General features: G+C 42.3%; 98 protein-coding genes and 1 tRNA gene (2 of these 99 running past the window's edge). 54 read left to right on the forward strand and 45 right to left on the reverse strand.

The features are described from left to right. Nucleotides 1-2,391, forward strand: the 3' portion of a protein-coding gene (locus CJ305_RS01110) for a TonB-dependent receptor (RefSeq protein WP_099644393.1). Its footprint begins 1,020 nt before the window's first position; the window shows 2,391 of its 3,411 coding nt (coding positions 1,021-3,411); the start codon falls outside the window, past its left edge; the stop codon is at nucleotides 2,389-2,391. A gap of 1 nt (nucleotide 2,392) precedes the next feature. On the opposite strand, the gene CJ305_RS01115 is transcribed toward CJ305_RS01110, so the two are convergent. From CJ305_RS01115 to CJ305_RS01130, 3 genes are all read right to left on the reverse strand, one after another. Continuing rightward, complete coding sequence (locus tag CJ305_RS01115; RefSeq protein WP_099644394.1) at nucleotides 2,393-5,407, reverse strand: GEVED domain-containing protein; 3,015 nt, start codon at nucleotides 5,405-5,407, stop codon at nucleotides 2,393-2,395. A gap of 100 nt (nucleotides 5,408-5,507) precedes the next feature. Beyond that, nucleotides 5,508-7,043 carry a glycine--tRNA ligase gene (locus CJ305_RS01120; RefSeq protein WP_099644395.1) on the reverse strand — a complete coding sequence of 512 codons (1,536 nt, stop codon included), beginning with the start codon at nucleotides 7,041-7,043 and terminating at the stop codon, nucleotides 5,508-5,510. A 381-nt stretch (nucleotides 7,044-7,424) separates the two neighbouring features. Beyond that, nucleotides 7,425-8,306 (reverse strand): hypothetical protein, encoded by an 882-nt coding sequence (locus tag CJ305_RS01130; RefSeq protein WP_099644397.1) that lies wholly within the window; start codon nucleotides 8,304-8,306, stop codon nucleotides 7,425-7,427. Nucleotides 8,307-8,360: 54 nt separating this feature from the next. On the opposite strand from CJ305_RS01130, the gene CJ305_RS01135 reads away from it, so the two are divergent. Then, complete coding sequence (locus CJ305_RS01135; RefSeq protein ID WP_099644398.1) at nucleotides 8,361-9,038, forward strand: ComF family protein; 678 nt, start codon at nucleotides 8,361-8,363, stop codon at nucleotides 9,036-9,038. Nucleotides 9,039-9,092: 54 nt separating this feature from the next. Continuing rightward, complete coding sequence (locus CJ305_RS01140) at nucleotides 9,093-10,709, forward strand: Ig-like domain-containing domain (protein WP_099644399.1); 1,617 nt, start codon at nucleotides 9,093-9,095, stop codon at nucleotides 10,707-10,709. Nucleotide 10,710: 1 nt separating this feature from the next. Here CJ305_RS01140 and CJ305_RS01145 read toward each other — a convergent pair whose 3' ends face one another. Further along, on the reverse strand, nucleotides 10,711-11,484 hold the full coding sequence (locus CJ305_RS01145; protein WP_099644400.1) for an amidohydrolase: 774 nt from the start codon (nucleotides 11,482-11,484) through the stop codon (nucleotides 10,711-10,713). Between the two features lie 162 nt (nucleotides 11,485-11,646). Here CJ305_RS01145 and CJ305_RS01150 point away from each other — a divergent pair, with 162 nt between their 5' ends. Continuing rightward, nucleotides 11,647-12,735, forward strand: a complete 1,089-nt coding sequence (locus tag CJ305_RS01150) for a hypothetical protein (protein WP_143469330.1) — start codon at nucleotides 11,647-11,649, stop codon at nucleotides 12,733-12,735. A gap of 42 nt (nucleotides 12,736-12,777) precedes the next feature. Here the strand turns inward: CJ305_RS01150 and CJ305_RS01155 are convergent, their stop codons facing one another. The 4 genes from CJ305_RS01155 to CJ305_RS01170 form a co-directional block, all read right to left on the reverse strand. Then, nucleotides 12,778-12,975, reverse strand: a complete 198-nt coding sequence (locus CJ305_RS01155) for a cold-shock protein (RefSeq protein WP_099644402.1) — start codon at nucleotides 12,973-12,975, stop codon at nucleotides 12,778-12,780. Between the two features lie 158 nt (nucleotides 12,976-13,133). After that, nucleotides 13,134-13,424 (reverse strand): hypothetical protein, encoded by a 291-nt coding sequence (locus CJ305_RS01160; protein ID WP_099644403.1) that lies wholly within the window; start codon nucleotides 13,422-13,424, stop codon nucleotides 13,134-13,136. Between the two features lie 202 nt (nucleotides 13,425-13,626). Beyond that, nucleotides 13,627-15,417 (reverse strand): chloride channel protein, encoded by a 1,791-nt coding sequence (locus CJ305_RS01165; RefSeq protein WP_099644404.1) that lies wholly within the window; start codon nucleotides 15,415-15,417, stop codon nucleotides 13,627-13,629. A 128-nt stretch (nucleotides 15,418-15,545) separates the two neighbouring features. Then, on the reverse strand, nucleotides 15,546-15,956 hold the full coding sequence (locus CJ305_RS01170; RefSeq protein WP_099644405.1) for a BrxA/BrxB family bacilliredoxin: 411 nt from the start codon (nucleotides 15,954-15,956) through the stop codon (nucleotides 15,546-15,548). Between the two features lie 340 nt (nucleotides 15,957-16,296). Here CJ305_RS01170 and CJ305_RS01175 point away from each other — a divergent pair, with 340 nt between their 5' ends. The 8 genes from CJ305_RS01175 to CJ305_RS01210 all read left to right on the forward strand — a co-directional run bounded on the left by CJ305_RS01175 (nucleotide 16,297) and on the right by CJ305_RS01210 (nucleotide 28,859). Then, nucleotides 16,297-16,524 (forward strand): hypothetical protein, encoded by a 228-nt coding sequence (locus CJ305_RS01175; protein ID WP_099644406.1) that lies wholly within the window; start codon nucleotides 16,297-16,299, stop codon nucleotides 16,522-16,524. Then, entirely contained in the window at nucleotides 16,515-16,808 is a 294-nt protein-coding gene (locus tag CJ305_RS01180) for a type II toxin-antitoxin system RelE/ParE family toxin (RefSeq protein ID WP_099644407.1), read from the forward strand. The genes CJ305_RS01175 and CJ305_RS01180 overlap by 10 nt, the downstream gene beginning before the upstream one ends. Before the next feature lie 352 nt (nucleotides 16,809-17,160). After that, nucleotides 17,161-17,907 (forward strand): TerB family tellurite resistance protein, encoded by a 747-nt coding sequence (locus CJ305_RS01185; RefSeq protein ID WP_099644408.1) that lies wholly within the window; start codon nucleotides 17,161-17,163, stop codon nucleotides 17,905-17,907. A 218-nt stretch (nucleotides 17,908-18,125) separates the two neighbouring features. Then, nucleotides 18,126-22,190 (forward strand): T9SS type B sorting domain-containing protein, encoded by a 4,065-nt coding sequence (locus tag CJ305_RS01190; protein ID WP_099644409.1) that lies wholly within the window; start codon nucleotides 18,126-18,128, stop codon nucleotides 22,188-22,190. 60 nt (nucleotides 22,191-22,250) lie between these two features. After that, complete coding sequence (locus CJ305_RS01195; protein WP_099644410.1) at nucleotides 22,251-22,805, forward strand: hypothetical protein; 555 nt, start codon at nucleotides 22,251-22,253, stop codon at nucleotides 22,803-22,805. Between the two features lie 78 nt (nucleotides 22,806-22,883). Continuing rightward, a complete protein-coding gene (locus CJ305_RS01200) occupies nucleotides 22,884-23,273 on the forward strand; it encodes a hypothetical protein (protein WP_099644411.1) in 390 nt (129 codons plus the stop codon). Nucleotides 23,274-23,361: 88 nt separating this feature from the next. Continuing rightward, nucleotides 23,362-27,690: a CusA/CzcA family heavy metal efflux RND transporter gene (locus tag CJ305_RS01205; RefSeq protein WP_099644412.1), complete on the forward strand. Its 4,329-nt coding sequence runs from the start codon at nucleotides 23,362-23,364 to the stop codon at nucleotides 27,688-27,690. Between the two features lie 32 nt (nucleotides 27,691-27,722). Further along, complete coding sequence (locus tag CJ305_RS01210) at nucleotides 27,723-28,859, forward strand: efflux RND transporter periplasmic adaptor subunit (protein ID WP_189319355.1); 1,137 nt, start codon at nucleotides 27,723-27,725, stop codon at nucleotides 28,857-28,859. A gap of 58 nt (nucleotides 28,860-28,917) precedes the next feature. On the opposite strand, the gene CJ305_RS01215 is transcribed toward CJ305_RS01210, so the two are convergent. Continuing rightward, nucleotides 28,918-29,163, reverse strand: coding sequence for a hypothetical protein (locus CJ305_RS01215; RefSeq protein WP_099644414.1), 246 nt, complete (start codon nucleotides 29,161-29,163; stop codon nucleotides 28,918-28,920). A 270-nt stretch (nucleotides 29,164-29,433) separates the two neighbouring features. Between CJ305_RS01215 and CJ305_RS01220 the strand changes: the two genes are divergently transcribed. Continuing rightward, on the forward strand, nucleotides 29,434-30,789 hold the full coding sequence (locus CJ305_RS01220; RefSeq protein WP_223248768.1) for a glycoside hydrolase family 43 protein: 1,356 nt from the start codon (nucleotides 29,434-29,436) through the stop codon (nucleotides 30,787-30,789). A gap of 2 nt (nucleotides 30,790-30,791) precedes the next feature. Here the strand turns inward: CJ305_RS01220 and CJ305_RS01225 are convergent, their stop codons facing one another. Genes CJ305_RS01225 through CJ305_RS01235 form a run of 3 tightly spaced genes read right to left on the reverse strand, consistent with a single transcriptional unit; the run spans nucleotide 30,792 to nucleotide 34,842 of the window. Then, nucleotides 30,792-31,940: a lycopene cyclase family protein gene (locus CJ305_RS01225; protein ID WP_099644415.1), complete on the reverse strand. Its 1,149-nt coding sequence runs from the start codon at nucleotides 31,938-31,940 to the stop codon at nucleotides 30,792-30,794. A 51-nt stretch (nucleotides 31,941-31,991) separates the two neighbouring features. Continuing rightward, a complete protein-coding gene (locus CJ305_RS01230) occupies nucleotides 31,992-32,459 on the reverse strand; it encodes a thioredoxin family protein (RefSeq protein WP_099644416.1) in 468 nt (155 codons plus the stop codon). 28 nt (nucleotides 32,460-32,487) lie between these two features. Beyond that, nucleotides 32,488-34,842 (reverse strand): TonB-dependent receptor, encoded by a 2,355-nt coding sequence (locus CJ305_RS01235; RefSeq protein ID WP_099644417.1) that lies wholly within the window; start codon nucleotides 34,840-34,842, stop codon nucleotides 32,488-32,490. Nucleotides 34,843-34,935: 93 nt separating this feature from the next. Here CJ305_RS01235 and CJ305_RS01240 point away from each other — a divergent pair, with 93 nt between their 5' ends. The 3 genes from CJ305_RS01240 (at nucleotide 34,936) to CJ305_RS01250 (ending at nucleotide 36,996) form a co-directional block, all read left to right on the forward strand. Beyond that, the gene (locus CJ305_RS01240) at nucleotides 34,936-35,586 is read left to right on the forward strand and encodes a metal-dependent transcriptional regulator (RefSeq protein ID WP_099644418.1); all 651 of its coding nucleotides are present in this window, start codon (nucleotides 34,936-34,938) and stop codon (nucleotides 35,584-35,586) included. Between the two features lie 33 nt (nucleotides 35,587-35,619). Continuing rightward, nucleotides 35,620-36,441, forward strand: coding sequence for a ZIP family metal transporter (locus CJ305_RS01245; RefSeq protein WP_099644875.1), 822 nt, complete (start codon nucleotides 35,620-35,622; stop codon nucleotides 36,439-36,441). 111 nt (nucleotides 36,442-36,552) lie between these two features. Further along, on the forward strand, nucleotides 36,553-36,996 hold the full coding sequence (locus tag CJ305_RS01250) for a hypothetical protein (protein ID WP_099644419.1): 444 nt from the start codon (nucleotides 36,553-36,555) through the stop codon (nucleotides 36,994-36,996). Here CJ305_RS01250 and CJ305_RS19370 read toward each other — a convergent pair. From CJ305_RS19370 to CJ305_RS01270, 4 genes are all read right to left on the reverse strand, one after another. After that, complete coding sequence (locus CJ305_RS19370) at nucleotides 36,993-37,133, reverse strand: FeoB-associated Cys-rich membrane protein (protein ID WP_189319356.1); 141 nt, start codon at nucleotides 37,131-37,133, stop codon at nucleotides 36,993-36,995. The genes CJ305_RS01250 and CJ305_RS19370 overlap by 4 nt on opposite strands. Before the next feature lie 51 nt (nucleotides 37,134-37,184). After that, nucleotides 37,185-39,287, reverse strand: a complete 2,103-nt coding sequence (gene feoB / locus CJ305_RS01255; RefSeq protein WP_099644420.1) for a ferrous iron transport protein B — start codon at nucleotides 39,285-39,287, stop codon at nucleotides 37,185-37,187. Next, nucleotides 39,284-39,568 (reverse strand): FeoA family protein, encoded by a 285-nt coding sequence (locus tag CJ305_RS01260; protein ID WP_223248769.1) that lies wholly within the window; start codon nucleotides 39,566-39,568, stop codon nucleotides 39,284-39,286. The genes feoB and CJ305_RS01260 overlap by 4 nt, the downstream gene beginning before the upstream one ends. Before the next feature lie 1,288 nt (nucleotides 39,569-40,856). Beyond that, entirely contained in the window at nucleotides 40,857-41,537 is a 681-nt protein-coding gene (locus CJ305_RS01270; protein ID WP_099644422.1) for an SCO family protein, read from the reverse strand. A 220-nt stretch (nucleotides 41,538-41,757) separates the two neighbouring features. On the opposite strand from CJ305_RS01270, the gene rseP reads away from it, so the two are divergent. The 8 genes from rseP to CJ305_RS01310 all read left to right on the forward strand — a co-directional run bounded on the left by rseP (nucleotide 41,758) and on the right by CJ305_RS01310 (nucleotide 50,023). Then, nucleotides 41,758-43,092, forward strand: coding sequence for an RIP metalloprotease RseP (gene rseP, locus CJ305_RS01275; RefSeq protein WP_099644423.1), 1,335 nt, complete (start codon nucleotides 41,758-41,760; stop codon nucleotides 43,090-43,092). A 284-nt stretch (nucleotides 43,093-43,376) separates the two neighbouring features. Further along, nucleotides 43,377-43,450, forward strand: a tRNA-Asn gene (locus CJ305_RS01280). A gap of 254 nt (nucleotides 43,451-43,704) precedes the next feature. Beyond that, nucleotides 43,705-44,916: a site-specific integrase gene (locus tag CJ305_RS01285; RefSeq protein WP_099644424.1), complete on the forward strand. Its 1,212-nt coding sequence runs from the start codon at nucleotides 43,705-43,707 to the stop codon at nucleotides 44,914-44,916. 55 nt (nucleotides 44,917-44,971) lie between these two features. Beyond that, nucleotides 44,972-45,781, forward strand: a complete 810-nt coding sequence (locus CJ305_RS01290) for a hypothetical protein (RefSeq protein WP_099644425.1) — start codon at nucleotides 44,972-44,974, stop codon at nucleotides 45,779-45,781. 114 nt (nucleotides 45,782-45,895) lie between these two features. Continuing rightward, entirely contained in the window at nucleotides 45,896-46,699 is an 804-nt protein-coding gene (locus CJ305_RS01295) for a DUF5131 family protein (protein WP_099644426.1), read from the forward strand. Between the two features lies 1 nt (nucleotide 46,700). Continuing rightward, nucleotides 46,701-48,050 (forward strand): DUF3987 domain-containing protein, encoded by a 1,350-nt coding sequence (locus CJ305_RS01300; RefSeq protein WP_099644427.1) that lies wholly within the window; start codon nucleotides 46,701-46,703, stop codon nucleotides 48,048-48,050. A 121-nt stretch (nucleotides 48,051-48,171) separates the two neighbouring features. Next, entirely contained in the window at nucleotides 48,172-49,035 is an 864-nt protein-coding gene (locus CJ305_RS01305; protein WP_099644428.1) for an AAA family ATPase, read from the forward strand. Beyond that, nucleotides 49,013-50,023 carry a DUF3871 family protein gene (locus tag CJ305_RS01310; protein WP_223248770.1) on the forward strand — a complete coding sequence of 337 codons (1,011 nt, stop codon included), beginning with the start codon at nucleotides 49,013-49,015 and terminating at the stop codon, nucleotides 50,021-50,023. Before CJ305_RS01305 ends, CJ305_RS01310 begins: the two co-directional genes overlap by 23 nt. Before the next feature lie 253 nt (nucleotides 50,024-50,276). Here the strand turns inward: CJ305_RS01310 and CJ305_RS01315 are convergent, their stop codons facing one another. Beyond that, nucleotides 50,277-53,549: an Eco57I restriction-modification methylase domain-containing protein gene (locus tag CJ305_RS01315; RefSeq protein WP_099644429.1), complete on the reverse strand. Its 3,273-nt coding sequence runs from the start codon at nucleotides 53,547-53,549 to the stop codon at nucleotides 50,277-50,279. 412 nt (nucleotides 53,550-53,961) lie between these two features. Between CJ305_RS01315 and CJ305_RS01320 the strand changes: the two genes are divergently transcribed. Next, nucleotides 53,962-54,360, forward strand: coding sequence for a hypothetical protein (locus tag CJ305_RS01320; protein ID WP_099644430.1), 399 nt, complete (start codon nucleotides 53,962-53,964; stop codon nucleotides 54,358-54,360). A gap of 80 nt (nucleotides 54,361-54,440) precedes the next feature. After that, on the forward strand, nucleotides 54,441-54,875 hold the full coding sequence (locus CJ305_RS01325) for a JAB domain-containing protein (protein ID WP_099644431.1): 435 nt from the start codon (nucleotides 54,441-54,443) through the stop codon (nucleotides 54,873-54,875). Nucleotides 54,876-55,075: 200 nt separating this feature from the next. Here CJ305_RS01325 and CJ305_RS01330 read toward each other — a convergent pair whose 3' ends face one another. Continuing rightward, nucleotides 55,076-55,333 (reverse strand): helix-turn-helix domain-containing protein, encoded by a 258-nt coding sequence (locus tag CJ305_RS01330; protein WP_223248771.1) that lies wholly within the window; start codon nucleotides 55,331-55,333, stop codon nucleotides 55,076-55,078. Between the two features lie 87 nt (nucleotides 55,334-55,420). Here CJ305_RS01330 and CJ305_RS01335 point away from each other — a divergent pair, with 87 nt between their 5' ends. From CJ305_RS01335 to CJ305_RS01380, 10 genes are all read left to right on the forward strand, one after another. Beyond that, entirely contained in the window at nucleotides 55,421-55,912 is a 492-nt protein-coding gene (locus CJ305_RS01335) for a hypothetical protein (protein ID WP_099644433.1), read from the forward strand. A gap of 182 nt (nucleotides 55,913-56,094) precedes the next feature. After that, on the forward strand, nucleotides 56,095-56,526 hold the full coding sequence (locus tag CJ305_RS01340; protein ID WP_099644434.1) for a hypothetical protein: 432 nt from the start codon (nucleotides 56,095-56,097) through the stop codon (nucleotides 56,524-56,526). Between the two features lie 322 nt (nucleotides 56,527-56,848). After that, complete coding sequence (locus CJ305_RS01350; protein ID WP_099644436.1) at nucleotides 56,849-57,151, forward strand: helix-turn-helix domain-containing protein; 303 nt, start codon at nucleotides 56,849-56,851, stop codon at nucleotides 57,149-57,151. Next, nucleotides 57,135-58,016, forward strand: coding sequence for a DNA adenine methylase (locus CJ305_RS19565; RefSeq protein WP_223248772.1), 882 nt, complete (start codon nucleotides 57,135-57,137; stop codon nucleotides 58,014-58,016). The genes CJ305_RS01350 and CJ305_RS19565 overlap by 17 nt, the downstream gene beginning before the upstream one ends. Then, nucleotides 58,009-59,061, forward strand: a complete 1,053-nt coding sequence (locus CJ305_RS19570; RefSeq protein ID WP_223248790.1) for a DNA adenine methylase — start codon at nucleotides 58,009-58,011, stop codon at nucleotides 59,059-59,061. Before CJ305_RS19565 ends, CJ305_RS19570 begins: the two co-directional genes overlap by 8 nt. Continuing rightward, nucleotides 59,061-60,092, forward strand: coding sequence for a DUF7226 domain-containing protein (locus CJ305_RS01360; RefSeq protein WP_099644437.1), 1,032 nt, complete (start codon nucleotides 59,061-59,063; stop codon nucleotides 60,090-60,092). The genes CJ305_RS19570 and CJ305_RS01360 overlap by 1 nt, the downstream gene beginning before the upstream one ends. A gap of 155 nt (nucleotides 60,093-60,247) precedes the next feature. Continuing rightward, nucleotides 60,248-60,718, forward strand: a complete 471-nt coding sequence (locus tag CJ305_RS01365; protein ID WP_099644438.1) for a cupin domain-containing protein — start codon at nucleotides 60,248-60,250, stop codon at nucleotides 60,716-60,718. A gap of 103 nt (nucleotides 60,719-60,821) precedes the next feature. Then, a complete protein-coding gene (locus CJ305_RS01370) occupies nucleotides 60,822-61,211 on the forward strand; it encodes a hypothetical protein (protein WP_099644439.1) in 390 nt (129 codons plus the stop codon). Between the two features lie 146 nt (nucleotides 61,212-61,357). Then, nucleotides 61,358-61,555: a helix-turn-helix transcriptional regulator gene (locus CJ305_RS01375; RefSeq protein WP_099644440.1), complete on the forward strand. Its 198-nt coding sequence runs from the start codon at nucleotides 61,358-61,360 to the stop codon at nucleotides 61,553-61,555. An 11-nt stretch (nucleotides 61,556-61,566) separates the two neighbouring features. Next, nucleotides 61,567-62,253: a TVP38/TMEM64 family protein gene (locus CJ305_RS01380; RefSeq protein WP_099644441.1), complete on the forward strand. Its 687-nt coding sequence runs from the start codon at nucleotides 61,567-61,569 to the stop codon at nucleotides 62,251-62,253. Here CJ305_RS01380 and CJ305_RS01385 read toward each other — a convergent pair whose 3' ends face one another. After that, on the reverse strand, nucleotides 62,254-62,613 hold the full coding sequence (locus tag CJ305_RS01385; protein ID WP_143469331.1) for a hypothetical protein: 360 nt from the start codon (nucleotides 62,611-62,613) through the stop codon (nucleotides 62,254-62,256). Nucleotides 62,614-62,761: 148 nt separating this feature from the next. Here CJ305_RS01385 and CJ305_RS01390 point away from each other — a divergent pair, with 148 nt between their 5' ends. From CJ305_RS01390 to CJ305_RS01405, 4 genes are all read left to right on the forward strand, one after another. Then, nucleotides 62,762-63,541: a lysophospholipid acyltransferase family protein gene (locus CJ305_RS01390; RefSeq protein ID WP_099644443.1), complete on the forward strand. Its 780-nt coding sequence runs from the start codon at nucleotides 62,762-62,764 to the stop codon at nucleotides 63,539-63,541. After that, nucleotides 63,538-64,218, forward strand: coding sequence for an HD domain-containing protein (locus CJ305_RS01395; RefSeq protein ID WP_099644444.1), 681 nt, complete (start codon nucleotides 63,538-63,540; stop codon nucleotides 64,216-64,218). Before CJ305_RS01390 ends, CJ305_RS01395 begins: the two co-directional genes overlap by 4 nt. 409 nt (nucleotides 64,219-64,627) lie before the next feature. Then, on the forward strand, nucleotides 64,628-65,614 hold the full coding sequence (locus CJ305_RS01400; RefSeq protein WP_099644445.1) for a ribonucleotide-diphosphate reductase subunit beta: 987 nt from the start codon (nucleotides 64,628-64,630) through the stop codon (nucleotides 65,612-65,614). Nucleotides 65,615-65,764: 150 nt separating this feature from the next. Then, nucleotides 65,765-68,287 (forward strand): ribonucleoside-diphosphate reductase subunit alpha, encoded by a 2,523-nt coding sequence (locus CJ305_RS01405; protein ID WP_099644878.1) that lies wholly within the window; start codon nucleotides 65,765-65,767, stop codon nucleotides 68,285-68,287. Between the two features lie 284 nt (nucleotides 68,288-68,571). On the opposite strand, the gene CJ305_RS01410 is transcribed toward CJ305_RS01405, so the two are convergent. Next, entirely contained in the window at nucleotides 68,572-70,824 is a 2,253-nt protein-coding gene (locus CJ305_RS01410; RefSeq protein ID WP_099644446.1) for an inorganic phosphate transporter, read from the reverse strand. A 267-nt stretch (nucleotides 70,825-71,091) separates the two neighbouring features. Here CJ305_RS01410 and CJ305_RS01415 point away from each other — a divergent pair, with 267 nt between their 5' ends. After that, nucleotides 71,092-71,451 (forward strand): toxin-antitoxin system YwqK family antitoxin, encoded by a 360-nt coding sequence (locus tag CJ305_RS01415; protein ID WP_099644447.1) that lies wholly within the window; start codon nucleotides 71,092-71,094, stop codon nucleotides 71,449-71,451. Nucleotides 71,452-71,535: 84 nt separating this feature from the next. Here the strand turns inward: CJ305_RS01415 and CJ305_RS01420 are convergent, their stop codons facing one another. Next, nucleotides 71,536-71,829: a TIGR03643 family protein gene (locus CJ305_RS01420; RefSeq protein WP_099644448.1), complete on the reverse strand. Its 294-nt coding sequence runs from the start codon at nucleotides 71,827-71,829 to the stop codon at nucleotides 71,536-71,538. A 245-nt stretch (nucleotides 71,830-72,074) separates the two neighbouring features. Between CJ305_RS01420 and CJ305_RS01425 the strand changes: the two genes are divergently transcribed. From CJ305_RS01425 to CJ305_RS01440, 4 genes are all read left to right on the forward strand, one after another. Beyond that, on the forward strand, nucleotides 72,075-72,662 hold the full coding sequence (locus CJ305_RS01425; RefSeq protein ID WP_099644449.1) for a hypothetical protein: 588 nt from the start codon (nucleotides 72,075-72,077) through the stop codon (nucleotides 72,660-72,662). Between the two features lie 187 nt (nucleotides 72,663-72,849). Then, nucleotides 72,850-73,293: a hypothetical protein gene (locus CJ305_RS01430; protein ID WP_099644450.1), complete on the forward strand. Its 444-nt coding sequence runs from the start codon at nucleotides 72,850-72,852 to the stop codon at nucleotides 73,291-73,293. Nucleotides 73,294-73,409: 116 nt separating this feature from the next. Continuing rightward, nucleotides 73,410-73,967 carry a hypothetical protein gene (locus CJ305_RS01435; protein WP_143469332.1) on the forward strand — a complete coding sequence of 186 codons (558 nt, stop codon included), beginning with the start codon at nucleotides 73,410-73,412 and terminating at the stop codon, nucleotides 73,965-73,967. Nucleotides 73,968-73,978: 11 nt separating this feature from the next. Further along, nucleotides 73,979-74,479: a nuclear transport factor 2 family protein gene (locus CJ305_RS01440; RefSeq protein WP_099644452.1), complete on the forward strand. Its 501-nt coding sequence runs from the start codon at nucleotides 73,979-73,981 to the stop codon at nucleotides 74,477-74,479. A 2-nt stretch (nucleotides 74,480-74,481) separates the two neighbouring features. Here CJ305_RS01440 and CJ305_RS01445 read toward each other — a convergent pair whose 3' ends face one another. Next, nucleotides 74,482-75,123, reverse strand: a complete 642-nt coding sequence (locus CJ305_RS01445; RefSeq protein ID WP_099644453.1) for a hypothetical protein — start codon at nucleotides 75,121-75,123, stop codon at nucleotides 74,482-74,484. A 100-nt stretch (nucleotides 75,124-75,223) separates the two neighbouring features. On the opposite strand from CJ305_RS01445, the gene CJ305_RS01450 reads away from it, so the two are divergent. Continuing rightward, nucleotides 75,224-76,549 (forward strand): aspartate kinase, encoded by a 1,326-nt coding sequence (locus CJ305_RS01450; RefSeq protein WP_099644454.1) that lies wholly within the window; start codon nucleotides 75,224-75,226, stop codon nucleotides 76,547-76,549. A gap of 197 nt (nucleotides 76,550-76,746) precedes the next feature. Here CJ305_RS01450 and CJ305_RS01455 read toward each other — a convergent pair whose 3' ends face one another. Beyond that, nucleotides 76,747-77,547, reverse strand: a complete 801-nt coding sequence (locus tag CJ305_RS01455; RefSeq protein ID WP_099644455.1) for an SDR family oxidoreductase — start codon at nucleotides 77,545-77,547, stop codon at nucleotides 76,747-76,749. A 28-nt stretch (nucleotides 77,548-77,575) separates the two neighbouring features. Next, entirely contained in the window at nucleotides 77,576-79,882 is a 2,307-nt protein-coding gene (locus CJ305_RS01460; protein WP_099644456.1) for a M20/M25/M40 family metallo-hydrolase, read from the reverse strand. A gap of 227 nt (nucleotides 79,883-80,109) precedes the next feature. Between CJ305_RS01460 and CJ305_RS01465 the strand changes: the two genes are divergently transcribed. After that, the gene (locus tag CJ305_RS01465) at nucleotides 80,110-80,571 is read left to right on the forward strand and encodes a CBS domain-containing protein (protein ID WP_099644457.1); all 462 of its coding nucleotides are present in this window, start codon (nucleotides 80,110-80,112) and stop codon (nucleotides 80,569-80,571) included. Nucleotides 80,572-80,715: 144 nt separating this feature from the next. Here CJ305_RS01465 and CJ305_RS01470 read toward each other — a convergent pair whose 3' ends face one another. The 6 genes from CJ305_RS01470 to CJ305_RS01495 all read right to left on the reverse strand — a co-directional run bounded on the left by CJ305_RS01470 (nucleotide 80,716) and on the right by CJ305_RS01495 (nucleotide 86,386). Next, entirely contained in the window at nucleotides 80,716-81,477 is a 762-nt protein-coding gene (locus CJ305_RS01470) for a CDP-alcohol phosphatidyltransferase family protein (RefSeq protein WP_099644458.1), read from the reverse strand. Then, nucleotides 81,470-81,958 (reverse strand): DMP19 family protein, encoded by a 489-nt coding sequence (locus CJ305_RS01475; protein WP_099644459.1) that lies wholly within the window; start codon nucleotides 81,956-81,958, stop codon nucleotides 81,470-81,472. The genes CJ305_RS01470 and CJ305_RS01475 overlap by 8 nt, the downstream gene beginning before the upstream one ends. Before the next feature lie 110 nt (nucleotides 81,959-82,068). Then, a complete protein-coding gene (locus CJ305_RS01480; protein WP_099644460.1) occupies nucleotides 82,069-83,958 on the reverse strand; it encodes a T9SS type B sorting domain-containing protein in 1,890 nt (629 codons plus the stop codon). A gap of 81 nt (nucleotides 83,959-84,039) precedes the next feature. Further along, a complete protein-coding gene (locus tag CJ305_RS01485; RefSeq protein ID WP_099644461.1) occupies nucleotides 84,040-84,387 on the reverse strand; it encodes a hypothetical protein in 348 nt (115 codons plus the stop codon). A 33-nt stretch (nucleotides 84,388-84,420) separates the two neighbouring features. Then, nucleotides 84,421-84,948, reverse strand: coding sequence for a YfiT family bacillithiol transferase (locus tag CJ305_RS01490; RefSeq protein ID WP_099644462.1), 528 nt, complete (start codon nucleotides 84,946-84,948; stop codon nucleotides 84,421-84,423). 58 nt (nucleotides 84,949-85,006) lie between these two features. Further along, nucleotides 85,007-86,386 (reverse strand): aminotransferase class V-fold PLP-dependent enzyme, encoded by a 1,380-nt coding sequence (locus CJ305_RS01495; RefSeq protein WP_099644463.1) that lies wholly within the window; start codon nucleotides 86,384-86,386, stop codon nucleotides 85,007-85,009. Nucleotides 86,387-86,813: 427 nt separating this feature from the next. On the opposite strand from CJ305_RS01495, the gene CJ305_RS01500 reads away from it, so the two are divergent. Beyond that, nucleotides 86,814-87,146 carry a single-stranded DNA-binding protein gene (locus CJ305_RS01500; RefSeq protein ID WP_099644464.1) on the forward strand — a complete coding sequence of 111 codons (333 nt, stop codon included), beginning with the start codon at nucleotides 86,814-86,816 and terminating at the stop codon, nucleotides 87,144-87,146. A 65-nt stretch (nucleotides 87,147-87,211) separates the two neighbouring features. On the opposite strand, the gene CJ305_RS01505 is transcribed toward CJ305_RS01500, so the two are convergent. After that, entirely contained in the window at nucleotides 87,212-87,688 is a 477-nt protein-coding gene (locus CJ305_RS01505) for an HD domain-containing protein (protein ID WP_223248773.1), read from the reverse strand. 148 nt (nucleotides 87,689-87,836) lie between these two features. Beyond that, nucleotides 87,837-89,747 (reverse strand): acetate--CoA ligase, encoded by a 1,911-nt coding sequence (gene acs / locus CJ305_RS01510; protein ID WP_099644466.1) that lies wholly within the window; start codon nucleotides 89,745-89,747, stop codon nucleotides 87,837-87,839. Between the two features lie 236 nt (nucleotides 89,748-89,983). Here acs and CJ305_RS01515 point away from each other — a divergent pair, with 236 nt between their 5' ends. Continuing rightward, the gene (locus tag CJ305_RS01515; protein ID WP_099644467.1) at nucleotides 89,984-90,457 is read left to right on the forward strand and encodes a hypothetical protein; all 474 of its coding nucleotides are present in this window, start codon (nucleotides 89,984-89,986) and stop codon (nucleotides 90,455-90,457) included. A gap of 50 nt (nucleotides 90,458-90,507) precedes the next feature. Here the strand turns inward: CJ305_RS01515 and CJ305_RS01520 are convergent, their stop codons facing one another. From CJ305_RS01520 to metG, 8 genes are all read right to left on the reverse strand, one after another. Then, entirely contained in the window at nucleotides 90,508-92,280 is a 1,773-nt protein-coding gene (locus tag CJ305_RS01520) for a sodium:solute symporter family protein (RefSeq protein WP_099644468.1), read from the reverse strand. Nucleotides 92,281-92,320: 40 nt separating this feature from the next. Further along, entirely contained in the window at nucleotides 92,321-92,596 is a 276-nt protein-coding gene (locus CJ305_RS01525; RefSeq protein ID WP_099644469.1) for a DUF4212 domain-containing protein, read from the reverse strand. A gap of 139 nt (nucleotides 92,597-92,735) precedes the next feature. After that, nucleotides 92,736-93,248 (reverse strand): hypothetical protein, encoded by a 513-nt coding sequence (locus CJ305_RS01530; RefSeq protein WP_099644470.1) that lies wholly within the window; start codon nucleotides 93,246-93,248, stop codon nucleotides 92,736-92,738. A gap of 133 nt (nucleotides 93,249-93,381) precedes the next feature. After that, nucleotides 93,382-94,284, reverse strand: coding sequence for a histone deacetylase family protein (locus CJ305_RS01535; RefSeq protein ID WP_099644471.1), 903 nt, complete (start codon nucleotides 94,282-94,284; stop codon nucleotides 93,382-93,384). Between the two features lie 24 nt (nucleotides 94,285-94,308). Next, on the reverse strand, nucleotides 94,309-96,780 hold the full coding sequence (locus CJ305_RS01540) for a hypothetical protein (protein WP_099644472.1): 2,472 nt from the start codon (nucleotides 96,778-96,780) through the stop codon (nucleotides 94,309-94,311). Between the two features lie 72 nt (nucleotides 96,781-96,852). Further along, nucleotides 96,853-98,991, reverse strand: a complete 2,139-nt coding sequence (locus tag CJ305_RS01545; RefSeq protein ID WP_099644473.1) for a Tex family protein — start codon at nucleotides 98,989-98,991, stop codon at nucleotides 96,853-96,855. 151 nt (nucleotides 98,992-99,142) lie between these two features. Next, a complete protein-coding gene (locus CJ305_RS01550; RefSeq protein WP_099644474.1) occupies nucleotides 99,143-99,457 on the reverse strand; it encodes a GIY-YIG nuclease family protein in 315 nt (104 codons plus the stop codon). A 97-nt stretch (nucleotides 99,458-99,554) separates the two neighbouring features. Continuing rightward, complete coding sequence (metG, locus tag CJ305_RS01555; RefSeq protein WP_189319357.1) at nucleotides 99,555-101,636, reverse strand: methionine--tRNA ligase; 2,082 nt, start codon at nucleotides 101,634-101,636, stop codon at nucleotides 99,555-99,557. A gap of 230 nt (nucleotides 101,637-101,866) precedes the next feature. Between metG and CJ305_RS01560 the strand changes: the two genes are divergently transcribed. From CJ305_RS01560 to CJ305_RS01570, 3 genes are all read left to right on the forward strand, one after another. Continuing rightward, nucleotides 101,867-102,778, forward strand: a complete 912-nt coding sequence (locus tag CJ305_RS01560) for a S66 peptidase family protein (RefSeq protein WP_099644476.1) — start codon at nucleotides 101,867-101,869, stop codon at nucleotides 102,776-102,778. A 6-nt stretch (nucleotides 102,779-102,784) separates the two neighbouring features. Then, a complete protein-coding gene (locus tag CJ305_RS01565; RefSeq protein WP_099644477.1) occupies nucleotides 102,785-103,144 on the forward strand; it encodes a YraN family protein in 360 nt (119 codons plus the stop codon). Between the two features lie 80 nt (nucleotides 103,145-103,224). Beyond that, nucleotides 103,225-105,339 carry a M48 family metallopeptidase gene (locus CJ305_RS01570; RefSeq protein ID WP_099644478.1) on the forward strand — a complete coding sequence of 705 codons (2,115 nt, stop codon included), beginning with the start codon at nucleotides 103,225-103,227 and terminating at the stop codon, nucleotides 105,337-105,339. Nucleotides 105,340-105,423: 84 nt separating this feature from the next. On the opposite strand, the gene mfd is transcribed toward CJ305_RS01570, so the two are convergent. After that, nucleotides 105,424-108,801, reverse strand: coding sequence for a transcription-repair coupling factor (mfd, locus tag CJ305_RS01575; RefSeq protein ID WP_099644479.1), 3,378 nt, complete (start codon nucleotides 108,799-108,801; stop codon nucleotides 105,424-105,426). 219 nt (nucleotides 108,802-109,020) lie between these two features. Between mfd and CJ305_RS01580 the strand changes: the two genes are divergently transcribed. Next, nucleotides 109,021-109,803: an SDR family NAD(P)-dependent oxidoreductase gene (locus CJ305_RS01580; protein WP_099644480.1), complete on the forward strand. Its 783-nt coding sequence runs from the start codon at nucleotides 109,021-109,023 to the stop codon at nucleotides 109,801-109,803. Nucleotides 109,804-109,808: 5 nt separating this feature from the next. Continuing rightward, the gene (locus tag CJ305_RS01585) at nucleotides 109,809-111,164 is read left to right on the forward strand and encodes a dihydrolipoyl dehydrogenase family protein (protein ID WP_099644481.1); all 1,356 of its coding nucleotides are present in this window, start codon (nucleotides 109,809-109,811) and stop codon (nucleotides 111,162-111,164) included. On the opposite strand, the gene CJ305_RS01590 is transcribed toward CJ305_RS01585, so the two are convergent. The 4 genes from CJ305_RS01590 to CJ305_RS01605 form a co-directional block, all read right to left on the reverse strand. Then, nucleotides 111,161-111,958: a tryptophan-rich sensory protein gene (locus CJ305_RS01590; RefSeq protein ID WP_099644482.1), complete on the reverse strand. Its 798-nt coding sequence runs from the start codon at nucleotides 111,956-111,958 to the stop codon at nucleotides 111,161-111,163. The genes CJ305_RS01585 and CJ305_RS01590 overlap by 4 nt on opposite strands. 43 nt (nucleotides 111,959-112,001) lie before the next feature. Then, nucleotides 112,002-112,637 (reverse strand): ligase-associated DNA damage response endonuclease PdeM, encoded by a 636-nt coding sequence (pdeM, locus tag CJ305_RS01595; protein ID WP_099644483.1) that lies wholly within the window; start codon nucleotides 112,635-112,637, stop codon nucleotides 112,002-112,004. Between the two features lie 102 nt (nucleotides 112,638-112,739). Further along, entirely contained in the window at nucleotides 112,740-113,147 is a 408-nt protein-coding gene (locus tag CJ305_RS01600; RefSeq protein ID WP_099644484.1) for a VOC family protein, read from the reverse strand. A 108-nt stretch (nucleotides 113,148-113,255) separates the two neighbouring features. Next, nucleotides 113,256-115,343, reverse strand: partial view of a ligase-associated DNA damage response DEXH box helicase gene (locus tag CJ305_RS01605; protein WP_099644485.1) — the 3' portion only. Its footprint extends 381 nt past the window's final position; the window shows 2,088 of its 2,469 coding nt (coding positions 382-2,469); its start codon lies off the right edge, out of view; its stop codon occupies nucleotides 113,256-113,258.

Below are 115,343 nucleotides of genomic sequence, written 5' to 3' on the forward strand. Positions count from 1 at the left end.
AGCGAGCAAAATTATACCCGAATCATTGGCTACGGCGGTGGCGGCCATCAATCTGAAAAACTCAGCCTGAGGGCTCACGTCTACACCGAAAGTGACCTTAAAAACCAGCCGCTGGTCCAAAATCTAAACCGGGAGCAGGTGGGTGTTTTGGAAGCCGCCGGTGATGATAGTTCGCTTATGACGGCGCCCAGTGCCAACCCGGACACGTATAACGAAAACAAGATTTTATACCGAAAAGAGCAGCGTGACGGTCGGGAAATTTTCGTTTTTTCAACCGACTCCGAAGCCGAATTGTTTAACGTGCGTTTTACGCAGGTGGGCCCCAATCAGGGCGATTACATCATCAGCAGCGAGGTGGCCATCACGCGCATTTACGAGTATGTGCCACCCGTAGACGGGATTCCGCAAGGTAATTTTGCGCCATTGGTGCGGCTTTTTGCACCCACGCAACTCCAAATGGCGGTGGTACAGGGCGATTATAAGCCTTCGGAAAAAACCAGCATCAGTTTTGAAGGTGCCGGAAGCCGTCAGGATTTAAACCTGTTTTCTGATCTGGACGATGCCAATAACGAGGGTTTTGCGGGGCGCATTCAGGCGCGACAACGCGTGTACGGCAATCCCGAAAAACAGGTGCTTGAGGCCTTTGCCAATCTCGATTACATTCAGAATGATTTTAGAAATATCGAGCGTACCTACGCGATTGAGTTTAGCCGCGACTGGAATGTGCCTTTACGACCTCAGGGCGATCAGACGCTTATTTCTTCGGGGCTTCAGTTTGCTGATAGCGCTTTGGGTTTTGTAGACTATCGTTTTGAGCAGTTGCGCTTCGCGGAAAATTACCGGGGAAGCCGCAATAGTGTCGTGGGAAGCCTTCGGCACAACAAACTACAGACCTACTTCAACGGAAGCTACCTCAAAACTGAAGCAGATACCGCCACCACTTCCTTTTTTCGCCTGAATACGAATGCGGTATATGGCTTTCAGAAAAACTGGCTTGGTGCAAAATACAGAACCGAAAATAACGAGAGTAGTAATCCCATAACCGGCAGGCTAGATCCTTTAAGTCAGCGTTTTCAAATGCTGGAAGGTTTTGTGGGACGTGGCGACAGTACCGCGGTTTTTGTAGAAGTGGGCTACCGCTATCGCGTGAACGACAGTTTGAGGGGAAACAGTCTGGAGCGCGTAAATCACAGCAACACCTGGTTTTTAAAATCCCAATTGATTAAAAACGAAAAAACAGCATTGGGACTTTTTGTCAATTACCGCGAACTGCAATTTGAAAATCGGGCTTCAGCGACCGAGCGTTCGTTGAATTCGCGTTTGCTTTTTGACCAAAAACTGGCTAAAAACCTGATCAGGCTCAACACGCTTTTTGAGACTGCGAGCGGCACACTACCGCAACAGGAATTTACGTATGTGAAAGTTGATGAAGGCCAGGGGGTGTACACGTGGATCGACTACAATAACGACGGTATTCAGCAGTTGCAGGAATTTGAAGTGGCGCAGTTTAGCGATCAGGCGGATTTTATACGGATTCTGCTACCCAACCGTGTTTTTGTAAAAACCCATCAAAACCGACTCAGCCAGATCGTGACGCTCAATTTTTCGCAATGGTCTGGGAAAACCGGGTTTCAAAAAGTGCTTTCCCATTTTTACAACCAGACCAGTTACCTGATTGACCGTAAAGTGCTTCGGGGCGGCAGCGCCTTTGACCTCAATCCGTTTAAGGATGCCAATACGCTGGGGCTTAATCTCAACTTGCGCAACACCTTGTTTTTTAATCGCGGAAAACAGCGGTACACGACCAGTTACACCTATCTGGCTAACACGACCCGAAACCTTATTGCTTTAGGCCTGCAAACCAATGAACTTAAGAGCCATCAGCTAAATTTTTTACACAAAGTGAAAGAACAGTACGTGTTGAATTTTAATACGGAAATCGGGACCAACAGCAGTAATTCTGAAAATTTTGAGCAGCGCAATTACAGGCTGAATACGTTTAGCTTCAATCCTGAAATTTCTTACTTGTTCAGCGACAATTCGAGGGTTTCGGCATTTTATAATTTTGTGGAAAAAGCCAATCAAACCGAAGGTTTTGAAAATCTGAATCAGCAGAATTTCGGTTTTACGGGGAGCTTCAGCAATGCCGATAAATTTTCGCTGAATGCCGGTGTGAAGTATATTAAAAACAGCTTTGAAGGTTCAGCGTTTTCGCCTGTGGCTTATCAAATGCTTGAAGGTTTACAACCCGGCACCAACTTTACCTGGAATGTTTTGGCACAAAAGCGCATTACCCAATTTCTCGATTTGAATCTATCGTATCAGGGCCGCAGCAGCGAAAACACCCGCACCATTCACACCGGAAGCGTGCAGCTTCGGGCGTTCTTCTAGATTAACGCACAATAATTTTCTTAGACTGACCGCCGTCCCTATTCCCCAGACGTACAATGTAAATACCGCTGGAGGCGTAAGACATATCCAAGTCGTATTTGTAGCTGCCGTACTCGTTTTCAATCCAGTTGTTTGCGAGTTTTTGGCCTAAAAGATTGTACACCGTTACCGCCATTTTTTCTGTAGTTTGATCAGTGCTCAATGAAATCTGAAACTGATCGCGTTCGGTTTCAATAATCACCAGTTCGCTATCGGGGAATATATTTTCTTCCACCGAAAGACTGTTGAAAATGCGCACGCTATAATCGTTGGTACGGCCGTATTGCATGGTTCCGCATGGATCCTGAGCATCACCGCTAAAGGCGCTGTCAAGGCCGCGTATCCGCATACGATAGGTGTCGAGATTTACTCCTGCCGGAAGTGTCAGGGTAAAATCGGTATCAGTGGCTGCATTGGCAATCAGACCATTTGAAACCCTTTCAGAGGCTTCAAAACCGCCATTTTTGTTTAAATCAATAAAAATAGCATAAGCAGTACCGTCAAATCCTGCCTGTAAAGTCCCGGTGTAGGGATTGTTCTGTATATCCAGATTAAAAACGGTATCAAGATCTGCATCAAACCCATCAGATGAACAGGCCGTCGTTATACTGGTGCCTTCGAGATTGATCTGGGTAATTCCATCTCCAAACGAGGAGCAGTCTGAGAAGGGTGTGCAATAGGCATTTACCACATCAACGGTGATCATATCATTGGTTTGATTTTTATCATCAGGCAAATCGGTACCTGCTGTGATGGTATAGGTCCCAAGTTCTGAGAAATCTTCGGTAGCGGTAAAGGTGTATGTGGCGGTTCCCTGAGCGGGTACGGTTCCGGTATAGGTTTCAGTTACCTGATTACCCGAATTGATACTGTAAAACACCGGAAAATTACTTTGAGCTTCAACACCAAAGTTGGTGATCGTTACAGTCACAGGCACCGAAGAACCCAGACCGGAGCCCGACTGCGGATTGTCTATAGACGTTATACCCACATCCTCGCGCCATAAATTCTGTACGTTTACAGTAAGGGCGTCGTTTGAGGTGTCCTGATCGTTGCTAAGACCCGTTGTAACTGTAATTGAGTAGATCTGGCCGGTTGTAGAAAGATTTGCGGTTTGCGAAAAGCTAAAATCCGCTGTTTCGTTAAAGGCCAGTGAACCGGTAAAGGTTTCGGTCACGGTTGCCCCACCATCTACGCTGTAACTAACCGGAAAGCTGGTTTGTGTTGCAGTCCCCGCGTTTCGAAGGGTAACCGTGATGGTTTCGGTAGTAGTTAAATCACCATCTTGCGGATTTACAAGCGCTATCGTTTGTACGTCATTAGTGAGGTCTGGCGCGAGTTTAAAAACACCCACCACATCTTTACGCTGTGGCCTGAAATATTCGGATATATACCAAAAGGTTCTGCCATCTGCAGGATCTGTAGTAAGATGCGTATAATCTGCATAGCGAGGGCTAAAGCTGAAACCGGTGCTGGTAGCTAAAACCGTTTCAGGTACAGACATGACTCCTAAAGGATCGTTGGCATAACGCCCGGTAAAATTGATGGTTACCGGTAAATCTTCACTTACCGTAGAATACCCCATGCCAATACTTCCATCGGCATCAAAACTCATACTTGCGCCAAAGGCATTATAGCCTGTAGGCGAAACATAGGTTCCTTCCTGATAAATTTCCCAGGGTTGACCGTCTGCCGTCTGCCGTAATTCATACCAGCGTATGCCGGCCTTTTTACCACCTGCAGGAGCGACATTGACTACAAAATTGAAGATAGCCGAGTTGTAGCCGGCAAATTTGCGGTACTGTGCCTGTTGCATCACAGTGCCCTGCATCGCATCTATATTATCACCTGCGGGTTGAGGTAGGTTTGAAAAGTCTCCACCGTCAAACACGCTGTTAAAATCTGCTGTTGTAATGATTGCAGGCTGGGAAATACTGGAATTTGCAGGATTTACCCAGTCTACCGAAAGAGACCAGAGTTTAAGATGATCGTCATTAACGTTTCTCCACGCATCATCCTGAAAAAATACCACCGTTGCCGGCCCACTTGCAGGTAAATTACCATCTGCAACACTCAAAAATTGCGGACTAAAAAAACCGTTAGTGCGCAAGGTAGGCAGTGGAAATCCCTGAAAGCCTACATCGGTCTGCCCGGTAAGCATTTTAGAACGTTCCATCACAAAAACCGCGTCGCTGGGATTGGTCTGCCCGCCGGTAATATTAATGTTTGAGGTAATGTAGTATCCATCGTGCCAGATACCGTATTTGGGATAATCTGGGAACGTGCTGGTTTCAAAACCCATGGTATACACGTACCAGCCGTCATTTACAGGGTCTGAACCCTGACAAATGGCTATATTAAACCCGTTTTCGAAGCCATCTTCTTCATTCTCTTCTTCAAATTCGGTTATAACAAAACGATCTGCAGCCGCATCATACAGAATGATAGGATCACCTGCGGTGTTGCCGTCAAAGAGTGTTCCCAGTGAGGCTTCGTCAACCAAAAGATTGCCCTGTTTGTCATAAATTTTAAAACCGGAATTCCAGCCGGCGATATAATGATTGGGGCCGGCCGCACCCGTAGGATCTGATGGAGTAAAAGTTGCCGTATTGGCCTCAAAAACCCGAATAGGCTCGGGCTCGTAGGTTTTTTGAGTGCCTTTCGATTTTGTGGTTTGAGCCTGAACCAAAGGATCTCCGTCTTTGGGCAGACCTTTGCCGGGAACCACCTGATTGGCACTGCGACGTTTGGGGTTTATTTCTTCAACTTCCGAAAGTTTTTCGGCTTTAATGAAGGTTCCGTTTCTAATCTGAGAGGCCAGCGAGGGTACTTCCCGCACAAATTCCATTTTTCCTACAGTGGAGGGAGCGAGCTTTTCCTGTGCAAAAGTTTGTGATTTAAAAGAGAGTAACAGACTTAAAACCAGAATGGAATACGCTCTGATTTTAAAAACCTTGTTTATAGAAGTACATGACATCAGATTCAAATTAGGGTTTTTAAATGTACGATTTATTACACATTATGGATTAAAAAAAGCTCCGTAGAGGAGCTTTTTAGAATTCAATTTATGTGTGTTACTAGTCTTTATACCAGTGTTTAAAGTCTACTTTTTGGTGTAAAATGCCTGCAAGTTCAGCGATTTTTACACGCTTTTGCTCCATCGTATCGCGGTCGCGAATGGTTACCGTATCGTCTTCGAGCGTGTCGTGATCTACCGTGATACAGAATGGGGTTCCGGCAGCATCCTGACGGCGGTAGCGGCGTCCCACAGCGTCTTTTTCGTCATAAACCACGTTGAAATCCCACTTCAGCTCATTAATGATGCGCTCTGCAACTTCAGGCAGACCGTCTTTTTTAACCAAAGGTAAAATCGCTGCCTTAACGGGTGCAAGTATCGCCGGAAGCTTAAGCACGGTTCGGGTTGAGCCGTTTTCGAGCTCTTCCTCTTCCAAAGCTTTAGAAAACACAGCCAGGAACATACGATCAAGACCTATAGAGGTTTCTACCACATAAGGCACGTAGCTTTCGTTCAATTCAGGATCGAAAAACTGCAGTTTTTTACCGGAAAACTTTTCGTGAGCCTTAAGGTCAAAGTCGGTGCGGCTGTGAATACCTTCAAGCTCTTTAAACCCAAACGGGAAGTTGAACTCAATATCTGCCGCGGCATTGGCATAGTGTGCCAGTTTCTCGTGATCGTGGAAACGGTAATTTTCTTCACCCAAGCCCAGAGACAGGTGCCATTTGAGGCGGGTTTCCTTCCAGTGCTCGTACCATTGAAGCTCTTCGCCGGGACGAACAAAAAATTGCATTTCCATCTGCTCAAACTCCCGCATTCTAAAGATAAACTGGCGGGCGACGATTTCGTTTCTAAAGGCCTTTCCGGTTTGCGCGATACCAAAAGGAATTTTCATCCTTCCGGTTTTTTGAACGTTCAGGAAATTCACGAAAATCCCCTGAGCGGTTTCCGGTCTCAGATATAAATCTGTTGCCGTATCTGCCGAAGCGCCCAGTTTTGTACCAAACATAAGGTTAAACTGGCGTACATCGGTCCAGTTTTTTGAGCCGGTATCAGGATCTGCGATTTCGAGTTCTTCAATCAGCGCTTTTACATCGGCCAGATCTTCAGCTTCCAGCGAGCGGGCCATACGCTTAAGTACACGGTCCTGCTCCTCGCGATAGCGAATCACCCGGGCGTTTGTGGTTACAAATTCTTCTTCGTTGAATTTATCACCAAAACGTTTTTTGGCCTTATCGATTTCCTTCTGGGCTTTTTGGTTCAGCTTTTCGGCATAATCTTCAATAAGGACATCGGCGCGGTAACGCTTTTTAGAATCTTTATTGTCAATAAGCGGATCGTTAAAAGCATCTACGTGTCCTGAAGCCTTCCACGTTGTGGGATGCATAAAGATGGAAGCATCAATGCCTACGATGTTTTCGTGCATTTGCACCATACTTTTCCACCAGTACTCGCGTATATTTTTCTTGAGTTCGGCCCCGTTCTGACCGTAGTCGTAAACGGCGCTAAGGCCTTCGTATATTTCGCTACTGCCAAAAATGTAGCCGTATTCTTTTGCGTGTGATAATACTTTTTTAAAGTGATCTTCCTGTGCCATCTGCGTTGAATTCTCGGTTTGCTGTTTAAAACGGCTTCTGCTGGTCTAAAAGGTGCAGAAACAAGGGCGTAAAAATAAAAAAATAAGCGTCAACGATGCCGATATGACGGGATTTGTTGAGAAAATACGAAATACGAAATACGAAATACGAAATACGAAATACGAAATACGAAATACTTTAATTAAGAACAGAGAACAGAGAACAGAGAACAGAGAACAGAGAACAGAGAACTGACGGGTGAGAAGTAAGAGGTAAGTGGTAAAAGGTGAAAAGTAGGAGAAAACAATTTAATTTTTTATAGTTTAAGAAAACAGAAAACAGAAAACAGAAAACAGAAAACAGAAAACAGAAAACAGAAAACGGAAAACGAAAACCCGAAACTACTCCAGTTCCAGCACGCTGTTGCTTAGTAAACGGTCATTTTCAAACAGGTTGATGCGGTAAATGCCCGGTAAAAATTCTTCACGCGCAGGATTTATATACACGCAGGAGTTGATTTCCTGATTTGCATAATTGATTTCCTGATAGGCGCTGTAGATGAGGATGTTTTCACCAAATTCAAGCGAGACATGCTCGCCAATCACATTATTGCGCGGGTCAATCACCTGAATGTAAAAGTCGTGAGCACCGGGTTTAGCCAGCGCATTGGCATTTACGGTATAACAGATTTCCATTTTATCTATTCGAGAGACGCGGTCGTTAGGCACAGTCTTACCGCTGCGACGCATGATTACACCTTCGGCCTTAAACTTACTTACGCTGAGTTGGGCGCCTTTAGCCAAATCATCCTGAAGTGCCCGATTTTGTTGTTCGAGTGAGTCGCGTTGCACCACCGTTTGATCAAAAGCTGCTTCCACATCTGATTTTTGTGAGGCGAGCAGCGCATTTTCACGCATCAGGCTGTCTGTCTTTTTGCGAAGCGCGTCACGTTCCTGTCTTAAAATGCTGAGTTCGCGGCGGTAGTTTTGAAGGGTAGCCTGTGAACTTTCGGCACTTTCGAGGCGCAGCAGCAAATTTTGAATGCGGTTACGGGCTTCCTGAAGTTCTGAGGTTAAAACCTGGTTGGTCTCCAGCTCAGTGTTGTAATTGATGAGCAAATCGTTGAGTTCGTCCCGTAAAATGGCTTTTTCCTCAGAAAGGGCAGTCTTGTTTGCGGTGAGTTCGTTATAAAATTTATAGGTATAAGCTCCTAAACCTAGAAGCAGCAAAAAGAGAATGCCGATAAGAATCTTTAAAGCGTTGGTATTGCGAGTGGTACTCATTAAGCCTATTTTGATATCTTAGTGCGAAAGTTATAATTTTTAATCAAAAGCGCAGTGCGGTCTTTGCTTAAACTCTTTTTTCCGGACCAGTGTCAGGCCTGTGATGCGCTCTTGAGCCGTGGTGAACATCTTCTTTGCACCGACTGTCGACACAACCTGCCTGTAAATCTTTTGCACCATACAACGTATAATCCCATTAAAAAAGTATTGTACGGCCGGGTAAGTTTAGAACTGGCCACAAGTTTGTTTTATTTCGACAAGAAAAGTAGGGTGCAGCAGCTTATACACAACCTTAAATACCGCAATCAGGAACAGATCAGTGCGTTTTTAGGCGACTGGCTGGGAGCCGAACTGGCGCAGGTGGAGGCTTATCAAAACATCGATGTTGTGGTGCCCGTGCCTTTGCACGTCAACCGGTTAAAAGAACGCGGTTACAATCAGGTTGCGGGTTTTGGGCAGCGCATCGCGAAAGCCTTACAGGTTGACTATAACGACCGGGCTTTGTACCGAAAGAAAGCTACTAAAACGCAGGTTTTTTCAAATCGGGGAGGACGAAGTACCGAAGTGATTGACTCTTTTGGGATTACCGAAGATCAAAGCCTTAAAAACAAACACATCCTTCTGGTAGACGATCTGATCACAACAGGCGGTACGCTCGAAGGATGTGCGCTCGCTTTAAACAGGATTGAAGGAATCAAAATCAGTGTAGCGGTTATGGCAATAGCCAACTGATTAAGGCGTTTTAGCCTTAGCGTTTCCATTAAATTAATTGCTATTTTTGCCGCTATGTTTAGAAAAGGCCTACACGTACTTACCGCACTCGTTTTGCTGCTTCTGGTTGTGCAATGTGCAAAAAAAGGAACGCCTACCGGTGGACCCAAAGATGAAACCCCTCCGGTTCTTGTGCGTGCAGAACCGCCTAATTACACGACCAATTTCAACAGTAAGGAGATACGCATCTACTTTGATGAGTATATAAAGCTAAAAGATCTCAGCAAAAACCTCATCGTCTCGCCACCTATGAAAACCCCGGCAACTATTACTCCAATGGGTGGGGCTTCAAAATACATAGACATTGAGATTATGGATACGCTGTTGCCCAATACCACTTACGTGTTCAATTTTGGCGAAAGCGTGGTCGATAACAATGAGGGCAATCCGTTTTCGTTTTTTAAATACGTGTTTTCAACCGGCGATTATATTGATTCGTTGACCGTTACCGGGGTGATACGCGATGCCCTGCTTAACAAGCCCGATAATTACGTTACGGTGATGCTTTACGAGGCAGATTCAACCTATACCGACTCCTTGATTTATAAGGAAGTACCGCGTTATGTGACCAATACACTAGACAGCAGCGTGGTTTTTGAGCTGACCAATATCAAGGCAGGTCGCTATAAACTGGCCGCTTTAAAAGATGAGGCCAGCAATTATACCTTTCAGCCCGATAAGGACAAAGTCGCTTTTTACGATGGGTTTATCGACGTGCCTACAGATTCGGTTTATGTTTTGCGATTGTTTAATGAAGAATTACCGGCTGAAGCAGGCCGGCCCAAACAGGCTTCGGCACAACGGGTGGCGATCCCGTATATCGGAAATCCTGATAGTATAGGGGTGAACTTAATCAGTCAAAAGCCGGAAGGTTTTGAGCGTTTTATCAGCAATGTGAGCACGCAAGATTCGCTGCAGTACTGGTATAAACCCCAGGCAGAGACCGATTCGCTTATCTTTCAGTTTAAGACTCAAATACTCGATACCGGTTACGTGCGCCTGCGTCGCGGTCTGAAGATGGACTCTCTGCAGGTACAGCAGGCCACGAGTACACTTATTCTGGAAGAGCCGCTTCGGTTTAATTCTACCGTACCCTTAATGGCTGTTGATACGTCTAAAATCAGTATTCGTAAGAAGGATTCGACTTTTATTGAAAATTTCAAAATCCGGTTGCTGCCCGAAACACTTCAAATGCAGCTCGACTTTAAAACGGCTGAGCTGGAGAATTATGAAATTATGATGTTGCCCGAGGCACTTACTGATTTCTACGGAACAAAAACAGACACGCTGCGGTTTAGGGTGAATACCAAAGAATATGCAGATTACGGCGACTTTAGCCTGACATTACAAAATGCCGCCCCGGTACAGCACATTGTGCAACTGGTGACCGAAAAAGGGGAGGTGAAGCGCGAAATTATAGCTAAAGAAGGAACGACAGTTTTTGAGTTCGACCGTCTGGAACCCGGTAAATACTACGCCCGAATCATTGTAGATCTCAATAAAAACGGTCGCTTTGATAGCGGTAATTATTTAGAACAACTGCAGCCCGAAGAAGTAATTTACTATCCTGATCTGCTCGATATCCGATCTAACTTTTCTCAAAACGAAACCTTTTTCCTGACTCCGGAATAGCTTAAAGTTTGATACTGAAATGGTCCCGATCTGCCAAGAAATTGAGTTGGTTGCGGGTTTCTTCTAAATGCGCTTTAGATAATGTGGCGTAGATGGTTTGCTCTTTAGCTTCCGCGAAAGCTAAAGTGTCCCCGAGGCTGTCGTAGACACCGCTGTACCCGTTATACTCGTAGCCGTTGCCGTCTAGTCCCACACGATTTACGCCAATGCAATAGCTCATATTTTCAATGGCGCGTGCCTTAAGCAGCGTGTCCCAGGCAAAAATGCGTTTTTTGGGCCAGTTGGCCACATAGATAAGCGCGTCGTAATCTTCCAGATTGCGGGCAAACGCCGGAAAACGCAGGTCGTAGCAAATTTGTAAGAGCAACTTCCAGCCTTTGTAGTTGACGATGACTTTCTCATTACCGCGATTATAAACCTTATGTTCCCCGGCAAGGGTAAAGGTATGTCGCTTGTCATAGGAGGTTACCGCTCCCTCGGGGGTGACGAAGTAGAACCGGTTATAATAGTTGCCATCCTCTTCAATCATCAAACTACCTGCAAGGGCAGCTCCGGTTGCTGAAGCTTTGGTTTTCATCCAACTCAGCATTTCGCCGTTGTCAGCACGACCCTGCGGACTCATACTAAAGCCGGTGGCAAACATTTCAGGAAGGACAATAAGATCGAGTTCCTGATTGAGTTCGCTGATTTTCTGGTCAAAATAGGCACGGTTTTCAGCAGGGTTTTCCCAGGCAAGATGGGCTTGTATGGCGGCGATGTGGAGGGTGTTGCTCATAGCGTAAAGATAATTTTTTGCAAGTTATGTTTTAGGGGATCAGATTATATTGACTTAATTTGATTAGGAGAAAATATAATCAAACACAAATTGATCCAGTCAAGTAAACGGTCTAAACTTATCTACTCTAGCAGTATCCTGCTGTTGATCAATGCTTTTTTTATGTATAAGTACCTGCCAAGATATTTAAGCGACTGGCAGAGTTTTTTAGTTGCACTGGTTTATAGTCTTTTGGTACTGACCCTTGTTTTTAAGGCAGGAAATTATTTAAAAAAGTATCCTTTCCTTACCAGGGCCTCCTTCTGGATTCTGGGGTTGGGATTTTTTGGTATTAGCCTTATTATAAATCTAAATATTGACGGGCAAAATCTAAATATCGATCGCTGGTCTGCGCTCGAGGCTGGAATCAAGGCAATTCTTGAGGGTAGCTACCCGTACAGCGCTGTTGATCATCTTGGTGGCTACACCTCAAATTTACCTGGTCTTTTTATAGTGGGGATGCCTTTTTACTTCTTGGGTGATGTAGGCTATTTACAAAGCTTCACTTTCCTTCTTACCCTGATATTGATTTTTAAAAAAATAGCATCGGCTGAAGTACGTCTTATCGCGCTGCTGCTGCTCATCTGTTCGTTTTGGTATGTGTATGAAGTGGTGGTAAAAAGCGATTTGATAAGCAATACGCTGCTGCTCATTTTCTTAAGCGGCTGGCAATTTCAATCCCGATTTAAGGATTTGGGTTTTGTGACTGGTTTGCTGGTTGCACTGGTGCTTTCAACACGTCTGGTTTATACAATCCCACTGATTTTATATGTTTTTAAACCGTTTTTAGCACAGGGTATAAATCAAAAAGCACGTTTTTGCTTTGGTGTTGGGGTAGGTTTGATCCTTTTAGGAATCTTAGCTTTTATTCATACACCTTCCTGGGAAGTGTTTTTAGAATACAATCCGTTCGCTTTACAAAACAGACAATTACCCTTTGTTTTAAGTGTATTGCTAGTGCTTATAGCCTTTCCGGTGGCCTTCAGAATAGAGCGTTTTGAGCAGTTTGTGCGGGCTTCTGCCGTACTGTGCGCTCTTTCCGTGACTCTTTCTTTGCTGGGTTACTTAATCCAATTTGGATTTACACAAACAATTGACCAGTCAATATTTGATCTTACCTACTTCAATATATTCACTCCTTTTGTGTGGTTGTACCTTGTTTTGCAATTAGATCATTATCAAAAAATAAAAGCAACAAAAAACCCTGCTTAATTTAAGCAGGGTTGGAAAATCTTAAATATACTTCTATATATCTTAGTCGTGTAGAACGCGAACTTGCGCAGCTACCATACCTTTTCTTCCTTCTTCTTCGATGTACTCAACCTGATCACCTTCTTCTAGCACTTCACCGTTAAGTCCGGTGGCGTGTACAAAGATGTCTTTGCCTGTGTCATCGTTAGTAATGAATCCGTAACCTTTTGATTCATTGAAAAATTTAACTGTACCTTTCATTATAAAATTGTAAAAATTAATATTGCCACAAAGCTACGTGTTTATAGAGTACGAAGGTTACTTAAATGTAAATTTATTTTTAAAAGTTGCTGATTTTCAGAATTTTTGAGTTTAAAAAGCCTCTGAAATCGAATTGAGCCTCATTGTCAGGTAATTATTTAGGATTCAGGATCCTTAGTTTTCTTTTTTGAGGATTTACCACGTTCCTGCTGCTGCTGATATTCTTTCATTTTCATGATGTTTTCCTCGTCAAGCATATAATCTTTGACTTTACGGTCTTTCCAACGGTGGTATAGAAACATAGGCATCAGGATAAAAGCCACGGCCAGAATGGTGAGCCCTAAAAAGCGATCTCCGGTCAGCGTATCTGCCGTAAAATACCGCAGGTAAAAGCCGTAGCCCAGCGTGAGGCAGAGTATGCAAAACAGGATGATGATGAGATTGCGCATTTTTTAATTCAAGGTTTAAAGTCTGAAATTCAAAGTGCAAAGTTCAGCGTTTTTTGATAGTTCAACGAATTCAATAACCAATAACTTGTATCGATTCTGGTTTTAAAGCTTCAGATTCAAAATTGAGGTGATTTTAAATAACTCAATAACCCAATAACTTTTGAATAAATCATTCTGCATTCCTCATTCTGAATTAAAAAAACTATTTCCTCGAAAAACTCACCAGCATACGACGGTAAGCAGTTAACAATTTAGATTTTGAGATAAAGCCATGGTACTTTCCGTTTTTAATCACGGGTAAATTCCACGCGCCGCTTTCCTGAAATTTTCGCATAACAGCCTTGGCCGAATCAGACTCCAGATAAATATATTCGGGTGCGGCGTGCATCAGACTGCGTACTTCGGTGGTATCGTAAAGCGCGCTGTCAAACATAATTTCGCGTATATCATCAAGCGTAATCACACCTACGAGTTCATCATCTTCATTGACTACCGGAAACAGGTTACGCGCTGATTTGGCCACCGCGTTTTTAACCATTTCGCCCAAAGTCATTTCGGGACGCACGCGAATAAAATTCGACTCGATCACGCTTTCCACATTAAGCAGGGTAAGCACGGCCTGATCTTTATCGTGGGTGATGAGTTCGCCTTTAAGACCCAGCTCCATCCCATAAACCGAATGCGGCAGGAAGTATTTATTTATTCCGTAAGCCAATGCGGCGGTGGTCATAAGCGGAATAAACAGACCATAGCCGCCGGTAATTTCGGCAATGAGGAAGATCGCGGTAAGCGGGGCGTGAAGCACCCCGGCCATAAGTCCGGTCATTCCCACCAGGGTAAAGTTACTTTCAGATACCTGAATGCCCGCTATGCCCAAATTGTTGACGACTTTAGCAAGGCAATTGCCCATTACGCTACCCATAAAAAGTACCGGAGCGAAAATCCCACCGATACCGCCACCGGCAAAGGTAATGGCAGCGGCAATCACTTTAAAAAAGACAAGACCCGCGAGTAAGCCAATCACTACCCAGATGTTGTCGAGATAATCATTAAAAAAAGTAGAACCCAGTGCCGGCACGGCTTTGCCTTCAAGCAACTGGTTGATCATATCAAATCCTTCTCCGTACAGCGGTGGAATAAAATAAAGCAATACACCCAGGCTTCCCCCGGCAATGATAAGCCTTAAGGTCACCGACTGCCAGCGGGCATAGAATTTTTGTGTTTGAAAATACGCTTTGCTGAAATACACCGAAACCAAACCGGCCACGATGCCTAGAATGATGTAGTATGGAAAGTCTTCAATACTGAAAGCATCTTTTAGTGTAAAAGGCAAAATCGTGTCAGAACCAAAAAAGAAATAGGAAGTCAATATCGCCGAAAGTGAGGCCAGCAAAAGCGGCATCAGCGATAATAAGGTCAGGTCAAGGCTAAAAACTTCCACAGCAAAAATAATGGCGGCAATGGGAGCTTTAAAGATGCAGGACATCGCGCCGGCAGCGGCACAACCTAAAAGAAGCGTACGATGCGCCTGATCCATATGAAAAATACGGGAGAGGTATGAACTCATCCCGGCACCGGTAACCACTGTGGGACTCTCCAAACCTACCGAACCTCCAAAACCTACCGTTATAGGTGCGGTTATGAGCGAGGCATAAGCCTGATAATTGCGTAACAGTCCCTTGCGTTTAGAAATTGCGCGCAAGGTTGCGGGCACCCCGTGGCTCATAGGGTTGCGTATCACAAATTTTACAATGAGTACCGTTATGGCGAGACCAATAATGGGAAACAGAAAATAAAAACCGTAACGGTAATTTTCAACAAGGCCTCCTTCGAGCAGGTTTTGAATGACGTGCGTGATGTTTTTGATCAAGACAGCACCCAGACCGGCGAGCAGACCCGTCATAGCACTTAAAAGATAGACAAAAGTAGTCTTTGAAATATGCTTGTAACGCCAGGCGTGAAAGCGGTGAAGAAGCGGTTTTTTACCGGGCATGGTGGTTCTTTTTAAAGCTTCAAAAGTAACGGCTCAACTCGATACGCAAGGTAACTTTAGATACTTATTTTCAAAAAAAATCCCCGTGTTTTTTAAACCGGGGATTTGATGAAAACCAGATTATTAATCTAGCAGTATTCGTTAAAGGCATCTATAAGATTGTCTGCAATAAGCTCTGCAGGACGGCCTTCTATATGGTGACGCTCAAGCATATGTACTAATTCTCCGTCTTTAAACAAGGCCATTGAAGGTGAAGAAGGAGGAAAAGGAACCATAAAGCCACGAGCCAGTTCGGTAGCCTCGCGGTCTACACCGGCAAATACGGTAAATAAATTATCAGGAGTTTTGGCGTTTTGCAGTGCCATACGGGCTCCCGGTCTTGCGTTTGCTGCAGCACAGCCACAAACCGAATTCACAACCACAAGGGTTGTACCTTCTTTTTTCATAGCTGCCTCAACATCTTCGGTGGTATGTAATTCGGTGAAACCTACTGAAGTAAGATCTTCACGCATCGGTTTTACTAATTCTGCTGGATACATAGATTCTATTTTTTATTTTGGTTTACAAAGATATAAAATTATAGTCGGGCAGTAGCGTCAAACCCTACGTAAGGAATGGGATTTTTATTAGGGCGCATCTTTGCCAAAGAGGCAAAGTCAGGCTTTCGGCCGTCGCTGTTTCCCCCGTTTGCTGAGTGATTTGCCTGTTCTTGCATATTGCATAGGAGCAAACAGGGCAAACGAGCTCCACAGGGCCTCAATCCTTTGCGCAGCCCCGGAGTTTATACTGCTTCAAAAAGGTATTTTGGATGTCAGAAATTTTAAACTCAAGAGCTGGCTATGATTTATTCAATTAAATTTGTAAAGAAAAGCTAAGATTATGAGTATAGAGGCCAAGAAGTTAGAGTTGATGAATCTCCTGTTGCAAACGCAGGAAGAACGTGTGTTGGCCAAACTCAAAAAAGTTTTTGAGGAGGAAGAAACCGATTGGTGGAGTGAGATTTCTGAAGAAGAACGAGAAGAAATCGAAACAGGTCTCAGTCAGGCTGATGCCGGTGACCTGATCCCTTATGCCGAAGTGAAGAAACATTTTGATAAATGGCGCTAAAAATCGTCTGGACACCCCAGGCTGAGAGCGGTTTGATTAAAGTTCTTGAATATTTAGAAGAAAGATGGACTTCCCACGAAATTTTGAATCTGGAACAGAATTTACAGGATCTTTTAAGTCAGATTTCTGAGTACCCAAAGAGCTGCCCGGCTACTTCAAAGTATAAGCACGTTTACAAAGGACTGCTTGATAAAAATAATTATATCGTTTACAAAGTTCATCTAGAAGAGAAACGTATCGAGATCATCAACTTCATAGGAACCAAACAAAAACCTTTAGAATAAGATCATGGTTTTCCAGTAGAAAACCCAATAGAGCTTTATACATTTGACATCCTGCTGTTTTAAATTTAAATTATTCAGTTTTTTTTTGTCCAACCTTTAATCAAAAGATCTCTATGCTTTCGGCATGCGATAATTGGTAACATTTTCCACGATTTACAGACTTACCTTTTGCAAAGACTTTATTGGCATCGCAATAGGTAAAATGCCTCGCGCCGATAGCCATCGGGATGCTTTTAAATTAAAAATTTATTTTAAGGCAATGCCTCTTGGGCTTGCCCCGAGGTAGTTTATTTTTGCAACGCATTTTTAAAATTCCGGTAGGGACAGCAGCTTGCCGGCAAAACAGGAATAGATGATACGATGGATAGGAGCCCTTATAGGCTTTGCCTACCGCGGATTTTTAGGCGCGGTAGCAGGTTATGTAATTGGCATGCTTATAGACAATTTATTTTTTAGTAACCAAAAAACAGGATCCGGTCCAGGTCGCAGTCCGTTTGGAGGGCAACGCACCACAGTAACACCCGGCGATTTTGAACTCAATTTGCTTTCGCTTTGCTCTCTGGTAATCAAGGCAGACGGGCAGGTGAGTCAGCGGGAGATGGACTATGTACGGCAGTATTTTGTGCAGGCTTACGGCAAGGAGCGCGCTAACGCGACCTTTAGAACCTTTAATGAGGTAGTTAAAAAGCGCGAAATCAATGCGCAGCGTATTTGCGCTTATCTTTCTCAGCGCACGCGAAGAGAAGTGCGTCTGCAAATCGTGCATTTTCTATTTGGAATTGCTCAGGCAGACGGTACCGTTTCGGCTTCAGAGGTTAATAAAATCTCTGAAATTGCAGGTTATTTAGGGCTTAGCCGCAATGAGTTTGAGGGCTTAAAAGCCATGTTCTTTAAAAACGCAGACAGCGCGTACAAAATTCTGGAGATCGACAAGTCGGCCACAGACGCCGAAGTTAAAAAGGCCTACCGCGAGATGGCCAAGAAATACCATCCCGACAAGCTTCAACATATGGATGAAGCCTACCGCGCCGGTGCCGAAGAGAAATTCCGCAATGTGCAAAACGCGTATGAAACCATTCAGAAAGAGCGGGGGATGTAAGTGATTACTATCTTTTTAACGGATTCTGTTGCTCATCGATATTCAATCGTTTGCGCAGATGCTACTTTAAAATGCCTGATAATTAAGTGCTTACTTAAAACCATTTGAATTACTTTTATCAGGAAAATTTATTTAGGGCATTATAGTTGAAGGCACTAAATAGTTAACCCCTACGTTAGTACCCTAAATTTAACCCTAACCAGAGCCCCCTTTCTGTTATGTCTCAAAGAATTTTACTTTGTAGCGCTTTCCTTTTCATTAGCTTTTTTACCAAAGCCCAAACCGTTACGGTTGATAGCCCCAGACCCGCCGAAGATTTAGTCAATATCCTGTTTGATGATTCGTGTGCCGAGATTTCTAATGTTTCCATCTCTTCAACACAGGCAGCCGGTTATTTTAATAATAATGGAGGTGCCTTTCCGCTTGCTGACGGTGTTGTTTTACGCACCGGTGTCGCCAGCCTGAGTGCCGGGCCATACACAGGTAATGATGCCGATCTCAGCAGCAGTCTCAATTCAAACGGTGATGCCTATCTTCAGGACCTCAATGCTGCATCCGGAAACACCGGAGCTATTTCAGAAACGAGTTTCCTGGAGTTTGACTTTGTGCCCCTCGCCAGTAATTTTAGTTTCAATTTTATTTTCGCCTCTAACGAGTATGGCGAATGGCAATGTTCTTCTCAGGATATTATGGCCATCGTCCTGACCGATCTGGGAAGCGGGCAGTCTCAAAATCTGGCTGTTACACCTGCAGGAGAGCCGGTTGCCGTGCGCAACATCAGGGATCAGCGCAATAATCCGGCATGTAACGGGATTAACGATGATTTATTTGATTCGTACGAGGTAAGCAATCCGCGGTCAACTATCAATATGAGAGGTTACACAGAGGTGCTTAATGCTTCTTCAAGCCTCACTCCGGGCAATACCTATCGCATTCGTATATCAATTGCTGATGCCAATGATGCTGATTTTGACTCCGCTATTTTTTTACAGGGAGGCAGTTTTAACACCAGCGTAAACCTGGGACCCGATTTTACATTGTGCAGCGGGGACAGCGCCTCACTAACCACTAACCTGGATGCCTCGGTTTATGACCATCGCTGGCTGTACAACGGTACAATTATTACAGGACAAACCGGCAATACGATCAGCGTTAACCAAAGTGGTACCTATACCGTTCGGGTTACAAACAATGGTTGTTTGATTACCGATGAGGTGGTAGTTAATGAACTTTCGGTACGGGAACCCGAAGATCTGCAGGCCTGCTACAATGGGGGCCAGCCCGCATCTTTTGATTTAACCCGGAATAATGCTTCACGGCTGGGTCTGTCTAACAATCAGTTTGAAGTGGTGTACTACGCTTCTCAGGCAGATCTGAATGCCGGGCAGGCTATTCCGCAAGGAGAAATTACTAATTACCAAAGCTCGGGCAATCAAACCATCTTCATAAGACTGCGTAATGGAAACACCGGTAATTTTTGCGATGCGGTCTATGATTTCAGGCTTAGCGTTTTGCCTGAAATTCAAATCACCCAGCCTCAGCCATTAGAGCGTTGTGCTTCCGGTACCACAGATACTTCTTTTAACCTTACCCAAATCAACAACCGCATTTTAAACGGACAAAACCCGGCAAATTTCGATATCACGTATTACGAGTCTGAGGCTGATGCTCAAAGTGCTAGTGCTGAGGTTGAGTCACCTTACATCCTGCCGGCAGGTACAAGCAGCCGTACACTCTGGGCTCGCGTGGCTTATGCTAGCGAAGGACGCTGCTTTGAGACGGTATCTTTCGATATCCTGATCAATAATCCGCCACCGGTAGACAGTCTTTCGGATGTATTTACCTGTACTTCGTACGAACTGCCAACGCTTACCAATGGATCGTATTTTCTGGGAGCAAACGGTACCGGTCAGCGTTTAAATGCCGGTCAAATCATCACCGAAGACACCGAGATTTTCATTTACAACGGTCCTGATGCTAACGGCTGCAGCAGCCAGTCTGTTTTTACCGTCAACATTGTATCAGATTACGACCTGGCAGAGCGCGAAGCCTGTGGTGCTTTTGAAATTCCGGTCACACGTGCCGGTGCCTATTACACGCAGCCCGGTGGTCCGGCGGGTGCAGGTACGCTTATTCCTGCAGGTACTGAGCTTACTACATCGCAAACTATTTATTTTTACTTTGAAGAAAACGGCAGCGTTTGTCGTGATGATGCTTTTGCCATAACTGTTTTTCCGTTACCTCCGGTAGACGAGCCCGAAGGTGTTATTACCTGTACTAATTATACGTTGCCACCGCTTACTAATGGCAACTATTATACTGAGCCAGACGGTGGAGGCACACAACTTAATGCGGGCCAGATCATACGCAATACCCAAACGGTGTACATCTTTAATGATGACGGTCGCTGTACAAATGAATACCTTTGGCGCATTTTTATCGTTCCGCGCTTTAATGACGTGACGCGCTGTGGTTCTTACCGCCTTCCTAATGTGGAGCAGGGTAGTTTTTATACCCAACCCAATGGTGCGGGCACAGCTATCAGTCCCGGTAGTGACATTACAACTTCCCAAAGGGTATATTATTTCGTAGAGACCAATTCGGGCACCAACTGTACTTCTGATTACTCGTTTGAAGTGACTGTCATTGCGATACCCCCGGTAGACTCCTTAGATGACCAGTTGCTGTGTGAAGGCGATGTATATGAATTGCCCGTGCTTGCCAACGGCGATTATTTTGATGAACCCAATCGCCAGGGAAACCAATACGCCCCGGGCACTGAGATCAGTGAAAGCATCATTTTGTACATCAACAATGAAATAAACGGATGCTCAGACGAAACCAGTTTTGAGATTGAAGTACGCCCTGCTTTACCTATTGACAATCTTACTTTTGTGTATTCGTGCGAGCCTTATGAGCTTCCTGATTTAATTGACGGAACCTATTTCACAGAGTCTCAGGGACAGGGCTCACGCATCGAACCCGGTACTGTCATTGATACCACGACCACAATTTACATTTATAACGGTTACGATGATTTCCCAGAATGTTATTCGGAAAACGCTTTTGAAATTAATATTCTCGCAGTCACGGTACCGGTTTTTGAAGATGTTGCGGCTTGCGATAGTTATACACTTCCGCCGCTTGAAGAAGGGAATTATTTTACTGAAACTGGAGGCCAGGGGACTCAGCTTGCACCGGGTGATGTAATTACTCAAACACAGGAGCTTTTCATTTATGCCCGTAATGGTACGCGCTTCTTTTGTGAAGACGAAAGTAGCTTTACCGTCACCATATCCTCAACTCCGGTATTGACTCCTGAACCTGATGTGGAGCAGTGTGGCACCTATACCTTGCCCGATTTGCCTCAGGATCAGTTTGTCCAGGCGTATTATTTGGGGCCAAATAAACAAAGCCCCATTGATCCGGCAGATTATGAACTGACCCCCGGCAGTTACACGATTTATAAATATGCTGAAGCTACAGATAACCCCAATTGTTTTGACGAAGATGTATTTGAGGTAACAGTTTATCCTTTACTTGATTTTACGTTGGAAGGCGGTACTGTTTGCCGCGATGCCGTTACCGGAGATGTAATCAGTACCACACTGCTGGAATCAGGCTTGAGTCCTGCGGAATTTTTAGTGAGCTGGTCTTTAAACGGTACGGTCGTGGCTCAGGGACCAGATTTTGTAGCTTCTGAGGCCGGTGTTTACACCGTTTCTACCGAAAAATTAAATCCTGAAGTCGGAGCCAATTGTAACTACAACCCTACTACGGTTGAGGTTTTTGAATCCGCAATACCGGTTCTCGATGCTGAAGTGAGTCAGCCTTTTGCAGAAACTTCGGTCATCGAAGTGAGCGTAACTCAGGGTTATGGGACTTATGAATATCAGCTGGATGACGGATTTTTCCAGGAAAATCCGCGTTTTGAAAACGTGCAACCCGGCGTGCATACGGTGACCGTTCGTGGTGTAAACGGAACCTGCGGCGCGGCGGTCATCGAGGTGGTTGTGATTGATTTTCCAAAGTATTTTACGCCGAATAATGACGGTTTTCACGATACCTGGAACATCAGCTCCCTGCAGGATTATCCCGAAGCACAAATTTTTATCTTCAACCGTTTTGGAAAACTGATTAAAAGCTTGCAGCCTAACGGTCCGGGCTGGGACGGCACCTACAACGGGCGCAACCTGCCTTCAGATGACTACTGGTTTAATGTGGAATTTATGTATGAAGAACGGCCTATCGTTTTTAAATCCCATTTTACATTGAAGCGCTAGCACTTCAAAGACCTGAAAACGGAATGTTTATTGTGGTGCAAAACGGAAATACCTGTTCCTATGAAACATTTCTACCCGTTAATTTTTGTTGTCCTTTGTACCGGTTGTATTCCTTATAAGTTTGCCCCAAAAATCAAGGGCGATCATATTGAGGTTGCACATAAATTTCATCGAAAACTCTCCCGGGAACATGCCTTTATTTTTGAAGACACTAAAGATGCCGGCGAGTTTTACGATTATCTGTATTACAAACTGCAGCCCGATCCCAATTTACATCCGGATGATTTTCCCTACAATCTGCCGGTCAATTTCAATGGTCAGCAGGCCTTCCTGACTTTTTATGAGGTAGAGCGCAGTACAAACACATTAAACCTTATTCCTCTGTTTATAGACGGCGCATTACAGGCTAATGATCGTGAAACATTTTTAGAGGATCTCTACACAAGCCGCGTGGGGCGCTGGTACATTGTGATGATTTTGAGGGATGCGGAAGTAAACGATATGCTAAATCCACAACATCCTTTCCACGAGGAGGCAAAAGCTTATTTAAGCGCTCTGAAAAAGGAATATTTTGGGACCGGTCACTATCCGGGGTTGTTGATGGTTAAAAAATAAACGACTCGTACTATTTAGTTCAATTCTAAAATACCCGAAACCCAAAGCATATACCGCAATCTTGACTAACTTTGAAGTATGCAAAACTTAATTTCGGCAATCCTTTCTGTTCTTGTTTTGGCTCAGAGCTTTAGCGTGAGCCTTGCCGACTTTTTGCATATCCCCGACCTGGTGACGCATTACGAATACCATCAGGAGCATTTTGGCGATGACCTGCTTAGTTTTATTGAGAAGCATTATGGCGAACTCAAAGAAGAACACCGGCAGGAGCACGAGGGGCACGACAAGCTTCCTTCGGGGCATCAGCATTCCTGCGCCCACACCGCAGTGGTTTTTTTGAGTACCACACAACTTACACCAGAGCATAAAAGCATTCCTGCAGATCAGACCTCGGCTAATTACTTTTACCGGGATAATTACCACTTCGCAGCAGTTTCAGGCATCTTTCAGCCTCCCAAAAACGTGTAACACACTGGCGTTATTTTTTCGATTCAGGTATTGAAACCCTCTAAACAGAGTTTTAAAACCGGTGTTTTTCACGTTTTATAATACAACTATGCTTTCTGCAATCATTCATTTCAGCATTAGGAATAAATTAATTGTCCTGCTGTTTACTTTTGCCCTAGTCGCATACGGCCTTTATTCCGTAACTCAAATATCGGTAGGCGCCGTGCCCGATGTCACAAACAATCAGGTGCAGGTCATTACGACTTCGCAAAACCTGTCGACCGTAGATATGGAGCAATTCATAACCTATCCGGTTGAGCTTGAAATGGCCAATCTGCCCGGTGTCAAAGAGATTCGGTCGGTGTCAAAATTTGGACTTTCGGTAGTCACCGTGGTTTTTGAAGACGATATGGGTACCTATCTGCCGCGACAGCTTTTGGCCGAAAAAATCAAATCGGCCTCCGAGCAAATCCCCGCCAGTTTTGGAACTCCGCAAATGGGCCCCATAACAACCGGTCTGGGAGAGATTTATCAATACATACTCGATGTCAAACCGGGCTATGAAGACAAATACTCGCCTACCGATTTGCGCAGCATTCAGGACTGGATTGTAAAGCGCCAGCTTTCGGGCATTCCCGGAGTGGTCGAGATCAATACCTGGGGCGGCTATCTCAAGCAGTACGAGGTCGCGCTAAACACTCAAAAACTGCACGCGATGAACATCACTGCTGCAGAAGTTTTTGCAGCGCTTGAAAACAACAACAGCATTGCGGGCGGTGGCTATATTGAGAAAGAAAATCAGGCGTATTTTATACGCGGCGAAGGTCTGGCTTCCTCGCTTGAGGATATTGAGCAGATGGTGGTTAAAAGCGATAGCGGCATTCCCATTTACATCAGAGATGTGGCAACGGTGGGCTACGGTCACGCGACCCGTTTCGGCGCTATTACCGGTAATGGTGAGGGCGAAAAAGTACTGGGCCAGGTGATGATGCTCAAAGACGCTAACTCCAAGCAGGTGATAGATGCGGTTAAACAGAGGGTCGAAGAAATAAGCTCAACCCTGCCCGAAGGAGTTTACATCAATGCCTTTTTAGACCGAAGCGAACTCATCGCAAAAACCACCTTTACCATTACCGAAAATCTGGTTTTGGGATTTTTGATTGTGATTTTTGTAGTGGTTTTACTGCTGGGTAACTGGCGCAGTGGGCTGGTCGTGGCATCGGTTATTCCCCTGTGTCTGCTTTTTGCCATCTCGCTGATGCATATTTTTGATGTGGATGCAAACCTGCTCAGCCTCGGGGCCATCGATTTTGGAATCATCATCGACGGTGCGGTAATTATAGTGGAGTTTGTCGCCTACAAAATGGCTCAAAAGCAGGAGAGCATTAAAAATCTGAATGCTTCAGAAACCCGTAAACTTAAAGATCAGATAACCGAAGAAGCAGCCTCAACGATGATGAACTCGGCGGTTTTTGGCCAACTCATCATTCTCATTGTTTTTATTCCCATCCTGTCGCTGAGTGGAGTTGAAGGCAAAATGTTTATCCCGATGGCGCTGGTGTTCAGCTTTGCGGTAATTGGCGCGATGCTGCTTTGTTTTACCTATGTGCCGGTGGTTTCTTCCCTGTTTTTAAAGGCCGAAGTGTCCTCTGACAAAAACATTTCGGTACGCCTGATGCGCTTTCTGAGACGGCATTACGAGCGTTTACTTGATCGTGCGCTAGACGCCCGAAGACTGGTGATCGGCCTTGCGGTAGGTCTTTTTGCCGTGGCCGTGTATCTGTTTACAACCATGGGTGGCGAGTTTGTTCCCCAGCTTGATGAAGGCGATTTCGTGATTCAGCCCATACTTAAAACCGGAACTTCGCTTGAAGGAACCATTGCCCGTACCACACAGATCGAAAAAATCCTGCTTGATAGTTTCCCGGAAGTAAAACAGGTGGTAAGCCGCATTGGCGCGGCAGAAGTACCCACAGACCCCATGTCTATGGAGGACAGCGATGTGATCATTACGCTAAAAGACAAGAGCGAGTGGGTGTCTGCAGACTCTAAAGATGAGCTTGCTGCCCGTTTTAAGGAAGCCCTGAGCATCATTCCCGGGATGGATATTGAATTTACTCAGCCTATTGAAATGCGTTTTAACGAACTCATCACCGGCGTGCGGGCTGATATCGCTATTAAAGTCTTTGGCGAAGACCTCGATATTCTCAACACAAAAGGAAATGAGATCCGGGATTTGATTGAAAATGTGGAAGGAGCCGCAGATATTTCGGTCGAAAAAGTAACCGGTCTGCCCCAGATGAGTGTAAAATACAACCGGGCAAAAATAGCGCGCTACGGTTTGAATATTTCAGACTTAAACGATCTGGTTAAAATGGGCTTTGCCGGGGAAGCTGTAGGCAACATTTTTGAAGGTGAAAAACGCTTTGACCTGGTCGTGAGACTCGAGCAAAACCAGCGCCGGGACATCGATAATCTTAGGAATCTTTATGTAGATACGCCTCTGGGCGACAAGGTGCGCCTTAGCGAACTCGCCGATATCAGTTATACCAAAGGCGCAGCCAAAATCTCCCGGGATGAAACCCAACGCCGCATTGTGGTAGGGGTCAACGTGCGGAACCGCGATCTCGAGTCGGTGGTGGAAGAGATTCAGCAAATTGTATCGTCAAATGTGAAATTACCCGCGGGCTACAGCATTACTTACGGCGGCCAGTTTGAAAATCTGCAAAGTGCGACTTCCCGCTTACAGATTGCCGTGCCCGTCGCGCTTCTGCTCATTTTTATTATGCTGTATTTCGCGTTTAAATCGGTTAAGGAAGCCCTGCTTATTTTTAGCGCGATCCCGCTGGCAGCGGTGGGAGGGATCTTTTTACTCTGGCTGCGCGGGATGCCCTTTAGCATTTCGGCGGGAGTGGGCTTTATCGCTTTGTTTGGGATCGCTGTGCTCAACGGCATCGTGATGCTGGAGCATTTTAAAGAATTAAAGTCTAAAGGAATTACCGATATGCGCAAGCTTATCACACAGGGCGCTTCAGACCGGCTTCGGGCCGTCTTGCTTACCGCAACGGCAGCCGCATTGGGCTTTTTACCCATGGCGGTTTCTACTAATGCCGGTGCTGAAGTGCAACGGCCACTGGCTACGGTGGTTATCGGCGGTCTCATTTCTGCAACCCTGCTTACGCTGGTGGTTTTGCCGGTTTTGGTTTCCTGGTTTGATAACGAATTGAAAAATAAGACTGCCATGAATGTGAAATCTAAAAGCGCCGGGCTGCTGCTCCTTTTTGTATTGATGGGCGGTCTTGTGCAGGCTCAGGAAGTTTCCGGCTTTGAGGAGGTGCGCGAACTCGCCTATAAAAACAATGCGGGTTTAAAAGCGGCAGGCCTGCGCAGCGACGAGGCTAATGCAGCCATTGGCAGCGCTTTTACTTTTGATAAAACACAAATTTATTACAGTTATAATGAGAATGATATAGCGTCAAACAACAGGCCTATTGACGTATTTGGCGTGAGTCAGACCTTTGCGTTTCCTACGGTGTATTTTGCGCAGGCCAAAGTAAACCGTGCCAATTACAATCTGGTTGCAACCCGTGCCGAACTCACAAAAATTGAGCTCGAACAGAACCTGGCGGAAGCCTATTACCGACTTCAGTTTGTGTCTGAAAAGCTTCGGTTGTACCAAAACTTGGACAGTATTTATCAAAATTTCGCTTACGCTGCCAAACGTCGTTTTGAGTTGGGTGAAAGCAATTACCTCGAGAAAATTTCGGCGCAAGCCAAACAAAAAGAGATTGAAACCCGCCTGAAGCAAGTGCAGGAAGACCTCAAAGCGGCAAACCTGCAATTAAGCCGGCTCGTGCAGGCCGATACGCTCGTAGTAGCCGTACAGCCTTTGGAACGCCTGGTTCCTGACGGCAATCCAAACGCAGTGCTCACCGCAAATGCCCTTTACGATTCGCGTGTGGAGCTAGCTGAAGCCCAGCGTAAATTCAGCAGTCAGCAGTTGCTGCCCGATCTTACACTCAATTATTTTCAGGGTTCCAACGACGGACTCAACAAAAACCTGATTGGCTATCAGTTTGGGGTAAAAATTCCGCTGTTTTTTAGCGGTACCAGCAGCCAGATTAAAACCGCCAGGATTGCGGCGGAGGCCGCGGAGCAGGAAGCGCTCAATTATAAAATACGACTGCAAAGCCGGGAAAGCGAACTGCGCAGCGAGCTAAACAAATACGCCGAAAGTCTCGTGTATTACGATACCGAGGGTCTTGCGCTTGCGGGCGAACTCGAGAAAACCGCGATCTCCAGCTACAAAAACGGGGAGGTCAGCTTTTTTGAGTACATCCAGATCCTGCAGCAGGCTTACGAGATCAAACTCAGTTACCTCGAAAGCGTAAACAACTACAATCAGGCAGTTATTAAACTCAACTACTTGATTTTATAAACTCAGACAACACACCATCTATACATAAGATTATGAAAAATATACTTTTAAAACTTCCCGTCATTCTGGTCCTGACCCTGTGTCTGTCCTGCGGAAATAAAACTGAAACGAACCCGCAGGAGTCTGCTCCCGTTGCTGATGTCGAGGTGAGCGAGGCCCAATTTAAAAATGCCTCAATGCAGCTGGCAAGTCTTACCGAAGCTGTTTTCCCGGAATGGGTTGAAGCCAGCGGAATGATTGACGTTCCGCCGGAAAACCGCGCGGTGATCACCCCGTATTTGGGCGGCTATGTACGCGACAATCCCTTGCTTATTGGCGATGCGGTCAAAAAAGGCCAGCCGCTGATCACGCTTGAGAATCCCGAATTTGTGAGCCTGCAGCAGCAGTTTCAGGAGCTGGGCGAACAACTGGAGTACCTCAAGTCGGAGTACGAGCGCCAGCAGACTCTGGCGGCCGAGAATATCACGTCTAAAAAGAATTTTTTAAAAGCGGAAAGCGAATACAAACGCAGCCTCGCCACCTATAACGGACTCCAAAAGCAGTTGCAGTTGCTCAACATCAGTACAACGCAGGCGATGCAGGGCAATTACAGCAGTTTAGCTCGTATTTACGCGCCTATAAACGGCACCATTGCGCGTACGTTTGTGAGCAAGGGCAGTTATGTGTCGCCCGCAGACCCGCTTATGGAAATTGTGGATATTGACCACATTCATCTGGAGCTTAAGGTTTTTGAAAAAGATATGCTGAAGGTGAAAAAAGATCAGGCGATTGCATTCAAAATCCCGGAATCTTCGCCCGAATATTATGACGGCACGGTGCACCTCATTGGGAATTCGCTGGATATGGAAGGCCGAACCGTAACGGTTCACGGGCATATTGATAACGAGCGGGGCACCCCGCATTTTGCGGTGGGCATGTTTATCGAAGCCCGAATCAACACAGGAGAAACCGAAGCTTTGGCCCTGCCCGAAACAGCGGTGATCAATCTGGGCGAAAGCTATTATGCCCTGCAACTTCAGGAGCAAAAGGAGGGAAGCTATCTGTTTGACCGGGTTGAAATCAAACCCGGAAAAATGCAAAACGGGATGACCGAAATTCTAAATTCGGCAGAACTGCCCAAAGATGCGCAATACTTGAGTAAGGGCGCTTTCGAGTTGATTCAGGAGTAATTTTGAGAAGCTTCAAACTTTAAACCTCACAGTTTTCCAAAACCTGTGAGGTTTTTTGCTATCTAGTTTCTAAACCATAACAACCAACGGTCCCAATAAACTCAACTTTACATAGAACTTGTCTTTTTAAAAAATCAAGTTGAATAGATCCTGAGTTTATGTCAAATTCTTTCCTTAAATGATCCAGATCATTTTTCGCCTGAATAAGTGATTTTACAAACTGATCTTCAATTTCCCATTTTAATGTTGTTTGAAATGTTGGATATTTTTCGCCCTTTAAGTCGGTAATTAATTTTTTATACATATTTCTATTTTTAGAATTACTATGTATATAACGGGAAATCTTTGATACTGTTACATTTCTGGTAATGAGCTACTCAAATTCGTATTCCTGCAAAGGCGCTTTCGAGTTGATTCAGGAGTAATTTTGAGACGCTTTAAACCTCATCGGTTTCCAAAACCTGTGAGGTTTTTTGTTAGCTAGTTTCAATATCCTAAAAATCACTATTGCCTGTAAACGCGAAGCATTTCATAAATAATCAGTAAGTTAGACCGAATTGAGAATGCTTTACCTATGAAGAATTATTTTCTGCTGCTGCTTTTATTCGCTTTTGCCGGTTCTTTTGCGCAAAGCAAAGAAGAAATAGCGATCATCAAAGTCTTAGAAAAAGAGTCGGCTACGTGGCGATCAGGTGATGTTGAGGGACACGCGAGTTGCTGGGCAGTTAAACCCTACAGTCGTATTTTGATCTCTACCGGTGACGGGCAGGTTATTGATCTTGACCCGCAATTAATGATCAACCCGCCTGAGGGTATGATGGGTTCCGGAGGAACTTCGGTAAATTCAAATTATAAATTTCATATCAGTGGTAATGAAGCCTGGGTGAGCCACGACGAGCAATCAACGGCAACAGATGGCAGTATAAGTCAAACGGTAGAAATTAGAATGCTCGAAAAAATCAAAGGCAGCTGGAAGCTTACCGGGCAGTCTATTCACGTCAAAAAGGATAGAACCCGCTTAACAGCACTAGATTCTATTCGACTGAGTGATCCCTATATTTTGGCAGATGAAGCGACGCAAATGTATTATATGACGGGCACAGGGGGTAAGATGTGGAAAAGCAAAGATCTGGCTTATTGGGAAGGTCCGTTTGACGTTGTGGAGACTGACCCTAACTCGTGGATGGGCCCCAATCCCATGATTTGGGCTGCAGAGCTGCATCAGTATCAGGGCAGGTATTATGATTTTGCGACGTTTACTAACAGAGCGGTAAAGATAGACACGGTAGACGGCAATGTGATCGAGCGGCGTGCGAGTCATATTCTGGTAAGTGATTCAGCTTTTGGGCCGTACAAACCAATGGAAGACGAGATCTACCTGCCGGCAGATAAACCAACTTTAGACGGCACCTTTTGGGTGGATGAAGACGGAAAGCCCTATATGGTGTATTGTTATGAATGGTTGCAAAATGGAAACGGAACCATCGAAAAAATAGAATTGAAGCCTGACCTGAGCGGTTCGGTAGGCAGTGGTGAATTGTTATTTAAAGCCAGCGATGCGCCCTGGTCCCGTGAAAAGGATAAATATGGAAACGACAAGCCTAACAAGGTTACTGATGGACCGTTTTTGTTTAAAACCGAAACCGGAAGATTGGGGATGTTGTGGACGAGCTGGATTTATGATGACTATGTACAGGGCGTTGCCTATTCTGAGAGCGGCACTTTAGACGGACCCTGGATTCAGGAAGAAAAGCCCGTCACGCCTCGCAACTACGGTCACGGCATGTTGTTTAAAACCTTTGAGGGCAAAACGCTCATGGCAGCGCACAGTCACTCGGTGGTAGACGGTAAGTATCACCGAGTACCCCATTTTTTTGAGGTAGACTTAAGCGGTGAATATTTAAAGGTCATTGGCCCTTATAAACCTTAACGCTATTTCAACCCAAAAAACGACCTGATAAACTCTTTTTTGGGAAGGCTCCAGATGATTTGCAGATCGTCTTTGAGGCTGCTGGTGCCATCCAAAAACCGAAAGATTTTGGAGATTTCATTTTTCTGAAACATCTGCGTAAAAAGTGAAGCGCCCAGTTCGTTTTTGCGGTACAAAACATCGAGTAGGAGCTTGTCGTACCAGCGATAGCGGTCTGCGATTTTAAAGGTGTTGAGGTTGGTTTCCTTCTTTAAAAAAGCCACCAGTTCTACGGTGCGTTTAAGCGTGTAGGTAAAGGTGTAACCGGTGCTTCCACGAGTCCATCCGCCGGCCGTGCCTATGTGCAGCAACCGCCGGGTGTTGTGTTTCTCAAAAGGATAAGCCGTCATCGGGATGCTGCCTTTTTCGGTTGAGACGAGTTCGTATTGCGAGGCGCCCAAAGCTTCCATATACTCTTCAATCGCAGCTTCATATTCTTCATCGGGCAGCAAGTGTTCTGAGAATAGGGTGTATTCTACCAAAGCCTTATTGGGCGCTGTGGGCAGAACATATATAAAACGAGTGTTTCCGCGCTGCGGGATGGTAAAATCCATAAACGTCGCGACTTCCGGATCAAAAACAGGTTCCTGAGTACGCACTTCCCAACCGATAAAATGCTGTTGTAAAACAGGATATTTGGTTTGATTTTTTAGCCGTTCCGGCGGAAGGATACTGCTGAATACCTTGCCTGCGGTGTAGGTAGCTGCTGAAGTGGTGACTTCAACATATTCGGGGGTTTCGGTTAGGCTTTGGAAGGCTTCGGTTTTAAACGTAAGCTGTTTAGCAGCCCGAAGCTTTCTAAAAACCGACTCATAAAAATCAATGCCTTCTATTTTGTTGTAGCTATACGACTCTAAGGGAATTTCCGCCGAAAAGTTCTCGCCTTTAAAAGCGATACGCTCCCATTTTTTAGAAATGACCGCATCCCAATCCCGGGTATTTTCGCTCCAGAAACACCAGGTGCGATCGTTGTTTTTTTTTTCGCTCTTATCAAGTAGCAAAATGCGTTTATCCTTAAAGTACGGATCACTAACTAATGCCTGAGCCAGCATCAAACCCGAAAGGCCGGCACCCAAAATGAGGTAATTGTAGTCTGTAGAGGTGTTTTGCATAGCGGTCTAAAGCTAGAACTAATAAAGCGATCGTAAAAGGATTTTTTAAGTCTAGTATGCTAAAAAACCCAGCAATAGGGCAGAGGTGTAGTAATTAAAAATGCGCTTTTCAATCGTAAAATCTTCATTGAGTATTAGGGTGACCGGCAGGGAAAATGATTTTTGAGGACGGGTGCCTAAGAGAAGTGCCAGATCGTGAACTCCGTTACGCCGGGTAAGCGCCTGGGTATTGGTAAAGGTTTTGCCATCAAAATGGATGCTGTCTGTCGTTTCCACATCCATTCGTACGGCGTAATAGTCTGTGTTTAGCTTCTGAATGACTTCAGGTTTGGTAAACACCACCCGGTCAATTTTTTTGCAGTAGGCACACCAGTCGGCGTGAAAAAATACCAGCGTCTTTTTGGGTTTAGTGACCAAAGCGCTGTCGAGTTCTTCCCAGCTCAGCCAGTTGATCTGCGCCCGTTCCTGAGCTGCAAGGCTTCCGCAAGCAAGAAAGAGAAACAGGAGTATTGTTTTCATAGTTTTTATTTTGCCTGTGCGGCCCGCACTAGAAGTCGCCGAAGCGGAGACCGATGAAAAAGGTTCGGGGGCGGTTGGGCCCATAAATATAATTCGAGTCGCGCAGGGGTCCGCGATCAAAGTCGGTTTGATAGCTGTTTAACAGGTTTTGTACGCCGCCGCTCAATTCGAGATGCAGGTATTTTTGCAGGTCGAAATGCCAGGTGAGTTTTGGTGTCAGGTCTAAGAACGCAGGAGTCTTTTCGATTTTTATAAAACCACTGCTGCTGATTACGTGCGGAGCCAGCATAGGGCCGGTAAAACTTCCGGAAAGGTCAATTTTAAAAGCCTCACTCGGTCTCCAGTTGGCATTGAAAAAGCCGTACAGATTAGGCGAACGCATAAAATCGCGAATGACCACGTCCGGTTCATTTAGCGAATTGTCATCAGACTCAAAAAGCACCTGTGGCTTGTCGTAAACCGAACGCTGCCAGGTAATTCCCGCCTGAAACAGAAATTCTTCTCCCGGAGAGAGGTTAAATTCTACATTAGTACCGGCAACGCTTGCGCCGCTACCGTTGCGGGATTCTTCCAAAATAGAGCCGTTAGGTAAAGCGGCGCCGGTGCTCACCAAGGTAAACGGATTTTCCAGGGTTGTGTAAAAGCCTTCAATCAGGAGGCTGGTTTGCAGCTTGTTGAAACTTCGGTCAAAATTGAAAGAAGCAGTATAGGCATTTGAGAATTCGCTTTCCAGATCGTCTGAAAGTATGGCAAAACGCTGTTCGCCACCCACTGAACTGATGTGCAGGTCTTCATTAAAAGCCTGCGGGGCTCTAAAACCACGGGCATATCCGCCACGAAACTGCAGCGATTCGGTGATGTTGTACAGAAGGGTCAATCGCGGACTGAGCACGGTTTGGGATACATCGGCATTTCTGGAAATCTGTGCGATGGCGTAACGACCTTTTACGTTCACGTGGTCGAGGCGGGCTCCCAGAAGGGCGGTAAAATCTTCGAATGCCTTGTATTCCCATTGGCTGTAAGCGCCCAGATTGTGCACACGCTGATCGACCAGTCGCTGATAGCCGGAAATCGCATCTTCGGTATCGTTAAGCCGGTATTCCAGGCCGCTGGTCAGGGTAGATTTTGTGGTGAATTTTCGGGTAAGTTGAGCGCCGGTAACCAATGCCAGATCCTGAGTAGCCCCAAAAGCATTATTCGCCAGGGTAGAATCTGCCGCAGTGCGCCCACCGCCGAGACCACCGTAGTAACTTTCCCGGTTGGTATGCTGCACGGAAACGTAGCCTTCAAACACCGTACTGCGGTCATCGTTGTACCACTCATAATCGCTGCCGCCAAAAAAGGTGTTGTGATCCAATTCTTCGGTAATGTCTGTAAACTGCGGAGCCAGATCAAGCTGATCACCACCGCGGCGGTATTCGCGAATGGCGGTAAGGTCCAGACCAATTTTACTGTTGTCGTTAGGCCGGTAAAAGGCTTTGGCGCCTACCGAATGATTGGTGAGTTCGGTGATTTCGCTAAAACCATCGCCATTGGCGTCATAAGCATCGCGGTTGCGGTAAATACCGTAAAGGGTGATTCCGTTGCTGAGGTCTTCGCTTACGAGCGAGGTATTCAGATTCAGGTTGCGATCTACAGCAGTGCCGTCAATCAAACCCAGATTGGTGCTCACTTCCCAGCTGTTGTTTACGGGATCTTTGGTGATGATGTTAACCGTTCCCGCAATGGCGCTTGAACCGTAGAGGGCAGAACCGCCGCTGCGTACGACTTCAACGCGATCTATCATACTCACCGGGATTTGCTCCAGCCCGTAAACACCGTTTAAAGCGCTGAATACCGGCCGGCTGTTGAGCAAAACCTGCGTGTATTGCCCATCCAGTCCGTTAAGCCTTACCTGAGTAAATCCGCAGTTTTGGCAATTGGTTTCCACCCTTACCCCGGGCTGGTAATTGAGACCGTCTGCCAGCGAAAGCGACTGGGTTGCCCTAAATAATTTCGGACTCATCACCTGCACGATTACAGGAGCCTCCTTTTTTGAAAGTCGGTTGCGGGTAGCGCTCACGACGACTTCTTCAAGGCCGAGTAAATCGGGACTAAGGGTAAAATTCAGGTATTCCTTTTCGAAGTCTGCGGGGCTTAGCCTGTGGTATAGCGTTTTAAACCCCACAGCACTTATGCTCAGGCGGGATGCGTTGTCAGGAACTTCGAGTTTGTAGAATCCGTTTGCGTCTGCCGAGGTGCCGGTATTGCTGTCTGTCACATACACATTGGCAAAAGGTAGGGGCTCGCCATTGGCGGAAATAGTGCCGGTAAGGCTACGATTTTGCTGCGCCCACCCGCTAAACAGGTTGAGTAAAAAGAATAGGATCAGCGAAATACGCATTGAAAATGATGTTAGTTAAAAATAAGTTTAGGCAAACCTAAAAAATATATTTAAATAATTTGGCGTATTATTGTGGTAATATTAAAAATGACTATGACTTTTTCTGAAGAAAACTATCTCAAATCGATCTATTCGCTTCAAAAAGACAGTCCTAAAGGCGTAAGTACCACCATTCTGGCTCAGTATCTGGAGTCCAAACCCGCTTCGGTTACCGAAATGATTAAAAAACTGGACGAAAAAGGTCTGGTGCTCTATCAGCCCTATCAGGGGGTTTTGCTGAATAAAAATGGCGAACTGGTCGCGCTTAAAGTGATACGCAAGCACCGGCTTTGGGAAACTTTTTTAGCTAAAAAACTCGATTTCAGCTGGGATGAGATACACGATGTTGCCGAGCAATTGGAGCATATTAAATCAGACAAGCTCATCAAAGAGCTGGACCGTTTTTTGGGCTTTCCTACCCACGATCCACACGGCGATCCCATTCCTGATGAGCAGGGCAATGTGATCAAGGTCGAAAAGAAGCAGGTCTCGCAATTAATTCCGGGCGAAACCGGAACCTGTGTGGGTGTTAATGACACCTCGTCTTCGTTTCTTCAGTTTTTAGATCAGCAAAATATAAAGCTCGGGGCTGTGATTGAAATTGTACACCTGCAGGACTTCGATAAAAGTATGACGGTGCGCATTGACGGGCGTGAGCTGTTGCTTTCGCAAATCGCTACCGAAAATATTTACGTAAAACTTTAGCCTGAACAGTTGGCTGAAACGCTATAGATTATGATGAACGAGATTATTGATTATTTTGAAAGCTTAAGTGCGGTAAAAGGAGCCTTTCTGGCTACGCTTTTTACCTGGGGTGTGACTGCCCTGGGAGCCTCATTGGTGTTTTTCTTTAAAGGAATGAACCGAAAGGTTTTTGACGCGATGCTGGGTTTTGCTGGCGGGGTGATGGTTGCAGCCAGTTTTTGGAGTTTGCTCGCACCCGGGATTGAGATGAGTCCGGGAGAGGGTTTTGTAAAAGTGATTCCTGCCGCGATAGGTTTTGCTTTAGGTGCCGCTTTTTTATTTGGATTGGATAAGGTATTGCCGCATTTACACGTGAACTTTAAGGAAGAGCATAAGGAGGGCGTACGCAGTCCCTGGCATAAATCGGTTTTGTTGACCCTGGCGATTACGCTGCACAACATCCCCGAAGGTCTCGCGGTAGGGGTTTTATTTGGAGGAGTGGCAGCCGGTTTTGACGGGGCGACCATTGGTGGTGCTGTTGCACTCGCGATCGGGATTGGGCTTCAGAATTTTCCGGAAGGTTTTGCCGTGGCGATGCCCTTACGCAGACAGGGATTTAGCCGCTGGAAGAGCTTTAATTACGGCCAACTTTCGGCAATTGTAGAACCTCTGGCAGCTGTTTTGGGTGCTTATGCGGTAATGACTTTTCAGCCTATATTGCCTTATGCACTGGCTTTTGCTGCCGGTGCGATGATTTTTGTTGTGGTAGAGGAGGTGGTACCCGAGTCGCAACAGGGCAATAATACCGATATTGCCACAATGGGATTCATTGGCGGGTTTATCCTGATGATGACGCTTGACGTAGGACTGGGTTAATGCAACTTTAAGGCTTTTAATGGGTCTTTAAATAAATCCTGATCTGTTAATTGGAATGTCAGGTTGGGAGCAGTCGATGACCGATTTCGGGCATTCAAGAAAACGAACATTATGAAAAAGCTACTTTTTATTTTAGGATTACTGGTTTCGGGACTGGGTTTTGCTCAGGACGAAACGGCAAAAGACACGGTACAGGTTGATCAGCCGGTAGAAGTGCCGCAAATTGTGGTTAAAGTGCCTTACGGCAAACTCACGACTTTTGGAGACCTGGCAATTAAAATCATAAAGGTGACTGATTCACGGTGTCCGGCAGATGTAAACTGCATCTGGGCAGGAAATGTGATTCTGGACTACGAGGTGTATAAAGACGGCAAGTTTTTGGAAACTAAAAAACTCACTTTAGGTGGTGGAAATGAAGATTCCACACTTTTTAAGAGTGATTTAAACTGGCTTAAAGCCTACTCTGTTGCGCCTTACCCAAAGGCTTCAGCAAAAATTGATCAAAAGGATTATGTGATCAAGATGCTTTGGGAACAGCTTACCGAAGACAATTAATGACAGCCGCAGTTGTCGCTTCCGCAGGATTTATCGTTTGACTTTCCGCCTAAAAATGCAGGCTTCCAGACGTATTTGGTAACCAAATAGCCCACGGCTACCAGAAAAATAAGGAGTACTAAAACATTCTGTATCATAACATTTCTTTTTTAAGGTCTGCGTGTTTTCGCGAATGCGAAATAGCCTACCTAAATCAACAATTGGTATGCCACTAAAGCCACAACGTAAGCAAAACCACTCATAATCACAAGCTGAAGCACCGGCCATTTCCAGGTATTGGTCTCGCGTTTTACAATTGCGAGGGTACTCATACACTGCATGGCAAAAGCATAAAACAGCAGCAGCGAAACTCCGCTGGCGAGGTTAAACAACGGTCCGCCCAGAATCGGGTTGATTTCTCCTGCCATTCGATTTTTAATGGTTTCTTCCTCGTCACTTCCCACACTGTAAATGGTTGCCAGCGTTCCCACAAATACCTCGCGGGCGGCAAACGAACTCACAATAGCGATACCTATTTTCCAATCGTAACCAAGCGGGCGCACCACCGGCTCAATAGCTTTTCCTACATAACCAATGTAGCTGTATTCCAGCTTTTCGGAGGCTATGCGCTTGTCGAGTTCTTCCTGTGGCAGGGAGCTTGCTTCGGGTTGTGCCAGTACATTGGCTTCGGCATTTCTAAAGTTCTCACCCGGCCCGTTTGATGCCAATACCCAAAGCACAATAGAAATCGCCAAAATGATTTTTCCGGCACCAAAAACAAAGGATTTGGTCTTTTCAATCACGTTATAAGCCACGTTTTTAAAGAGCGGCAGCTTATAATTGGGCATTTCGATTACAAAAAAGGTGCGCTTTTTAATTTTTAAAATACGGTCAAGCAGCCAAGCCGAAAGAATCGCGGTACCAAAACCAATGAGGTACAACAGCATCAGCACCAGACTTTGCAGGCTAAAAATATACAGCACTTTCTGATCTGGAATCACCAGCGAAATGATGATGAGATACACCGGAAGCCTGGCGCTACAGGTCGTAAACGGAGTGACCAGAATGGTGATGAGGCGTTCTTTCCAGCTTTCGATATTTCGCGTGGCCATAATTGCGGGGATCGCGCAGGCGGTCCCTGAAACCAGAGGCACCACGCTTTTTCCGCTGAGGCCAAAACGCCGCATAATACGATCCATCAGGAATACCACCCGACTCATATAGCCACTTTCTTCCAAAATGGAAATAAACAGAAATAAGAATGCGATTTGAGGTATAAAGATGATAATTCCGCCCAGACCGGGAATAATACCTTCTGCGACGAGACTCGTAAACGCACCCGGAGGCAGGGTATTGCGCACCCATTCACCCACCGCGGCGGTACCTTCGTCAATCAAATCCATCGGGTAGGAAGACCAGTCGTAAATCGCCTGAAAAATAAGTAGCAAAATCGCCAGAAAGATCACATAACCCCAGATTTTGTGGGTAAGCACGCGATCAAGACGGCTGCGTAGATCTTTGGCCGCCAAATGGTCTACCGTGAGGGTTTCTTTAAGCACGCCATTGATAAACTGATAGCGCACAATGGTTTCTTTTTGCTGCAGCCGCTTTAAATTCGATTTACTTTCGGTCTTAAAGCTCGAAATGCCCTGCATCTCGTTGCGATCCAGTTTACCAAAGTTTACATCCTGGGTGATAACCAGCCACAGCTTGTATAAATCCTGTTTGGGAAAGGCTTTGCGCAGGCGGTCAAAATACTCGGGCGCAATCACCGAAGCATTGACGCAAGGTTCAACCGACAGACTTTTATAATTGGCGATCAATTCCTTCAACTGATCAAATCCCTGATTTTTACGCGAACTCACCAAAGCGATTTTAGTCTCGAGGCGTTCCTCAAGCTTTTCGACATCCAGTGTGATGGCTTTACGCTCCATACGATCGGCCATATTGATCACCAGAATCGTAGGGATTTTAAGGTCTTTGATTTGGGTAAACAGAAGCAGGTTGCGTTTCAGGTTTTCAACATCTGAAATCACCACCGCCACATCGGGATAATCCTTGTCGTTTTTATTCAGCAGGAGCTCAATAACCACGTTCTCATCAAGCGAACTCGCATTGAGGCTGTAAGTTCCGGGAAGGTCCAGAATGTGTGCTTTTACACCGCGGGGCAGTTTACAAACGCCTTCTTTCTTTTCAACGGTGATACCGGGATAATTACCCACCTGCTGGTTAAGGCCGGTCAATTGGTTAAATACCGAAGTTTTACCGGTGTTGGGATTTCCTATTAGGGCTACGTTAAGCTGTTTACTCATTCAGATAACGTTTCTACAGTGATGTGAATGGCCGTTTCTTTGCGAATGGCCAGATGACTGCCGTTTATATTGAGGTACATGGGATCTTTAAATGGCGCGATCTGTACCAGTTCTACTTCATTACCGGGCAGGCAACCCATTTCGAGCAGCTTAAGCGGCACCATGTCTAGCGTAAACTCTTTGATAATGGCCTTTTGCCCACGCTTTAGTGTATCTAATGAAGTGATCAATTTATTTAGATTGAATTTAAACAAGGCAAAAGTAACGGAAATACACTTCATAAGAAAAGATTTTAGTCAGGAATTGGGACTTCAGTGGCAAGGAGGAGGCTTTAAGTTGACAGCAGGCAGTTTCAGGAGGCAGAAAGTTGAAAATTGAAAATTGGAAATCGGAAATAGGAATGTAGAATTCAGAGTGCAAAGTGCAGAGTTCTGGCGAATGCATTCAATGGCAGTGGCGATGATTGAGTGGATTTTACGTAGTTGTGCCGCAAAATTTGTATCGAAGGCAGAGCAGAAAGTTGAAAATATGAAATACAAAATACGGAATGCGGACTTCAGAGTGCAGAGTGAGGAGTTGGTTTTTAAAAGAAAGCTTGAAAAACATCCCTCTAAATCTCCCTACAAAGGGAGACTTTTGCTTTTCGTAGCCGGGAGATTCTCTCCCTTCCTTTGAAGGAAGGGTCGGGGATGGATGTAATGGATGTTCAGGACAATTTCAAATAACCTGGACTAGTTAATTGAAACCTTATTTCCGCACTCATCACTCATCACTCCTCACTCTTCACTCTTCACTGCGTGCTTCAATTTTCTGAATTCTGAATTCAGAATGAGGAAACTGACGTGGAGATTTTAGATGAAGCTTGAAAAACATCCCTCTAAATCTCCCTTCAAAGGGAGACTTTTGCTTTTCGTAGCCGGGAGATTCTCTCCCTTCCTTTGAAGGAAGGGTCGGGGATGGATGTAATGGATGTTCAGGACAATTTCAAATAACCTGGACTAGTTAATTGAAACCTTATTTCCGCACTCATCACTCATCACTCCTCACTCTTCACTCTTCACTGCGTGCTTCAATTTTCTGAATTCTGAATTCAGAATGAGGAAACTGACGTGGAGATTTTAGATGAAGCTTGAAAAACATCCCTCTAAATCTCCCTTCAAAGGGAGACTTTTGCTTTTCGTAGCCGGGAGATTCTCTCCCTTCCTTTGAAGGAAGGGTCGGGGATGGATGTAATGGATGTTCCGGACAATTTCCAATAACCTGGACTAGTCAATTGAAACCTTATTTCTGCACTCCGCATTCTTCACTCTTCCTTGCGTGCTTCAATATTTTGAATTATGAATTCAGAATGAGGAAATTGACGTGTAGATTTTAGATGAAGCTTGAAAAACATCCCTCTAAATCTCCCTTCAAAGGGAGACTTTTGCTTTTCGTAGCCGGGAGGTTTTCTCCCTTCCTTTGAAGGAAGGGTCGGGGATGGATGTAGTGGATGTTCAGGACAATTTCAAATAACCTGGACTAGTTAATTGAAACTTATTACTGAACTCAGCACTCCTCATTCTGCACTCTTCACTCTTCCCTGCGTCCTTCAATCTCCTTTAGAATCGCGATATCTTCAAGCAGCTGCTCGATGGCTTCGGGATCTGTTCCGTCGTAGAACCCGCGGATGCGTTTTTTGGAATCGACAAGCATAAAGTTTTCGGTATGAATCATATCGTACTTATCGCCGTTACCCTGAGTTTTTACCGCCAGATAGCTTTTTCGCGCCAGCTCATAAATCTGTTTTTTGGGTCCGGTGACCAGATTCCACTTGCGGTCATCAACGCCTTTTTCTACCGCATAGCGTTTGAGTTGCGCAACGGTGTCTGTGGCCGGAATTACCGTGTGCGAGAGTAATTTGACTGAGGGATCGTCTTTTAGTTTTTCCTGAATGTGCAGCATATGATCGGTCATTTTGGGGCAAATGGTCTGGCAGGTGGTGAAGAAAAAATCAGCCACATAAATCCCGGGATAATCAGCTTGTGTGATGGTGTCGCCGTTTTGGTTTACCAGTTTAAAGTCGGTAATCTTATGGTATTTTTTGACGAATTGCACCGTGCTGTCAACCAAAGAGCGGTCTACCATATCGGGTTGATAGATGGGCAGGCTGGGCGCAGGCTTCATCAGGGTGTAGAAGGTATAGAGAATCCCTGCGGAAAGAATGACCATCACGACGGCAAACTTTTTGTATTTAGCAAAAAACTGAAGCATAGCGGGCAATTTTTCTGCAAAATTACGATGCAGCAGGCTCCCGCCAAAGCCGGAACGGGCTTATTATGGGTATTTGCGAAAACGGGCCTGTTTCAAAGTTTTGATTACGCGACTAAAAGGTTACTTTTGTGCACTTTTTAATCGCGATCGCGGGGCGATTGCCTTATCAGATTTAAGATAGATACCGGCGGCAGGTGATGTCGCTTTTTAGAAAATATTTATGGATCCATTTTTTGTAAAAGGTGCTCAGCTGTTCTTGAGCCTTTCAATACTAATTGTACTTCACGAGTTTGGGCATTTTATTCCGGCCCGGTTGTTTAAAATACGAGTTGAGAAATTCTTCCTCTTTTTTGATGTCAAATTTGCCCTGTTTAAGAAAAAGATAGGTGAGACCGTTTACGGTATTGGCTGGCTTCCGCTGGGAGGTTACGTCAAGATTTCCGGAATGATTGACGAAAGTATGGACAAGGAAGCGATGGCGCAGGAGCCCAAGCCCTGGGAATTTCGTTCCAAACCGGCCTGGCAGCGTCTTATCGTGATGATTGGCGGGGTGACGGTCAATATTATTTTGGGCTTTTTTATCTACATCATGATCATTGCCAATTACGGGGAAGAATACACCACGGCGGACGATCTGAAGTACGGTTTTGGTTTTTCACCCATAATGGAAACCTACGGCTTTGAGCAGGGCGATAAAATTCTCGAAGTAAATGGAGAAGCACTTTTAGACCAGATGGATTTTCCACATATGGTGATGATGCGCGATGTGTCTCAGGTAAAGGTGGAACATGCAGACGGCAGCACCGAAGTGCTTAGCCTTCCCGAAGATATAGGGATGAAACTCTTTAAATCGGGCGAAATGCCGGGCGTTAATGCTCCGCGTACGCCGGTAAAACTTGATTCGGTATTTAGTGGTGCTGAAAAAGTGGGAATTTTAGGAACCGATGAATTAATCAGCATCAATGATGTGCCCATTGAGTTTAAAACCGATGCTACTTATGCCTTGCAGAAAAACCGGGACAGCATTGCGACGGTGACTGTGATGCGTGACGGGGTGGCGCGTCAATTTGAAGTGCCCCTAGGTGATGATAAGATGGTAGGGGTAGGTTTTGATTTTGAAGACAAAGATTATGTGATGCCTAAGCGCAACAAGCGCGAGTATGGTATTGCCGAAAGTATAGGCCGCGGTATCAACTACGGCGTAGATCAACTGGTAGATTATGCGGTGCAGTTTAAATACGTGTTTACCTCTAAGGGCGCTTCTCAGGTTGGTGGTTTTGGCGCGATTGCCGGCCTGTTTCCTGATCAGTGGGACTGGTTGTCGTTTTGGCAAACAACGGCCTTTATATCGATTATTTTGGCTTTTATGAACATACTGCCCATACCGGCGCTTGACGGTGGTCACGTGATGTTCCTGTTGTATGAGATGATCACTGGCAGAAAGCCCAGCGATAAGTTTTTAGAATACGCCCAGATGATAGGCTTCTTCCTGCTCATCGCTCTGGTTTTATACGCAAACGGAAACGATTTGTATCGCTGGATAACGGGCGGCTAAGCCTGAAAAATACAGCAACTAAAAATCGGCTAAATATTTTTTAAAATATGTTTTGCAGGTTTGAATAGTTGTGTATATTTGCATCCGCTTTCAGCAAATAAGCGGTACGTTCTTTAAAACTTTACAAACGGCAGTATTGCGATACGCCCAAAGTTTTAAAAATATAAAATTTAAATTCCTCCTTACCTGCCTGCCGATAGGCAGGGCTCAGTTCTGAGCTTTAGCATTTAAAGTGCTTCCGGTAAGTGGAGTGATCCTGAAAAAAGGATCGTATAATTTTAAATTCCTCCTTAGCTCAGTTGGTTAGAGCATTTGACTGTTAATCAAAGGGTCCTTGGTTCGAGCCCAAGAGGGGGAGCAAATTAAGCCTTAACTACTTGTAGTTGAGGCTTTTTTGTTTTTACTAACTCAGTATCTACGCGGGTTTAGAGCTCATTTCCTACTTTCATCCAATCCTTTAAGAATAGATCCAAATTTTGAATATGTACACCTAATTAGGTGATACATTGAATAAATAGGTGTACAATTCGGTGTACGTATTTTTTTCAGGTTATACATTTTTCTACTAGCATAATAGTATAATATTTTTTATGTCTTATTAATTCATATCTAATGAGTATTAATAAGTTATCTATTTTGTTTTATCCAAATAAAGCAAGAATAAATAAAAAAGGTTTCTGCGTATTGAGATGCAGATTAACCCTTGAAGGTGAAAGAAAGGAGTTCTCATCAGGACTTTTTATTAAACCTGAATATTGGAATTCATCTGAACAATTTTATTCTTCTGACACAGCTATAAATGATGAATTAGCCTTAATCACAAATAAGCTAAATGAATGCTATTTAAAATTGAGAGTTCAAGGTATACCTATTAGAGTAGAAGAAATTTTGAATAATTATTTAGGCATAGATGCCAAGGTAGAACACAATGAAACAGGTGTATCTGAATATTATCAAAGCTATTTGATGAAGTTTAAGAAGCTTATAGGGCTGGAGATAAAGAAAGTTACCTGGGATAAATTTTATTACGTAGGGCAACACCTAAAATCCTTTGTAATCTGGAAATACAAATCTAGGGATATACCACTTTCTAAATTGGATATGAATTTCCTTTCAGAATTAGATTTTTATCTTAAAACAGAGAAGGATCTTAAGCAAGTAACAATCAACAAGATTATACAGAGATTTAGGAAAGTAATACGCATTGCACTTTCTGAAAAGCTAATTGCAGCAGATCCATTTCTTCTATACAAATCAAAAAGTGTTAGAACTACTATTGTTTATTTGAATGAAATAGAATTGGCTAAGCTTGAAATGCACGAGTTCTCTCAAAAAAGACTTAATAATACAAGAGATTGCTTTATTTTCTGTTGTTATAGTGGTCTAGCATATGCTGAAATGATTGGCCTAAAGCCAAAACATATTGAAAAAGGATTTGACAATAACCTTTGGATTAAAATGGAAAGGGAAAAAACAGGTAAACCTTTATCAATTCCTTTGCTTCCAAAAGCTCTCAATATTCTAGAGAGATTTAAAAATGACACTGAATTTATCTTTCCCAGATTGAGCAATCAAAAATTTAATTCTTATCTGAAAGAGATTGCTGATATAGTTGGTATTGATAAAAGGTTGACTCATCATACTGCTAGAAAAACTTTTGCAACGACAGTCTTATTATTTAATGATGTTCCTATGGAAATAGTTAGTGAGCTTCTAGGGCATTCTAGCATCACTATAACACAAACACATTATGGAAAGATTGTGCAGAAGAAAGTGAGTGATCACGTAAAAGTTCTTAATGAAAAATTAGACTTGAAAAAGTAGAATAAATTGCAAGTATTGCTGAAATTGTAATACTTGCAATATTGATATTTTAAAGATGGAGAAAATATATTTCTGGAAGTATTTGATAAATGATAAGTATGAAATTTCAACTGCTGAAACAAGAGTGGAAATTCATTCAGTCATCAACTCAGAGGATTTTAAAAAGTTGGGAATTTTTCATTTAACTAAGTTTTTTATAAACAGTTATGATATTTTTCAAATACCTGAAGATATCGATTCTAAAATTGAAGAACTCTTACAAAACTTTAGCATAGGTGAATTAAAGCGTGAATTACTAATTTATGGCTGTTCTTTACAAAGTCAATTTGCAGAAAACTATAATATTTTAAAAGATGATCTTCTTGAAGATTTTGATCTAGAATACAAAGAATTTAAAAAACTACTTGCAGTTTTAAGAAGCTATTTGTTTGCTGATAATCTCAAAAATCTTCCAACTATAACATTTAAGACATTTTCAGAAGGGAATGTAAACATTAAAAATTTCTTTGTAATTAAAGATATTTATGAAGCTATTTGCGAAGGCTTCGATCTTAAAAAAGAAAACTTTGAAGAGCGCAGCAGGAATTTATTGGAAATGACTAATAGAATTAAGGTTGAAAAATATTCCGAAAAGGTTAAGGTGGATTTTATCAGATGCTTATACGATTTTTTAACAAGCCTTGGATTTGAGAATGTAAATGCATTGAAATTCATAGGCGTTTTTTTCAAGCTATTTCAAATTCAACTTAATAATAATGAGGATGAATTGGAAATTTATGATAATCTAGAAGACAATTTAAAGTCAATAGATTTAAAAAACCTGACTCATTACATCAAAAGGCCACCTAACTTTTCCTATTACTAATATTGAAACAAAAAGCACTCGCTTTTAAATTTTTCTTGTTTCAAAAATACCCTTTAACACTACATAATTTTGTAATCGAAAAATAGAATTAACTATTTTTTTAATATTAAAATTATGAGTAATCAAATTCAATTTTATCAGGATTCAAAAATTTCTTGGACAGACAAGACTTGGAATCCTTGGAGAGGCTGTAACAAGGTATCAGCCGCGTGTAAACATTGTTATATGTTCAGATACTATAGCAATAGAGGTATCAATCCGAATTTAGTAGTTAAACAGGAAGGAGTTTTTGATAAGCCATTAAGAATGGACAGAGGATCAAAAATATTCACTTGTAGTATGTCAGATTTCTTTCACGAGGGAGCTGACGAATGGAGGGCTGATGCCTGGGAGATTATAAAGAAGACTCCTAATCATAGTTATTTGATTCTAACGAAAAGGCCGGAGAGGATTAAAGAAAATCTACCTGAGGACTGGAGTAAGGAAAATTATGGCCACGTATGGTTAGGGGTTACCGTAGAATCTCAAAAAGAAGTTCATAGAATTCATACTTTGGGAGAGATACCCTGTGAAGTTAGATGGGTTTCTTTTGAGCCATTGTTAGGTAATATAGAGTTAAGCCAACAAGAGCTCGAAATATTGGACTGGGCTGTTATAGGAGGTGAATCTGGGTATAAAAATCAAGTTAGAAAGACAGAATTGTCTTGGTACAATTCCCTAATGTTTCAAATTATGGGGTATGGTATACCATTATTTTTTAAGCAATTAGGTAGTTATTACCATTATGAAGAACTGAAGCTTAGAGATTGGCACGGTCAAGAGTATTGTGAAAACTTTCCAGGAAGATATAAGATTAGACAGTACCCCAAGTATTTGTATGGAGAAGAAGAGATTAACCATTTAAAAAAAGCAATATAATATGGATGTAGTACAAAATAAACAAAAAGTGACTTTTGAGGGTTCATCATCAGTTACTGCGACAGCAAATTCTACAGAATACATACCAAATGATGTGTATATGAATTTGCCAGAACCATTAAAGGAGATTACAGAACAGTTTCAAGGTAGAGAAAGAGATATAATATTACTATCCTCATTGGGAGTTATAAGTGGGTGTATGCCAAATGTATTTGGGATTTATGCAAATCAAAGATATTATCCAAACCTATACATTTTTGTTATTGCACCCCCTGCTTCAGGGAAAGGCAGTATGAATTGGGCTAAAAAATTAGTGGAACCAATTCACGAGGAAATTGTTGGAGAGAGCAAAAGAAAAATTTCTGAGTTTAGAAATATTGCTAATAATGAAAATATTCCAGAACCAAAGCTTGAAATTAAACTAGTACCTGGAAATACAAGTTCGTCTAAATTTTACACCCATTTAGAGAGAGCAGAAGATGCTTTAATCATTTTTGAGAGTGAAGCAGATACTTTGTCGAATATGCTTAAACAAGATTGGGGTAATTTTTCAGATTTATTGAGGAAAGGGTTTCATCACGAAACTCTTTCAATAAGTAGGTCAACTGAAGACAGGTTTTTTGAAATTAAAGATCCCAAATTATCAATAATAGTATCAGGTACTCCAAATCAAGTTAAGCCATTAGTTGACTCAAAAGAGAATGGCCTATTTAGCAGGTTTATTTATTATTATTTTGATGAAATAAGCAGCTGGAAGGATGTGAGCCCAAATGCTTACAGAGTAAGTTATGATGATTTAATGGCTGAAAAAGCAATAGTTGTTAAAGAATTAAGTGATAAGCTTAAAAGTTTAAAAAAGGTTGAAATTAAATTGACTAGAGAACAATGGAACTTTTTTCAAATGAAGATGAGTAAAATTAATGACCTAATTGTAAAAACCGAAAAAGTAGATTTTCTTTCCATAGTTAGGAGATTAGGTGTAATTGCTTTTAGGTTGATATGTATATTAACAGTTTTAGAAAAAAATCTTGAAATTGAAGATGAGGAATCTGTTCTAGTTGCTAGTGATATTCACGTTGAAATAACCTTCGAGTTAGTAAATGTGTTGTTGGAACACTCCTTGAAAGTATTTGACAAGTTCGACAATAAAGGTGTTGCCTTAAATATGCAAGAAAGAGAATTAATTAGTCTATTACCGAATGAATTTAAGAGAGGAGAAGGACTTGAAATATCAAATAGTATAGGAATACCGGAGAGAACTTATGATGAGATTTTAAAGAAGTGGAATGTTATGAAAATTATTCAAAAAGTATCTCACGGGAATTATAAAAAGATAATTTTCAATAATTAAGATTTGCAAGATCTGCAAAGTTTGCAGTTTAAAGTATTTGATAAGCGGGCATTAGCCCGCTTTTTCATTTCCATATGATATATAATTAACATTAATATTTATAAAATTAAATACGATTATTATGAACTTAAGAAAGTCAGAAAGAAGAAGAGCCAAGATTAAAATGGCTTTACAAGGATCAGCTGGAAGTGGGAAAACCTACTCCAGTTTACTATTAGCAAAAGGATTAATCAATGGAGATTTTTCTAAGGTAGCCATTGTAGATAGTGAAAATGGAAGTGCAGATTTATATGCTCATTTGGGCCAGTATAATGTACTCTCATTATCACCACCTTTTACACCAGAGAAGTATATTCAAGCTATAGATGTATGTCTCAAATCTGGGATGAAAGTGATTATCCTAGATTCAATTTCTCAGGTGTGGGATGAGCTATTAGATTTTCATTCCAAGCTTCCGGGTAATTCATTTTCGAATTGGAATAAGGTTACACCTCGTCAACGTGCATTTGTAGACAAAATTTTACAGGCAGATGCTCACATTATAGCTACAATGAGAACCAAGCAGGATTATGTATTGAACCAGAAAGATGGAAAATACATCCCTGAAAAAGTAGGCTTAAAGGCTGTACAAAGGGATGGAGTAGATTATGAATTTACTTTAGTATTTGATATAGACTCTAAACATTTTGCTGTTGCCAGTAAAGACAGAACCAATTTATTCTCTGGTAAGCCTGAGTTTACTATCAATGCTGCTACAGGAAAGAAGATTCTGGAATGGTGTAATGATGGTGAAACCTTAGAGGATACCAGACTCAAAATTCTGAATTGTAAAGATCTGGAACAATTAAGAACCTTGTACCAGCAACACTATAGTACTCAGGAACTAGCTGCAGACTTCAAACTTAAGAAGGAAACTATAGAAGCTAAAACACATTTATTGAACCCTCAAAAAATAAGTCAAAATGGACATAGTGCACACTCTTAAACCAGATATGGAATTAACTCCAGTAAAATCTACAAACCTCATAGTATATGATACAGGGGATGATATTGTAAATAAAAATCCATTTATAGAGGCTAATACTAAAAGTGTTAGCCTTTCACATTTACAAAGGGATTGTATTATTCCTGTATTCAGCAAGGACAATGAAAAGACCATTGCTCATCAGGAATATATAGAAGCAGTTCAGGAATCTGTAAGTAAAATTTTTTCACATCATAGAATAGAAGCCCCAGAGATGCGTGTTAGCCATCAAATTAAAGGCAGAACACCTAGTGCAATTTATAAGGCAGCAAAAGACCTCCTAGAGCACGAGAAGACCACATATTATGAGAGAATGGCTTTCATTATACGTGTACCTAGTATAACTCAAACTATTAATGGTAATAGGTTGGCTTTAACTATAGGTGGGGTTAGATCTTACAACAAGGAAAATCTTTACAGCAAGAAGTCTGTAGAGAAGTTCCAGGTATTTATAGGGTTCCAAAATATGGTGTGCTGCAATTTATGTATTAACACAGATGGTTTTTCTTCTGAATTGCGGGTTAGTGGAGTTAATGAACTTACCGGTAAGGTGCAAGAGTTAATCTCAAACTATGATGCAGAAAAACATCTAAGGGAGCTGGAAACTCTCACTCAATATAGCCTTACTGAATCTCAGTTTGCACAGCTAGTTGGAAAGGCAAGGCTATACAACTATCTGCCTAAAGAACAGAAATCTGAAATACCACCTTTATTACTCAATGATGGGCAGGTTACAGCTATAGCAAAAGATTATTATCAGGATGAAAGGTTTTGCATAAATGAAGAAGGTAATATCAACCTTTGGAATGTATATAATCTCTTTACTTCAGCTAATAAGAGTAGCTATATAGACACCTTCTCAGATAGGAATGTCAATGCATTTGAATTTACAAATGGTTTGGCAAAAACTCTCAATGGTAATTCTAACTACCATTGGTTTTTGAGTTGAGTGATACCCAGTTCTCTTTTGAGGCTGGGTATTTTTCTCACTTACCACAAATAAGATCTAATTAGTTTAAAGTTCCTCAACAAGTTGAGCAAGCTCAGGATAGTTTGCTTTTTCAATTGCTTCATCACCATCTAGATGAATCTTTCTAGAGTTAAAATCTTTAGAAACAGGATATGTAGTTAATTTGGAATCTGGATAATTTGCATCAAAGAAAGATATAATATCAGGGCTAAGCCAATTTTTCTCTATTTACTTATTCAGCTCCAAATATTTTAGGTGTTAATATCTCAATTTCAACCTCTGTAGAATCAATTTTTTTATTGTTTTTGTCTTTGTAAAATTGATGAGCATCTTTTGATAATTTAGACATTGTTAAATGATCTTTATTTGATTCATCAAACTCAGGAATATTTATATTTTTTACAATATCTACTCCTTTTTGAATATCTATTGTGTAAGCCTCAATTATTTCTCCAATAACTCTAGAATTTAAAATTCCACATAAATAATGAGCTTCTTCCTCCGAATTAAATGAAACATATAGAACTTTGGAATCAGATAAAACAAGTTTATTTCCTAAATATTCATCATCAACTGATGATACAACAGCTGCAGTCATTTCTTTACTCTGTTCTCTCCATAATACCTTATAAGGCATAAATGTATAGTCTCCAACATTATCAAGTCTATACCAAGGAAATTGGTCTTTGTCGAAAAATTTTCCGCTTCTTATTCTTGTTTCAAGTAATAAATCTTTAAAATAAAATAACCAATCGTAAGTCTTTTTATATTTAACTTTTAAAACCTTGTCTTCAATACCTCTGTATTTTGATTTTCCTGTGGAATTATGGGGCACAACTATATATAAATAAGAATTTAAACCCCATTTATCTATATTTCTTCCTCCAGCCATTGGATAAACTAGATCTTTCTCTACAACACCAGGAAAGACACCTAAATCTTTTGCTTTCTGTAATCTAGATCTTTCAATTAAGTTTTCAATATGAATATTGTTCCCAACTGTTTTTTTAATATCTACAAGGTAAATACCTTTTGCTCCACAAGGTTCTATTCCTTTTCTTCCTTTATAGGGGGATTTTCCTAAATATTTTCCAAGATTAACAAACAATGAATTTTTTATAGTAAGCCAAGGACTTCTTAGATTATTATTTATTGGTTGAGCCGAAAGTTTTTCAAACCCCATTTTCTTTTTTACTGTTGAATAGCTATCTTCAAATGAAATCTTGTTAGATGAAATATTGTAACATTCGAAATAGTTTTCCATAGGATATGTCATTTTTGAATTTTTTTCAAAGACATATACAGATGTTCTATTTGAAGCTTCACCTTTAAAAGGATTTACTTTAAGCATATCATAAACTTCTATTATAGAAAAGGGAATATTTAATCCATCTCGGGATATTATAAATTTTCTAAAACCTTCACCACCTTTTAAAGATTTGACAAATGTTTGTGGTAAAACAAAGGAAGTTAGACCATTATCTTTTAAATAATGATCTACACAAACATAAGTTACAGCCATTGCAAAATCATCATGACTTGTGATCTTATCATAAGCACTTTTTTCAAATATTCCGTAGCTTAACCATATATCTAAAGTAGCTTTTCTATATGTGTCAGACATTGCTTTCCAAGTAATCCAAGGTGGATTACCTATTATAACATCAAATTTGCTTTGTGAAAAAAGAGGTGCAAATGAGTTTTTCAAAATAATCGGCCAGAAACCATTTTTACCACTTAAATGTAAATTGTATAATTTGTCATAAAATATTTTTGCATATTCAATCTGCTCTGAATTTAATTTGATTTTATTTTCTGAAATCAATAGTTTATGAAATTCATCAAATGACGTATAATCTTTAAGAATACAAGAGGAAGTAGTTTTTAAAAAGTAATCATTTTCTTCTCGGGTACTAAAAACAGGAATCTCAAATGCTCCAACAACTGTATTTATATCTATTGAATGTTTCTTTTCTTTTTGTTTAGCGTGAACTGTTGGAACCAGGATAGAATCACACATATATACTGGAATTGTAATTTCCTTTTCTAACTGTGTTATATCACCCAAAGCTAGAATGTAATTTGCTTTTGCCGAAATAACTGCAATTGGATTTATATCAAAACCTACAATATTTTTTGTGATATTATCTATTAAATCTGTTTGACTTATTTTCCCTTTATGCTTTTCAGAAAATTGTTTGACTAAATGTGTCAAAAAAGCTCCCGAACCACAAGTTGGATCCAAAATAGATGTATTAAGTCCACAATCATATTTAGATTTTTCAATTGTGAAATCAACTAGCCAATCTGGTGTATAATATTCGCCAAGTAAATGCCTTAAGCCTCTCGGTATTAAGTCCGAATAGATTTTTTTTAGAACGTCTCCAACAACTTCAGGTTTAATTACAGAAGCTGTTGTCTCAAAAGTATCTAACTCGGTAATAATATCATTTATGAAATCCATTTTTAAATCCTCTGCAAGAACAAACCATTCAAAAAAATGAATTTCAAAGAAATTATCTATATAATAATTAGTATAATGATTTCCTGAAAACAAAGATGTAAGCTCATTTTTATATTTTGGTTGCTTAGCTTTCTCAGTTGGGTTTGTTAATGACTCAAGTAAATTGTGGACTAAAAGCTTTATTACAATGCTATAATAAGTCTGTAGGACAAAAAGGGTGTGCCTGATTTCCATATTCTTTGGCAAAGAATACATCTTAATTAAATCATCCTTATACTTTGTGAAATCTGTTTCCTCTTTTCCGTAAATATCACCAAATATCCTATTCCACTCCTGAAATAATGTTTCAATTCTTGTGTTTGAATTTTTATTACTATTTAATAGTTCATAGAGGTAAAGAATACTATTTTTTGAAATATCAGAACTTGATGAAAATGATTGCAAAAGATTTTCTGAAGACAATCTTTTTCTTTTGGTAGATCTTATAAAAAGGAGTAATTTCTTCACTCCTAAGTCAAAATCAGTTATTTTTTCAATTTCATAAGTAAGCTCTCTCTTATTTTGAATATGCTTTGGAAATTTTTTTGTTTTCCTGTTTACGAGTAAATCAATTACGTTAGTATCTTTTTTATATCTAAAAAAAATAAAGGTTTTTCCGTCAAAGGCAACTCCTACCTTTGAAAGTAATATTTGTTCAAAATATGTATCATCTCCTTTTCCTAGTTCATCTAAACTAAAATTTACCAAGTAAGAATATAACCCCCTATCCTTATCATCTCTTCCATATATTGCCTCATCTTCACCTACTTGTGATTTGAATTTTTTGGGTGTTTTAAATTCAAAAATAATATCAGAATAAATACTGTCCGCTCTTCCTCCTTGAAGTGAAGAAACTTCACTTGAGAACGATTTCTTTAGCCCATAAAAATCAGAAATACTATCAAGAAAAATATTTGTATTAATTCTTACGTCCTCTTCATTTTGTGAGTTTAGACTATTGTTTTTAAACTTGGTTATTATTTTACTTATATCAATTTCCATTTAATTTCAATCTTGTTTTAAGTCAAAGATAAATTTTTAAATCACCTCGTGTAATTTTAGTTCTGGTTTTACATTAAACGAATCATCTGAAAATTTCTATTAGGGAAGTTTAAATTGTGATATAGCCTTTTTAAATAAGGATTTAATCAGATCAGTGCCCTGGATTTAACTCAAATATTTTTTTTAAATTTTTTGTGAAGTTTAAATAATACGTGTATGTGATATTCCTTCAAATCTACCCCACCCCTTTCAAACCGCACTAATTACCCCCACCCATTAGTGCAGGGATAAACTTTTCTGTACCTGAATAAATATTAATTCAATTTATAGTCTTTTCAGTCTAGTCATTCATCTAGTCTTTTAAGCTATAGTTGTATTGATCAGGTTTTTATCAACTCAAATATTTTATACAATGGTTAGAATTGTTGGATTTAAACAAAGAGAAAAAGAGGATGGTACACCATTCTTTATTTTAGAATTACAGGGAGGCATTGAGATGACTCTAAGTAAGGAAACAGGGCAGTTTTATGCTACAGCTAAAAAGGCTTACGTGACAAGTACATTTGATGAGCAAACTTGTAAAGCTTTAGTAGGTTCTGAAATGCCAGGATCTATTCAAAAGAAAGAAGTAGAGCCTTACACCTATGTTGTACAGGAAACAGGTGAAGAACTAATACTTCATCACAGATGGGTATTTGTACCAGAATCTGATAATACAGCTAAAGAAGAAAAATTAGTTAATCAGCTAATGGCAGATGACTCTATTTTTTCTAACAATGGGGTTCCTGAATTAGCTCAACAGGCTATTTAATTATTAATTAATCCTTCCACATTTGTTGAACCACTATACTAGGTGTTTTACAGATTTGGAAGGATTTTTATTTTTTACTTATGAAAGCTGCAGAAATAAAAGTGTCCTATATAAACAAGAATGAACAAAAGATAAAAATATCAAGTAGTAGTTCTGCTTATGAGTTAATACTAAACCATTGGGATCTCAACATCATAGATTTTATGGAAGAAGTGAAGGTAATACTACTCAACAGAGCCAACACAGTACTTGGAGTATATGAATTATCAAAAGGGGGTAGTACCTCTTGTGTTGTAGATGTTAAGATTATTCTTAATGTAGCAATTAAAGCACACGCAAGTTCAATAATCCTGGTACATAACCATCCATCCGGACAGGTAATTCCTAGTGAGACAGACAAAAGACTTACTATTAAGCTCAAAGAGGCCTGTAAAATGGTGGACCTTGAACTGCTAGATCATTTAGTGATCTCTAGAGACTCTTACACAAGTTTTAGTGATGAAAATCTGTTATAATTTAATGTGTGTAGATGTGCTTACATATCCCTCTAAAACATACTTATAAAGGATAAAGCAAATAGTGTAGATATAATATTATAGCGGAATTTTACATTCTAGTGGAGTAAATCAGCTCCATTTAGAATAGATTCCTTGGTATATATCTTTTTGTATAGTTGTATTGGGGATGCAGAGCACTAACTGCCTAATAGCCAAAACTATTTTCCTGTAGTTGAATAATCCAGCAATTGAGGTAAACTTACATCTAGTGCTTTAGCTATTCTATAGAGCGTAAATAGGGTAGGATTGTTCCTGCCAGATTCTATTCTAGATACATTAGTTACATCAAACTCACCTAGCATCTTAGTAATTAAGTCAAACTGAGACAGACCTTTCTGCTCTCTAATACGCTGGATATTCTTTCCAACATTTTTGAGGAGCTCAGCTCTTATATTATCTAAATCAGACTCTTTCACACTTGTCATATTTGACAAGTCAAAGCAACTGATTATATTGTAGAACTATATTGCCATATATGGCAACCTAACCTAATCTTACTAGTAATGAAACAGATTTTTTATGTTGTAGTAGCACTTTTTATGTATACTCAAGTTAATTCCCAAACCTTGGAGGAAACTTCAGATTATTTAGAATACATCATTGAAGAAAACCCACCATTTCAGGGTATGTCTACTGAATTTAAGGTAGTAAATACAAGTGATGGAGATAGGTTTACGTATGTTATAGAATTACGTGAAGGGGATAAAATATTAAACTCAAAAACCAGCCTTGTTTATTTGTCTGAAATTAAAAATATCATACTTGATGTGGCAAATTATGAAGGCCACGTAAAATATCAGTTAAGGATAGGTTTAAAAGCTGATAAATTAAACTCATTTGCAGTAGCCTATGGTAACTCTATGAATGCTGTACCTATAGATGAATTAGTAATTGCATTACCAAATAATGAGGTTTTAGCTAATAAAATTAAAAGTGCACTGATGCATCTTTTCAAATTAAAAAATTTAAAAGTGTCAGATTTAAATATGTTTTGAGTCTTAGTTATGAGTAATAATGAAGATGGACACGAATTTAGGTTTATATTGTGCTCAATGCTTGCAGCCATTTATAGTTGGTACTTAGTAGATCCAAATTCATTTACAGGATACATTAGGTGGTTTTTGGGTACAATTATTTTGTGGATAGTATTTTGGTCAATATTAAAATTCCTTACCAAATGAATGTTTTAGACAGTATTCCATATAGAGTTGGCTCAACATTCGAGGAGCACAATGTTAGCCTGGAATTTTTGAAGGAATTTAATGCAGATTCAAAATACTATGCTAGTTATAGATATTCTGAACTATATCTATTTGGTAGGGCTTTTCAAGCAGAATGTTATCTCCATTTTTGGAAGGGAGTATTAAATACAATTCAATATAAAATCCATAAGGAAAACTTTGATCTTTTTAGAGATTCCTTGAATGAAGAGTTACCAGTAGATAAACCATTAAAAAGAGATCTGTACAATGAAAGATTTGCACTAGAAAGCTATTGTAATGGTATAGCTGTAGGATTGACTCAGTTGAATGAGAATTATTTTATGCTGAAAATATCTAAAAACCCAAGCTTACCTCGAATTAAATCAAATAAAAGCAATAGGTCTTAACACCTATATTAATTAAATAATATTAACCATAAGGCATACAATTAGGTTATACTATTATGTTAGTAGAAATGCACACCAATACAAGACCTTTAAATATAGGGGCTGAGTTAATCAAAGGGTCCTTGGTTCGAGCCCAAGAGGGGGAGCAAATTAAGCCTGTAAACATACTGTTTACAGGCTTTTTTGTTTTTAGTCGGCTTGGTTTAATTATTCAATTTGACTTCAATAATAAATCCTATTTACTTTAGTTGTTTAAATTGCCAAAAAATGACATTACTTTTTTATATTAGTCAAAAAATGACAAGTCTAAATTTGTACAGGCATGAGTTTTGGTCAAAGAATAAAAGAGTTAAGAGAAAATAAGAAACTGTTGCAACGTCACTTGGCTGCAAGTTTGGAAATAGATACCCCTATGTTCAGTAAAATTGAACGTGGGGAAAGAAAAGCGAAAAGAGAACAAGTATTAAAACTCGCAAAACTTTTAGAGACTGATGTCGATGAATTATTGACAGCTTGGCTTGCCGATAAAATCTATGATCTTGTTAAGGACGAAACAACCGCTGTGAATGCAATAAAAGTTGCCGAAACTACATTAAAATACTCTAAAATTGAAAAACAATTATAAAGGAAGAATAGAGTCAAATTTTTCTACCGTAAATGAGCCTCTTGGGTTATTTCCTAAGAATGTTGGTATAAAACCTTTTTTAAAATGGGCTGGTGGAAAGACTCAATTATTAACTGAGCTTAATAAATATGTTCCCAATACCTATAATAAATATATAGAACCATTCATTGGTGGTGGTGCAATGTATTTTAATCTTAATGCAGAAAAGTCAATTATAGCAGATTCTAATGAAGAATTGATTATAACTTACAGTCAAGTCAAAGAAAACGTAGAAAATGTAATTGAACATTTAAAGACATTTGAACATAATGAGGTTTTTTATTATAAAATCAGAGGTGTTGACCCAGAGGATTTTGAATACAGTTATAGAGCAGCAAGATTGATTTATTTAAATAAGACGTGCTTTAACGGTTTATATCGTGTAAATAAAAAAGGGCAGTTTAATGTACCATACGGTAAAGGAAAGGGTAGCTTTTTAAATGAAGATGTACTTAGAAACTCAAGCGAATTTCTTAAGGAAACAATGATAGTTAAAGGTGATTACCTCTCTGTTTTAAATGATTTTGCTGATGAAGGTGATTTTGTTTTTTTAGATCCCCCATATTATCCGATAGGAAAATATTCAGACTTTCAGCGATATACTAAAGAATTTTTTTATCACGAAAATCAAGTACAGCTAAAAAAGGAATTTGACAGATTAGTAAATAAGGGTTGCAAAGTTGTACTAACAAATTCTGATCATGATATTATTATTGACTTGTATTCAGAATATCAAATTGATATAATTGAAACTAGAAGAATGATTAGTAGTAATTCAAAGACTAGAAGAGGTAAAGATATAATAGTTTCAGGTGGATATGATTGATAACCAAATTGAAATAAAAGAATTTATTAATCAATTCGAATATTTCCCGGGTACAAGATTCATGGGGAGTAAGAATAAGATTATATATGAGCTATGGGAATATTTCAAAGAAATTGAATTTGAAAGCTTCTTAGATGTATTTGCGGGTAGTAATGTTGTTTCCTACTTTATGAAAACAAAAGGGAAAAGAGTTATTACTAATGACTTTATGAAAATTAGCTATTTAGCTTCAAAAGCTATTATAGAAAATGCCAACGTGAAAATTAGTAAAAGGGACCTAACATTTTTGTTAGATACCTCTTCAAGTGAATCTTTTATCTCAGATAAATTTGAGGGTTTATATTTCAGTGATGAAGAAAATAGGTTTCTTGATCAAATTAGAGGGAACATTGATTTACTTGAAGATGAATTTAAACAATCAATTGCCATTTCTGCTCTCGTAAGAGCGTGTATGAAAAAAAGACCACGTGGGATATTTACTTTTATAGGTCATAGATATGATGATGGAAGAAAGGATATCCGTAAATCTCTTAAAGATCATTTTATTGACAATATATCTAGCTTTAACAACGCAGTGTTTGATAATGAGAAAAAATGTGAATCAAATAATATGCTCAGTCAAGAACTGAACAAAACAGCTGATCTCGTATATTTAGATCCCCCATACTACTCTCCTAAATCGGATAATGATTATGTTCGAAGATATCACTTTGTGGAAGGGCTGGCCAAAAAATGGGATGGATTAGAAATCCAAGAACATACAATAACCAAAAAATTTAAAAGTTACCATTCACCATTTTCTAAACGCGAATCTGCCTACAGTGCATTTCATTCACTGATTGAAAGACATAAGAAATCTATCATAGCTATCTCCTACTCTTCAAATTCAATACCTACGAAAAATGAGTTAATAAAAATTTTGAAAAATTACAAAGAGGATGTTGTCGTACACGAAATTGATCACACCTATTCTTTTGGTAATCAGAATAATAAGAAAGGAAATAAGGCAAATAGAGTCAAAGAATACCTATTTATTGCAAAATAATGAGAGTACCAAGTGAAGAAATACCACAAGCGGATAATCTCGTAGATGTTATTCGAACCATAGTTGCAGTATCTCAAGGAGCTAGAACATATCAGCAAATAGCAGGCGCTATTGAAAAGGTTGAGCGTCAAGGGCGTTATTACCGTAAAGCCGCTGAGATTATTGGTTTGATCGTTACTCCAAGTCAAAATCAGTCTATTTTGACTCAACTTGGTCAAGTATTCATTCAAACTAACCCAACCTTAACTAATCCGATATTGCTTCGAGGAGTTTTAAATTCTCGAATTTTTCAAAGAATTATTCCTTATCTGGAAGCAAAAGGTAATTTGGGTGTCAGCAGACAGGAATTTGAGATGTTTCTCAGAGGAACAGCAGATTTGGGAGCAAATACAATGGCTCCAAGAAGGATAAGCACGGTCATAAGTTGGCTAGTTGAGTTGGAAATAATTGTTATCCATAATTCAAGATATATCCTTTCGGCTCAAACAATTAATCAACGGGTTGATAGTATCCAATTTGATAATCCTGACGAACCATTATTGCCAGGTACAAATGATTTGAATGAATATACGACTGTTGAACAGCGAAGCTCGTCTGCACAAGAGACAATTATTTCTTACAGAAATAGTGCGGCTTTAGAAAGAGCTGATAACGCCCATAGGCATTTAGTAAATCTTACTTCGGAAAGAATCCGAAATGCTAATGCACTTCCAAAATTCAATCAGCTCATCGATCTTGCCACACATATCAATAACAAGGATTATATTTTCGAAATGAAGTCCACAACTCACGGAAATGAAAAATCACAAATAAGAGCAGGATTGAGTCAACTTTATGAATATAGATACCTTCAAAATAAACCACAAGCTAAGCTCGTACTGGTTTTAGAAAACCCATTAAGCGCAAATGAAATTTGGAGACAAGACTATCTAGAACAAGATAGAGATGTCTATTTAATATGGGATGGCAATAATGAACTTTATGGTAATGAAAGAACGCGTCAAGATTTAGATTTTCTTGGACTTTTATAGTGCTAAAGTAAAACTTCAGTTCTCAAACTTTAACTAAAAAGTTGCTAAGAAAGTCGATATACAAATAAAATTATTGCTCGAGCTAATTGAATGTAGAATATGTGCTTTCCTATCTCACCCCAATTCCCTAATTTCTTACTCCTAAAACATTCCCTATGAAAAAACTTGCATTCCTGTTACTTGCGCTTCCGGTATGGGTAAGCGCACAAAGCACTGCGTATACGGTTACTTCCTATAACGAAGAGGGGACCAAAGCGCCCAATACGCATTATCTGGGTGAGGCTTTTTTAAACAGCCTGGTACGAGCAGAAGGCGATCTGGAGTATAACATTACCAAAGCAACTTTTAAGGCCAACTCCACGCTTGACTGGCATAAACACGCCACGCCGCAGGTTTTGGTGGTGGTAGACGGCGCCGGTTATTATCAGGAGCGGGGTAAAGATCCCATACTTATGAAAGCCGGTGATGTGATTCAGTGTGCAAAAGACACTGAGCACTGGCACGCCTCGTCAAAGTATCACGATGTGACCTATCTCGCGATTTACGGCGAGCAACCCACCGTCTGGACCGAAGTCTTAACCCGCGAAGCCTACGACGAGGTAGCAGAGCAGCTTTTCAAAAACTAAAACCGGGCGGCCATTCTAAAAATTTTAAATGTAAAGCTTGCTTTACATTTATTTTTGAGTATTTTTGTCAAGTACACTTTACATTAATCAAAAATCAATCAGTATGAATTCTCAAGTAATTGCCTCCCGTAACAAATTGGCCAAATGGTCAATCGCCTGGGTTTTGACCACGGCTTTAGTCACTTTTGGCTCCCAGTTTTTATGGGAAGCCCGGTGGATCACCATTATCGCGATCCTCTTAAGTCTGGCAGTCGGCATCGGGATGGTCCTGGCCAACCGTGATTTTGTGAATGCCGGTGACGAGCTGCAGCGCAAAATACAATTGGAGTCTATGGGCTTAACCCTGGGGCTTTCGGTGGTGTGCGGTATCGCGTACTCGCAGTTAGACACCACAAACCTGATTAAGCAGGACGCAGAGATCGCTTTTCTTATTCTGTTTATGGGGATCACCTACATTTTGTGTGTATTCTTTAATGCCCGTAAGTATTCCTAAGCACTAATTCAGGAAGGCTTCAGTACGCAATGTTCAGTCTGAGCCTTTTGAAAACCAGTCCTTTGGGAGCACCTACAAAATTTAGTACCTGACCGGAGCACCAATTTAAATCAAAGGCAACCGGTCTCTAACTTAAAATTTCGCAATTGAAGAATACGATAAAAGACTACCGTGCCCGCTTCAATATGACGCAGGAAGATCTGGCTCAAACCATAAACGTCTCGCGCCAGACCATTAATGCGATTGAAAAGGGTAAATTTGACCCCAGTCTGCCTACGGCATTTCGCCTGGCGGCTGTTTTTAAATGCAGCATTGAGGAGTTGTTTCGCTTCGAGGCTGAGTAAGACCAAGCACTATGCAAAAAAACATACTAAGCCTGCTTCCCAAAATCCTTTCGGCTTTACTGGTGGTAGGCCTGGTGTTATCGTATTTCTTAATTCCGGAGGCCAAAGAATTTTTTAACGAAGCCTGGTCTGTTTTGACAAGCGGGGACGAAAAGCGCATTGAAGAATGGGTTTCCGGCTTTGGCTGGGCGGGTCCTTTGGTACTCATCGCCGCTATGATTGCCCAGATGTTTTTGATCGTCATTCCTTCGGTGGCGCTTATGGTGGTTTGTATTTTGGCTTACGGTCCCATCTGGGGCAGTTTGCTGGTTTTTGTCAGTATTTTTTCGGCCTCCAGCATCGGGTATCTTCTGGGAAAAGTTTTCGGCGCAGGCCTTATCAGCAATCTGGTGGGTTCTAAAACCGAAGATAAACTCGAGGATTTTATTGAAGAATTTGGTTTTTGGGCTATAGCGATCACCCGGCTCAATCCGTTTCTGTCTAATGACGCCATCAGTTTTGTAGGCGGAATTTTAAAAATGAATTACCTAAAATTTATAGGTGCTACGCTGGCCGGGATTGCCCCGCTAACCCTTTTTATCGCTATTATGGGCGAAAGCACAGACGGCCTGAAAAACGGAATGCTCTGGGGATCTTTGGTAAGCCTGGTAATCTTTGGGTTTTACGTGTGGTGGAGTAAGCGGAAGCGCAACAGCTAATTACCACAATTTCAAAAACAGAAACACTGCGGCAATAAGAATGCTGTAGAAAATGAATTCGCCTGTTTCAAAACCGGCAAACAATCCGCGGAATCGGCGTGTTGCAGGCGCATCCTCTGCCGGAATTTCCACATAAAAGTTTTCAAAAGGCCAAAACCCATCAAGTTCCTGCTCACGTTGCCCAACTTTACTAAGAGCAGGAGACTCTTTGGAGGTATCGGTTAATAAGAAAAATTCAAAACAGCTGTGATTTTTCTGAAAATCAAAACGTGGTGAAATTCCGCAGCAATTAACCATAAAAGCAATGCTATTTAATGCAATAAACAGCAGGGTAAGGCGGATGCAAAGTGCGTTATTCATACCTAAAGCTTTGACACAAATGTAGGGGTATAGCTCTGTCGGGGTAAGGGGAATTTCCCCCATAATCTTAAAAGGTTCTTAAAACTAGCTGCTTTTAAAATTGGCGTTATAGCTTGTGAATGCGTTACTTTGTATTTTTTAAATCAGAATGAGAAAGATTTTCGCCTATCCGCTAAGCGTGTTGTTTTATCTGGCTTTTGGTCTTACCATTTGCGTCTTTCACCCCATACAATGGGTGTGCTATAATTGGTTTGGTTATCAGGCACATAAAAAGAGTGTTGATTACCTCAATTTTAGCATCATGCGCTGCCTCAATTTGCTGGGCACGCGTTTTACGTTTACCAACCCGTATACCATTAAGCGTGATCAGCCCATCATCATTGTGGCTAACCATCAGGGGCAGTGGGATATCCCGCCGCTCATCTGGTATCTGCGTAGGATACATCCCAAATTCATCAGCAAGATCGAATTAGGCAAAGGCATTCCCAGTATCTCGTACAACCTGCGAAAGGGCGGTTCGGCTCTTATAGATCGAAAAGACAAGCGACAGTCAATACTCGCGATCCGCGATTTAACCCGTACGCTTAATGCAACCAATAGGTCTGTGGTGATTTTTCCCGAAGGAACCCGCAGTAAAGATGGTGTACCTAAAGAGTTTGCAACCGGCGGACTCATAACCCTATTTAAATCAATGCCTACGGCGATTGTGTTGCCGGTGACTATTGAAAATTCATATAAACTGATGCGTTGGGGTGGTTTTCCGCAGGATATTGGCGTTCACGTAAAACATACGGTGCACGAGCCTATTCCGGTTGCGGGAGCAGATCCTGAGGCTCTGGTAAAACAGGTGCAGGATGTGGTTTTGGGTACCTTTCCCGAGGTACGCAAGCATCAGTCTAAATCAGTAATTCCACAAACCAGGCCATGACCGAAACCGTATCCTTGCATCCCGAAGACCTGAAGCTCATAGAGCGCACCCGTGATTTTGTAAAGGAAACACTGGCTAATGCCGAAGGCGGTCACGACTGGTTTCACATTTTGCGGGTGTATAAGAATGCCCTGCATATTGCCAAAGGCGAAAAGCAGGCCGATGTGCTAACCTTAGCGCTGGCAGCTTTACTGCACGATATTGCCGATTCTAAGTTTCACGACGGTGACGAAGAAAAAGGACCCAAAATGGCGCGGGCTTTTCTGGCAAAAAATCACGTGGATGAGGTGCGTTTGGAAGCGGTGGTGAAGATTATTGAAAACGTCTCCTACCGGGGCGGACATAAGAAAAGTGATTATACCAGCCTGGAGTTGCAAATTGTGCAGGATGCAGACCGGCTTGACGCGATAGGTGCCATAGGCATCGCCCGTACCTTTAATTACGGGGGTTTTAAAAACCGAAAACTTTACGATCCTGCCCTAAAACCCGATCTGGAAATGAGCGCCGAAGATTATAAAAAGTCTGAAGCTCCTACGATTAATCATTTCTACGAAAAATTACTGCTGCTTAAAGACCAGATGCATACGCAAACCGCAAAGGAGATCGCTGAAGGCCGCCATGCCTTTATGCAATCTTTTTTAGAACAATTTTATGCCGAATGGGAGGGCGTTAGGTAAGTTTATTCTAACTTAGAAGGCCTTAATTTCTCAAAGTCAAAAAACGCAATTTTCAGTACTTTTTTTGACAACTTTTCCCGGCCAAAATTTCAAAAAGTTTACAAAAGTTGACAACTTTTAGATTTTTCAGAGCTTCTTAATTTTCATTTTTAAAATCGCATTAGCGCCTATGTTTAAAGGTGTGAGGCTCTTAAACCGGACTTCATAATTTAGAATAATTATTTATACAATTAATTGATATACAGATTTTTAAATTAAAAAAGTTAAAGCTTCCGGGCTTTGTTGTCAATCAACCATGTTGACAACTTTGTTGAAAACGCAGTGCGGTTTTTTGGGTCTGCTCTTCATTTTTTTTCCAAATTTGTTAGTCCCTAGTGATTAGAAAAGTTAACCAAAAAATTTACCGAAAATGAGTAGTGCAGTAGAGCCGATTTTACAGGAAAACAGTAACCGATTTGTCATTTTTCCTATTCAACATCCAGATATTTGGGAATGGTATAAGAAATCTGAAGCCAGTTTCTGGACCGCTGAAGAAATCGACCTGCACCAGGATCTTACAGACTGGACCGCAAAACTCAATGACGACGAGCGTTATTTCATCAAGCACATTCTTGCTTTCTTTGCTGCGTCAGACGGTATTGTAAATGAAAACCTGGCTGAAAACTTCGTTAACGAAGTACAATATTCAGAAGCCAAGTTTTTCTATGGTTTTCAGATTATGATGGAAAACATCCATTCTGAAACCTACTCGCTGCTTATCGACACCTATGTGAAAGACGAGAAAGAAAAAGATATGCTGTTTAATGCGATCGAAAACTTTCCGGCGATTAAGAAAAAAGCAGACTGGGCATTGAAATGGATTGAAAGTCCTTCGTTTGCCGAGCGTTTGATCGCTTTTGCTGCGGTAGAAGGTATCTTCTTTTCCGGTGCGTTTTGTTCCATTTTCTGGTTGAAAAAGCGCGGATTGATGCCGGGTCTTACTTTTTCTAATGAATTGATTTCCCGTGACGAAGGTGTGCATTGCGACTTTGCGGTACACCTGCACAACCACCACCTGATTAATAAAGTTTCAAAAGAGCGTATTAAAGAGATTATCGTTGATGCCCTTAACATAGAGCGCGAGTTCATCACCGAATCGCTTCCGGTAAGCTTAATCGGTATGAATGCGAAATTAATGACCCAGTACCTGGAGTTTGTGACCGACCGTTTGCTTGTTGAACTGGAGTGTGAGAAGGTTTACAACGTGACCAATCCGTTTGACTTTATGGATATGATCTCGCTTCAGGGGAAAACCAACTTCTTTGAAAAACGAGTAGGAGAGTACCAAAAGGCCGGCGTTGCCAGCGGTAGCGGTGGTAAGGAAGGTTCAAAAATCAGTTTTGACGCTGATTTCTAAACCCACCATTGTCAATTAGTTTGGCCTAAGCCAAAATCAGAATATACTTTAGCTTGATTAGGGCAACAGTTGCGAAACTGCCGCCGCAAACCATTATTTTCTAAAAACGACCGCGACATCGTTTTAGAACACCTTAAAAACCAAAACCTTATGTATGTAGTTAAAAGAGACGGCCGCAAAGAACCTGTAATGTTTGATAAAATTACAGCGCGCATCAGAAAGCTGTGTTACGGCTTAAACCCACTTGTTGATCCTGTGAAAATTTCGCTTCGCGTAATTGAAGGATTGTACGATGGGGTAACCACCAGTGAATTAGATAACCTGGCTGCAGAGGTGTCGGCTACCATGACGACCTCACATCCTGATTATGCTAAGCTTGCCGCTCGCGTTTCGGTCTCTAACCTGCATAAAAATACCAAGAAGTCTTTTAGTGATGTCGTGACCGATTTGTATGAGTACATCAATCCGCGTACCGGGCAAAAAGCCCCGCTTATCGCAGATGACGTGTATGAGGTGATTATGAACAACAAGGAAGAACTAGATTCTTCCATCATATACAGCAGAGATTTTGGTTACGATTACTTTGGTTTTAAAACTTTGGAGCGCTCGTACCTGCTAAAGCTTGACGGTAAAATCGCCGAGCGTCCGCAACATATGTTGATGCGTGTGGCTGTTGGTATTCACCTTGATGATCTTGATGCGGTGAAGGAGACCTATGAGTTGATGTCGAAAAAATACTTCACGCACGCAACACCTACTTTATTCAATTCAGGCACCCCAAAACCACAAATGTCTTCGTGCTTCCTACTCGCGATGCAGGATGACAGTATAGATGGTATTTACGATACACTGAAGCAAACCGCTAAGATTTCACAAAGCGCCGGAGGAATAGGTCTTTCTATTCACAACGTGCGTGCAACGGGTTCTTACATTGGCGGTACTAACGGTACCTCTAACGGAATTGTGCCGATGTTGCGTGTATACAATGACACCGCGCGTTATGTAGATCAGGGTGGCGGTAAACGTAAAGGTTCGTTTGCGATGTACATCGAACCCTGGCATGCCGACATTTTTGACTTCCTCGATCTGAAGAAAAACCACGGAAAAGAAGAAATGCGCGCCCGTGATTTGTTCTACGCAATGTGGATTCCCGATCTGTTTATGGAGCGTGTACAAAACAACGAGGAGTGGACGTTGATGTGTCCTAACGAGTGCCCTAACCTGTTTAACGTACACAGTGAGGAATTTGAAAAACTGTATTTGCAGTACGAGTCTGAAGGAAAAGGCCGTAAAACCATAAAAGCCCGCGAGCTTTGGGAGAAAATCCTCGAGTCGCAAATTGAGACCGGTACGCCGTATATGCTGTATAAAGATGCCGCAAACCGCAAATCTAACCAGCAGAATTTAGGTACCATTCGTTCTTCAAACCTGTGTACGGAAATTTTAGAATACACCAGTCCGGACGAAGTTGCGGTATGTAACCTAGCTTCCATCGCATTGCCTATGTTCATTAAAGACGGGCAGTTTGACCATAAAGAACTTTTCAGAATTACCAAGCGTGTTACCCGTAACCTTAACCGCGTAATTGACCGTAACTACTATCCGGTAAAAGAAGCTGAAAACAGCAACATGCGTCACAGACCTATAGGTCTTGGAGTACAGGGACTGGCAGATACGTTCATCAAATTAAGACTTCCGTTTACTTCTGACGAGGCTAAAAAACTGAATCAGGAAATCTTTGAAACCCTTTATTTTGCTGCTGTTACGGCTTCAAAAGAAATGGCTATTGAAGAAGGTCCCTATTCAACCTTTAAAGGATCGCCTATTTCAAAAGGAGACTTCCAGCACAACCTGTGGGGTATAAAAGACGAGGAACTAAGCGGTCGTTGGGATTGGGCAAAATTGCGAAAAGAAGTAATGGAGCACGGCGTGCGTAACTCGTTGCTGGTAGCGCCTATGCCAACTGCCTCAACTTCTCAGATCTTAGGAAACAACGAAGCCTTTGAGCCCTATACTTCTAATATCTACACCAGACGTGTACTTTCGGGAGAATTTATCGTGGTAAACAAGCACCTGCTTGAAGACCTGGTTGCTTTAGGCTTGTGGGATGAAGAATTGAAGCAGGCGATTATGCGTGCCAATGGTTCTATTCAGCATATAGACGGTATTCCTGAAGATTTAAAAGAATTGTACAAGACCGTTTGGGAATTGAGTATGAAAGACATTATTGATATGTCCCGCCACCGTGGATATTTCATTGACCAGTCGCAGTCGCTTAACCTGTTTATGGAAAATGCGAATTTTGCGAAACTTACTTCAATGCACTTTTATGCGTGGAAGAGCGGCCTAAAAACCGGAATGTACTACCTGCGTACGAAGTCGGCTGTTGATGCGATTAAGTTTACCTTGAATAAGGAAGTTAAAAAAGAGCCCACAGCAGAGCGCCAGGTTGCTGAGCGAGCTGCTGAAACCCTTAAGGCCAAAACACCCGTACACCGTCCTGATTCGGTTGAGGAGCGTGCAGAGCCATACGAAGCGGAAGCTGTTTCTGCAAGTGTAGCGCCAAAAGCTGAAGTGAATACAGCGCCTATGAGTGCCGAAGAAATGCGTGCGATCATCGCGCAGGCGAAGGCTGCAGAAGGCGATGACGACTGCCTGATGTGCGGTTCATAAGCTGAGTTTAGAGTTCAAATTAAGTAGTTAAGTGAAAATTACCCCATCTGGTTTCAGATGGGGTTTTTTATTGGGCTTTCTTTAAGTAGTGTACGCAGCCTAAACCGGACTATTAGCAGCTGTTTGTGAAACTGATTTATCCAATTTAGACTTCCAGCTAAGCCCAGACCGTAATAATTCGCTCTGAAGGAAACAGGCCGCCAAATAGACTTTTATCAATGATTACAAACAAAAAAAGCGCATCCCGTGATGAAATGCGCTTTGCTGTTTACGTGCACGTGAGGTTAGTTGGTTGCTCCGTGCTTTTTATTTTCAATGTAATAATGCTCAAGCAAATTCATCGTGGCTTTTACCAGATCTTCCGTTTCCTGAAGAATGCTGAAATACAGCATCGTATTTTTAGGACTCGAGTCGCTGTTGCGGGTACGTTCTACCTGCTTTTCAATCTTCACCGAAATACTTTCAAGCAGGTTTTGTTTTTCCTCTAAAATCGATACGATTTCGCCAAAATTCTTGGCTTTAAAGGTATCTTCTATTTGTGAGAAGAGCTTATTCAGCTTGGTTTCGATCTCCTTGAGGTCTTTAAGCTGTGTAAACTTAAGTCCCTTATGGTTGTTGTTGAGGTGATCGTAACTCGCTGTGGTAACAAACTCTATAGACTGGGTTACGTCCTGCAGATAGCCTAAAACGTCAATGTAAAAGCGACTCGCCTGTACATGGCTTTCATCCAGATTCTTGATGAAATAATACAGGTTATTTCGCAATTCTTCAACCTCGTCGTTAAGCTTGGTAATTCCTTTTTTACTCTTACGCAGTTTGCCCAGATCAACCTTGGCTAAGCCTTCAATGGTCCCAACATACACCTTATTTCCGCGTTTAAAGGCAGAAGCTACGTTGGTGGTACTTTCATTGATTATACCCTGAATAGAGCTGCTCACGGCGCGTAGCAGGCGGCCTTCTTCAGCTTCAGCTTCAGAACGCTTGCGATGGTTCATATAATTACGTACCAAAATGGCGATAGCAGCTGCAAATAAAAGGAAGAGCGCGATGCTTCCACCTTTATACAATACGAAAGCCATAATTCCGGCAGCGGTAAATGCACTGATAGCCGTCATAAACCAGCCACCTATTACATTGAGCACACCCGCAACCCGGTAAACGGCGCTTTCGCTTCCCCAGGCACGGTCTGCAAGCGAACTACCCATCGCTACCATAAAAGTCACGTAGGTGGTACTTAGCGGTAATTTAAGCGAAGTCGCCATAGAGATCAGTACGCTGGCAACCATAAGGTTTACCGCGGCACGTACCAGGTCAAATGCCGGCATATCTATTTTAGCAACACGCGTTGCCGGTTTAATTTTAGCAAAACGCGCTTCGATATAGTCTTTAGAGCTTTGTGGCAATACAGACATAAAGGCGGTATTCAGTTTCATCGCTCCGCGGACCAAAGATCTGGAGATAGCATTGGCTTTAAAGCGCTCGTGGCCCTCATCCTGACGGGCAAGATCTACCGAGGTTTTAACAACCCGGCGGGCTTTTTTAGAAAACCAAAGAGTCAAAATCATTACCAGACCGGCGACCAGAAGGAGCATAGGCTGAGTAGGCACTTTTTCCGCCAGCGATTCCATAGTAAAGGAGCTGGCAGGTTCACCGCTTGCAAGCCAGATATCGTATGAATTATAGGCAGCCATAGGCACACCGATAAAGTTTACCAGGTCATTACCGGCAAAAGCCATCGCAAGGGCAAAAGTCCCTAAAACGATAATCATCACATAAACATTGAGTTTAAAGGCTTTGATAAGCAGGTAAGAAACCGCAAACCACACGATAAAACTAATGCCTAAAAACGGCCACAGATTGGCGTTAGCCCAGTCCAGAAAAGCACCCTGAACAAAATCGGCACTTTTAAGACCTTTAATGATGATAAAATAACCGATCGCCGCCGTAGAAATACCGCTGAAAATCGCGGCATACCAGGTAGGGCGTTTCGAAAAGTTGAACGTAAGCAACAAACGCGTAAAAAACTGCACCAGCGCCCCTATTGTAAAGGCGATGACTACCGAGAGCAGAATACCCGTTATAATTTCTATGGCTTTGTCTGAATTGATGTATTCCCCTAAATGGAGTAAGGTGTCTGAGTTTCCGGAGAGTTTAATGAAGGTCATACAAAAGGCCGCACCAAGCAATTCAAAAACAATGGAAACGGTTGTAGAAGTGGGAAGTCCCAATGTATTAAAGAAGTCCAGTAGTAAAATGTCGGTAAGCATAACGGCCATAAATATGACCATGATCTCGTCAAAGTAAAACTTCTCGGGAACAAAAATACCTTTACGGGCTACCTCCATCATTCCACTTGAAGAGAGTGCTCCAAAAGCAATACCTACACTGGCAACGATCATAATGGTTTTAAAGCTCACGGCTTTTGAACCAATAGCTGAGTTAAGAAAGTTAACCGCGTCGTTACTCACTCCTACCACAAGATCAGCAATGGCAAGAATGGCCAGAGCGATCAACATAATCAGGTAAATATTATCCATAAAATAGGGAATCTAATAAAGGTGCAAATTTGATAACAATTTTACGTTTTAATGTTATGCAAAAGTTATATAAGGGGCTGAAAAGGGCTGCTTTTTAGGCTAAACAGCAGGATATCAGGAGCTAGTTAATGTTAAAATTTAAATTTATTATACTGAAAATCAGGTGTTTAAATATCCAATGTTAACTCAATGTTACCTAAATGTAAATTTACATTTAAATATCATGTATATTTGTAAAGTAAAGTTTAACCCTAAATACCTATTATTATGAAAAAGTTACTTGTTATCGTTGCCCTTGTAGGTGCTGTAAGCTTTGTTTCTGCACAAGAAAAAAAGAATACGTACGTGAAAGAAGGTAATCTGATCAAAGCGACTTTGTTTTATGATAATGGACAAGTAAGTCAAGAGGGTTACTACACAGCAGATGGTAAATTGCATGGAGAATGGGTTAGCTATGATACAGACGGTAAGAAAACCGCAGTAGCTAATTACAACGAAGGAAAGAAAACCGGAAAATGGTTTTTCTGGGAAGATGACACTTTACGCGAAGTAGATTACAGTCAATCAAGAATCACCAGTGTAAATACCTGGAAGATTGAAGGTGAGCGTGTAGTAAGCAATGATTAAATAAGTCCTGAATCAGGAAACAAATCGAAAAAACAAATGCCTGTTGAGAAATCAACAGGCATTTTCATTTGTTAGATAGAGTATTTAGCGTTTGCTAATTTTATTATGTGTAATGTGTTTTTGCCGCGAGCTTTTAAAGGTGCCTTTTTCAAAATCGCGTAATGCGGCATGCTTTGTTGATCTGCCCTGCACACGCTCGCGCCACATTCTAAAACTTGAAGGTTTCATCTGACGACGCATCAATTCTATGACTTCCTGCTCTTTAAGACCAAACTGAAATTCAATAGCGTCAAAGGTGGTGCGGTCTTCCCAGGCCATTTCGATAATGCGGTCCAGTTCGCGATCTGTAAAGCGTTCGGAATAGGGGGTAGTACTCATTATTATTTTTCTGCGTAAGTTAAAAACTTCGGTTCAAAGAGCTGAGGTCTAATATACAGATTTGCAAAAGCTTAACGTTTCTAATCATTCTTTAACACAACGACTTAAAATACGCAGCATTAGCCTAAAAGTTTATGATTTATTTATCTAAGCCGGCTGTTTAGCAATTCAAAAGACTATTAATTTTGTTCGCATCAGCCATTATGAAAATCAGATCTGGCTGTTATTTAATTTAAAATCATATTATGAGAACGATAAAAATAGCTTTGGGAACGTTGTTGCTTACCGGTGCATTGATTTCCTGTAAAAATGATCAAAAAGAGGCTCAGGTTGAGGAGCGTACCGAAAATGAACAACAGGTAGAGAAAGATTCTGCAGACCTGGAGCGTTTGCGTTATGCGGAAAACGCTGATACCGGCCTTAAAAAACCAAGACTTCCTGAGAATTATGAGATTGACTGGGACGCTGTGGAGTCTGACCCAAAAATGCGGTCTGATATTGAAGCGTGGAATGATTACAACACTTTTTCAGCTTCCGTAAAATCATTAGGTCTTAAAGAAGTGCCACAGGAAGAAATTACAGATTATATAACCCGTTTGGAGCAGGAAGCAAATAATTTGCAGAATACCATTCCGGCTTCTGTGATGACGGAAGAAGTTCAGGAAGACATAAAAGACATTCGCGAAGAGGTTGCAGACCTTAGAATGGTTATCAAAAAATACGGAACCGACGAGAAGAAAATTTCGAATCAGGTAGAAGAACTCATTGAAGCCTATGACGATTTAAATGAGGAGTTACAGGAAACCGCTTCAAAAAAAGGGGTAAGCCTGTAAGATCAATATTGAAATTTCAAAAATTATTAGAATCCTGCCCTTTACCGGCAGGATTTTTTTTTGCGCATTGTTAAAATTCGGCCTGCTTTTTTAGAAATACCCATAATTTTTAAGGAAAGCTTATCATATATTCGGAGCTTGTAAATGACTAATCTCTTTAATTTTACCCAATTAAAGTCCCCAGGCCTTGAAACTCAGTATTTTAATAGTAACATTAAGCTTTATTTCTTTAACCGCCTGCAAAAACGCGGACGAGCCTAATGTGCATGATCTTGATTTAAAGGTCCCCGTGGTATCACTTGATCCCGAAGCATCTGAAGCTGTACAGGAATGGACGGGTTATTTGGAGCTTGAAAAAGATTTAGCTCTTATCGCAAATACCAATGCTTTAAATGCTCTTGATTTATTAGATGATCTGGCCCTTAATAGCAATCAAATGGCGCTGGGAATACCCGAAACCCTTGCTACTCCTTCCATTCTTAAAAAGATTAAACGCATCGATTTAGAAATTAATGATTTTTACGCTAACGTCAACCGCAGCGAAACCCGCGAGTGGGTGGTTGAAAAGCATATTGAGACTCTGGTAAAAGCCTTTGATACCTTAAACAAAGAACTCAACCGCAGTTTATAGTCGCTAGCCGACTCATTTTCCAATTATTACGCTTCCCTGAATTTTCAAACTTTTTAATCAACAGCATTGCGTATTTTTACGGCATGCGAATACTCCTTTTTCTAACTACATGCTTTTTGCTATTTGCCTGTAAAGAAGAGCAAAAAGAACTTGAAGACCCTCGTGCGGCTACCGATACGCTGCAAATTTCCTTTTTAGAATTTAAAAAACCCAATATCATACTCACTCCGGCAACGCGTGAGGCGATCGCCGGTTGGGAATATTATAACACCTTAAGCGAGAATATTGAAGCGCTTGATACGGTGCGCCTGCGGTTTTTACGGCAGTATTCAAAGAAATATCTGGATAACGCTGCTGCTTTAGTAACTAAAACTCCGGATTCTTTAATAAACAATGCTATACGAGCTCGGCTATTGGTTGTTTATTCTAAAATGAATACCACTATTCAGGAAGCTTCAAAACTACAGGTTGATACGCTTGCCGTTTCGCAGGAAGGAACTGAATTGTACAACGCCTTTCAAAACCTAAAACTGCAGCTTAATCTCAAACATCAAAAATCTATTGAAGAGTTGCTGGAAGAATTTGACATTGAAGCCGATTCGCTGGCCACTGCACGAGACACCCTAATAGGCGACAGGAGGCAAAGAGGCACTTTAAATCCAATTGATAACTAAAAATCACAGCGATGAAATTCAAAATAGGTTTACTATTCCTTTTGATAACTCTGGGATTGCATGCGCAGGATCGCGATGCAACCGAGATGGCCATCAACACCCAACTTGAAAAATGGCACAAGGCAGCTGCTGATGCAGACTTTGAAGCGTATTTTGGTTTGATGACTAAAGATGGCGTCTTTATTGGCACTGATGCTGACGAAAACTGGCAGCTTGATGACTTTAAAGCTTTCTCAAAACCCTATTTTGATGCAGGGAAAGCCTGGAGTTTTAAAACTCTTGAGCGCACCATTTACCACCCGAAGAAATCAAAAATCGCCTGGTTTGATGAACTTTTAGAAACCCAGATGGGCATTTGCAGAGGTTCGGGCGTGATGCGTCTGGACGGTAAAGAATGGAAGGTGCAGCATTATGTACTTTCGATCGCCGTGCCTAACGAAAATGTGTCTGAACTTACCGAACTGAAAAAGGCGCACGATAGTTTACTTATTGCCAAAATGCGGGCGAATTAAGTTTATCCCTTTATCTCATTAACCAATGCGAAGGCCTGGTTTACATATTCTTTTTCGAGAAACAATGTAAAATAGTTAGAGGTGGAAATCGCTTCAAAAATGGGAATGCCCTCATAAGCCAACAGCTTAAAGATATAAAAGTAAAGACCTACCGTCTTTGAGTTATTGACCGGAAGCGCAATGGAAAGCGAGGATAAATCGTGCTTTACCATCACGCAGGTTTCATTTTCAAAACAGCGCTCTACAATATCGGTAAGATCATTGGAGACCAAAATATTACTCTCGTGAAAGGTACTCGAGTAGGTCAAATAGGCTTTGGGAATACGCTTGGTCTCCTCCAGTAACCGCGACTGACTCTCCAAAATCGTATTGGAGTTGAGAAAGGTAAAATCGGTTATTCCGCTGCGCACCACAATATCACCCAGATCGCGCATCATACGCTCATCAAGGCGTTTCTGGGGATAATACCGACGTAAGGCCATCACAATAGAACCCACGTTAACAGGCTTGCCCAGTTCTTTTTCAATACGGGGTTGAAAATCTTCGGCCAGGGCACTGTAATTAATGATTTTACGCATTAAAGCGTCTTCGGTATACGGTTGATGCTTGATAAGCTGCTCAACCACAGAGGTTATGGTTTTCAATGTTATATATTTAACAATTTGTACAAATTTATATAAAATTGTTGAATTTTTTTAAGCTTCATTTTATTGGCTGTATCTATGCACCACTAAAATGAAGATGATGAACGTTTTAAAATTTGGAGGCACCTCAGTAGGAAGTGCTCAAAATATTAGAAAAGTAGTAGAAATACTTGGAGTTACTGAAAACCCAAAAATCGTGGTGCTTTCGGCTATGTCTGGGGTAACCAATATGTTGGTTAGCCTTAATCAGGCCAGTATTGATAAAAATGCTACCGCTATACAGGAGGTTTTGGCGCAATTAAAAGCCAAGCATTATGAAGCGATTGCAGATTTATTTTCGGCAGAAAATCAGCCTGAAGCACAGGCGCAAATAGATAGTTTTTTAGCTAATATTGAGCAAATAGCTGCCTCGGGCCGCACGCTGACCACCTATGCAGAATTGGTTACGTATGGGGAAACTATGCTAACATGGATATTCTCTCAATATTTAACGCAGGAAGGCGTGTCTAACGTATTGCTTGATGCAAGCAGCTTTATGAACGTGGGTACCGTTGAAAACCCGGATATCGAAGCAGTTTCTAAAGCATTATTACCCCAGTTAGAACAAAACCCTTCTCAAATTTATATTACTCAGGGCTTTGTGTGTCGTGATGATCGCGGAGCTTTGGCTACCTTAAAGCGTGGTGGAAGCGATTTTAGCGCGACTATTATTGCCGCTGCGGTAAATGCCGATGGCGTACAGATCTGGACAGACATTGATGGTTTACACAATAACGATCCGCGTTATGTGGAAGAAACCAATCCTATTGAACATTTAACCTATAATGAGGCGGCTGAACTGGCTTATTTTGGGGCCAAAATATTACACCCGCAAACCGTGGCTCCGGTTATTGACCGTGACATTCCGGTGTGGTTAAAAAATACCTTTGAGCCTTCAGCAGCAGGGACCAAAATCTCTAATGAGTATCACAATCGGGGCCTGAAAGCTATTTCGGCTAAAGATGGTATTACCGCGATCAAAATCCGTTCTAACCGAATGCTGGGTGCACACGGTTTCCTGCGCACCATTTTTGAAGTCTTTGACCGTCACGAGACCTCCATTGATATGATTACCACTTCTGAGGTTGCGATCTCGCTTACCATCGACGATACCACAAACCTGCAGGCGATAAAAAATGAACTTTCGGTAATCGCTGAAGTTACGGTTGAAGAAGATCACAGTATCATCTGTATCGTGGGTGAAAACCTGATCGCCGATCAGGAGTCGTATAAAGCTTTTGGTATACTGAATTCAATCCCTGTGCGTATGATTGCGTATGGTGGTAGTAATAATAATATCTCGTTGTTAGTACCTACGCGGGAGAAAATTAATGCCTTGCGGTATTTAAACGCGCAATTGTTCCAGTTACAGGGAGCAATAGCTTAAACTTTTGTTAGTTAGTGTTAGCCTTTCTTCTGACCAACCAGGAGATTAACATGAAAAACCCGGTGTTGTGCTTGCCGGGTTTTTTTATGGGCCTATGCCAAAGGCTAAAATCCCCACACGGCTATTTTTTACCAGTTAGTGTAAATACTGAAAATATTTCCTTTTTACAGCTGTTCTTAGGCTTATGCCAAAGGAACTTAAGGCTGTACCTGAAAACGGTAACCCAACACCGATTGTATAGTAACCGAATCTACCTGCTTAAAGGTTTCTTCGTCTTCGCTGTCGTATTGCGGTGGCTCCAGATTGAGTGCTTTTGCCTGTTGTGTGTAATAGTCTTCTTTGGTAGGATGCTCGGGATGTACAGCATTGATGATGTGGCCAAAAGCGTTTTTGTAGATTACCGCCAGAATAATCCCGATACAGTCTTCGCGATGAATCAGGTTTACCGGTGCTGCGCCATTGCTGAGTCCGCTGCGGCCGGCCAGGTATTTCACCGGATTGCGCGTACCGCCTACGAGTCCGCCAAAGCGAATGATACTGGTTTTAACTGCAGGTGAAGTAAAAAACAACTGTTCGACTTCTACAAGCTGCTTGCCTTTATCGTCTTGCGGTTGTGGCAGGTCAGCTTCGGTGACTTTGCCCTGAGCATCATCATAAACCCCGGTGCTACTGATGAGAATTACTTTTTTAACGTTAGATTTTTCGACCGCATCAAGCAATTGAGCCATCCGCAAGGCATGATTGTGACCGGTGTTGCGACGTAGGCCCGGCGGAATGAGAATGATCAAAATTTCGCTTTGCGCTAAAAAGCCCTGAATCTCTCCGCGGATTTCGTCTTCAGCGATTTCAACACGGTAGATGTCAAAGCCGTAGCTTTTTAATTCCTCTTGTTTGGACTGCGAGGTGACCGATCCTTTTACCTGATGTCCCAGTTCCTGCAAGCGGGCGGCCAATGGCAAGCCCAGCCAGCCCATACCGGCGATGGCAATTGTGCTCATAATTTTTTCTTTTTACCGAAAAAACCTTTTAAAACTGAATATCCTGAATGGTAATCAGGGCATCAGTATTTACAAAAGGCATCGGCGTGCTGTTTGCGGGGCGCGAAGGTAGGCCAAAGTCGGGGTTTTCTAAAAGGTCGTAACTGAAATCAAGCAGCGTAAAGCGCAGCGAATCGGCTTCGGCAATGGTGAGACTTACCTCAAGCGGCTCCCTGTTGCTCAGACGGTAGCTCAATAGATAGTCTGAGTTGCGATCTGCCAGCGGAGCTTCTTCGCCCTCACGGGCTTCAACTTCCTGGCCGTTAAAGTTCAGTTTTATAAACCGGGTTTCTTTCGGACTTAGAAGCACCATATCGCGCACATTTCGTTGCGGAAATACCGTAAAACGCAGGTTACGCTGTCCGTTGATTACCGTATCAGTTTCGGTATAAACCTGAGAAGGCGCTACAAACTGGATTTCGGTTTCCTTAGCATAGCTAAAGCGACTGCCGTATTTACCCGATCCCGGACTGTCAAAAATTTCGGACGCTGGCTTTGGATTTTCGCCCAGAATTTCAGCAAGCCAGGAGTCGATATGCGTGTTATACGTCGCGTAAAATGCCTTGTTACTGGTCAAATCGTGTACATAATTGATGCTGGACGGAAAGCGGCGTTCTTGGGTAAAGTCGCTTTTGGCATAAGCCGAAATAAATGCGCCGATACTTACCAAGAGGAACAGCGTCGCGAGGCGACCTTTCATCTTGTAATAGCCCATCACGGGAAGCAATAACCCAAAAAGCAATACGCTTAAAGCGGTGGCAGCAACCAGCATTTTTAATCCCAAACCTACCGGAAATTCTTTGATGTAATGCGCCACGATAAATAAAGCCGGAGCACAAAGCAGCGTGAGCAGAAACAAATTCGGTTTGTTGCTGCGCAAAATGAGGAATACGGCCAAAAGGGCAAAATACACCGGGATTACAAAGAACGAGGCGCCTTCCAGATAGATGCCCACTCCGGACGCGATAAGCAGCCAGAAAAAGACAGGGGTAAAACTCAGGTTTGCCGCATCGTTAGGCCGGTAAAAGAGTTTGTAAACATAAAAGGTAACGGCAAGCGTAAGTGCAACAAAGCCTGCTAATAGTTCGTAGCCGTTGTATGGAAAGCCCTGTAAAATATCGGCCTGTGCGGGATCGAGAGCCAGGATGGCTTTCCAACCCCAGCTTATTCCGTAGGCCAAAACCAGAGAAATAAGCAAGGGCAAAAAGCCGCGAAGCACTCCGCGAATACGCAGTTGTTGTTTCCGCAGGCCGTAAATGAGCACCACAAAAAATAAAATCCAGGCGAGGATGAGCATAGGGACAATCCAGCTAAACGGATAATAGACCATTTTCAGGAGAGGCACATTAAAATACACATAATCCTGATCGGCCTTTAAATTGAGGTTTGCATCTTTAAAATAATCGAGCAGGGCGGTAAGATAACGCCCCTGATGCTCCAGCGATTCCCGATCGAGGCGCGAGGCGATGTCATTAGCAGTATGATAGTCAAAGTGATCACCAATAAAAGCGAAGAAAAACCCGTCAATATCCCCATTTTCCCGCAGCACGGTAGAATCGGTATCATTGGGCAAAAGTTTGTAGACGCTGTACATTAGGGAGTTTGCGTAGGGATGCGAGGGGTTGGCTTCGGCAAACGCCTTGATAAGGCCGCCATTGCCGCCATTGGTCTCTACAATCATGTTCGAAGGGCCACCGCTTCCGCGGGCTTCAAAGTTTAAAGCCAAATCAACATCTTTCGCCCAGGGATGCTGATTTACAAAAACCGAAGCGCCATTAAGACCCAGTTCTTCGGCATCCGTAAAAAGAATTATGATGTTGTTTTTAGCAGGCGCATCCTGCGCAAGAAAGGCTCTGATACTTTCTAGAACTGCAGCAACTCCGCTACCGGCGTCGCTGGCTCCGTGAGAAGCGGTATGCGGCGCGCTGTCGTAATGTGACATCAGCAGGAGGGTCTGGTCGCCCACGCTGCCGTGGATGCGGGCGATGATGTTTTCGGCCCGGCTTAAAGCACCCCAACCCGGTTTGTAGGCAAAATCGCTTTGCACTTCAATCTCAAGTCCCATTTCTTCAAGCGTATTTATGATATAGTTCTGTACCTGCCCGTGTGCCGGCATTCCTACGGCGTGGGGTTTTTGAGCTAACGAATCAACATAGACCATCGCACGGGCGGTTGAGAATTCGGTAAGCGGGGTATCAGGACCTGATACGCTTTGGGGTTTGTGGGTGTAAAAACTGAAATAGGTAAGCCCCATCAGGAGCAAAAAGGAGAGTATCGCAGCGTAGTTGACTTTCATCTGTTTAAAGTTTTGTGATCTACAGATAATCCCTATTTGCTTACACCTGTAGGTATTGACTATTTATGAAACATCCATTTTGGGCTTTCCTGGATATAGTACGGGTTTAAAGGTAGTGGCTCTTTCGCTTTTAAACAAGATACGGGCAAATTTGACGGTATGTTAAAGAAAACGTTTTCGAAAATTCAAATAAAATGCCTAATTTAAAGAGTCTAAAATCTAACTATATGGGAATCAAGAGTTTTATGGGCAAGCGGTCTAAAGCCGTCGCCGAGGAAGTAAACATTAAAGTGTCAGACTATATGACCACCAAACTGATCACCTTTACACCAGACCAGTCGATTATGGATGTGATGCAGAAGCTGATCAAACACCGCATCTCCGGTGCGCCCGTGGTCAATGAGAATTATGAACTGCTGGGCGTGATCTCAGAAGGGGATTGTATTAAGCATATTTCAGACAGCCGATATCACAATCTGCCTATGGACAATGCCACCGTGGGTCAAAATATGGCGATTGATGTAGAAACCATAGATGGAAATATGAATGTTTTTGACGCCGCCCGTTTTTTTATAGAGCGAAAGCACCGGCGTTTTCCAATCGTGGAGAACGGTAAACTGGTAGGTCAAATCAGCCAGATGGATGTGATTAAAGCCGCCTTAAAACTGAAAGGAAACACGTGGAAATAACTAAAACTACAACAGGAAACAGATAAGCGATTGGGCGGCCAATCGCTTTTTTTGGTTTTAGGGAAAGCTATTTTTTAAAGAGTAATTTGCTTTGGTAGAATTTGATAAGTTTGAAAATTTATTAAACTTACCGGAAAGCTTTATTTAAATCACCTTCCTTACCCCAATAAAAACAGGAATTAAAAACGTCATTACCAAAAATACCGGGATTACAAATCCCTCCAATCCCGTGGCCAGCAAAATACTGATCAGCAGCAGTTGAAACCCTAAACCAAATACAGACACCAGGGTCATAAACCAGCCGGGCAGTTTACTGCTTTTTACCGCACTTGGATCAAGCCTGTAAATGATTTTATCAAAACTGCTATAGAGCAGGGTGTAGAGAAAATACATCGCATTTACCGCGACCTGACTCTCGCCGGCAAGGGCAAGCGGTCTGGAGTCTTCAAAAATACGACTGGTTGTATCCCCGTTATGGCGGTTACGTAAAATCACATAATAATAATTGTAGAGGGTGCCTTGCAGTTGCAAGCCTATAAATGCCAGAAAAGCTAACCAAAGAGGTGTTTCGGTGATAAGCGCAAGTGTGGTGAGCAGGACAAAATTGAGTACAATGTCTGCCACCGAATCGTAATAGCGGCCGGTATACGAGGGCGTGTTTTTAAGACGTGCAAGTTCGCCATCAGACGCGTCGAGTATCGATTTTAAAATGAGTAACAATGCCGCGCTTAGGTAATACCCGTAGCTGATGCAAATCACTGCAGCCAGCCCCGCAACTATAAATGCGGTAGTCAGATGAATGGGAGTACAGGAGGTTTCTTTAAAACGTTCGGCTATAGACCGGCCGGCCGGTCTTCCGTAATCGGAAAGATCTGTAAAGGCGTATTTAGGAGGAAGTTTAGACATCGCCCTGCGTATTGGAAAGCGGCATAAACTGCTCCTGATTCTTCCGGATGTAGGTCGCCAATAAATCGGCTACGGGCTCTCCACTTTCAAATAGTTGGTTAAATAGACTTTCCCAGTGTTTGCGGGTGCTTTCGTGCAAACCTTTGATAATTGAAAGACGTTCGGCCTTGTTTTTCGGTACCTTTTTATCCGGAAAAACACTCATAGCTTGTTCGAGCAAGCGTACGGTTTTATAAGCTTTGATGTTGGAATAGGCCCCAATAATCTCGTGTGTAAATTGCCCGGAATTCAAAAAAAAGGACTCCAAACTGCCGGTATTTAAGGCAGCTTCAAAAACGTCGAGATAGATAAAGGTTTGTTCTGCCGGGTTGAGGTGTTCAAACTGATCGCGTTGTTTGATTTTTGGAGTGATGATTTCGCCAACGGCCAGAATAAGCGCCTGATTGTCTTCAAGCGAAAAAACAGAATCGGGATTATGCATGCAACTAAGAACTAAACCTTTTAAGAAAGGTTTTTGAGCTCCAAACTACACCGGTGCTCTTCTGCTGCAAAGATAGGTTATAAAAGTGCAACACCGTATCTTTTAATTACCTAGCGCTTGAGTGTAAAATGCCCAATAACAACCTGATCATTATCAAATAGAGCACGATACCAGTAATCATCAGAAGGTAAATTTTTTCCGTTATACGTACCGTTCCAGCTTTGTCCTTTCTCAATAGATTTAAGCAGTTTTCCAAAGCGATTATAAATATAAATGGTATCAATAGGGTTTTCGTTAGAAGAAACTGGAGACCATAAATCGTTGTATCCATCCCCATTTGGAGTAAAAAAATCAGGAAAAACAGATTGATCAAGTCTTTCCTCATCCCTGTCAGGATTTTCTTCTTCTTCCGGTAGATTTGCATCGCAATTTTCCAAGAGACCTACCTGAACTATTTCTTCCGTAAAACATGTGCCTGTTTGGTAAACCTTTACACGATAAACACCCAGGTTTTCATCATTAAGCTTTGATATTATGGGATTTTGTAATGTACTTGAAAAACCATTTGGACCATCCCATTCATATCGTACGCCATCAGATGCATTTAACTCAATATTAGAATCAGGACATTCAAAAAGTGAAATTATTCTGTTGTTTTCAAGGGTATCAAAGTCATCAGAAATTGCTGATTTTATAATCCACCAATCTCTACTGTAATTATCTTCTGTTTTATCTCCAGATTGACCTGAACCAGACCAGCCTACTTGCACATAATTACCATCTGTATCTTGAATTGCGGCCATATTGCGGTCAAGACCATTACCTCCATAACGCTTATCTTTAATAAAATCACCGTTTTGATCAAGAATCGCCAGCCAATAGTCAGAATCGCCACGAGGTAATTCACTCACGTATCCTACAGGTTGTGAATACGAATCTCCACTTACAACAATATTACCCTTTGAATTTTCCAATATAGATCTTGGCTCATCTGTACTGTCACCACCCAAGGTCTTATCCCAAATTATTGTTCCGTCAGGTTCAAATTTTAAAATCCAGAAGTCAATAGAATTACAGATGGGAGACTCAGACTTATCAAACCCTATTTGTGACAATGATGAGCCTGCAATAACAAAGTTTCCATCAGAGGTTTGAATTATATCTGCGCTATAATCGCCATTATCCCCACCATATATCTCCTCCCAAATAATATCACCGTTTGAATTGATTTTAATTACCCAAAAATCTGCTGTGCCGGAGGGACTGATCGCATCTTCTGATTTATCCGCTGAAGAAGGAGAGTTTGAACTTCCTGCAATTATAAAATTAGAATCTCCTGCTTCAATTATTTTTGAAGATAAATCTATACCACTACCACCCAAAGTTTTTTGCCAAATTTCATTACCGTCAAAATCTAACATTACAAGCCAAATATCTGAGTTGCCTTTTAGCTCGGCTGTTTTATTTCCTGAAACAGGACTGTCAGATTCACCAAGAATCAGGTAGCCTTCAGAGGTTACTACTGCATTTTTAGGTTCATCTCTACCGGTTCCACCAAAGGTTTTGTCCCATACAATATTACGATCGGCATCTAATTTAATTATCCAATAGTCTCCATTACCTCCATAATATGGAGCTGTTTTATCACCAGAAATGCGAGACCAGGAATCACAAATAAGTAAATAACCTCCATCGTCTGTTTCAATTACATCATGCACATATTCAATAAAGTCACTTCCAATGGTTTTCTGCCAAATAATATCACCATTTGTTTTATCCAGGGATACGAGCCACAAATCAGAAGATCCATTATTTGACCCTGTCACATCACCACTTGAATTATAGGTATACCCGGCCAGAAGATAATCTCCATTTTTATCTTGTTTAATAAAGCTGCACCAGTCGTTTTCAGATCCTCCCAATGTTTTTTGCCAGATAATTTCCTGAGCAAAAAAGTTATGGGTAAAGCAGAGAAGAATTATGAGTATTAGTTTATTCAATAAGGTCTATTAAGAATGGGATGGCAAAATAGAAATTTTATACAAAAGAGAATATTTTTTCTTCATGAACGAGACGAATACCTACTTGCGTTTCACCAGCGCATAATAATCGCCTTCAAGCGGTAAATAGCCCTGATCGTACACAAAGTAATAAACGGTGCCGGCTTTGGTAGTATAAATGCTGGTAAAGAGATTAAAATCAAAGCCCAAAACTGCAAGCTTGTCGCGGGTAGTTTTGGTTTTGTCTTCGGGATTGAGCTCTTCGAGAATGCGGTAATTTTTACGTAATTGGTTATTGGTGTTGCGCACCAGATTGCGTTGATCGCTGTTGAGCTTATTGTTTGCCGCATTACGACAGGCGTCGCTGCAATACTTTTTATCAGCGCGGCCAATAATCTTATCACCACATTCAGGGCAGGTCTTGCTCATATTCTTAGAAATTCATTCTAAAATAGTGATTTTCTAAGATTTAAGCGCGATTTTCATATGTTCTAAATGATGACGGCAATGCCAGTCATACATACCTGTGGCTTCGGCAAGGCTAAAACGCTTTCCGTGTTCGGGATGTATATATTCACGGGCAAGATCATCACTTTGTAACGATTGAAGCAATGTTGCCCAGCGTTTGTGCAGCGCTTTTAAGAGTTGTAGTGAAACTTCCGCATCAATGGAAACCACATCGGGTAATAAAGCCCAGCGATCTTCTAAATAAGGCCTGATGACCGGTGACTCTTCGGTAAGGGAGAGTTTAAAACGGATAAAGGCGTTCATATGGCTGTCTGCACAGTGATGCACCAGTTGCAAAACCGACCAGCCTCCGGGTCTGTAGGTTTTATCGTAATCACTCGTGGAAACCCCATCCAGTTGTTGCGCTACCAGCTGCGGAAATTCTTCCATCGTAGCAATCCATCGGTTCAGGTGGGAAGAAGTTATGACTTCCGGCTTTTGAAACTTGCCAATTGGGTATTTTAAATGTTCAATATCAGACATCGTTGGGTTCATTATATAGTCTGAAATTAACCATTTTTGCCTGCGCAGGCCCATGCTTTCAGCTTAATTCTTTCGCGAATGCGATAAAATAATCCAGATCTGCCTTTGTGGTTGCAATTCCCACCGATATCCTTGCGGCACCACGCATCTTTTGTAAGGCATTGATGATCTCTCTATAGCCTCCCTGAATATTTGCAGTAAAAAAGTCGGATAACTCTTCTGGAGATAAATCGTTGTTGATTTCGTCTATCCCGGGATTGCAAAAACAACCCGTGCGCAGGGAGATGTTGCAGGCATTAGCCTTTTGCTCCACTTCTTCAAAAGGGATGGTTCGGCCCTGAGCATCAAAAAAGTTCATAATAAGCGTACCTCCGGTTTTTTCGCGATTCCCGGGGCCATAAATTTTCACTTTAGAAATCCCATTAGCATGCCTAAGGTTTTTAAGTTGGTCAAAAAGGTAGTGGGTAAGCGAATTTACGCGCGCATTAATGCGATCAATACCAATGTTGTCTATGTGATCAAGCCCTATTTTTAAAGCAGGAATGTCCAGATAGTTTAGTGTTCCGTTCTCGTAGCGCTCGTGATTGTTGGCTAAAAAGTGGTGTGCTGACTTCACACTGGCCAGAGTCACAGTGCCACCGGCGAACCAGGGTTTGCAAAGTTTGTTGAATTTCGATTTTTTCACCAAAAGACAACCTAATCCCGTGGGGTACCCAAAAATTTTATAAAATGAGATGGATACAAAATCGGGTTGAACCTCTTGTAAATCAAGTGGCGAACTCGGCACAAAAGCGGCGGCGTCGAGCAAAACGTCCCAGCCTTTTTGCTGAGCATAGGAAACCCAACTCAGGTCGTGCTGCACGCCCGAAACATTGGACTGAGCGGGATAGGCAAAAAGCCGGTTTACTCCCTGAGGCGGAGCCGAAAGGGCTTCTTCTAAAGCCCCGCTATCTACGCGCAGGTCTTCTAATTGCATCGGGATATGGTGATGTTGCCCCCCTTTAGACCTGCAATATTCCCTGATTCCGTTTACCGAATTGTGATTGTCTGCAAACAACACGTATTCTGAACCTTGCTGAAAAGGATAGCATTCACCAACGATTTTAAGTGCTCCCGAGGCATTTTGGGTAAAAATGCAGAAGTAGTCTTTGGCATTGAAATACTCCAAAACGCGATCCCGTGCTCCCTCAACCAGGCGCGTGGCGTGCATAGAAGTAGGATTGGTAGAATGCGGATTACCAAACGTATGTTGCTTTAACACCTGATGATGCGCATCAAGCTGACTTGCTGCATACAGATTTCCACCCGTATAATCCAGATAAACATGTTTCTGTTCATCAAGGCGGCTGTATTCCTTCTTGCGTAATTCATTAAAAAAATCCTCATCTACGAGCGTATGGAGCTGGCGTCGTTTTGGTTTAAAGAGTGTTGCAAACATAGTCTGGTGTTAGTTGGTAATTACTGAAATCCCGTTTCTCTAGTTACTTTATGAAGGAAATAGGCTTTGGTTAACAGGATGCTGCAAGTTCTTTTGAATTTGAATTTGGGTCAACGGGTAATTTCCCCTTTTGACAGGGGAAATAGGAGGAAATAGTTTAAGGGAATTAATTAGGGAAGAAATAGTAGCGGACAGCTTTTTAAATTTTAAAATTCTGATTTTCAATTTTTTGTATGAAAAATATCCGTTTGCAAATGCTTACAAACGATTATAAACGAAAGTAACTGTTTACTAACCGATTGTTTTTTGGTGGCTGTCTAATCTTTGCATCGTCAATCAGTTACAGGAAACCATCTGTGGTGAAGACAAATGAGATTTCCGCCTTCGCGGAAAAATATATTAACTGTTTAACGTAAAAACAAAAATCATGAGCACATTAAGAAACAAAGTACAGTTGATCGGAAACTTAGGAAATGATCCTGAAATCGTAAATCTGGAGTCAGGCAAAAAGCTGGCGAAATTCAGCATTGCGACTAATGAAACCTACAAAAACACCAGGGGCGAGCGGGTCACAGATACGCAATGGCACAATGTGGTTGCCTGGGGTAAAACTGCGGAAATCATTGAAAATTATGCTACCAAAGGAAAAGAGGTTGCCATAGAAGGTAAATTGACTTCCCGCTCGTATGAAACCAAGCAGGGCGAGAAGCGCTACATCACCGAGATCGTATGTAATGAATTGTTGCTGTTGAGTAAATAGTTTCGACGCAATTTTTAATCACAAAAAATCACTCAGCTGCCTGTATTGTGGCTGGGTGATTTTGTTTATTTTGATAATTTTTTGAGCTCCGCCTTTAGATTTGTTTTGGCCTGAAACTCATATTTTTCTTTAAAATGGGGAGTTTTAAATAGTTGCTCTTTGTCTAAGAAGCTCTTGAGAACCTGGATTCGTCCTTTTTGGTATAAAAAGTTAGGATAGATGGAATATTCCTTTCTGATATTTTCAGTATAGGTTTCGTAATCTTCCGGACTTTTCCCGAGCACATGAAGGTCTAAGTCTAAAAGAATATTAGTGTCATTGTGCTCAGACCATTCGTGGTGTTTTGTTGCCAGAATTTGATCAAAGCTATTATCTACGTACTTAAATTTAGTTGGGGCAATATGTTCCCTAAATATCTGGGCACTTTTATATTCATTGTTTTTGCGTGTCACCTTATAAATGATGTCGTGATAAAAGATCGAAAACAATATTGCATCCTTATTTTCAATATGCTGCTCAACTTCCGGCAAAAGAAGAAGCATATCTTCAAGGTGTTTTATATTGTGATAATGTCGTGACCGGTGGTTGTAGTTCTTAAATAGTTGATCCCAACATTTTAGATTATAGGATAGATCTTCAGAATACCTGTTCAGAAGCTCTAAAAATCTATCCTTGATCATAAACTTGAAATTACTTAATCACATTATCCATCACTTCCTGAACCACTTCAGGGTTTAACAGGGTACTGGTGTCGCCCAGGTTTGAGGTGTCGTTTGAAGCGATTTTACGCAAAATACGACGCATTATTTTTCCGCTTCGGGTTTTGGGAAGGCCGCTGGTAAACTGAATTTTATCCAGTTTAGCGATGGGGCCAATACGGTCTGAAATCAACTGATTGATTTCCTTCCTCAGATTGTCCTGATTTCGGGTTTCTCCGGTTTCTTTAAGAATCACATACCCGTAAAGCGCGTTTCCTTTTACCTCGTGCGGGTAGCCCACGATGGCACTTTCGGCCACTGCGGGGTGTTCGTTAATCGCATCTTCAATGGGTGCGGTTCCCAGATTGTGACCACTTACGATCACTACATCATCTACCCGACCGGTAATACGGTAATAACCTACACTATCGCGTAAGGCACCATCACCGGTAAAATACATATTTTTAAAGGCGGAAAAATAAGTGTCTTTATACCGCTGGTGATTGCCCCAAATAGTGCGCGCCATAGACGGCCACGGGAATTTGATACACAATCTACCGTCCACCTGATTGCCTTTGATCTCTTTTCCTTCCTCGTCCATAAGCGCGGGCTGAATTCCGGGCAACGGCAAGGTCGCAAAAGTTGGGATCGCCGGGGTAGAGTAGGGAATGGGCGAGATCATAATACCGCCGGTTTCCGTTTGCCACCAGGTGTCAACAATCGGGCATTTTTTCTTCCCGATATTTTCATCATACCAGTGCCAGGCTTCCTCATTAATGGGTTCGCCAACGGTGCCCAAAACCTTCAGCGAAGACAAATCGTATTTCTCCACGTGTTCCAGGTTTTCTTTGGCCAGAGCGCGTATTGCGGTAGGGGCGGTATAAAACTGCGTCACTTTATGCTTGTCTACGATTTCCCAAAAGCGCCCGTAATCGGGATAGCTGGGTACGCCTTCAAACATTACTGAGGTGGCGCCATTGGCCAGCGGACCGTAAACAATATAGCTGTGACCGGTGATCCAGCCGATGTCCGCAGTACACCAGTACACATCGCCATCGCGATATTGAAATACATTTTTAAACGTAAACGCGGTATACACCATATAACCGGCGGTGGTGTGCACCATACCTTTGGGCGTTCCGGTTGAGCCTGAAGTGTAGAGAATAAACAGCGGGTCTTCGGCATCCATTATTTCGGGTTCGCAGGTGGCTTCGGCGGTATCGAGAAGGGGTTGCAACCATTTGTCGCGGCCTTCTTTCATCTCTACTCCAGAATCAATTCGGTTAACAACCAAAACCGTTTCTACACTATCGCATTTTTTCAATCCTTCGTCAACGATTCCTTTTAAATCGATTGTTTTGCTACCGCGAAAAGAGCCGTCGCTGGTGATTACCATTTTACAATTGGAATCATTAATACGTGTGGCAAGAGCGGTCGAAGAAAAACCGGCAAACACCACCGAATGAATAGCACCTATACGCGCGCAGGCCAGAACCGCAACCGCCAGCTCCGGGATCATCGGCAAGTAAATACAGACGCGATCGCCTTTTTCAATGCCTTCGGCCTTTAAAACATTAGCCATTTTACACACCCGGTCGTGCAGTTCGTTGTAGGTTATGTGCAGCGCCTCTTCGTCCGGATTATTGGGTTCAAACAAAATAGCCGTTTGATCCCCTCGCGTGCGTAAATGCCGGTCGATGCAGTTTTCGGTGATGTTGAGTTGGGCACCTTCAAACCATTTAAATTCGGGTTTTTCAAAGTCGTAGCTTAACACGTTATCCCAGCGTTTGTGCCACATAAAATGCTCTTCGGCGATCTCTTCCCAGTAACTTTCAGGATTGCGTACTGATTTGCGATAGACTTGAAAATATTCTTCTAAATGTTTGATATGGTAATTACTCATGCCTTTTTGGTTGTTATTTGACTTTAGTCCCTAAAAATACTAAATCGATGTCGAACATGTTGATTCTTAATTTTCACATCCCTTTTATAAATGTTAATAATTTCAAAAATCAGCATTTTGTGGTAGGGTGATTGAATGTTCAGTTGTCTTATTGACAAACAAGGACAAATCCTAAACTCTTAAACCCTGAATAATAAGAATTACACTTATTTATGAATTTTCTAAATTTTAGAACGATGAAGACACAAAAGAATATGCTGTTACTACTGGTTTTACTACTATTTCCGGTTTTTTATCTAAAAGCTCAGGAAACAGAAATAAAACAGGGCACAGCGGTAAGTGCTGAAGTACAACAGGAATCAAAAGAAGCATACTATACCCGAAGAGCACGGGAAGATGCAAAATTTGAACAGCAATTTGAGGCCAAAACGGAAGCAGAAGAAGAGGAATTTTGGAAAAATCAAAAAGATTATGAGAAAAATCTTAAAAAAAACGATCCAAAAGCTTACCGGGCTTATAAAAGAGGAAAACGGGATGCCTATCGTGAGCATCAGGAAGTATGCGATGCCCATTGTCACCATAGTGCCCATTATCACAATCATGTAAGCTTTTACTATCAACGGGAATACCGTCCTGCCCCCAGGCCGGCGAGTACGCACATCTCAACCGGCTTACGGGTAAATACACCCAGAATCGGGATTGGTTTTTAAAAACAGATTGGTACTAAATCAGAAACAGCCCGGATGCGGGCTGTTTGTATTTAATGACTTTGCGCTTCTCCCGCACCGCTGGGGATGCGTATATGTTCCACAATTTCCTGAACGCTCTCGGGTGGTGCCGGTGTGAGTCTGGAAACGATTACTGAGATGATCACATTAACCGTCATCGCTACCGTCCCAAAACCTTCTGGCGAAGTGTCAAACCACCATGCTGAAGCCGGAAGCGGTTCCATGACTCCTATGAGGCCTGTTTTAAAACGTATCATATAAAACAGCATCAGGATGATGCCCACAACCATCCCACTGATGGCGCCTTGCTTGTTCATACGTTTGTCAAAAATACCCAGAACGATTGCGGGGAAAAACGATGCGGCGGCAAGCCCAAAAGCGAGCGCTACAACCGCGGCCACAAATCCCGGCGGATAAATCCCAAACAAGCCTGCAACGATAATGGCCACAAAAATGCTGATGCGGGCGGCCATCAATTCGCCTTTTTCAGAAATATTGGGTTTTAATTGTTTTTTGATCAAATCATGAGAGACTGAAGTTGAAATCACCAATAAAAGTCCGGCTGCAGTAGAAAGCGCAGCGGCCAGTCCGCCGGCAGCGACCAAAGCAATCACCCAAGCAGGCAATTGTGCAATTTCTGGATTTGCCAATACCATAATATCCCGGTCTACATAAAGTTCATTGGTTTCGGCTGAAGCATTTGCGATAAGACGTTCACCGCTGGCGCCGCGCGCCTTGGTAAATTCGGGTTTTCCGGTGGTGGCTTCCCCGTTTACATATTGAATTTTTCCGTCCCCGTTTTTATCGCTCCAGGCGATCAGACCGGTGTCTTCCCAGTTTTTAAACCATTGCGGCAAAGCAGTATATTCCTGATTGCTCACAGTTTCGATTAAATTAGTACGGGCAAAAACCGAAACAGCAGGTGCGGTGGTGTATAAAATGGCGATCAGTAAAAGCGCGAGACCGGCAGATTTACGGGCGTCTTTTACGTTAGGCACGGTAAAAAACCGCACAATTACGTGCGGAAGACCCGCCGTCCCGGCCATTAGGGCAAGCGTAATGGCAAAAACATCCCAGGTAGATTTGCTACCTTCGGTATATTCCTTAAAGCCTAATTGGGTGTGAAGGGTGTCGAGTTTTTCAAGCAGATAGGTGCCATCTTCCACACGACCACCCATTCCGATCTGAGGGATGATGTTGCCGGTCATTTGGATGGAAATAAAAATCGCCGGTACCATAAAGGCAAAAATCAACACACAATATTGTGCAACCTGCGTGTACGTGATGCCTTTCATTCCGCCTAAAAAAGCAAAAACCAAAACCACAGCCATGCCTATAATTACGCCGGTTGTGATTTCAACCTGAAGAAATTGAGAAAAAACAATACCCACGCCGCGCATTTGCCCGGCCACGTAGGTAAACGAGACGATGAGCGCACAAATCACCGCAACGGTACGCGCGGTATTTGAATAATAGCGGTCGCCTATAAAATCGGGTACGGTGAACTTGCCAAATTTACGGAGATAGGGCGCCAGTAAAAGCGCCAGCAAAACGTAACCGCCTGTCCAGCCCATCAGGTACACCGAACCGTCGTAACCGGCAAATGAGATAATCCCGGCCATAGAAATGAAAGAAGCAGCACTCATCCAGTCGGCAGCGGTGGCCATCCCGTTTGCGAGCGGAGAAACGCCACCACCCGCGACGTAGAATTCTTTGGTAGAGCCGGCACGCGCCCAGATGGCGATCCCAAAATACAGGGCAAAAGTGATTCCTACTAAAATCCAGGTCCAGAGTTGAACGCTCATAATTGGGTTGTTTTAATTTGTAAAGCGAAAGTGTAAGCGGTTATTTTTTTCGGCTATTGGGTTCGTTACAGCCGTATTTCTTATCAAGGCGATTCATAAGCCACACGTAAACGAAAATGAGCATAACAAAAACATAAATGCTGCCTTGCTGCGCAAACCAGAAGCCCAGTTTAAAACCGCCTAAACTATATCGATTGAGAAAATCTTTGAAGAGGATACCGCAGCCAAAGGAAACTGCAAACCAAATGAGGAGTAAGACAGCAAGATACTTGAGATTGGCGCGCCAGTATTTACGGGCATTTTCAGGAATGGACATAACAGTTTAATTGTTAATTTTTTACTAATATAATTCATTAATTAGAAGTGTGCTACCTGCACTTACCCGTTTTACGAAAAAACAGGGCATAAAAAAACCCGTTTCTATTGAAACGGGTTTAAGAAGTGATTTAAATATTTTATAAACCAACGGTTACTTTAGCATTAGACTTAATTGTTAATGTGAAAGTAGCACCGTCAGCGTTGCTTATGGTACCATCTACAGAGACTGTAGCTTTGGCATCAGATTTAAAATCGTTTTGTAAAGCGTTGATAAATGCGGGATCACTTACTGTACCTGTGGTACCGTTTGCAATAGCAACATTTGTTAAAGTAACAGATTTATCACCGTTGCTGATAGTTCCGGTCAACGTAGTTCCTTCAGTAGCAGTTACGTTAGAAATGGTGTAGGTAAAGCCCTGAACCGCTACAACTTTAATACGATTTAGATTATCTAGTACGTCTTCATCTTCAATTTCAATTACATAATCCTGCTCTACAGAGGTATTTCCTTCAGGAATTACGACCGTTCCAGAGGCACTTAGATCGTTCAAATTTACTTCAAGATCTGGAACTAAATCTTCAACTGCATCACACGAGTTAAGCGTCAAGGCGAATAGGCTAAGGGCAAAAAAGGTTTTTAAGGTTTTCATAATTTATTTGGGTTGTTAAATTCGTTAACAAAAATAACGCAATCCTGATATTGTACAAGTGCTAAACGGAAAAAGGGGGAAAATCACCGCATTTTTAGGGTAATCTCTTTAAAGTGAGGGATTTATTGCGTTTTTAGAAATAGATTTCCTGCGCCAGACGATAGGTATTCGCGTGGGCCTCAATAATGATTTTAATATCGGGAGAATAGCCGCCGCCCATACTCACCTGTACCGGAATTTCGCTTTCGCGAAAACAACTCAATGCAAACCGATCGCGTTCCCTGCAACCTTCAGGGGTACACGATAGCCTTCCGAGTTTATCGGTTTCCAGAATGTCAACACCGCTTAGGTAGAAAATAAAATCGGGTTTTACCTGCTCAATTAAGCCAGGCAGGGTTTCTTTCAGCTTTGCTAAATAATAGTCGTCGCCACTTTTATCTGGAATAGCGATGTCTAAATCTGAAACCTCTTTTTTAAACGGATAATTCCCCGCGCCGTGCATACTAAGGGTAAAGACCGAAGCGTCATTTTGAAAAATCTCTGCCGTGCCATTGCCCTGATGCACATCGAGATCTACGATAAGGATTTGTTTGGCAAGTCCGTTTGACTGCAGATAGCGCGCTCCAATCGCCTGATCGTTCAGCAAACAAAAAGCTTCGCCGTGATCGCTGTAAGCGTGGTGGGTGCCGCCTGCGATATTAAAACTGATCCCGTGTTCTAAAGCAAACTCACAACCCAAAATGGTCCCCTGTGCAATAATCTGCTCGCGATCTACCAACTCCTGAGACAACGGAAAACCAATTTTTCGCGCTGCGCGCCTGTCGAGATTCAGGGCTTTTAGATTGGTGACGTATTCTTTAGTATGAACGGCAGTGATATAGCGTTCTTCGGGAAAACCCGGCTCGTAAAAGTTGGCCTGCGTACAGGTGCCTTCGTGCAGGAGCTGTTTGGGGAGCAGTTCGTATTTTTCCATCGGGAAGCGGTGCCCTTCGGGTAAGGGATGGCGGTAGATGGGATGGTAGGCGATTTTAAGCATTAAACAAGGGTAGCGTATACAACACTATTCGTACAGGCTGCTATTTGAAGCAAATTCCTGAACTAAATGCACAAGAGTCCCATCCTGAGACAAGCCATTAATAACGACTTTATAGTCCACTGACGGTTTTTTTATTTTGAAGGAAAGGTTTCCGTTTTCATTTACCTGCATTTCGGGCATCCAATCAATTACTCCATAATTTTTATAAACCTCATCGGTATAACTTGAAAACTTGGGAATGTAATAGGCTTTCTTTTGAGCGAAAGCCACAGGAAAATTATAAGTGGGATATTTTTTTGTTTCATAAGGGCCAAATGATGAAGTAAATCTGGAGTAAACTTTTATTGATCCGCCACTTCCGAGGAAACCACTCCCCATTCCGGTATTATTTATTTCTACATAATCAACATTGGCAAGTGGATATTCAGCGAAAAAGGAACTATCCATTATCATATCGTCTAAGTAAAAAATTACCCCATCCATAGCTGCCGCCAAACTACTTTGATTCTCGTCAGGTATCTGTGTAACCCCGTTTGGGTTTTCATCATCGCTAGCAGAGTATTGAGAACCATCATTGATAAGTCGAAACCCTACATTAAATTGTCCAAGATTATCAAATACCTGTACACCAGGTTTAGTGGCGAGATATTTACCAAGAGTCCCAAAGAGTAAAATATCCTTTTCATCAACCACGCTTATTCTACCCCAACTGTGGTTTGCTAACTCACGCTCTCGTTTTTTTACTTTATCATAAGTAGTCTCAATTAAAACTTCGTCAAGCTGTTCTCTATCTGCGTCATCAGAAAAAGCAATTCTGGTGTTATTACCACTAACATCGGTTAAAATCTTCTCTTTAAAAGGTACATTAAGATAACCGGTATTAGCAATGTACCCGGGAATCTTAATCGGCATAGACCTGATGTATAGGGGAGGTGAGGAAAGTACCTCATTCTCTAATCTGGATATGGAGAGTGGTTCATTCTCATACTGCATAAAATTTTCTACGATAAAAGAATCCTGGTCACCCGGAATGGTAATAACCTGCGGTGCTCTGCTTTTGGTTGCGTGAATAAGAAATTTTTGATTTTCTTTTCGTGGTTTGAAGTTGTTGATAACAACCTGAAATTCCAGCAAATTCTCGGGTTTATAGCTAATGTTTATATCATTATTAAAAATCGCGTGCCAGTCATAACTGCTCCAGCCCTGCGTAATTAGCAGGTTGTCGAGTTCTTGTATTTTTCGCTCATCAATATTGGTGAAATACCATGTTGCCCGTTCTATTCCGCCTTTCACATAGGGCTGAAGCAAATAATAAGAAGCGATAGAATGATTTTGTTTGTAAGGCAATACGTTTTTAGGGAGAATCGACACACTTAATCTTGCAGAGTCTAAGGCTTTTTGAGCACGCATTACAATTTCTAAAGAATCTCGAGTCGCTCTAATTGTAGGTTTACTCAATGATGCCAGAGGTAAATTTTGGTAATTAAAAAATATACGTTCTGCAATAACCTTGTTATCAGCATTGAAGAGGGTTAAGGTATTGATACCATACTCCAGGCTTTTAAGATTAAAAATAAAGTCCAGATTTAGTTTGTTTTCAAAATTCACCTGATAGAGGCTGGTAGATTTTAGATTGTGAAGCATCAGGGAATATTCCTCTGCGTTTATCTGAGGGAGGCTTTCAGCATTGGTTTTGACCTGCAATCTTAAATCGTCTTTTGAGGTAATTGCGCTCAGAATAATCCCTTTAGGTTCAATATTAAAATCTATGGGCGTTTCTGTTATTTTACCATTAACATCTACGACCTTAGCCTTATATTTAATGCCCAGTTCAGGCACAAAAGCAAATTTACCAATGCCCACTTCATTGAGACTGAGATTTGCTATCATCTTGTCGTTTTGATCTGTGATCGTTATCTGCGCTTGAGATAAGCCCATCCCATTTTTACCTTTGGCGATAACGCCTACCGTATTCAAAACGTTGTTGAGCAAATGCCCGCTCTCTGGTAAGAACTGTACATCAACAGCAGCAGTGTTTGCAACTTTATCGGTTTGATTTGAATCGTTAAGCTCAACCACTTTAAATTGATCGATAAAATGATTTTGCTCTTTAAAATTGCGCATCCAGTTTGTAAAGGCCCGTATGGTATAGTTGCCTGAAGAAAAGGTAGAATCTATTGTGATGGTATGTGAAGCCCGCCCATTCTCGAGCAAAACAAGCTTTTCTTTAACAACTTTATTATCACCATCTTTAATTTGCACATAAAGGTTGGTGCTGGTTTTTGAGGGTGTGAGATCTTGTTTATTCACCACATAAGCGGTAAAACCTATTTGTTCTCCCTGAAGATAAACAGCCTTATTGAGATGTAAGTATGCGAGTTCACGAGGCATTTCCAGATAATTTTCCAGAGCTTGTTGCGGGCTACTTGAAGAATCCTGAGCTGTGGTGGTGGCGATGTTTAATAAAACAAGGAGTGTGAGTAGTATTCTTGCCATAATGAGATGATTTTAACAAAAAAAGCCACAATTATCCTGCCAGCTTCTTATTGATTTGAAAAATACTTAAGTCTAAGTACTCTTCAATTTATACAATTTTAGCTGAATACGCTTGCGTTTAATGTCAATTTCCAGCACTTTAACCACCACCTGTTCCTGGAGACTCACGTGGGCATTTACATCACTCACAAAACCATCGGCAAGATTGGAGATGTGAATCAAACCACTTTCTTTGATGCCGATATCTACAAAAGCGCCAAAATTGGTAATGTTGTTTACAATGCCCGGAAGCAGCTGACCTACCTCGAGATCTTCGATTTTGCGAATGTTTTGATTGAAGGTAAAAGCTTTTGCAGGTTCACGTGGATCGAGACCCGGTTTTTCGAGTTCGTCAAGAATGTCTTTCAGCGTAGGTAGGCCCACTTCATCGGTCACAAAATCGTTGAGGTTGATTTTTTTCAATAAACTGGTATTCCCAATGAGTTCACGCACCGAAACTTTCAGTTTATCTGCCATATCTTCAACCACTTCATAACGCTCAGGATGCACGGCGGAGTCGTCCAGTGGATTTTCAGCCTGTTTAACGCGCAAAAAACCTGCGGCCTGTTCAAAGGCTTTGGCACCCAGTCGGGGAACATTGAGGATTTGATTTCGCGAAGCGAAAGCCCCGTTTTCATCCCGGTAGCTCACAATATTTTCGGCGAGTTTAGGCCCAATACCCGAAACATAACTCAGCAGCGGCACACTGGCCGTATTGAGGTTAACGCCCACCGTATTTACACAGCTTTCTACCACGCGGTCGAGTTCGCTTTTCAATTTGGTTTGATCCACATCGTGCTGGTATTGCCCCACGCCAATGGACTTTGCGTCTATTTTCACCAGCTCGGCCAGCGGATCTGCCAGCCTGCGGCCAATGGAGACTGCACCCCGCACGGTCACATCATAATTTGGAAATTCGACGCGCGCGATTTTTGAAGCCGAATAAATACTGGCTCCTGCCTCGCTTACTACAAAAACCTCGAGGTCCCGATTGAATTGCATGCGTTTGATAAATTGTTCGGTTTCCCGACTAGCGGTTCCGTTACCAATAGCGATAGCTTGTATCTTGTGCGCGTCTACCAGAAAACTGATTTTACGCATCGCGCCTTTGGTATCGTTTTTAGGTGGGTGCGGGTAGATGGTTTCGTTATGCTGAAGACCGCCATTTTCATCCAGACACACCACTTTACAACCGGTTCTAAAGCCGGGATCTATCGCCAGGATTCGTTTTTCGCCCAAAGGTGAACCCAGCAAGAGTTGGCGCAGGTTTTTGGCAAAAACGGAGATCGCCTTGGCATCTGCTTTTTCCTTAGCAAGACTTAAAGCCTCATTGCTCAGCGCCGGAAACAGCAAACGTTTGTAGGCATCAGCTGCGGCGAGTTCAATTTGCTCTGCACAGGCGCCGTTAGATTTAACAATTCGACTGCTTATATTTTGTAACGCACGGTCGTCATCAATCTCCAGTTTTAAGCGAATAAAACCTTCATTGGCCGCCCGGGTGAGCGCTAAAAACCGGTGTGAGGGTATGCGAGATAATGATTCATCCCAGTCAAAATAATCTTTGTATTTCAGAGCCTGCTCCTCGTCTTTTTTAGACTTGACCACCCTGGTGACAATCTGGGCGTGGCGTTCTATTTGATTGCGTAGATAATTACGAATATCTGTGCGCTCATTAATCCATTCTGAAATGATGTGGCGTGCGCCCTCCAGTGCTTCTTCAATCGAATTTACAGCCTCACTACGATAATTATGCGCGGTGCTTTCCAGATCACGGGATTTCTGGGCCATAATGATTTTAGCAAGCGGTTCGAGTCCGTTTTCGCGCGCGGTATCGGCTTTGGTTTTTCGTGTTTTTTTATACGGAAGGTATAAGTCTTCTAAAACCGTAGCATCGGTGGTGTTCTCAATTTGTTTTTGAAGTTCGGGTGTTAAGACATCCTGTTCTTCTAGGGCTTTTAAGATTGAAACTTTCCGCTTTTCTAAAGCTTCAAACTGTTCTTTAAACTTGAGGATTTCGCCCAGCTGTACCTCATCCAGATTTCCCGTGCGCTCCTTCCGATAGCGTGAAATAAAAGGAATGGTAGCGCCTTCTTCCAGCAGTTGAAGGGTGTTTTTAATACCTGCTTCGGGTAAGTTGGTTGATGATTTTAAGTAGGAGAGGATTGTGGGCATGCTGTCTGATATTAATTGTTTGGGAGGCATCTCGACTGCGCCCGATGCGACATAAAATTCACTTTTGTGAGTGTTGAAAACGTTGTTGAGCACGGTTAATTTTGTCATGACGAGCGCAGTCGATTCTGTCCTGTCGAGCGCAGTCGAGACACTAGTCAGGTTTATACTTATGATGTGTTGCGTTTCTACACTCAGCAAGAATTTGGAGCAAATCATAGTCTCCAGAAATTAGAGCTGTTTTCTTCTTGGCGCTCCATTTTTTAATTTTCTTTTCAAAGAATATGGCCTGATTAACATCATTGAAATCCTGATAAAAAGCCAGTTCAACGGGTCTTCTGTTAAAGGTGTAACTATCTGGATTTATACCGGCATTATGTTGAGATAAACGTAAATCTATATTATTAGTTAATCCGGTGTAATAAGTGCCGTCTGAACATTTTAATATATAAACAAAATACGTTTTCATTTATGAATATTTGAAGCATCTCGACTGCGCTCGATGTGACAACCTATTACAATACTATTGGAAGATTATTCTAGTTATGTCGAGAGCAATCAAGACACTAACTAATAACCCCACCATTTTTTACCCCGGCAGTATCGGGATTCATAAATACCAGTTTACCCTGTGCGTCTTCAGTCATGAGGATCATACCCTGACTTTCTACGCCGCGTAATGCACGCGGAGCAAGATTTACCAAAACGGTTACCTGTTTGCCAACAATATCTTCAGGCTTAAAGCTTTCGGCTATACCCGAAACAATGGTGCGTACATCAATACCGGTGTCTACTTTTAGAATCAGTAATTTTTTGGTTTTCGGCATTTTTTCGGCTTCCAAAATCGTGCCTACACGCAAATCGAGTTTGGTAAAATCATCAAATTGAATGGTGTCTTTTTGCGGTGTTACCGCTGTATTTTCGGCTTGATTACTCATTTTAGTAGCTTCCAGTTTATCGAGTTGTTTTTGTATTTGTTCGTCTTCAATCTTGCTAAACAGAAGGGCGGCGGCATTAATCGTGTGTCCTACCGGCAGCAGGTCAATTTTTTCACCTAAAGATTTCCACGTCAGAGGCTGCGGCAAACGCATCAGTGGGTCTTCACTTTCAATATTGAGCATGTCTTTCAGCGTTTTTGCCGTATGAGGCAGGAAGGGTTCGCTTAAAACCGCCAGTGTAGCTGCGATTTGCAGGGCAACGTACATCACGGTCTGGGTGCGTTCCGCATCGGTTTTTACAGTTTTCCAGGGCTCTGCGTCAGCAAGGTATTTGTTTCCTAAACGGGCGACATTCATCAGTTCGTTTTGCGCTTCGCGGAAGCGATACCGCTCAATCGAACTCGCGATAACCGCGGGATAAGCTTTCATTTCGGCCAGCGCCTGCTCGTCTTCTTCAGTAAAGTCAAAGGCCTGCGGAATTTTCCCGTCGTAATATTTATTGGTCAATACCACCACGCGGTTGATAAAGTTTCCAAAAATCGCCACGAGTTCGTTGTTGTTACGCGCCTGAAAGTCGTTCCACGTAAAATCGTTGTCTTTGGTTTCGGGCGCATTTGCGGTGAGCGTATAGCGCAACACATCTTGCTGCCCGGGGAAATCCTGAAGGTACTCGTGCAACCACACCGCCCAGTTTTTAGAGGTCGAAAGCTTATTGCCTTCCAGATTTAAAAATTCGTTTGCAGGCACGTTATCGGGCAAAATGTAGCTGCCTTCAGCTTTAAGCATACTTGGGAAAATGATGCAGTGAAAAACGATGTTGTCTTTCCCGATAAAGTGTACCAGTTTGGTGTCTTCGGCTTTCCAGTAATCCTCCCAGTTTTTGCCTTTGCGCTCGGCCCATTCTTTAGTAGAGGAAATATAACCAATAGGTGCATCAAACCACACGTAAAGTACTTTGCCTTCGGCGCCTTCAACCGGTACGGGAATTCCCCAGTCCAGATCACGGGTCACCGCCCGTGGGCGCAGACCTTCGTCTATCCAGGATTTGCACTGGCCGTAAACATTCGATTTCCAGTCTTTTTTATGGTCTTCAAGAATCCATTGCTTCAGAAAATCTTCATAGCGCTCCAAAGGTAAAAACCAGTGTCGGGTTTCCTTTAAAACCGGCTTAGCGCCTGAAATAGTTGATTTGGGATTGATCAAATCGGTCGCGTTGAGCGACGAACCGCAATTTTCGCACTGATCGCCGTAGGCTTCCTCGTGGCCACATTTTGGGCAGGTGCCGGTCACAAACCGATCTGCCAAATATTGATTGGCTTCCGGGTCGTAGAGTTGCTCGGTCACTTCTTCAATAAAGTCACCTTTTTCATAAAGGGTCTTAAAAAAGTCTGAAGCCGTATCGTGATGTACCTGCGCTGAGGTACGGGAATAATTGTCAAACGAAATCCCAAATTCTTCAAAAGAATCTTTGATGATTTTGTGATACTTATCTACCACTTCCTGCGGAGTAATTCCCTCTTTTTTGGCCTTGATGCTTATAGCCACCCCGTGCTCATCGCTTCCGCAGATATAGGCGACATCCTTATCAAGCCCTCGCAAATAGCGCGCATAGATGTCAGCAGGTACATAAACGCCCGCCAGGTGACCTATATGTATAGGGCCGTTTGTGTAGGGCAAAGCAGCAGTAATGGTATATCTCTTAGGATCCATGAGGTTCAAAATTTTGTGCGGCAAAGATACCATTATGCGATTAAACCTACTAACCGCTACGGCTACAAATACAAAGTGCGTATATTAGTGGTCTGACGGGAATCTTTATTTTTGATTGGCTGCGCCAAAGGGTTTACTATCCTTAGGCCTGACCTAAACTCAAGGTTACGTTTCCTTTTTACGCCTTACGGGTTTTCCCGGAGGTAGTTTTATGAATAAAATTTGCAACTATGTTAACACCACCCTTTTTAAAAGCAGGAGATAAAGTAGGTATCGTGTGTACCGCCCGTAAAATTGATCGTGATGAACTCGATGAGGGTATTGCCATGCTTAAAAGCTGTGATCTTGTACCGGTTTTGGGTAAGACCATTGGGGCAGCAGATGATCAGTTTGGTGGGGATGATAAATTACGGGCGGCAGATTTGCAGGATATGCTTGATAATGAAGAAATACGTGCGGTGTGGTGTGCCCGTGGCGGGTATGGTACGGTACGTATTATTGACTGGATCAATTTTTACAAGTTTGTAAAATATCCCAAGTGGATCATTGGGTACAGCGACATAACGGTGCTGCATTCGCAGATTCATAAACTGGGTTTTGAAACCATACACGCTGTAATGCCGGTTGGAATTTCCAAAAACACCGCTCTTGCCAAACAAACCCTTGAAAATGCCTGGTTTGGAAGACCTCTGCATTACACGGTGCCTGCTTCGCCCCTAAATCGAATGGGAGAGGCACGTGCGCAATTGGTCGGCGGAAACATTTCAATATTATATTCCCTTTGCGGCAGTTCGAGCTCTATAGATACCGATAATAAAATTCTATTCCTGGAAGATTTGGACGAATACCTCTACCACGTAGATCGCATGATGGTAAACCTGAAGCGAAATGGGATGTTGCGCAACCTGAAAGGGCTTATAGTGGGCGGACTCACCAAAATGCACGACAACAGTGTCCCCTTTGGAAAAACCGCGGAAGAGATTGTATTTGATGCCGTATCTGAATACGAGTATCCGGTTTGTTTTGATTTTCCGGCAGGGCATTTAGATGATAACCGGGCTCTTATTTTTGGTCGCGATATCTCATTTGTAGTTAACGAGCGCGGTGCGAAAGTGTATTTTGAAGAACCTGAAATGCAATAGATCAGGATCGTGAATCATAACGAACTCGGGATTTGGGGCGAAAAATTTGCAGCAGATTATTTGCTGCGTAAAGGTTACGAGATTCTGGAACGCAACTGGTTTTTTGATAAAGCCGAAATAGACATCATCGCCAGGCAGGGAGAACAGCTTGTTATCGTTGAGGTTAAAACCCGTAACTCAGATTTTTTCGGCGATCCGCAGGAATTTGTAAAGCCTTCTAAAAGAAAACTACTGGTCAAAGCCGCAAACGAGTACATCATCTCAAACGATCTGGATATCGAGACCCGCTTTGATATCATCGCCATTTTAAAAAACTCCAAACAGGAAGAACTGGAGCATTTTGAAAATGCGTTTTATCATTTTTGAAAATATTTTGGCGGAAAAGCGTATTTAAAATTGTAAAATTTAGTTAAAAATACGAGCTTAGAAGCTTAAAAGCTTTTTCTGTGAGTTCATTACTTTATCCTGCAAGTCCCACCTCAATCCCTGACAAGTTAACTTCTTTAGCCTCTTCTTATAAGTACAGAGCTGCTTTAGCCGTTTTGGGTATTTTTCTGTTTTTCCTATTATACGCCGCCCTGGTCGCTTTTTTGGGATATTCTATTTATTACGCATTTACTTATGAAATAACCAACTACAACAAATGGACTATTTTGCTCAAAATAGGTTCTATTGCTGCGAGCATCATGTTGTTTTTGTTTACGCTCAAGTTTATCCTAAAGCTTAAAAATCCTAAACCATCCAACCGCATTAAGCTTAAAAAAGAGGAGCATCCTGATTTATGGAATTTTATAAACGCTATCTGTGAAGAAACAGGAGCTCCTAAACCCAAGAACATATATGTAGATCCTGACGTTAATGCCTATGTTAGGTATACAAATATCTGGTTGAGCCTCATTCTGCCGGTGAAAAAGGAATTGACAATAGGATTGGGTTTACTGGACTGCCTCAATCTTTCTGAATTCAAAGCCGTGACTGCTCACGAGTTTGGTCATTTCGCCCAAAAAAGCATGAAAATTGGCAGTTACATCAATTCTGCAAATACCATAATTCACGACATGATTTTTGATCGCGATAAATGGGACGATCTGCTTGATAAATGGCGCGGGACAGATATCCGATTATCTTTTGCGGCCTGGGCAATCACACCGGTAATCTGGCTGATTCGTCAGTTGTTGCGTTTATTCTACCAGTTTTTGAACGTTATGTATTCATCGCTTTCGCGGGAAATGGAATTTAATGCAGATAAGGTAGCGGTTAAAGCTTCGGGAAGTGATCCTATAGTTTCTGCACTGTGGAAACTTGACGATGGCTCTAATGCCTGGAATAATACCGTGAACTATGCCTATGTGGCTTCACAAAAGGGAATTGCGGTTAACAATTTATATGAGCACAGTTCGCACGCGACACAGGAAATTTTAAGCAAACTTCAGGAAAAGTTCAATGCGCTGCCGGTTCATCCGGAAGGTGGAAAGCGTTTTTTTGATGATGCCGACCATGCTGTTGTTGGTATGTACGCCAGTCATCCTTCCAATCAGTCCCGGGAAGAAAATGCTAAAAAGCCCTATGTACCTTGTGATTACGATGAGCGCTCCCCCTGGTTGCTTTTTGGTAATTATACCGGATTGCAGGAGCAAATGACCCGTGTGATTTATAAAGAATATTTAAAAGCTGAGGTAAACGAGCCGGTTAGTTTCAATGCATTTCAGGAATTCATCAAAGAAGAATCCTCCGGGACAGAACTTCTTGAGGCCTATCATCATACCTTTCAGGATCGCTATTTACATATTCCGGATCTTAGAAATATTGAAGCGATCAAGGAAAAAGGAATTCAGGATCCCTTATACTTTAAAAATTTACGGGATGAGGTAAAAGAACTGATGAAGCCCGTCAAAGAACTGAATCAGTTGCTTGTTCAGATTGTAAAGATTGCTCAGGGGGAAAGCAAAGAAAAATCAGTCACTTATAAAGGAGAGACCTATTCTAAAAAGAAAATGGAGTCTATATATCAGACGGTTTTAGAAGATCGTAATTTGCTGCTAAATACGTCTTTTGCAACCTGGGATAAAAAATTTTGCTACGCTTACTTAAATATTGCTCTCGAGCTTGACGCATACGATCAACTTTATAAACATTACAAACAGCACGAGGCTATCAGCACCATTTATAAGGATTTCGCAGATAGCAAAACGGGTATTTTGAATGCCCTTCAGGATCTTCAGGCGAAAGGATCTGCAACGGAAGATGATGTCAGGGAACTTTCTACAACCATCAAAAATACCGCTTCGGGTTTAGAGCTTAAATTGAGCCGATTAGATGAAATAGATTTTGTAAAACTTCCTAATATTGGTACCAATCAGGAGTTAAAAGAAGCGATTATAAAACCCGGAGAACTTGCTGTAAAACCAGGTAATATTTTTGAAACAGGTCATTTTCAGGTTATTCTCAATACGATTGATAAAATCCTTACCAATTTGCAACGCATTGATCAGAAGAGTATGGCATCGCTTCTTCAAAAACAGCAAACCCTTGAAGAACGCTGGAAAAATACCTTGGATTAAACCAGTAGAAATATGTGATCAGAACTCAAACACCAAATGAAATAAGGCCGTTTTAATCCTGACTAAATCTCAGTTCATTCAGATTTAAATTTCAGCCTTCTCCACTTTCTTCGGCATCAGGGGTTTCAACAACTCTACAGCTTTGTTCACTGAGGAAATACCGGGAGCGGTAAGTAGTAATCGCAATCCTTTTGAAGTTTTCTTTTCTTTAAGCGTAACGCGGTTTGCGTGGGTTTGCACAAACTGAAGCATTCTTGAGAACGCAGCGCTCTGGTAGAATTTAGATTGCTGGTCTGCAATAAAAAAGCCGATAAGTTTTTTGTTTTTCATCACCACTTTTTCGAGTCCGTAATGGGTGGCGACCCACTTGATGCGCACCGAATTCAGTAAATCTTCGGCTTGCGATGGTAATTCACCAAATCGGTCAATCAGGCGGGCTTCAAAAGCTGCGAGTTCTTCTTCGGTCTTGAGACTGTTGAGTTCGGTATACAGATTTAAACGCTCGGTGATGTTGTTGATGTAATCATCAGGGAAAAGCAGTGAGAAGTCCGAATCAATCACCGTATCCTTGACGTATTCTTTGTTTTCGTCATCCGCATTTTGATCGGCATACAGATCGGCGAACTCGTTTTCTTTAAGCTCTTCAATGGCCTCGTTGAGGATTTTTTGATAGGTATCAAAACCTATTTCGTTGATAAAGCCACTTTGCTCTCCGCCTAATAAATCCCCGGCGCCACGAATCTCCAGATCTTTCATAGCAATATTAAAACCGCTGCCCAGACTTGAGAATTGCTCCAAAGCGGTCATACGCTTACGCGCGTCTTCGGTCATTGCCGAGAGTGGCGGCGTAATGAAATAACAGAATGCTTTCTTGTTGCTTCGGCCCACACGACCCCGCATCTGGTGCAGGTCTGAAAGTCCGAAATTATTAGCGTTATTGATGAAAATCGTATTGGCATTCGGCACATCAAGCCCACTCTCCACAATTGTGGTAGAGACCAAAACGTCAAACTCCCCGTCCATAAATTTCAGCATCAGCTCTTCCAGCTTTTTGCCGTCCATCTGGCCGTGGCCAATTCCTACCTTAGCATCCGGAACCAGACGCTGAATCATTCCTGCAACTTCCTTGATGTTCTGCAGGCGGTTATGAATGAAAAATACCTGTCCACCGCGTTGTATTTCATAAGAAATAGCATCGCGTATCACTTCCTCAGAAAGGCGAACGATATGCGTCTCAATGGGATAACGGTTGGGCGGTGGCGTTGTAATAGTGCTCAAATCGCGCGCGGCCATCAGGCTAAACTGCAGCGTACGCGGTATGGGTGTAGCGGTTAGCGTGAGCGTATCTACGTTCTCTTTGATGGTCTTGAGCTTGTCTTTTACGGCTACGCCAAACTTTTGCTCCTCATCAACGATGAGCAATCCCAGATCTTTAAACTTTACGTTTTTACTGGTAAGCTGGTGGGTGCCAATGATGATGTCTACCCTTCCGTTAGCAAGTCGCTCCAGCGTTTCTCGTTTTTCTTTCGCTGTGCGAAAACGGTTCAGATAATCTACCGTAACGGGTAAATCTTTAAGCCGCTCGCTGAATGTTTTATGATGCTGAAAGGCCAAAATCGTCGTGGGTACTAAAACTGCAACTTGTTTGCCGTTATCTACCGCTTTAAAGGCTGCACGTATGGCAACCTCGGTTTTACCAAAGCCCACATCGCCACAAACCAGGCGATCCATGGGGCGGGTACTTTCCATATCTGCTTTTACAGCTTCGGTGGCCGTGCTTTGATCGGGCGTGTCTTCGTAGATAAAACTGGCTTCGAGTTCATTTTGTAAATAGGTGTCGGGCCCAAAAGCAAATCCTTTTTCAAGCCTGCGTTTCGCATACAGCTTGATGAGGTTAAAGGCGATCTCCTTGACCTTGGTTTTGGTCTTTTGCTTCAGTTTTTTCCAGGCGGCGCTGCCTAACTTATAAATCTGGGGTGGTTTGCCGTCTTTACCGTTGTATTTTGTGACCTTGTGCAGCGAGTGAATGCTGAGGTACAGCACATCGCGCTCGCCATAAATCAGTTTGATGGCTTCCTGACGCTTGCCTTCAACTTCAATTTTCTGGAGTCCGCCAAATTTCCCGATCCCGTGATCAATATGCGTTACATAATCGCCTATCTGCAGGCTGGTCAACTCTTTAAGCGTAATCGCCTGCTTTTTGGCGTAGCCGTCTTTCAGCTTAAACTTGTGATAGCGTTCAAAAATCTGATGATCGGTATAGCAAACAATTTTTAAATCTTCATCAATAAAGCCGCGGTAGAGCGAAATAATGATGGTTTCGTACTGCCTGACGTTGAGGTCTGCATCGTCAAAAATATCCTGAAAACGTTTGGCCTGTTGCTCGCTGGCGCAGCAAATGTAATTGGTGTAACCGGCCTCGTAATTTTCGTTCAGGTTTTCAATAAGCAGGTTGAATTGCTTATTAAAAGCCGGTTGCGGCTGCTGATTGAAGGTAATCGTAACCCCTGATGATTCGTTTGCGGTGGTGTCGTTGACGCGCACCAGCTGAAAATCGAGCAGTTGCTTGCGTATCAGTGCCGAATCGCAAAAAAGTTCGCCCGGATCGGTGCGTTTGATTTCGCTGTCCAGCTTATTGTAAGCTTCCTGGGCTTTTTCAAAATTGGTATCTATACGTGCCGAAAGCTGCTCCAGATCCTGCGCAAAAACCACCGTGTCTGCCGAAATGTATTTAAAGAAACTCTCGCATTTTTCCTGAAGCATTTTATGCTCCACATTGGGCATCAGGCTTATTTTATTCACTTTGTTGACCGAAAGCTGCGTCTCCACATCAAAGGTGCGGATGCTGTCTACCTCATCGCCAAAAAACTCAATGCGATACGGCTCGTCGTGGGAAAACGAGAACACATCTATGATTCCCCCGCGTACCGAAAATTCTCCGGGTTCGGTCACAAAATCCACACGCTTGAACTTGTATTCAAAAAGCATTTCGTTTACAAAATCGAGCGAAAGCTTATCGTTGAGTTTTACCTTAAGCGTGCTTTTGTCAAGTTCTTTACGGGTGACTACTTTTTCAAAGAGCGCATCAGGGTAGGTGACAATGAGTGCCGGTTTTTTGCGGCTGTTGATGCGGTTAAGCACTTCGGCGCGCAACAATACATTGGCATTGTCTGTTTCTTCGATTTGATAGGGCCTGCGGTAGCTTCCGGGATAAAAGAGTACATTACTTTCCTTAACCAGTTGTTCCAGGTCATTCAACACGTATGCCGCTTCTTCCTTATCATTTAAAATGACCAGAAAAGGTTTTGTGGCTTCCTTAAAACTTTCGGCAATAACCAGAGAAAGCGAAGAGCCTATAAGGCCATTCAGGTTGATGCGGTTTTGAGAACCGGCAATAGCGTTTTGCAGATTCTGCAGTTGCAGAGCCTGTGAAATGGGCCTTGTAATTTTTGAACTACTCAATCGTATCGATTAATGCGGGATCTAAGTCCCGTTAGTATCAGTTAATCTGCAATTGCAGAACGAAGCATTTTCGGAGCGCAAAGATAAGGGCTTAAGGCCTTCTTTCACAATGGCGATAAGGGATTTATCATTTCTGTAACACAAGATGGGCAAAGGCTTTCCTATTTTTGAGAAAAGCCGAAACAGGCCACCTGCATTAATTTTCCACTAAACATTACTATGGATTTACAACTCAACTCAAAACGAGCCTTTATTTCGGGCTCTACTAAAGGAATAGGACGCGCGATTGCTAAAACCCTGGCGGAAGAAGGAGCAGAGGTTATCATTAACGGCAGATCTCAGGATTCTATTGATGAAGCGATCAAAACTGTTAAGGCTGAAGTGCCACAGGCTAAAATAAGCGGAATCCCTTGCGATTTTGCCAAGCCTGAAGAGATAGATGCACTGCTAAAGCAATTGGGAAAAGTTGATATTCTCGTAAATAACGTAGGCGTTTTTGAACCGAAAGACTTCCTGGAAATTCCTGACGGGGATTGGCAGCGTTTTTACGATATTAATGTGATGAGCGGCGTGCGGTTGTCACGGGCGCTGCTTCCTGCAATGCTGGAGCAGAACTGGGGGCGTATCATTTTTATTTCGAGCGAGAGCGGATTGAATATTCCGGTAGAAATGGTGCATTACGGGATGACCAAAACCGCGCAACTGGCTATTTCGCGGGGAATCGCCGAGACTACTAAAGGAACCGGCGTAACTGTAAACAGCGTGTTGCCCGGACCAACCTTGTCTGAAGGGGTGCGCGAATTTGCAAATATTGGGGAAGACGCTTCCCGCGAAGAGGTGGAAAACGAGTTTTTTACCACAGAACGGCCTACTTCACTCATTCAGCGTTTTGCAGAACCTCAGGAAGTGGCCAATATGGTTGCTTATGTGGCGAGTCCTAAATCTGCCGCAACTAACGGCGCCAGCCTGCGTGTAGACGGCGGTTGTGTAAAAATCATCTAGAAATTATGGGAATTGAACATTACGATCTTTTTATAATAGGAACCGGTAATGCCGGTAAGCACGTGGCTTACGATGCGGTTGATGCCGGTTTGCGGGTTGCTATTGCAGACAATCGCGAGTACGGCGGTACCTGCGCCAATCGCGGTTGTGACCCCAAAAAAGTTCTGGTGGGGATCACCGAAGTTTTAGAACGCAGCATCGATATGCAGGGTAAAGGCGTTTGTGATTTGCCCAGAATAGACTGGAAGGATCTTATTGCCTTTAAAAAAACATTTACAGAAGCCGTTCCTTTTACCACCGAGCGAAAACTGGAAGATTTAGGCATCAAACTGTATCATCAATCGCCTAAGTTTTTGGGCGAAAATACCTTGTCTGTAGAAGGAAAAACGGTAACGGCAGACAAGATCGTCATCGCTACCGGAAACATTCCGCTTGAATTGAAAATTCCCGGGAGAGAGCATTTGCTCATCAGCGATGATTTTCTGGAGCTTGAAGAACTGCCGGAAAGCATGATTTTTATCGGCGCGGGCTACATTGGGATGGAGTTTGCCCATATCGCTGCCCGCTGTGGCGTAGACGTCACTTTGGTTGATGTAAACGAACGCATTTTATCCAATTTTGATAAAGGGCTAGCCTTGTATCTTCAAGAAAATTCGGAGCAGCTGGGCATCAAATTTATTTTCAATGCAAGAGCTGTGGGGGTTGAAAAGCTTCGTAAAAATCACCGTGTAACACTTGAGGTTGATGGCAAGGAGCAGGAGATCAAAGCCGAATTGGTTTTCAATACAGCCGGAAGAGTTCCTGCTGTAGCTGATCTGGATTTGGAAAAAGGCAACGTAGCTTACACGCCTAAGGGAGTTACCGTAAATGAATATACCCAAAGCACTACCAATCCTAATGTGTATGCCTGTGGAGACGTCGCCAATACCGGAGAATTACCGCTTACGCCCATTGCTCATCAGGAAGCGCGTATTACAGCCAAAAATATTCTGAAAGGCAAGAATTATATGAAACTCGACGTGCCGCCTACACCTTCAGTGGTTTTTACGCAGCCTCAATTGGCTATGGTTGGGATGAATGAAAAGCAGGCCCGCGAAGCCGGCTATGATTTTGTGGTAAATGAGCAAAATGTGCCAGACTGGTATAACTCCAAGCGGATGAATCAAAACTGCTACGCCTATAAAACGCTGGTTGATAAAGAAACGGGTTATATTTTAGGGGCTCATCTTCTCAGTTGGGACGCTGCAGAAACCATCAATATGTTTGTGATGGCGATGTGTGGAAGGCTCGATGTGAACACTTTAAAGGGCATGGTATTTACCTATCCCAGCTGGGCAAGTGACATTAAATCAATGATTTAATTACTGATACGCTCTTTGCATTTTTCTATTGGATTGGTTTTACGGTTTCGATAGCCGTGAATTCCCGCGGCGACGCTAAGTACAATTGCTCCCGCCAGTGCATAATAGGCAATGGCCGGGATTTCACCATTATGCCTTATGAAAATGGCAAAAAGCGCCCAGGCACCTACCATTGCAAATTCCCGCATATTTCGCAAATTGATCATCAAATTGTTGAGGTAAACGGCTATGGTAATTAATACCATTGTTGTGATAATTTGGGTGAGTTGAGAAAATTCAATCCCCAGACTTACAATAAAAGCTGAAATGTTAGCGATTGTCGCCACGGCAATCCACCCGCTGTAAATACAAATGGGCCACCAGACGAATGCGATAATTTCAATAGGCGCATCCCAGCGTTCCATATTGGTTTTAAGAACGGTTTTAAGAAGCGAAATTAGTATTCCCAGCATAATCAGGACTGAAAGCCAAATCTGGTCGTAAATAAAAGCAAGCACCCAGCCGGCATTGAGCACATTGGCAATGGCAAACCAATATCCTGTTTGCTCCAAATGCGGTGTGTCCTTTTTACTGAAAAATGCCCGTCTGATACCGAAAAGTGCATAACCCACCAGTCCCAAAAAGATCACTCCCCAAATCGAAAAAGCATAACCGGCAGGCGTAAACAGATTGTCGTAACGCGCGCTCATTTCGCCAATGGTCGTATCATTCCAGCGCTGTGCCTGTGAAAGTCCGTTTATGGTAAGCACCAGTACCACTGAAAGCAGGTTGAGGATGGCAAGTTTCTTTTTCATAGTACGTTTTTAAAGTCCTCCCTTCAGGAGTATTTAGCAGGGTTTAACACACCCGGATCACCTCATTTTTGGTCACGGCAAAAACCTGATCGCCGGTTTTGGGTTCCAAATAGTAATTTCCCGTAAATGTACCAAATGCGGGTAAAATCAACTGATTTTCAGTCTTAAAGAAACACGAAAGTTTCAGTACCTGACGGCCTAATCCGCCCATTCGAATTCCCGGATGAATATGCCCGCAAAAATTAAAAAGACCTTCCCGCTCTTCAGGATGATGGGTGAGTAAAAAACCTTCGGTTATAATTTCAGAATAGATCGCGATACCCAGCTTTTCATACTTTAACGGATTGATGATGTCGTGGTTACCGGCAACCAAAATCACGTTTTCCTTCCGCGATTTAACCCAATCCTCAAAGAGTTGCCATTCGGTATTCAAACTGCTGTGAAACAAATCGCCCAAAAAGCAAATGTTGTTGGCCTTAAAAGCATCTGCGATACGGGTGAGCTGCTTAAAATTTTCGGCCACGGCCTTGAAGGGAACTGGGCTTCCATGTTTTCTAAAATGCGAAACTTTCCCCAAATGCACATCGGCAATGAGCAAGGTTGACTTTTCGATCCAAAAAATCCCACCCGAAGGATGCAAGACAAAATTTTGGCCTAAAATGGAAAGCGACTGATTCATAGCGCTGCAAATTTCAGTCATTTTAGCGGGCTAGTCAACGCTATAACAAAAAAATGCCGAAGCATTAACTTCGGCATTTTAATCTATTTTGATAGCAACTGATTAGTTCAAGTCAGCATTCAACATCCAGTTTACGCCGTACTTATCGCGTACACGAGCATAAAAGGCATTCCAGCTGGTTTCTTGCGGATCTGCCAGGCTTTGACCTTCAGCAGACAGTTTTTTAAACAGCTCACTTACTTCTTCTTTACTGTCGAGATCTACACCCAATTGCACCGTATTACCCTGTTGCACCGGGGTATCGGGGGAAGCATCATAGGCCATCAGATGAATTCCTTTTCCTTTAAGTTCTGCGTGTTGCAGTTTATTGCGGTAGCTTCCGGGAATATCAATTTCTTTCCCTTCGTAGGTTTCTTTATTAATGATATCACCACCAAAGCAATCCTGATAAAAATTCAGCGCTTCCTGGCATTCTCCTCTAAACGTTAAATATGGTTTTACAGTCGTCATAATTTTGATTTTTTAGTTCTCTTAAAGATACGCAGTAAAGCCTGTATTTATAAGCTCTCACGTGTTATAGTGTTCTTAAGCAAAGGCTAAAGTCTGTTAAGAGAAGGGCTAAATCTTATCCAGATAGCGCAGCATGTTTTTAATGCGATCTTCCAGCTTCTCACTGCTCAGTTTTTCCCGAAGACGGTCTGTAATAATAGGGAAGGAGAAAGGAGTGGCTTTTTCGCAGGCTTTAACCACTATTTCCTGTTTTTCTATACGCTCCAGTGCCAGGCGCAAGCGGACTTCTTCGAGCTGATGTTCAAAAGTCTCCCGGTATGCCTGCTGAAAAAGTAAATTTTCGGGTTCGTAATCTCTGAACACTTCAAACAACAACTGACTGTTGCTTTGCAGATGTTTGTTTTTGACGATTTTCCCCGGAAAACCGGTAAATACCATCCCGCTGATGACCGCAATATCACGGAATTTCCGCCGGGCCATTTCGGTGCTGTTCAGGCTTTTTTGAAGGTCTTCTACTAAAAAACGAGCCGTAAATAAGTCGTTGTCGAGCACCTGCTGCATATCGATTTTTTGGTCTGAAAGGATTTCAAAACCGTAATCATTAAATGCGATGCTGAAGGTTATGGGCGAAAGTAAACTGATGCGGTAGGCCAGTAAACTTCCTAAAGCCTCGTGTACAAAGCGGCCTTCAAAGGGATAAAATATATGGTGAAAACCCTCCCGGCTTTTGAAAGTTTCAATTAAAAACTGATCGTTATTGGGAACAATTGATTCCAAGCGCTGCCGGTCGAAGATATCTTTTAACGCCTGAAGCTCCCGGGTTTGTTGTTCAAAAGGCAAATTTGCCGAATATAATTCTTCGCGCAGCAACTCGCTCATTTGTGCCGAAAGCGTCAACCGACCGCCCATCCAACTCACCACTTTTGCCTGCTTTTTGGTTTTAGCCTTTTTCACCAAAACCTGCATGCCTTTGATGCGATACAGCTCCAGGTTTTTACCGGCAAACGTAAAGACATCACCAGGCGAGAGTTTAGAGATAAACCATTCTTCAACGGTGCCAATGTAGCCGCCTTTTAAATATTTGACCTGCAGGGCGGCATCGCCTACAATGGTACCGATCTGTAACCGATGGCGCATCGCGACGGCTTTGCTGTGCACTTTAAACCTGCCGTCCTCTTCAATTTCAATCTTTTTATACTCGTCGTAGGCCTGTAGCGACTGACTGCCTTTGGTGATAAAATTCAGAATCCATCGCCATTGCTCTTCGCTCATCGCCTGAAAGCAGAAAGTTTGTTTGACTTCCTTCCAGATTTCTGCCGGGTAAAAACCGTCTGCGACTGCAAGCGTGGTTAAATATTGAATCAACACATCAAAACTCAATAAATAGGGAATACGGTCTTCAACCACCTGATTGATCGCTGCCTTCCCCAGCGCCGAAGCTTCTATGAGTTCAATCGCGTGCGTAGGTAAAAAGTAGATTACACTTTCTTTCCCGGGTTGATGCCCGCTGCGACCGGCACGTTGTAAAAAACGGGCAACGCCTTTAGGACCACCAATTTGAATGATACTTTCTACCGGAGCAAAATCAACGCCCAGATCGAGACTTGAGGTGCAAATCACGGCTTTCAGGCTTTCGTTTCTGATGGCCTGTTCAACCCAGAGCCGGGTTTCTTTGTTGATGCTGCCATGATGCATAGCGAGTTCGCCGGCATACTCCGGGTGCTTGTACATCATTTTCTGAAACCAAAGTTCGCACTGCGCCCGTGTATTGGTAAACAAAAGTGTGGTTTTGCTGTTGTTGATGATAGGTACGACTTCTTCCAACAGGTGCAATCCCATATGTCCGCGCCATGGAAATTTCTCCATAGTTTCGGGGATTATGCTTTCAACCTTGTAGGTTTTTCCCAGATTGGCTTTGACTAAAACCGAATTTTTAAAGGCTTTAGAATCAGGTCCCAAAAGGACCTCGCGTGCCTGATCGAGATTACCTATGGTTGCTGAAATTCCCCAGATACGCAGTTTTGGGGCAATAGCTTTAAGCCGGGAGAGTCCAAGTTCGGTTTGTACCCCACGTTTGCTGCCCAGCAGTTCGTGCCATTCGTCAATTACGATAGCCGTACAATTCTTAAAAACCTTCTTATAGCCTTTGCTCGTCAGCAAAAGCTGAAGGCTCTCTGGAGTAGTTATGAGCAAGTC

This window comes from Leeuwenhoekiella nanhaiensis (assembly GCF_002744755.1).
Taxonomy (GTDB): Bacteria; Bacteroidota; Bacteroidia; order Flavobacteriales; family Flavobacteriaceae; genus Leeuwenhoekiella; species Leeuwenhoekiella nanhaiensis.

Excerpts from the sequence above, each read along its gene's own strand:
- CJ305_RS01115 (WP_099644394.1), bottom strand. The coding sequence starts at position 5,407 with ATGTCATGTACTTCTATAAACAAGGTTTTTAAAATCAGAGCGTATTCC.
- CJ305_RS01120 (WP_099644395.1), bottom strand. The coding sequence starts at position 7,043 with ATGGCACAGGAAGATCACTTTAAAAAAGTATTATCACACGCAAAAGAA.
- CJ305_RS01130 (WP_099644397.1), bottom strand. The coding sequence starts at position 8,306 with ATGAGTACCACTCGCAATACCAACGCTTTAAAGATTCTTATCGGCATT.
- CJ305_RS01140 (WP_099644399.1), top strand. The coding sequence starts at position 9,093 with ATGTTTAGAAAAGGCCTACACGTACTTACCGCACTCGTTTTGCTGCTT.
- CJ305_RS01145 (WP_099644400.1), bottom strand. The coding sequence starts at position 11,484 with ATGAGCAACACCCTCCACATCGCCGCCATACAAGCCCATCTTGCCTGG.
- CJ305_RS01150 (WP_143469330.1), top strand. The coding sequence starts at position 11,647 with ATGTATAAGTACCTGCCAAGATATTTAAGCGACTGGCAGAGTTTTTTA.
- CJ305_RS01155 (WP_099644402.1), bottom strand. The coding sequence starts at position 12,975 with ATGAAAGGTACAGTTAAATTTTTCAATGAATCAAAAGGTTACGGATTC.
- CJ305_RS01160 (WP_099644403.1), bottom strand. The coding sequence starts at position 13,424 with ATGCGCAATCTCATCATCATCCTGTTTTGCATACTCTGCCTCACGCTG.
- CJ305_RS01165 (WP_099644404.1), bottom strand. The coding sequence starts at position 15,417 with ATGCCCGGTAAAAAACCGCTTCTTCACCGCTTTCACGCCTGGCGTTAC.
- CJ305_RS01170 (WP_099644405.1), bottom strand. The coding sequence starts at position 15,956 with ATGTATCCAGCAGAATTAGTAAAACCGATGCGTGAAGATCTTACTTCA.
- CJ305_RS01175 (WP_099644406.1), top strand. The coding sequence starts at position 16,297 with ATGAGTATAGAGGCCAAGAAGTTAGAGTTGATGAATCTCCTGTTGCAA.
- CJ305_RS01180 (WP_099644407.1), top strand. The coding sequence starts at position 16,515 with ATGGCGCTAAAAATCGTCTGGACACCCCAGGCTGAGAGCGGTTTGATT.
- CJ305_RS01185 (WP_099644408.1), top strand. The coding sequence starts at position 17,161 with ATGATACGATGGATAGGAGCCCTTATAGGCTTTGCCTACCGCGGATTT.
- CJ305_RS01190 (WP_099644409.1), top strand. The coding sequence starts at position 18,126 with ATGTCTCAAAGAATTTTACTTTGTAGCGCTTTCCTTTTCATTAGCTTT.
- CJ305_RS01195 (WP_099644410.1), top strand. The coding sequence starts at position 22,251 with ATGAAACATTTCTACCCGTTAATTTTTGTTGTCCTTTGTACCGGTTGT.
- CJ305_RS01200 (WP_099644411.1), top strand. The coding sequence starts at position 22,884 with ATGCAAAACTTAATTTCGGCAATCCTTTCTGTTCTTGTTTTGGCTCAG.
- CJ305_RS01205 (WP_099644412.1), top strand. The coding sequence starts at position 23,362 with ATGCTTTCTGCAATCATTCATTTCAGCATTAGGAATAAATTAATTGTC.
- CJ305_RS01210 (WP_189319355.1), top strand. The coding sequence starts at position 27,723 with ATGAAAAATATACTTTTAAAACTTCCCGTCATTCTGGTCCTGACCCTG.
- CJ305_RS01215 (WP_099644414.1), bottom strand. The coding sequence starts at position 29,163 with ATGTATAAAAAATTAATTACCGACTTAAAGGGCGAAAAATATCCAACA.
- CJ305_RS01220 (WP_223248768.1), top strand. The coding sequence starts at position 29,434 with ATGAAGAATTATTTTCTGCTGCTGCTTTTATTCGCTTTTGCCGGTTCT.
- CJ305_RS01225 (WP_099644415.1), bottom strand. The coding sequence starts at position 31,940 with ATGCAAAACACCTCTACAGACTACAATTACCTCATTTTGGGTGCCGGC.
- CJ305_RS01230 (WP_099644416.1), bottom strand. The coding sequence starts at position 32,459 with ATGAAAACAATACTCCTGTTTCTCTTTCTTGCTTGCGGAAGCCTTGCA.
- CJ305_RS01235 (WP_099644417.1), bottom strand. The coding sequence starts at position 34,842 with ATGCGTATTTCGCTGATCCTATTCTTTTTACTCAACCTGTTTAGCGGG.
- CJ305_RS01240 (WP_099644418.1), top strand. The coding sequence starts at position 34,936 with ATGACTTTTTCTGAAGAAAACTATCTCAAATCGATCTATTCGCTTCAA.
- CJ305_RS01245 (WP_099644875.1), top strand. The coding sequence starts at position 35,620 with ATGAACGAGATTATTGATTATTTTGAAAGCTTAAGTGCGGTAAAAGGA.
- CJ305_RS01250 (WP_099644419.1), top strand. The coding sequence starts at position 36,553 with ATGAAAAAGCTACTTTTTATTTTAGGATTACTGGTTTCGGGACTGGGT.
- CJ305_RS19370 (WP_189319356.1), bottom strand. The coding sequence starts at position 37,133 with ATGATACAGAATGTTTTAGTACTCCTTATTTTTCTGGTAGCCGTGGGC.
- feoB (WP_099644420.1), bottom strand. The coding sequence starts at position 39,287 with ATGAGTAAACAGCTTAACGTAGCCCTAATAGGAAATCCCAACACCGGT.
- CJ305_RS01260 (WP_223248769.1), bottom strand. The coding sequence starts at position 39,568 with ATGAAGTGTATTTCCGTTACTTTTGCCTTGTTTAAATTCAATCTAAAT.
- CJ305_RS01270 (WP_099644422.1), bottom strand. The coding sequence starts at position 41,537 with ATGCTTCAGTTTTTTGCTAAATACAAAAAGTTTGCCGTCGTGATGGTC.
- rseP (WP_099644423.1), top strand. The coding sequence starts at position 41,758 with ATGGATCCATTTTTTGTAAAAGGTGCTCAGCTGTTCTTGAGCCTTTCA.
- CJ305_RS01285 (WP_099644424.1), top strand. The coding sequence starts at position 43,705 with ATGAGTATTAATAAGTTATCTATTTTGTTTTATCCAAATAAAGCAAGA.
- CJ305_RS01290 (WP_099644425.1), top strand. The coding sequence starts at position 44,972 with ATGGAGAAAATATATTTCTGGAAGTATTTGATAAATGATAAGTATGAA.
- CJ305_RS01295 (WP_099644426.1), top strand. The coding sequence starts at position 45,896 with ATGAGTAATCAAATTCAATTTTATCAGGATTCAAAAATTTCTTGGACA.
- CJ305_RS01300 (WP_099644427.1), top strand. The coding sequence starts at position 46,701 with ATGGATGTAGTACAAAATAAACAAAAAGTGACTTTTGAGGGTTCATCA.
- CJ305_RS01305 (WP_099644428.1), top strand. The coding sequence starts at position 48,172 with ATGAACTTAAGAAAGTCAGAAAGAAGAAGAGCCAAGATTAAAATGGCT.
- CJ305_RS01310 (WP_223248770.1), top strand. The coding sequence starts at position 49,013 with ATGGACATAGTGCACACTCTTAAACCAGATATGGAATTAACTCCAGTA.
- CJ305_RS01315 (WP_099644429.1), bottom strand. The coding sequence starts at position 53,549 with ATGGAAATTGATATAAGTAAAATAATAACCAAGTTTAAAAACAATAGT.
- CJ305_RS01320 (WP_099644430.1), top strand. The coding sequence starts at position 53,962 with ATGGTTAGAATTGTTGGATTTAAACAAAGAGAAAAAGAGGATGGTACA.
- CJ305_RS01325 (WP_099644431.1), top strand. The coding sequence starts at position 54,441 with ATGAAAGCTGCAGAAATAAAAGTGTCCTATATAAACAAGAATGAACAA.
- CJ305_RS01335 (WP_099644433.1), top strand. The coding sequence starts at position 55,421 with ATGAAACAGATTTTTTATGTTGTAGTAGCACTTTTTATGTATACTCAA.
- CJ305_RS01340 (WP_099644434.1), top strand. The coding sequence starts at position 56,095 with ATGAATGTTTTAGACAGTATTCCATATAGAGTTGGCTCAACATTCGAG.
- CJ305_RS01350 (WP_099644436.1), top strand. The coding sequence starts at position 56,849 with ATGAGTTTTGGTCAAAGAATAAAAGAGTTAAGAGAAAATAAGAAACTG.
- CJ305_RS19570 (WP_223248790.1), top strand. The coding sequence starts at position 58,009 with ATGATTGATAACCAAATTGAAATAAAAGAATTTATTAATCAATTCGAA.
- CJ305_RS01360 (WP_099644437.1), top strand. The coding sequence starts at position 59,061 with ATGAGAGTACCAAGTGAAGAAATACCACAAGCGGATAATCTCGTAGAT.
- CJ305_RS01365 (WP_099644438.1), top strand. The coding sequence starts at position 60,248 with ATGAAAAAACTTGCATTCCTGTTACTTGCGCTTCCGGTATGGGTAAGC.
- CJ305_RS01370 (WP_099644439.1), top strand. The coding sequence starts at position 60,822 with ATGAATTCTCAAGTAATTGCCTCCCGTAACAAATTGGCCAAATGGTCA.
- CJ305_RS01380 (WP_099644441.1), top strand. The coding sequence starts at position 61,567 with ATGCAAAAAAACATACTAAGCCTGCTTCCCAAAATCCTTTCGGCTTTA.
- CJ305_RS01385 (WP_143469331.1), bottom strand. The coding sequence starts at position 62,613 with ATGAATAACGCACTTTGCATCCGCCTTACCCTGCTGTTTATTGCATTA.
- CJ305_RS01390 (WP_099644443.1), top strand. The coding sequence starts at position 62,762 with ATGAGAAAGATTTTCGCCTATCCGCTAAGCGTGTTGTTTTATCTGGCT.
- CJ305_RS01395 (WP_099644444.1), top strand. The coding sequence starts at position 63,538 with ATGACCGAAACCGTATCCTTGCATCCCGAAGACCTGAAGCTCATAGAG.
- CJ305_RS01400 (WP_099644445.1), top strand. The coding sequence starts at position 64,628 with ATGAGTAGTGCAGTAGAGCCGATTTTACAGGAAAACAGTAACCGATTT.
- CJ305_RS01405 (WP_099644878.1), top strand. The coding sequence starts at position 65,765 with ATGTATGTAGTTAAAAGAGACGGCCGCAAAGAACCTGTAATGTTTGAT.
- CJ305_RS01410 (WP_099644446.1), bottom strand. The coding sequence starts at position 70,824 with ATGGATAATATTTACCTGATTATGTTGATCGCTCTGGCCATTCTTGCC.
- CJ305_RS01415 (WP_099644447.1), top strand. The coding sequence starts at position 71,092 with ATGAAAAAGTTACTTGTTATCGTTGCCCTTGTAGGTGCTGTAAGCTTT.
- CJ305_RS01420 (WP_099644448.1), bottom strand. The coding sequence starts at position 71,829 with ATGAGTACTACCCCCTATTCCGAACGCTTTACAGATCGCGAACTGGAC.
- CJ305_RS01425 (WP_099644449.1), top strand. The coding sequence starts at position 72,075 with ATGAGAACGATAAAAATAGCTTTGGGAACGTTGTTGCTTACCGGTGCA.
- CJ305_RS01440 (WP_099644452.1), top strand. The coding sequence starts at position 73,979 with ATGAAATTCAAAATAGGTTTACTATTCCTTTTGATAACTCTGGGATTG.
- CJ305_RS01450 (WP_099644454.1), top strand. The coding sequence starts at position 75,224 with ATGAACGTTTTAAAATTTGGAGGCACCTCAGTAGGAAGTGCTCAAAAT.
- CJ305_RS01455 (WP_099644455.1), bottom strand. The coding sequence starts at position 77,547 with ATGAGCACAATTGCCATCGCCGGTATGGGCTGGCTGGGCTTGCCATTG.
- CJ305_RS01460 (WP_099644456.1), bottom strand. The coding sequence starts at position 79,882 with ATGAAAGTCAACTACGCTGCGATACTCTCCTTTTTGCTCCTGATGGGG.
- CJ305_RS01465 (WP_099644457.1), top strand. The coding sequence starts at position 80,110 with ATGGGAATCAAGAGTTTTATGGGCAAGCGGTCTAAAGCCGTCGCCGAG.
- CJ305_RS01470 (WP_099644458.1), bottom strand. The coding sequence starts at position 81,477 with ATGTCTAAACTTCCTCCTAAATACGCCTTTACAGATCTTTCCGATTAC.
- CJ305_RS01475 (WP_099644459.1), bottom strand. The coding sequence starts at position 81,958 with ATGCATAATCCCGATTCTGTTTTTTCGCTTGAAGACAATCAGGCGCTT.
- CJ305_RS01485 (WP_099644461.1), bottom strand. The coding sequence starts at position 84,387 with ATGAGCAAGACCTGCCCTGAATGTGGTGATAAGATTATTGGCCGCGCT.
- CJ305_RS01490 (WP_099644462.1), bottom strand. The coding sequence starts at position 84,948 with ATGTCTGATATTGAACATTTAAAATACCCAATTGGCAAGTTTCAAAAG.
- CJ305_RS01495 (WP_099644463.1), bottom strand. The coding sequence starts at position 86,386 with ATGTTTGCAACACTCTTTAAACCAAAACGACGCCAGCTCCATACGCTC.
- CJ305_RS01500 (WP_099644464.1), top strand. The coding sequence starts at position 86,814 with ATGAGCACATTAAGAAACAAAGTACAGTTGATCGGAAACTTAGGAAAT.
- CJ305_RS01505 (WP_223248773.1), bottom strand. The coding sequence starts at position 87,688 with ATGCTTCTTCTTTTGCCGGAAGTTGAGCAGCATATTGAAAATAAGGAT.
- acs (WP_099644466.1), bottom strand. The coding sequence starts at position 89,747 with ATGAGTAATTACCATATCAAACATTTAGAAGAATATTTTCAAGTCTAT.
- CJ305_RS01515 (WP_099644467.1), top strand. The coding sequence starts at position 89,984 with ATGAAGACACAAAAGAATATGCTGTTACTACTGGTTTTACTACTATTT.
- CJ305_RS01520 (WP_099644468.1), bottom strand. The coding sequence starts at position 92,280 with ATGAGCGTTCAACTCTGGACCTGGATTTTAGTAGGAATCACTTTTGCC.
- CJ305_RS01525 (WP_099644469.1), bottom strand. The coding sequence starts at position 92,596 with ATGTCCATTCCTGAAAATGCCCGTAAATACTGGCGCGCCAATCTCAAG.
- CJ305_RS01530 (WP_099644470.1), bottom strand. The coding sequence starts at position 93,248 with ATGAAAACCTTAAAAACCTTTTTTGCCCTTAGCCTATTCGCCTTGACG.
- CJ305_RS01535 (WP_099644471.1), bottom strand. The coding sequence starts at position 94,284 with ATGCTTAAAATCGCCTACCATCCCATCTACCGCCATCCCTTACCCGAA.
- CJ305_RS01540 (WP_099644472.1), bottom strand. The coding sequence starts at position 96,780 with ATGGCAAGAATACTACTCACACTCCTTGTTTTATTAAACATCGCCACC.
- CJ305_RS01545 (WP_099644473.1), bottom strand. The coding sequence starts at position 98,991 with ATGCCCACAATCCTCTCCTACTTAAAATCATCAACCAACTTACCCGAA.
- CJ305_RS01550 (WP_099644474.1), bottom strand. The coding sequence starts at position 99,457 with ATGAAAACGTATTTTGTTTATATATTAAAATGTTCAGACGGCACTTAT.
- metG (WP_189319357.1), bottom strand. The coding sequence starts at position 101,636 with ATGGATCCTAAGAGATATACCATTACTGCTGCTTTGCCCTACACAAAC.
- CJ305_RS01560 (WP_099644476.1), top strand. The coding sequence starts at position 101,867 with ATGTTAACACCACCCTTTTTAAAAGCAGGAGATAAAGTAGGTATCGTG.
- CJ305_RS01580 (WP_099644480.1), top strand. The coding sequence starts at position 109,021 with ATGGATTTACAACTCAACTCAAAACGAGCCTTTATTTCGGGCTCTACT.
- CJ305_RS01585 (WP_099644481.1), top strand. The coding sequence starts at position 109,809 with ATGGGAATTGAACATTACGATCTTTTTATAATAGGAACCGGTAATGCC.
- CJ305_RS01590 (WP_099644482.1), bottom strand. The coding sequence starts at position 111,958 with ATGAAAAAGAAACTTGCCATCCTCAACCTGCTTTCAGTGGTACTGGTG.
- pdeM (WP_099644483.1), bottom strand. The coding sequence starts at position 112,637 with ATGAATCAGTCGCTTTCCATTTTAGGCCAAAATTTTGTCTTGCATCCT.
- CJ305_RS01600 (WP_099644484.1), bottom strand. The coding sequence starts at position 113,147 with ATGACGACTGTAAAACCATATTTAACGTTTAGAGGAGAATGCCAGGAA.